Here is a 110,258-nt window from a genome sequence, read left to right as displayed (position 1 = left end):
GAGCCCCACGAGCACCGCGCCCGTCCAGCGCCCCCACCGCGCCGGCTCTCCTCGGGCCGACGCGCGGCGTCGCACGTCGACGAGCAGGAAGAGCCCCGCGACCGTCATCCCCCACGCGGCCGCGTGGAAGAAGCCGTCGGCGGCGATCGCCATCTCGGTCGTGCCGAGGTCGTAGAAGTGGTGCCACTGCAGCACGAGGTGGAACAGGAGCAGATCGACGACCGACGCGGCGATGCCCGCGCCGAAGAGCACGCCCGAGAGCACGAGCCGCCGGATCGGGTCCGCTCCGACATCGCGCGCGCCCGCGCTGCCACGGCGGCCGGTGCTCGTCATCGGGCTCCCCCTCCGGGCGCGGCGAGCGCCGCGGCCCTGCGTGCGGCCATTGTCGGGGCAGCGGCTGGGAGCGGCATCCGCGCGAGCGCCGGTCCAGGGCGGTTGCATCGCGGCACGCGGGCGGGGCGCGCGCCCCGCTCCTAGAATGGGCGCGTGCGGATCCTCGTCCTTGGCAGCGGCGCGCGCGAGCACGCCATCATCACGGCACTCCTCGCGGAGGGCGGCCACGAGATCACGGCCGCGCCCGGCAACGCCGGCATCGCGACCGAGGTCGAGACCGTGCGCCTCGACATCAAGAGCCCCGAGCTCGTCGCGGAGCTCGCCGTCGACGGCGGCTTCGAGCTCGTCGTCATCGGCCCGGAGGCGCCGCTCGTCGCCGGTGTCGCCGACGAGCTCGAGCGCGTGGGCGTGCCGGTCTTCGGCCCCACGAAGGCCGCCGCTCGCATCGAGGGTTCGAAGTCCTTCGCCAAGGAGGTCATGGCGCGCGCCGGGGTGCCGACGGGCACCGACACCACCGCCTCGACGCTCGACGACGTGCGCGCCGCGCTCGACGCATCCGCACCCCCGTGGGTGCTCAAGGCCGACGGCCTCGCCGCAGGCAAGGGCGTCATCGTGACCGACGACCGCGCGGCCGCCGAGGCGCACGCCGAGGCGTTCCTGCCCGACGGCCCGCTGCTCATCGAGGAGTACCTCGAGGGGCCCGAGGTGAGCCTGTTCGTGCTCACCGACGGCACGCACGCCGTGCCGCTCGCGCCCGCGCAGGACTTCAAGCGGCTCGGCGACGGCGACACCGGCCCCAACACCGGCGGCATGGGCGCCTACTCGCCGCTGCCGTGGCTCGCCGACCGCTTCGGCGGCGAGCAGGCGTTCGTCGACGAGGTGGTCGAGACGGTCGCGCTGCCGACGATCCGGGCGATGGCCGAGGCCGGCACGCCGTTCCGCGGGCTGCTCTACTGCGGCCTCATCATCACCGACGCGGGCGTCAAGGTGATCGAGTTCAACGCGCGCTTCGGCGACCCCGAGACGCAGGTCGTGCTGCCGCGCATCGAGTCGGGGTTCGCGGATGCGCTCCTGGCGGCCGCGAACGGGAGCCTCGCCTCCGCCGCGCCCCTGTCGTGGCGCGACTCGGCCGCGGTCGCGGTCGTGCTCGCGAGCGAGGGCTACCCCGGCGACCCCGTCACGGGGCGGCCGATCCACGGCGTCGACGAGGCGGCGCGCATCGAGGGCGTGCGGGTGCTGCACGCCGCGACCGGCGCGGGCGAGCAGGGGCTCACCGCCACGGGCGGCCGGGTGCTCAACGTCGTCGGCACCGGCGCGACGCTCGCCGAGGCGCGCGAGCGGGCTTACGCGGGGCTCGCCGCGATCTCGCTCGAGGGCGGGCAGGCGCGCTCCGACATCGGCGCGGGCGCATGACGGGCGCCGCGGAGCTCGCCGGCTGGCACCTCGCCTACAGCGGCAAGGTGCGCGACCTCTACGTGCCGGAGGGCGCGACCCTGCACGAGGCTCCGGAGATGCTCATGGTCGCCTCCGATCGCGTCTCGGCGTTCGACCGCGTGCTCGAGCCGGCGATCCCCGGCAAGGGCGAGCTGCTCACGACGCTCACCCGCTGGTGGACCGAGCGGCTCGGGCTGCCGACGCAGCTCGCCGACGGCGCCGACGACCGCACGCCCGAGGCGGTGCGGGGGCGGGCGATGCTCGTGCGCACGCTCGACATGCTGCCCGTCGAGTGCGTCGTGCGCGGCCGCGTGACCGGCTCGGGGCTCAAGGAGTACCGCCACGTCGGCTCGATCTCGGGCGTCGCGCTGCCCGAGGGGCTCCGCGACGGCGATGCGCTGCCCGAACCGATCTACACGCCCGCGTGGAAGGCGCCGCAGGGCGAGCACGACGAGAACGTCTCGTTCGAGCGCACCGTCGAACTCGTCGGCACGGCCGATGCCGACGCCATCCGCGACATGAGCCTGAGCGTCTACGCGATGGGCGCCGCGATCGCGGAGGAGGCGGGGCTCGTGCTCGCCGACACGAAGTTCGAGTTCGGCCGCGACCGCGTGACGGGCGAGCTCGTGCTCGCCGACGAGGTGCTCACGCCCGACTCCTCTCGGTACTGGGACGCCGAGGCGCTCGCCGACGGCCGCGTCGAGTCGTTCGACAAGCAGATCGTGCGCGACTGGCTCGCGGCGAACTGGGACGGGCAGGGCAACCCGCCGCGGCTGCCGGACGATGTCGTCGAGCGCACCGCCGCCCGCTACCGCGAGCTCTTCGACCGACTGACCGCCGCTTGAGCTGAGCGGCCGCGCGCGGGTGGCTCAGACCTCCGGCGCCCGCCACGTGTCGCAGCTGCCGACGCCCTCGTTGTAGCCCGTCGCGAGCCAGCGCTGCCGCTGCTCGCTCGAGCCGTGCGTCCACGTCTCGGGGTTCACGCCGCCACCGCTCTGGGCCTGCAGGCGGTCGTCGCCGATCGTCGACGCGGCGTTCATCGCGTCGTTCATCTCCTGCTGCGTCGGCGCGATGAGCACCGGGTCGCCGCCGTCATCGTCGCGCGTCTGCGACGCACCGCTCATCCATGCGCCCGCGTAGCAGTCGGCCTGCAGCTCCGAGCGCACGCCGCTCGACTGCGGCCCCGAGTCGCCGCGCTCCACTCGCTGCAGATCGCCGGTGAGGTGCTGGATGTGGTGGCCCCACTCGTGCCCGAGCACGTAGAGCTGCGCGAGCGAGCCGCCCGAGGCGCCGAACTGGTCGCGCATCTGCTGGAAGAACGTGGTGTCGATGTAGATGCGCTCGTCTGCCGGGCAGTAGAACGGGCCGACCGCGCTCGTCGCGGCACCGCAACCGGTCTGCACCTGCCGGTCGAACAGCTGCACGCTCGGGTCGCGGTACTCGAGGTTGTTCGCGGCGAACGTCGTCTCCCAGAACTGCGACATCGAGTCGGCGCCGCCCTCCATGCGGCACGTCACGTTGGCGGGGTCGTTCGCCGCCTCGCCGGTGCACCCGGTGACCTCCTCGCCCTGCGACTGCGAGGCGGGGTCGATCGGCTGCTGCGGCGCGAGCCCGGTGAGGTCGATGCCGAAGAACATCGACACGAGCACGAGGATGACGGTCACGAGACCGCCGCCGCCGACCGCGAGCGCGCCGCCGCGACCGCCACCACCGCCCCCGCCCCGGCTCACGGTCGAGGTGTCGAAGTTCGCGTTGCCCCTGAACGTCATGGCGGCACCCTAGCCGCGGTGACCCGACGATCGGCCGGGAATCCGCACGGTCCGACCGTCGCACGCGCCGCATCCGTAGAATGAGGTGACCCCAACCCGCCCGCAAGCTAGGGAGACCCATGGCCGTCATCGTCGTCGACGTCATGCCGAAGGCCGAGATCCTCGATCCGCAGGGCAAGGCGGTCAGCCGCGCGCTCGCGCGACTGGGTCACGGCGAGATCGGCGACGTGCGCCTCGGCAAGCGCTTCGAGCTCACCGTCGAGGGCGAGGTGACGGATGCCCTGCTCGAGCAGGTGCGCCAGATCGCCGACGACGTGCTCGCGAACACCGTGATCGAGGATGTCGTGGGCGTGCGGGTGCAGGACGAGGCCGCCCGATGAGGGTCGGCGTCATCACCTTCCCCGGCACGCTCGACGACCGGGACGCACAGCGCGCGGTGCGCCTCGCGGGCCACGAGCCCGTCGCGCTGTGGCACGGCGAGCACGACCTGCACGGCGTCGACGCGCTCGTGCTGCCGGGCGGCTTCTCGTACGGCGACTACCTCCGCTGCGGCGCGATCGCCGCGCGCTCGCCGATCATGACCGAGGTCGTCGAAGCCGCCGAGCGGGGCATGCCCGTGCTCGGCATCTGCAACGGCTTCCAGATGCTCACCGAGGCGCGGCTGCTGCCGGGCGGACTCGTGCGCAACGCCTCCGGCCTGTTCGTGCGCCGCGACCAGCGGCTGCGCGTCGAGCGCTCGAGCACCGCGTGGACGAACCGCTTCGAGGTGGGCCAGGAGATCGTCATCCCGCTCAAGAACGGCGAGGGCCGCTTCGTCGCGACGCCCGACGAGATCGAGCGCATCGAGGCCGAGGGGCTCGTCGTCTTCCGCTACCTCGGCGACGACCCGAACGGCTCGATCGACGCGATCGCAGGCATCGCGAACGCGGCCGGCAACGTCATGGGGCTCATGCCGCACCCCGAGCACGCGGTCGAGCTCGGCTTCGGCCCGACGACGACGCGCATGAAGGCCGGCATCGACGGGCTCGAGATCTTCAAGTCGGCGCTCGAGGCCGTCGCCGCCTAGCAGTCACCGCTGGTCGAGTAGACCGGCGAAGCCGGTCGTATCGAGACCGACCTGTCGTCATCTCGATACGGCCCTGCGGGCCTACTCGATGAGCGGGACAGGCCCGAGCGACGCGCGAGGCAACGTGCGTAGACTGGCTACATGATGGATGCGTCGACCGACACCGCGACCGGGCTCGCTCCGAAGCGGCTCTACCGCTTCCTCGCGATCGCCGAGGCGGTCACGTGGACGCTGCTCATCATCGCGATGATCGCGAAGTACGGCTTCGAGATCGACGCCCTCGTACCGGTCGCCGGCCCCATCCACGGCTTCGTCTTCCTCTCCTACGCCGCGATGCAGCTCGTCGTCGGCCACAACCAGCGCTGGCGTGTCGGCACCGTCGCGCTCGGCGTGCTGACGGCCGTGATCCCGTACGCGACGATCCCGTGGGAGCGCCGCCTCGTCCGCAGCGGCGCGCTCGAGGGCCGCTGGCGCACCGAGCCGACCGGCGAGCCCGGCGACGACCGCTGGATCGATCGCGCCTTCCGCTGGGGCATCACGCACCCGATCCTGCTCGCGGTCGTCGCGCTCGTGCTCGTCGCGATCGTCTTCGCCGCGCTGCTCACGGCAGGCCCGCCGACCGAGTGGTTCGACTGATCTGCTGACCGGGGCGCCGCGCGACCGACGCCGACGACGGCGCGCGAGCCGACGCATCCGCCCGCTCGATAGGATCGAGGGACCGCCGAGCCACCTCCTAGGAGAGTCGTGACCGCTTCCACTCCACGCGACACCGTCGAGCGCGCCGCCGCCACCCCGGAGCGCGAGCAGCCGTTCGCCGCCCTCGGCCTCAAGCCCGACGAGTACGAGCGCATCCGCGAGATCCTGGGCCGTCGGCCCACGAGCGCCGAGCTCGCGATGTACTCGGTGATGTGGAGCGAGCACTGCTCCTACAAGTCCTCGAAGAAGCACCTGCGGACCTTCGGGCAGAAGGTCACGCCCGAGATGCAGGAGCGGCTCATGGTCGGCATGGGCCAGAACGCGGGCGTCATCGACGTCGGCGAGGGCTGGGCCGTCACCTTCAAGATCGAGTCGCACAACCACCCCTCGTTCGTCGAGCCCTTCCAGGGCGCGGCGACGGGCGTCGGCGGCATCGTGCGCGACATCATCTCGATGGGCGCGCGGCCGGTCGCGGTCATGGATGCGCTGCGCTTCGGCGACATCGACCACCCCGACACCGCGCGGGTCGTGCACGGCGTCGTGGGCGGCATCTCGTTCTACGGCAACTGCCTCGGCCTGCCGAACATCGGCGGCGAGACGGTCTTCGACGCCGTCTACCAGGGCAACCCGCTCGTGAACGCGCTCGCCGTCGGCGTGCTGCGGCACGAGGACCTGCACCTCGCGAACGCGACCGGCGCGGGCAACAAGGTCGTGCTCTTCGGCGCCCGCACGGGCGGCGACGGCATCGGCGGCGCGTCGATCCTCGCCTCCGAGTCGTTCGACGAGGAGGGCCCCGCGAAGCGGCCCGCCGTGCAGGTCGGCGACCCGTTCGCCGAGAAGGTGCTCATCGAGTGCTGCCTCGAGCTCTACGCCGCGGGCGTGGTCGAGGGCATCCAGGATCTCGGCGCCGCGGGCATCTCGTGCGCGACGAGCGAGCTCGCCGCCAACGGCGACTCGGGCATGCGCGTCGAGCTCGACCACGTGCTGCTCCGCGACCCGACGCTCACGGCCGAGGAGATCCTCATGTCGGAGTCGCAGGAGCGCATGATGGCGATCGTGGCGCCCGAGAAGCTCGACGAGTTCCTCGCGATCACGGGCAAGTGGGATGTCGAGACGAGCGTGCTCGGCGAGGTCACCGGCGACGGCCGGCTCGTCATCACCCACTCGGGCGACGTGATCGTCGACGTCGACCCGAAGACCGTCGCGATCGACTCCCCCGTCTACGACCGCCCCATGGCGCGCCCCGAGTGGCAGGACGCGCTGCAGGCCGACTCGGCCGCCTCGCTCCCCCGCGCCGCTCGCGAGGAGCTCGGCGAGCAGCTGCGCGCGCTCATCGGCTCCCCCAACCTCGGCGACCCGTCGTGGATCACCGACCAGTACGACGACTACGTGCTCGGCAACACGGCGCTGTCGAAGCCCGACGACGCCGGCATGGTGCGCATCGACGAGGAGTCGGGGCTCGGCTTCGCCGTCGCGGTCGACGCGAACGGCCGCTACTGCCAGCTCGACCCGCGCGAGGGCGCGAAGGCCGCGCTCGCCGAGGCCTACCGCAACGTCGCCGTCACGGGCGCGACGCCCGTGGGCGTGAGCGACTGCCTCAACTTCGGCAATCCCGAGATCCCCGCGGTGATGTGGCAGTTCGCCGAGGCCGTCGACGGCCTGGCCGACGGATGCGTCGAGCTCGGCATCCCGGTCACGGGCGGCAACGTCTCGTTCTACAACCAGACCGGTGAGACGCAGATCCACCCGACCCCGGTCGTCGGCGTGCTCGGCATCATCGACGACGTCGACCGCCGCCTGCCCTCCGGCTGGCAGGACGACGGCCAGGCGATCTTCCTGCTCGGGACGACGCGCGACGAGCTCGACGGCTCGGCGTGGGCAGGCACGATCCACGGCCATCTCGGCGGCCTCCCGCCGCGCGTCGACCTCGCCGCCGAGCGGCAGCTCGCGGGCCTCATGCAGGGCGTCGCGTTCGACGGCCTCGCGACCGCCGCGCACGACCTCTCGGAGGGCGGCCTCGGCGCCGCCGTCGTCGAGGGTGCCCTGCGCTTCGGCATCGGCGCCCGCATCTGGCTCTCGGGCCTCATGGAGCGCGACGGGATCGACGAGACCGCTGCGCTCTTCTCCGAGACCGGGGCGCGCGCGATCGTCGCGGTCGCTCGCGAGGACGAGGTGAAGTTCACGGGCATGTGCGAGGCGCGCGGCGTACCGGTGCTGCGCATCGGCGTGACCGACGCCGAGAGCCGCGCGATCGAGATCCAGGACATCGCGACGATCCCGCTCGACGAGCTGAGCGCCGCCAACCGCGCACCGCTCGCCCGCTTCGCCTGACCTGCGCGGCTCGCGCGGTGCGGCGGCGGCCGCGCGAGCCTATGCTCCAACCATGGAGCTCACCGTCCCCGCCATCAACATCTGGGCCGTGCTGCTCGCGACCGTCGCAGCGATGGTCGTCGGCTTCGTCTACTACCAGCCGAAGGTGCTCGGCAACGCGTGGATGAAGGCCGTCGGCCACACCTCCGACAGCGTCACGAGCGGGCCGAAGCCGTGGGTGTACCCGATGCTCATCCTCTGCGCCTTCGTCACCGCGTGGGTGCTCGCCGGCGCCGCCTGGATCTCGCAGCAGTTCTACGGCGGCAGCTTCCTGCTCAACGCGCTCGTGACCGGCTGGATCCTCTTCGTCGGATTCACAGCCGCGCGCGTGCTCGTGCACGACGCGTTCGACCCCCGGGGCCTCAAGGTCGCAGGCTTCACGATCCTCAACGAGCTGCTCGTCGTCACCGCGATGGCGCTCGTCATCGGCGTCTGGCCCCCGGCAGCATGAGCGACCTCTCGCTGACCCTCGAGCGGTCGATCGATGCCTCGACGGATGCGGTGTGGCGCGTGCTCACCGACCTCGAGGGCACCGCGGCGGTGCTCTCGGGCGTGACGCGCGTCGAGCGGCTCGCGGGGGCCGGCTACTCGATCGGCACCCGCTGGCGCGAGACGCGCACCATGCTCGGCCGCGAGGCGAGCGAGGAGCTGGAGGTCGTCGGCATCGTGCCCGGGCGCTCGACGACGATCGCCGCCGAGTCGCACGGCATGCGCTACCGCACGGAGTTCACGCTCGAGCCGATCGAGGGCGGGGCCGGCACGCTGCTGCGCATGCGCTTCTCGGGCTCCTACGAGTCGCCGTCGTGGATCCAGCGCGCCGCCGCGAAGCTCACCGCGCGGCTCGGCATGGCGGCCACCCGAAAGGCCATGGAGCAGGACCTCGCCGACATCGCGGCCGCCGCGGAAGGCCGCCCCTGATACGCGCTACTCGGCGCTCGCGATGCGCTCGTGGTGGTGGATGACCTCGGCGATCACGAAGTTCAAGAACTTCTCCGCGAACTCCGGATCGAGGTCCGCCTCCTCGGCGAGCCGGCGCAGCCGCGCGATCTGCGTCGCCTCGCGGGCCGGGTCGGACGGGGGCATGGCGTTCGCCGCCTTGAGCTCGCCGACCGCTTGCGTGAGCTTGAACCGCTCCGCGAGCGTGTGGATGAGGATGGCGTCGACGTTGTCGATCGAGCGCCGCAGGCGCAGCAGCTGCTCCTCGGGACTCGTCATGCCCCCCAGCCTAGGTCGCGCGGGCAGCCGCTCGCGCCGCGCAGCGCTCCCGCATCCGCGATCGCAGCCCTCCCCGTCCAGCCGTTTCGCAGGCGATCCGGGCACCCGGAGGGGCATCTTCCCTCGCACCGGCCGGATCACCTGCAGAACGGGAGACGCCGGCGCTCGTTCGCGCCGGCGCTCGTTCGCGCCGCGCGGCTCAGTCCGCGCGCGCCGTTTGCGGCTCGAGCGCGTCGCGCCAGCCGAACGCGAGCCCGGCCGCCGCGATGCCGACGAAGGGCAGCGCCATGTCGGGCCGCTCGACCGCGACGGCCGCGAGCCCGGTCGCCCCGGCAGCCACCGCGACCTCCATGCCGCGCCGCTGCACCACCGCGAGCACGCCCGCGCCCGCGCCCTGCTTCGGCGTCACGTGGAAGCGCGCGCGTCCCGAGACGAGCACCATCACGATGGCGCGCGTGGCGACGAGCGAGACGGATGCGTAGAGCATCGCCGCGCGCACGGTGAACGTCGCGCTCGCGAGCAGCCCGCGCGTGCGCGCTCGGTGCGCGGCCTCCGGCACGAGGGGCGCGAGCCCGAGCGCGCCGAGCACGATGCCGACCTGCCACGGGAAGGCCGGCGCGAGCGTCGCGGCGGCGACGAGCGAGTAGGCGAACAGCACGAGCGGCACGAGCGCGGCGAGCACGGGCACGAGCAGGTCGAGCGCGAGGTCGGCGCGGCGGAGCGCCCCGAGCCGCCCGTCGACGAGGCTGCCGCGCGAGCGCGCGAGCAGCTGCACCGCGCCCTCGACGAACTTCCCGAACTGCACCGCGAACGCGGCGTGGTCGACGGGGGCGTCCTCGAGCGAGCGCAGCTCCGGCGCCGCGACGAGCCGGTGCCCGCGCCGCGCGAGCTCGACCGATAGCGCGGTGTCCTCCATCACGAGCTCGGGGAAGCCGCCCGCCTCCCGCACCGCAGCGACGTCGAGCATCGCGCCGCGGCCGCAGAAGACGCTCACTCCGAGCGCGTCGCGCCCGGCGAGCTGCATGGCGGCGTGCCGCGCGAAGAGGCCGCCGAAGTCGCGCACGAACGACGTGCCCTCGCGCCGCATGCCGATGCTGCCCTGGACGACCGCCGCATCCGGGTGCCGGGCGAAGCGCGCGAGCCCCCGCTCGACGAAGTCGCCGGGGATCTCCTGGTCGGCGTCGAGCACGACGATGCGATCGGCCTCATCGCCGTGCCGATCGAGCCACGCGTTGAGGTTGCCCGCCTTCGCGCCGCCGCGCCCCGACCGCCGGTGCACCTCGACGACGCCCTCGGCGACGAGCGCGTCGATGCGCGTTCGCGTCTCGCGCCTCGACGAGTCGTCGAGCACGACGGTGCGCGTGCGCGCGTGCGACTGCCGCGCGCTCCGCCGCACGACGTCGGCGCGGAAGTCGTCGGCGACCGGGAAGAGGATCGCCACCCGCTCGTCGCTCGAGGCGGTCGCGGTGGGCGGCGCGGCGGGCAACGCGCGCCTCGCGGCGACGAGCAGCACGACGTGCCGCGACCCGGTCAGGAGCGCGAGTCCGACGACCGGCGCCGCGACCGCGAGAGCCACCCAGCCGACGACCGAGGTCGGCGTCGAGAGGCTCGCCATCGCGAGCGCGACGATCGCGGTGAGCACCATCCACACCGCGACGAGCCGCACGGGTGCATCGACCGCTCTCGGCGCCTCGGCAGGCGGGAGTCCGGGCCGGCGGTCGATGCGGGTCACTCAGGCTCCTTCCCGCACCACGGTCGCGGCGCGATGGAGGGAGGCTAACGACGCCGGCTCCGCGTTCCTGGGGAGCCAGCCGCGAGCGGGCTGGCTCAGCGCGCGTCGAGCCGTGCCTCGAGCCCCCGCCGCACGGCCGGCCACTCCGAGGCGATGATCGAGTAGACGACCGTGTCGCGCAGCGTGCCCTTGTAGACCTGGTGGCTGCGCAGCACGCCGTCGAGCTTCGCGCCGAGCCGCTCGATCGCGTCGCGCGACTGCCGGTTGTGCCAGTGGGTGCGGAGCTCGACCGCGACGCAGCCGAGCTCGTCGAACGCGCGCTCGAGCATCATGAGCTTGATCGCGGGGTTCACGCCCGATCCCTGCGCCGAGACCGCCATCCAGGTCGAGCCGACCTCGAGCCGTGGCGTCTCGGCCTCGATGTGCATGTAGGTGGTCATGCCGACGGCGCGCCCGCCGACGACGATCGCCCACGGCACCATCGATCCCACGCGGTGGAGCGCGAGCCGCCGATCGATCTCGGCGGCGACCTCGCCCGGCTCCGGCACGCTCGTGTACCAGGCGCGGCGCCACAGCTCCCCCTCGGCGGCCGCTTCGGCGAGCGCCGGCGCGTGCTCGTGGCCGAGCGGCTCGAGGGTGACGAGCGGATGCGTCAGGACGACCGGGTCGAGGATGCTCACCCGGCCATTCTGGCGGCACCGTTGCCGCGCGGCGGGCGCCATGCGAGCATGCGCGCATGACCGTGCAGTTCGCCGTCGCCGCCGAGGACTTCGTGCAGCTCGTCCGACGAGTGCCGCCAGAGCGGCTCGACGGGCCGGGGCTCGGCGAGTGGACGCTCCGCGAGCTCATCGGGCACACCTCCCGGGCCATCACGACCGTCACCGCCTACCTCGAGCATCCGGAGCCTGAGGAGCTCACGATCCACTCGGCGAGCGAGTACCTCGAGGTCGTGCTGCGGCAGCACGGCGACGACGAGGCGATCCTGCTGCGCGGCCGCGCGGCCGGCGCGGCGCTCGGCGACGAGCTCGCCGCCGAGATCGAGGCGATGCGCGTCGAGGCCGCGACCGCGATCGCCGCCGCCGGCCTCGACCGGTGCATCGCGATCGGCGGCGACGCGACGATCGCGATGCGGCTCGGCGAGTACCTGCGCACGCGGGTGTTCGAGCTGACCGTGCACGGCATCGACATCGCCGACGCCGCGGGCATCGCGTGGGCGCCAGCCGCCGCGCACGTGCTCGACGCCCTGCACCTCGCCGCCGCCAACGCATCCGCTCGGGGCACGGGCATCGAGGCCCTGCGCCTGCTCACCGGTCGGCGGCCCGACGCGGGCCTCGAGGGCGTGCTGCGCTCCGGAGCGTGAGCGGGCGACGACCGGTCAGGGGTCTGCGGCACCCCTGCGGTACGATCGACCGGTTGTCTGACACGTGACGGAGGCCTCGTTTGTCGCAGCTCCACCCCCACCTCGAGCCGGTCTACGCGGACGTCCTGCACCGCAACCCCGGCGAGGCCGAGTTCCACCAGGCCGTCTTCGAGGTGCTCGAGAGCCTCGGCCCCGTGGTGTCGAAGCGCCCGGACTACGTCGACGCGCAGATCCTGGGCCGCATCGTCGAGCCCGAGCGGCAGATCATCTTCCGCGTGCCGTGGATCGACGACGCGGGCGTCGTGCAGATCAACCGCGGCTTCCGGGTGCAGTTCAACTCGGCGCTCGGCCCGTACAAGGGCGGCCTGCGCTTCCACCCGAGCGTCTACCTCGGCATCATCAAGTTCCTCGGCTTCGAGCAGATCTTCAAGAACTCCCTCACGGGCCTCCCGATCGGCGGCGGCAAGGGCGGCAGCGACTTCGACCCGAAGGGCAAGTCCGACGCGGAGATCATGCGCTTCTGCCAGTCGTTCATGACCGAGCTGCGCACCCACATCGGCCAGTACACCGACGTGCCCGCGGGCGACATGGGCGTCGGCGGCCGCGAGCTCGGCTACATGTTCGGCCAGTACAAGCGGCTGACGAACGAGTACGAGTCGGGCGTGCTGACCGGCAAGGGCATCACGTGGGGCGGCTCGCAAGTGCGGAAGGAGGCGACCGGCTACGGCACGATCTACTTCCTCGAGGAGGTGCTGCGCTCGCGCGGCGAGAGCTTCGAGGGCAAGCGCGTCGTCGTCTCCGGCTCCGGCAACGTCGCGATCTACGCGATCGAGAAGGTGCAGCAGCTCGGCGGCACCGTGATCGCGTGCAGCGACTCCTCCGGCTTCGTCGTCGACGAGCGGGGCATCGACCTCGAGCTCGTGAAGGAGATCAAGGAGGTGCGCCGCGGCCGCATGGCCGAGTACGTCGAGCACCGGCCGCACGCCTCCTTCACCGCCGACACATCCATCTGGACCGTGCCGTGCGACATCGCCGTGCCGTGCGCGACGCAGAACGAGCTCGACGAGGACGACGCGGCGACGCTCGTGCGGGGCGGCTGCACCGTCGTCGGCGAGGGTGCCAACATGCCGGCGACGCAGGGCGCGGCGCGCGTCTTCGCCGCGGCGGGCGTCGCGTTCGCCCCCGGCAAGGCCGTCAACGCCGGCGGCGTCGCGACGAGCGCACTCGAGATGCAGCAGAACGCGTCGCGCGACTCCTGGACCTTCGACCACACGGATGCGCGCCTGCGGGAGATCATGAAGGGCATCCACGACCGCTGCGCCGAGACGGCGGAGGAGTACGGCCGGCCGGGCGACTACGTCGCGGGCGCGAACATCGCCGGCTTCAACCGCGTCGCCGACGCGATGCTGGCGCTCGGCGTCATCTGACCGGCAGGCTCTCAGGAACGCGCCATACGCTGACGCGGCACACGGGACGAGGAGATCGCTTGGCTGGGCAGACGAACGATCGCGCGGCAGTCGCTCCGCGGATCATCCGTCGCGCGCAGACCGCTGACTTCGCCGACCGCATGCTCACGCGCCGCTGGCTCGTGCGCGCTTTCCTGCTGCTGCACGGGGCCTCGCTGCTCGCCCTGCTGCCGGCGATCATCGCGGGCGGCACGGTCGGTGACCTGCCGCTCTACCGCGAGTGGGCGATGGCCGCGTTCGAGGGCGACGAGATCGTCGGGATCGACGCCGACTGGGTCTACCCGCTGCTCGCGTGGCTGCCGATCGGCGCGGCCAACCTGCTCGGCGCCCCGCTCTACCAGCTGCTGTGGTTCCTCATGACGGCCGCGCTCAACTGGTGGGCCGTCTGGGTGCTGAGCGACGGCGGCCGCAGCCGCCGCGGCATGCTCGCCGCGCACGCGTTCATGCTCGGCTTCCTGCTGCTGAGCCCCGTCGCGCTGCTGCGCCTCGAGGGCATCACCGGGCCGCTCGTCATCGTCGGGCTCGTGTGGCTCTCTCGCCGGCCGCTCGTCGCGGGCGCGCTGCTCGCGGTCGCGACCTGGATCAAGGTGTGGCCCGCGATGGTGATCGCGGCGGTCGTCGCCGTGCACCGCGATCGCTGGCTCGTCGTGCTCGCCGGCTTCGGCGTCACCGCCGCGACCGCCGCGATCAGCGCGACGTTCGGCGGCATCCCGCACCTCCTGAGCTTCCTGACGATGCAGACCGACCGCGCGCTGCAGCTCGAGGCGCCGATCGCGACGCCGTGGGTGTGGGCGGCAGCGCTCGACGTGTTCGGCTCCCGCGTGTACCAGAACCGCGCGCTCGCGACTCGCGAGGTCGTCGGCCCGCTCGACGGCGGGGCGATCCTGCTCTCGACGCCGCTGCTGATCGCCGCCGTCGCATGCATCGCGGTGCTGCTGCTCTGGGCCAGGCGGCGCGGCGCCGACTCGCGCGAGCTGCTGCTCGTCGGCGCCTTCGCGCTCGTCGCCGCCTCGATCGTCTTCAACAAGGTCGGCTCGCCGCAGTACCTGCTGTGGCTGCTGCCGATCGCCGCGGTCGCGATGGCGCGCCCCACCGCCTGGTGGCGGCGGATGACGGCGCTCCTGCTCGTCACGTCGCTGCTGACGACGCTCATCTTCCCGATCTTCTACATGCCGCTCGTGCGCCTCGAGTGGTTCGCGGTGCTGCTGCTGTCGGCGCGCAACGCCCTGCTCGTGGCGCTGCTGCTCGCGGCCGTGGCGAAGCTCGTGCAGCTCGGCCGCACCGGCGGCCTCGGCCCGCGCGCAACGGTCTCGACCAACACGCAGCCGCTCGCGATCGTCTGACGCTCGGTCTCCGGCCGCCCGGCGCATCCCCACGCGCCCGCGCTAGCGTCGGCGTCATGACGCAGGCCCTGTACCTCTGGTTCCCCGGCACCGCGCGCGATGCGCTGAGCTCCTACCACCGCGTGTTCGGCGGGGAGCTCGAGCTGCACACCTACGCCGACTTCGGGCGCACCGACGGGCCGCCGGACGCGATCGCGCACGGGGTGCTCGCCGGCCCCGTGACGCTGTTCGGCACCGACGCCGGCCCGGATGACGCATCCGTCAGCATGACCGGCGCGAGCATCGCGCTGCTCGGCACCGCCGATGGCGAGACGCTCTCGCGCTGGTTCGCGCTGCTCGCGGAGGGCGGCACGGTGGTCGACCCGCTGCAGGAGCGCGCGTGGGGCGCGAGCGACGGGCAGGTCGTCGATCGGTTCGGCCTCCGCTGGCTCATCGGCTTCGAGCCCGACGCTGCGGCGTGAACCCTCCTCGGCTCGAGGCCCGATCGATCAGTCGATGAGGTCGTGCACCTGCACGATCGCTTCGCGGTCGGCGCCCACGCCGATCGCCGAGATGCGACTGCCGGAGCGCTCCTCGAGGAAGCGCACGTAGGCCCGCGCGTTCGCCGGCAGGTCGGAGAGCTCGCGCGCCCCGGTGATGTCCTCGCTCCAGCCGGGCAGCGACTCGTAGATGGGCTTCGCGTGGTGGAAGTCGCTCTGCGAGACCGGCAGCTCGTCGAAGCGCTCGCCGTCGACGTCGTACGCGACGCACACCGGGATCGACTCGATGCCGGTGAGCACGTCGAGCTTCGTCAGCACGATGTCGGTGAGGCCGTTGATGCGCGAGGCGTAGCGGGTCAGCACGGTGTCGTTCCATCCGCAGCGGCGCGGGCGGCCGGTCGTCGTGCCGAACTCGAAGCCCTGCTTGCGCAGCAGCTCGCCCCACTCGTCGAAGAGCTCGGTCGGGAAGGGGCCAGCGCCGACGCGCGTCGTGTACGCCTTGACGATGCCGATCACGCGGTCGAGGCGGGAGGGCGCGACGCCCGAGCCGGAGGCCGCGCCCGCAGCGGTCGCAGTCGACGACGTCACGAAGGGATAGGTGCCGTGGTCGATGTCGAGCATCGTCGCCTGGCCGGCCTCGAACACGACGGTGCGGCCGTCGTCGAGGGCTCGCGAGAGCTCGAGGCCCGTGTCGGCCACCATCGGCCGCAGCCGCTCGACGTAGGAGGTGAGGTCGTCGAAGATCTCGTCGCACGTGACCGCGCGGCGGTTGTAGACCTTCGTGAGCAGGTGGTTCTTCGAGTCGAGCGCGCCCTCGATCTTCTGGCGAAGGATCGACTCGTCGAAGAGATCCTGCACGCGGATGCCGACGCGGTTGATCTTGTCGGCGTAGGCCGGCCCGATGCCGCGCCCGGTCGTGCCGATCGAGCGCTTGCCGAGGAAGCGCTCCGTCACCTTGTCGAGCGTGCGGTGGTAGTCGGTGATGATGTGCGCGTTCGCCGAGATCCGCAGCCGCGACACGTCGACGCCGCGCGCCGAGAGCGCCTCGAGCTCGTGGAAGAGCACCTCGAGGTCGATGACCACGCCGTTGCCGATCACGGGCGTGACGCCCGGAGTCAGGATGCCGGAGGGCAGCAGGTGCAGCGCGTACTTCTCGTCGCCGACGACGACCGTGTGGCCGGCGTTGTTGCCGCCGTTGAACTTCACGACGAAGTCGGTGCGGCTGCCGAGCAGGTCGGTCGCCTTGCCCTTGCCCTCGTCGCCCCACTGGGCGCCGACGATGACGATTCCTGGCATGGGTGGGCCATCCCTTCGACGGGTTCGCGTACACCCCACCCTATCGAGCCTCGGGGCGGGCCCTCGCGGCTGCCGCGGCGGGCCGCCCCGGCTCCAGCTCGCGCGACTCGACGCCGTGCCGGAGGACGACATCGAGCGGGTGCAGGCGTACTGCTCGCGCCACCAGCGCGACTTCGAGGCGCCGGGCTTCCGGCGCGGCGAGGACGGCTACCCGAGCCCCGGCCGCGTCGCGCGGGGCGGCGACACGGGCAAGCGCTGGGTCGAGCAGCGGCGCGTCGACGACCTCTGAGCCGCACCGCCGCAGCGGCGCGGCTCTCAGCGCTGCACGGGGTCGCCGCCGCCGAGCAGCCGCGCGATCGCGGACCGGTCGGGTGCGGCCTCCCAGTCGCCGGGCGCGGTGCAGGCGATCGCGCCGCACGCCGCTGCCGTGCGGAGCCGGCCCTCGAGGCCGGCGCCCGCGAGCAGCTCGGCGAGGTAGCCGGCGACGAACGCGTCGCCCGCGCCGACGGTGTCGATCGCCTCGACCCGGAAGGGCGCCTGCTGCCGCTGCTCGCCGTCGGCGAGCGCGAGCGCGCCTTCCGCGCCGAGCTTCACGACGACCTGGGCCGCGCCGAGTGCGGAGAGCGCCGCCGCCTGGGCAGCGGGCTCGCGCTCGCCCGTGAGCAGCTCCGCCTCGTCCTCGCCCGCGAAGACGATGTCGGCGCGCGCGGCGAGCGAGCGGTACACCGGAAGCGCCGCGTCGGCGCTCCACAGCCGCGAGCGGTGGTTGACGTCGAACGAGACGAGGGTTCCGGCGTCGCGCGCGGCGGCGATCGCGGCGTCGAGCGCGCTCCTCGGCGCATCGCCGAGCGCGGCGGTGATGCCGGTGATGTGGAGCACGCGCGCGGCGCGGATGCGATCGAGGTCGAGGTGCTCGGGCGCGAGGCGGGAGCCGGCGCTGCCGGCCCGGTAGTACGAGACCGCGCTCGCGCCGGGCGCCGGCCGCTCCTTGAGCATGAGCGCGGTGGGCGCGAGCGGGTCGCGCGAGGCCGCGACCTCGACGTCCTCGGCGCGCAGCTGCCGCGCGATGAGCCGGCCGAGCGCGTCGTCGCCGAGCCGTCCCATCCACGTGACGGGCGTGCCGAGCCGGGCGAGGCCGATCGCGACATTGCTCTCCGCACCGCCGAAGCCGAGCTCCATCGTCGGCACGAGCTCGAGCCGGCCTATGCGGGAGGCGACGAGCAGCCCGAGGGACTCGCCGAGGGCGACGACGCTCATCGCAGCGCCTCCTGGATGGCGACGGCCTCGCGAGCCGCCTCGGCGACCGCCTCCGCGCCCGCGGCCACGCGCTCGGGCGACGCGATCCACGAGCCGCTCGCGGCGAAGATCGCGGGGTGCGCGAGGTAGTCACCGAGGTTCGCGGCGCTCACGCCGCCGCTCGGCATGAAGCGCACGTCAGGGAACACCGGCGCGAGTGCGCCGACGAGGCCGAGCCCGCCAGCGACGCCCGCGGGGAAGAGCTTGAGCCGGTCGAGGCCGAGCCGCAGCCCCCGCTGCACCTCAGTCGCGGTCTGCACGCCCGGCAGCACCGGCACGCCGGCGGCGAGCGCCGCCTCGACCACGTCCTCGGCGAGGCCGGGCGAGACGACGAACCGCGCGCCCGCGTCGAGAGCGCGGCGCAGCTGCTCGACGTCGAGCACGGTGCCCGCGCCGACGACGACGTCGCCGCGCGCCGCGATCCGCTCGATCGCCGCGAGGCCGAACGCGTTCCGCAGCGTCACCTCGAGCACGGGCAGGCCGCCCGCGACGAGGCCGTCGGCGATCGCGTCGGCGCTCGACTCGTCGGCGACCGTCGCGAGCGGGACGACGCCGCCGAGCTCGAGCGTCATCGCGCCATCCAGCCGCCGTCGACGGGCAGCGTGACGCCCGTGACGTAGCCGGCGGCCGGGCTCGTGAGGAAGACGGTCGCGCCCTGCAGGTCCTCCGCTCGGCCCCAGCGGCCCGCGGGGATGCGCTCGAGGATCGCTTGCGAGCGGTCCTCGTCGGCGCGCAGCGCGGCCGTGTTGTCGGTCGCGATGTACCCGGGGGCGATCGCATTGACCGTCACTCCGCGCGCGGCCCACTCGTTGCTGAGCGCCTTCACGAGGCCTGCGATGCCCGACTTCGCCGCCGTGTAGCCGGGCACGGTGATGCCGCCCTGGAAGCTCAGCAGGCTCGCGGTGAAGACGATCCGGCCGTAGCCGCGCTCGAGCATGCCGCCCGCGACGGCCTGCGTCAGCACGAACTGGTTGCGCAGGTTGACGTCGAGCACCTCGTCCCACCACTCGAGCGGGTGCTCCGCGGCGGGTGAGCGGCGGATGGTGCCGGCGTTGTTGACGAGGATGTCGGCGCGGTCGCGCACGGCGGCACCGAACGCGGCGACGGCGTCGCGGTCGCGGAAGTCGACCGCGTGGCCCTCGAACGCGCGGCCGAGCTCGCGCACGCGCTCGCCGATGGCACCGCCGTCGACCTCCTGGCTCGCCGAGGCGGCGATGATGTCGGCGCCCGCCTCCGCGAGCGCCTCGGCCATGGCGAAGCCGATGCCGCGCCGCGCTCCGGTCACGACAGCAGTCGAGCCGGCCAGATCGAACGAGATGCTCATGCGTGTGCCCCCTGCACGTCGACGAGGATCTTCATCGCCGCAGCCGAGAGCAGCGCGTCGAAGGCCTCCATGGTGTCGTCGAGCGCGACGACGCGAGTGATGAGCGCCTCGGCCGGCACGGCGCCGGCGGCCAGGAGCTCGATGGCGCGCTCGAAGTCCTCGCGCTCGTAGACGCGCGCGCCGAGGACCTCGAGCTCTCGCCAGAAGATGCGGTGCAGGTCGACCGGCACCGGCTCCGGGTGGATCGCGACGAAGACGACCCTGCCGCGCGTGCGCGCGTGGCGGGTCGCGTCGAGCGCCGTGCCGCGCGTGCCGGCGACCTCGAAGACGACGTCGGCGCCCGCGCCGCCCGTGCGCTCCTCGACGACCGCCGCGAGGTCGCCCCCGATCGGGTCGACGGCGATCGCGCCCTGCTGCTCGGCGAACGCGCGGCGCGCGGCGTCGGGCTCGGCGAGGATCACGGTGGCGCCGGCGGCTCGCGCCACGACGGCGATGAGCTGGCCGATCGGTCCGCCGCCGATGACGACGGCAGTCTCCCCCGCCTCGAGCCGCGAGCGCCGCACGTCGTGCACGGCGACCGCGAGCGGCTCGACGAGCGCGGCGTGCTCGAGCGAGACGCCGTCCGGGATCGGCACGACGATCGACGCCGGGACGGTCCAGAGCTCCTGCAGCGCGCCGGGCGAGTCGATGCCGACGAAGTCGAGGCGCTGGCAGATGTGCTGGTGGCCTGCGAGGCACGCGGCGCACTCGCCGCACCAGCGCAGCGGCATGACGGTGACCTGCGTGCCGACCGGCAGGTCGACGCCTTCGCCGACCGACTCGACGACGCCGCTCATCTCGTGCCCGATCGTCGCGGGCATCTCGACCCGCGCATCCATGTGGCCCTGCACGATGTGCAGGTCGGTGCCGCAGATGCCGTTGAAGGCGACCCGGATGCGGACCTCGCCCTCACCGGGCAAGCGGGGCTCGGCGTCCCCGACCTCGATGCGGCCCTCGCCGATGTACTTCGCTGCTCGCAACGCCGTCTCCTCCTCGAGCTGGAGAGCCGCGTCAGTATGAAACTTGGTTCTGTTTCGCGTTCCGTCTGGCGCAACTCGGTTCTGTCTGGCTAGAGTAGCCCCCGACCCACCCACCGGCGCAAGTGCGACCGGACTGGCGACTCAACGAGGAGGAACCCCATGCAGGGACGCACGCTCGGCGCGATCAGCGCCGCGGCAGTCATGACGCTGGCACTGGCTTCGTGCTCCGGCGCTTCGGCGGACGGCGGCGAGCAGCCGGCGACCACCTTCCGCGTCGCGTTCAACCAGGACGCGAACCACCCGCAGGCCCAAGCGCTCGCGCAGCTCTCGGACGAGCTCGAGGAGCGCACGGACGGCGCCTACTCGCTCGAGCTCTACACCGACGAGACGCTCGGCGACCAGGCCGCCACGATCGAGCAGGTGCAGTCGGGCACGATCGACTTCGCGATCGTCGCCGGCAGCCTGCTCGAGAACTTCGAGACCGACATGTCGGTCGTCAACCTGCCGTACCTCTACGACTCCCCCGACCACCAGATGAGCGTGCTCAACGACCGCGAGATCGTCGGCGAGCTGTACGACTCGCTGCTCGACGACAGCATCCAGGTGCTCACGGCCTACCACGGCGGCGTGCGCAACGTGTACTCGAGCGTCGGCCCGGTCGAGACCCCCGCCGACCTCGCGGGCCAGAAGATCCGCGTGATCGGCTCCGACACGAACGTGCGGATGATGGAGCTCATGGGCGGCGTCGGCACGCCGATGGCGCAGGGCGAGGTCTACACGGCGATCCAGTCGGGCGTGCTCGACGGCGCCGAGAACAACGAGCTCATCTACTCGACGCTCTCGCACGACGAGATCGCCGGCTACTACTCGCGCACGCAGCACCTCATGATGCCCGACTACCTCATCGCGAGCCCCGCGGTCTGGGAGGGCCTCGACGACGAGACGCGCGCCATCTTCCAGGAGCTCCTCGACGCATCCGTCGACACCGAGCTCGAGCTCTTCGCGACCGCGGTCGACGAGGCCGTCGCCGCGGCCGAGGAGGCCGGCGCGCAGTTCAGCGACGCCGACGTCGACGCGTTCCGCGAGGCCGTGCAGCCGCTCCACGAGGAGCGCGTCACGACCGACGTGACGCAGGCGATCTACGACGCCATCGAGGCGGCGCGCGGCTGATGGCGATGAGGGAGCTCATGACGACGGCCAGGGCCTGGCTCGACCACTCGCTGCGCGCGGTGTGCGTGGCGCTGTTCGCGCTGCTCGTCGGCCTCGTCGCCTGGCAGGTCTTCACCCGCCTCGTGCTCGGCCAGCCGAGCGCGTGGTCGGAGGAGGCGGCGCGCCACACCTTCGTGTGGGTGAGCCTCATCGGCATCGCGATCGCGGTGGGCGAGAAGGCTGACGTCATCATGGACTTCCTCGTCGAGCGCCTGCCGCGCTCCCTGCAGCGGGTCGCCGACCTCCTCGCCTACCTCGCGACGCTCGCGTTCGTGCTGTACGTGATGGTGTTCGGCGGCCTGCAGCAGTCGATGCTCGCCTGGAGCCAGAAGAACCCGCTCCTGCCCCTCTCGCAGGGCCAGCTCTACCTCGCGCTGCCCATCGCGGGCGTGCTCCTGACCATCTACCTGCTCATCCACATCGCCGGCGCCTTCTCGAGCCGCTACGTCGGCCACGTCGGCACCCCGGACGAGGACCTCGAGGCGGCGGCACTGTGATCGATCCCGGCACCATCAGCGCGATCCTGATCGGCGGCCTCATGCTGCTGCTCGCGATCGGCGCGCCCGTCTCGATCTCGATCGCGCTGCCGAGCGCGCTGTGCTTGCTGCTCATCGTCGACTTCGAGCGCGGCGCCATCACGGCGGCCCAGCAGATGCTCGGCGGCGCCGACTCGTTCGCGCTGCTCGCGATCCCCTTCTTCATCCTCGCGGGCGTCATCATGAACAACGGCGGCATCGCCGAACGCCTGATCAACCTCGCGCGCGTGCTCGTGGGGCGCACCCCCGCGCCGCTCGTGCAGACCAACGTCATCGCCAACGCGATCTTCGGCACCGTCTCGGGCTCCGCGGTCGCGACCGCCGCGGCGGTCGGTTCGACCATGGCGCCCATGCAGCGCAAGGCGGGCTACGACAAGTCCTTCAGCGCCGCCGCGAACGTCGCCTCGGCGCCGGCCGGCATGCTCATCCCGCCGAGCAACACGCTCATCGTCTACTCGCTCGCCGCGGGCGGCACCTCGATCGGCGCGCTCTTCATCGCCGGCTACATCCCCGGCATCCTGTGGGCGCTCGCGTGCGCCGCGGTCGTGTTCGTCGCCGCGCGTCGCCGACCCGACCTCAAGGGCGAGCCGTGGCCGCCCTTCAGAACGATCCTCGTCACGCTGTGGCGCGCGATCCCCTCGCTCGGACTCATCGTCGTCGCGATCGGCGGCATCGTCGCGGGCTTCTTCACCCCGACGGAGGGCTCGGCGATCGCCGTGCTCTACGCGCTCGCCCTCTCATTCGTCTACCGCACGATCGCGGTGAAGGACCTCCCGCGCATCCTCTACGACGCCTGCCGCACGAGCGCGATCGTGATCTTCCTCATCGCGGTGTCGACGATCATGTCGTACGTCATGACCTACGCGCGGCTCCCGCAGCTCATCGCCGAGTCGCTCTTCGGCTGGACGGACTCGAAGGTCGTCGTGCTGCTGATCATGATGCTCGTGCTGCTGCTGATCGGCATCCCGCTCGACCCGACCCCGGCCATCCTCATCTTCACGCCGATCTTCCTGCCGATCGCCGTCTCCTACGGCGTCGACCCCGTGCACTTCGGCATCATGATGGTCTTCAACCTCTCGATCGCCGTGATCTCGCCGCCCTCCGCGCCCGTGCTCTTCGTCGGCACACAGGTCGCGAAGGCGAGGCTCGAGCCCGTCATCGTGAAGCTGGTGCCGTTCCTCATCGTGCTCGTCGCGATGCTGTTCGTCATCGTCTTCGTCCCCCAGCTCTCCCTCTGGCTCCCGGGCCTGATGGGGCTGCTGTGATCGCCGCACCGACCGGAAGGAAGTAACCATGACCCTCGTCTACGGCCCCACCTCGCCCGAGCAGGTCCCCGGATGGACGCAGCAGCAGCTGCGCGACCGGTACCTCGTCGAGGACCTCTTCGTGCCCGGCACCGTGCGCACCGTCGTGACCCACTACGACCGCGTCGTCGCCGTCGGCGCGGTGCCGACCGACGGTCCGCTGCGCCTCGAGGCGGTGCCCGAGATCCGCAGCGAGCACTTCCTCGACCACCGCGAGATCGGCATCGTCAACATCGGCGCCGCCGGCACGGTGGTCGCCGACGGCGAGCGCTACGCGATGGCGAACGGCGCGTGCCTCTACCTCGGCCGCGGCGTGCGAGACGTCACTTTCGAGAGCGACGACGCGCACGCCCCCGCGCGCTTCTACGGCTTCTCCGCCCCCGCGCACACGACCTACCCGAGCGCGCTCGTCGAGCCGGGTCGTGGCACGGTGCGCGAGCTGGGCGACCCGCTGACCTCCAACCGCCGCACGCTCAACCAGTACATCCACGAGAACGGCGTCCGCAGCTGCCAGGTCGTGATGGGCGTCACGCAGCTGAACCCCGGCAGCATGTGGAACACCATGCCCTCGCACACGCACGACCGCCGCACGGAGTTCTACGTCTACTTCGACGTCGACGAGGACGCGCGCGTCGTGCACCTCATGGGCCAGCCGCGGGAGACCAGGCACCTCGTCGTCGGCGACGGCGGGCTCGTGCTCTCGCCTTCATGGTCGATCCACTCCGGCGTGGGAACATCGAACTACTCGTTCGTGTGGGCGATGGCCGGGGAGAACCAGTCCTTCGACGACATGGACGGTGTCGCGATCGTCGACATGAGATGAGGCAGATCATGACGGCCGAGCCCAGGATGCTCGACACGAGCCCCGCGCCCTCGATGGGAGCGAGCGAGAAGACCCTGCGCGTGCTCGAGGCGGCGACGCAGCACTCCCGGTTCACGGACATCGTCGAGGAGACCGGGCTCGCGAAGGCGACGGTGCACCGCATCCTCGCCACGCTCGTGGAGCAGGGGTTCGTGAGCGGCGACAGCGAGCGCGGCTACCAGCCCGGTGCCAGGTTCCTCTCGATCGCCGGCAGCGCCATCTCGCGGCTCGACATCTCGTCGATCGCGGAGCCGATCGTCGACGAGCTCGTGCGCGAGGTCGACTGCACGGTCCACGTCGGCGTCGAGAACGGCGCCGAGATGGTCTACGTCATCCGGCGCGACTCCTCGAAGCCCTACCGGATGGGCTCGCGCGTCGGCCTCTCGATCCCGATGCACTGCAGCGGCATGGGCAAGGCCGTCCTTGCCGCGTGGTCGCCGGAGCAGGTCGACCGGCTCATCGACCAGGTCGGGCTGCCCGCGCGCACCGAGAACACGATCACGGATCCCGCGCGCCTGCACGAGGAGCTCGCTCGCGTGCGCGAGCGCGGCTACTCGCTCGACCTCGGCGAGAACGAGCGCGGCACCGTCTGCGTCTCGGCACCGATCAGCGACCACCTCGGGCGCGTGCGCTACGGGCTCTCGATCTCGTCGATCGCCCTCGAGCACCCGGGCTCGAGCATCGAGGCGTTCGCGCCCCAGGCGATCGCGGCCGCCGACGCGATCTCACGCGCGCTCGGCGCTCCCGTCGCGCGCTGAGGCGAGCGCGGGCGGACCGGTCACCCGGCGCGCTCGCACTCAATAGCCGTAGCCGTCCGACTCCTCGGCATTCTCGCGCTGCGCCTCCGCGGGGCTCTCATCCTGCTCCGCCGCATCGCGCGCGTGCGCGTTCGTCTCCTCGGCGGCCTCGTCCTGGCCCGGGTCCTGCGCGTTCGGGTCGATGCCGGTCATCTCATCTCCTCTCGTCGCCGCCGCTCTGGCGGGCAGTTGGGGCCTAGCGGCCCGCTTCGCGCATGCGGCCCAGCTGGTGCCGCAGCGAGTCCTCGAGCCGGGGCCGCCGGAAGCGGTGCCCGAGCTCGGTCAGCCGCGCCGGCACGACCCGCTGGTCGGCGAGCGCGAGCTCCTCGGCGCCGCGCCGCCCGAGCAGCACGCGCGGCCCGAGCGCGGGCGTCGGCACGAGCGCCGGGCGGCGCAGCACGCGAGCGAGCGTCTCGGCGTACTCACGCTGCTGCACGGGGTGCGGCGCGACGGCGTTGACGGGGCCCGAGAGCCGCTCGTCGGTCAGCGCCCGCAAGTAGACGTCGAGCAGGTCGTCGAGGTCGATCCACGACTGCCAGTGCTCGCCACCGGCGAGCGGGCCGCCGAGGCCCGCCGCGTAGAGCGGTGCGAGCACCTGCAGCACCCCGCCGCGCGGCGACTGCACGAGCCCGGAGCGCACCTGCACGGCACGCATGCGTCCCTCGGCGGCGACCGCCGCATCCGCCTCCCAGTCGACGACGACGCGAGCGACGAAGTCGTCGCCGGCTCCGGCGGCCTCGGTGAGCTGCTCGCTGCCGCGGTCGACGCCGTAGCGGCCGATGCCCGAGGCGCTCACGAACGCGCGCACGCCGCTCGCGGCGGCGATCTCGGCGAGCTTGCGCGTGGGTCCGATGCGGCTGTCGCGCACGGCCCGCCGATGCTGCTCGCCGAGCCGGCCGAAGATCGACGCACCGGCGAGGTGCACGACCGCGTCGACGCCCTCGAGCAGGTCGGCGGCCGGCGCGTCGGGATCCCAGCGCCGGTCGCCGCTCGACGAGGGATCGTGCCGCACGAGCCGCACGACGTCGTGGCCGCCGGTCGTCAGCAGCGCGGTGAGCGCGGTGCCGATGAGCCCGCTCGCGCCGGTGACGGCGACCGTCATGGGATCGGCCGCCGCCGATCGATGCGCGGCGAGGTCGTCGGCGAGCTGCCGGTGCCGGTAGACGAACATCGGTCGCAGCGCTCGCGAGCCGACGATCGTCTCGACGCGGTCGTGCACGAGGGTGCGATCATCGCCGCGCGGCTCGAAGCGGTGCTCGTGCCGCCAGCGCAGCGGAGCGAGCGGGATCGAGCCGAGGCCCGCATCCACTCGCTCGTCGATGAAGGCGCGGTCGGGCTCGAATCCGCTCGGGTCGTGCTGCGCCGCCCAGACGATGCCGCCGGGGAGCGCGAGCTCGGCGCGACCGTCGGCGAGCGAGCCCGCTTCACGGCGGACGCGCCCGGGGAGCCACGGCGGCGAGAGCCGCTGCAGCGCCCCCGGGCGCGTGTGCCAGGCGAAGACGTCGGCGAGACGCGCGTCGACGATGCTCGAGTGCTCGATGCCCATGGTGCGGACGCTACGCGAGCGCACCCCGCCGTCGGCTGTGGATCGGCCGAGCCTGCGGTGCTGCTGGCCTACCCGACTACCGGCCTACCCGACTACCGGCCTACCCGACTACTGGCCGAGCCGGTCGGCCGGACGCTCGACGTCGCCGTCCCAGCCCTGGTCGACCGCCTGCTGGGCGGGCGCGGCCTCGGCGAGCTCCTTGAAGCGCTTGAGGTCCTGCTTGATCTGCAGGTCGTCGACCTGCAGCAGCGCACCGGCGGCCTCGACGACGCCCTGCGGCTTCCAGTCGATCTGCACGTTGACGCGCGTCACGTCGTCGTCGATGCGGTGGAAGGTCACGACACCGGCGTGCGTCTCGCCATCCGTGCTGCGCCACGCGACTCGCTCGTCGAGGTGCTGCTCGGTGATCTCGGCGTCGAACTCGCGCTCGACGCCCTTGATCGAGACGACCCAGTGGAGCATCGTGTCGGTCTGCTGCGTGATGGACTCGACGCCGCCCATGAACTTCGGGAAGTCCTCGAACTGCGTCCAGAGCGCGTAGACGGCGCTGATCGGGGCCTTGACGTCGATGCTGTCGGTGACCTGCGGCATGGCGATGCTCCTTACCTGTTGTGGATCGGATGTGCGACGCTATGCCGCTTGGCTGAGCGTGCCCTCCGCGAGCGCTCGGAACCTCAGCAGGTCGCAGCGGATCGTCAGCTCGTCGAGCTCGGTGTCACCGGCTCGGCGCGGCACGTCGCCGCGCGGCGAGACGATCACCCGCACGGTGACGCGCGTGCGGTGCGGCGTGACCTCCGCGAGATCGACCCACCAGCCGAGCGTCGACTGGTCGACGCTCACGAACGCGAGCCGCTCGTCGGGCACGAGTTCCGTGACGACCGCGTAGAAGCTCGACGGCAGCCCGCCGAGCGACACGCGCCAGCGCATGCGCTCGCTCGTCTCGGCGTACACCGAGTCGACCCCGGTCAGGAACTCCGGGTAGTGCTCGAACGAGGTCCACAGGCGGAACACCGCTGCGCGGGGCGCATCGACCTCGAACTGCTCATCGACCTGCATCGTCGCCTCCGATCGAATCGCGAGCTGGTGTGTCGCGAGAAGCTGGCGGGGGACAGGTCGTGTCCCCCGATCGAAGCGTGGCATGCCGCGCTGAGGGCGGCAATGGGCGTGCTCCCAGGTTGCGGGCCTACGCCCGACGGACAGGACGCATCCGACCCGAACGTAGGATTGTGGCATGTCCAAGGTCCTCTCCTCCCTTCCCGTCGGCGAGCGCGTCGGCATCGCCTTCTCGGGCGGCCTCGACACCTCGTGCGCCGTCGCGTGGATGCGTCACAACGGTGCCGTGCCGTACACGTACACCGCCGACATCGGGCAGTACGACGAGCCCGACATCGACGCGGTGCCCGGCCGCGCGACCGCCTACGGCGCGGAGGGCTCACGACTCGTCGACGCGAAGGACGCGCTCGTGGAGGAGGGCCTCGTCGCGCTCGCGACGGGCGCGTTCCACATCCGCTCGGCCGGCCGCACGTACTTCAACACCACGCCGCTCGGCCGCGCGGTCACGGGCATGCTGCTCGTGCGTGCCATGAAGGAGGACGGCGTCGAGATCTGGGGCGACGGGTCGACCTACAAGGGCAACGACATCGAGCGCTTCTACCGCTACGGCCTCATGGCCAACCCGGGCCTGCGCATCTACAAGCCGTGGCTCGACGAGCGCTTCGTCACCGAGCTCGGTGGCCGCAAGGAGATGTCGGAGTGGCTCGTCGCGCACGGCTACCCCTACCGCGACGCGACCGAGAAGGCCTACTCGACCGACGCGAACATCTGGGGCGCGACGCACGAGGCGAAGACGCTCGAGCACCTCGACACCTCGATGGAGGTCGTCGAGCCGATCATGGGCGTGAAGTTCTGGGACGAGTCGGTCGAGATCCCGACCGAGGACGTCACGATCGGCTTCGAGGCGGGGCGCCCCGTCTCGATCGACGGGCGCGAGTTCCCGGATGCGGTGGCCCTCGTCCACGAGGCCAACACGATCGGCGGCCGGCACGGGCTGGGCATGAGCGACCAGATCGAGAACCGCATCATCGAGGCGAAGAGCCGCGGCATCTACGAGGCGCCGGGCATGGCGCTGCTGCACATCGCCTATGAGCGGCTGCTCAACGCGATCCACAACGAGGACACGATCGCGACGTACCACGAGCAGGGCCGCCGCCTCGGGCGCCTCATGTACGAGGGCCGCTGGCTCGACCCGCAGTCGCTCATGCTGCGCGAGTCGATCCAGCGCTGGGTCGGCTCGTCGGTCACGGGCGAGGTCGTGCTGCGGCTGCGCCGCGGCGAGGACTACTCGATCGTCGACACTCGCGGCGAGACCTTCTCGTACCACCCCGACAAGCTCTCGATGGAGCGTGTCGGCGACGCTGCGTTCGACCCCTCCGACCGCATCGGCCAGCTCACGATGCGCAACCTCGACATCGCCGACTCGCGCTCACGGCTCGAGGGCTACGCGGCAGCGGGCCTCGTCGAGGGGGAGACGGCGAAGCTGCTCGGCGCGCTCGAGATCGGGCGCTCGGAGGAGATCGTGGCATCGCCCGACGCCGACCCCGAGGCGATCGAGCAGTGGAACGACCGCGCGGCGATGGACCTCGGCACGGACTAGCGTCCGGAGGGCTCAATGCCGCGCAGCGGCGTTGAGCCCGGAGGACGCTAGATCGAGTAGGCGGCCGAAGGCCGCCGTATCGAGATCTCGCGCGTCTCGATACGGGCGCGCTGCGCGCGCCCTACTCGACGAACGGGGGTGACGGCGCGCTGCGCGCACCCTACTCGACGAACGGGGGTGACGGCGCGCTGCGCGCACCCTACTCGACGAACGGGGGGCGCTACGACCGCTGGGCGAGCCCCTCCGCCTGGTCCTTCTCGGCAGCGACGCGGATGCCGTAGTGGTACGCGAGCTCGCCGCCGAGGAAGCCCGAGACGCCGACGAGCGCGATGCCGACGAGGCTGATCACCACGGCGGCCACGCTCACCTCGTCGTGCCCCTCGCTCGAGCGGACGAACCAGCCGATCGCGAAGACCGCGAGCGCGACGGTGTTGAGCACCCCGTGGATGAGACCCATCCGCTTCGCCTTCGTCCGGCCGGGGATCACGGAGTAGTCGAGCACGCCCATCACCGCAGCGAGCACTGCGCCGACGATGCCGATCGCGATGAGCACTTGCGCGCCGAGCAGGAAGCCCGACGGGTCGTCGGCGAAGATCGCGAGCACGTCGAAGACGAGGCTCGCGATCCACGAGCCGATCGGCACGGTGATGAGCACGGGATGGAACGGGTGCCCGTACCACCCCTGCAGCACGGTGCGCGGGCGCTTGCCGCGGTCGAAGTCGAGCTGATCCGGCACGGTTCCTCCTCGCTCGGTCGCGGCCCTCGCCGCGTCGGATTGGCTCACAGTAGCCGCGCGACCCGGGAGCGTCGAGGGCTACCCCGAGCGCGGGCCGAGCGGACGCTGAGCGCCGCTGTGCTGTACTGACCGGATGGGCGCCGCCCTCGAGCTCTTCTCCCCCGCGACCCGCGCGTGGTTCACGGGGGCGTTCGCCGCGCCGACGCCGGTGCAGGAGGAGGCGTGGACCGCGATCGCGCGCGGCGACCACTCCCTCGTCGTCGCCCCGACCGGCTCGGGCAAGACGCTCGCGGCGTTCCTGTGGTCGATCGATCGGCTGCACCGCGAGGACGCCGCGCCGCACGCTGAGCGCGAGCCGGGGGTGCGCGTGCTCTACGTCTCGCCGCTCAAGGCGCTCGCCGTCGACGTCGACCGCAACCTGCGCGCCCCGCTCGCGGGCATCGCGGCGCAGGGCCGCAACGACGGGATCGAGCCGCCGCCGATCCGCATCGGCCTCCGCACGGGCGACACCCCGCAGGAGGAGCGGCGCGCGCAGGCGAAGCACCCGCCCGACGTCCTCATCACGACGCCCGAGTCGCTCTTCCTGCTGCTGACGAGCCGCGCGCGCGAGACGCTCCGCACCGTCGAGACGGTGATCGTCGACGAGGTGCACGCCGTCGTGCCGACGAAGCGCGGCTCGCACCTCGCGCTGAGCCTCGAGCGGCTCGACGCGCAGCTCGCGCGGCCCGCGCAGCGCATCGGCCTCTCGGCGACGGTGAGCCCGGTCGAGGAGGTCGCCGCGTTCCTCGGCGGACCGGCCCCCGTCACGATCGTCGCGCCGCCGAGCGAGAAGACGATCGAGCTCACGATCACCGTGCCGGTCGACGACATGACCGACCTGCGGGCGCCACAGCGGCGCGAGCAGCCCGGGTCCGCACCGACGGGCAGCGCGTTCGGCTCGATCGAGGAGCAGCCCGAGCAGCAGTCGATCTGGCCGCACATCGAGCGCGAGGTGCTCGAGCTCGTCGACCGGCACCGCTCGACGATCGTGTTCGTCAACGCGCGCCGCGCGGCCGAGCGGCTCACCGCCAGGCTCAACGAGCTCGATGCCGAGCGGCTCGACGCGGCGGAGGCGGAAGGCCTCGGCGGCGAAGGTGGGGCGGATGCGCGGTCGCGCGCGAGCGGGGACGGCGTCGTCCTGCGCGACGTGCGCGAGCACATCCGCCTGCGCCTCGCCGAGCGCGCCGCGGCGCGCGAGGCCGGCGGGGACGACGCGGATGCGCCGCCGCTCGCTCGCGCGCACCACGGCTCGGTCTCGAAGGAGCAGCGCGCCGAGATCGAGGACCAGCTGAAGTCGGGGCGGCTGCGCTGCGTCGTCGCGACCTCGAGCCTCGAGCTCGGCATCGACATGGGCGAGGTCGACCTCGTCGTGCAGGTCGAGTCGCCGCCGTCGACCGCGAGCGGCCTGCAGCGCGTCGGTCGCGCCGGCCACTCGGTCGGCGACGCGTCGCGCGGCGTGCTCATCCCCAAGCACCGCGCCGACCTGCTGCACGCGACGGTCGTCGCCGACCGGATGGCGCGCGGCGAGCTCGAGCCCATCCGCATGCCGCGGCACCCGCTCGACGTGCTCGCGCAGCAGACGGTCGCGGCCGCCGCGATGGACGAGCTCGTGGTCGACGACTGGTTCCGGACCGTGCGGCGCTCGGCGCCCTTCGCGCAGCTGCCGCGCAGCGCCTTCGACGCGACGCTCGACCTCATCTCGGGCGTCTACCCGAGCGACGAGTTCGCCGAGCTGCGCCCGCGCGTCGTGTGGGATCGCGACGCGGGCACGATCACCGGTCGGCCGAGCGCGCAGCGCATCGCCGTCTCGAGTGGCGGCACGATCCCCGACCGCGGCCTGTTCGGCGTCTTCCTCGCCGGGCAGGAGGGCCGGCCGGGCGCGCGGGTCGGCGAGCTCGACGAGGAGATGGTCTACGAGTCGCGCGCGGGCGATGTCTTCGCGCTCGGCGCGACGAGCTGGCGCGTCGTCGACATCACGCACGACCGGGTGCTCGTCGTGCCCGCGTTCGGCGAGGTCGGCAAGCTGCCGTTCTGGCACGGCGACGCCGAGGGTCGCCCGGCCGACCTCGGCCGCTCGATCGGCCGCGCGACCGCGGCGCTCGCCGCCGGCACCGGCATCGACCTGCCGCACTCCGACGAGCGGGCCATCCGCAACCTCGACGCCTACGTGCGCGACCAGCTCGCCGCGACCGGCGCGGTGCCGACCGACGCGCAGCTCGTCGTCGAGCGCTCGCGCGACGAGCTCGGCGACTGGCGCCTCATCGTCCACTCCCCGTGGGGCCGGCGCGTGCACGCGCCGTGGGCGCTCGCGATCGACCGCCGGCTGCGCGAGGACCGCGACCTCGGCGCCGCCGCGATGGCCTCCGACGACGGCATCGTGATCCGCATCCCCGACTCCGACGCCGACCCGCCAGGCGCCGAGCTCATCCGCTTCGAGCCCGACGAGCTCGAGCGCATCGTCGAGACCGAGGCGGGCGGCACGGCGCTGTTCGCGAGCCGCTTCCGGGAGTGCGCGTCGCGCGCGCTGCTGCTGCCCAAGCGTGACCCCTCCCGCCGCGCGCCGCTGTGGCAGCAGCGGCAGCGGGCGGCGCAGCTGCTCGACGTCGCGAAGCGCTACCCCGACTTCCCGATCGTGCTCGAGGCGCTCCGCGAGGTGCTGCAGGACGCCTACGACCTCCCGGCGCTGCGCCAGATCGCCGAGCGGCTGCAGCACGGCGACATCCGCGTCGTCGAGGTCGAGACGCCGAGCCCCTCCCCCTTCGCCCACCACCTCCTGTTCGGCTACGTCGGCGCGTTCCTCTACGAGGGCGACGCGCCGCTCGCCGAGCGCCGCGCTGCCGCGCTCACGCTCGATCCGGCGCTGCTCGCCGAGGTGCTCGGCCAGTCGGCGCTGCGCGAGCTGCTCGACGAGGAGATCGTCGCCCGCACCGAGCTCGAGCTGCAGCGGCTCGCGCCCGACCGCCGGGCGCGAGGCGTCGAGGGCGCCGCCGACCTGCTGCGGCTGCTCGGCCCGCTCACGGTCGAGGAGCTCGCGGTGCGGCTCGAGGGCGTGCCGGGCGCGACCGTCGAGGCCGGCGAGCCGGTGACGGATGGGTCGGCACCGGATGCGTCACCTGCGGCCCCCGGGCACCTCACGGCCGCGGCCGCGGCCGCGATCGCCGACGAGCTCGTCGCCGCACGGCGCGTCGTGCGGGTGCGGATCGGCGCCGACGAGCGGCTCGCCGCGATCGAGGACGTCGCGCGGCTCCGCGACGCGCTCGGTGTGCCGCCGCCGCCCGGCGTGCCCTCGGCGCTGCTCGACGCGGTCGCCGACCCCATCGGCGACGTCGTCGCCCGGCACGCGCGCACGCACGGTCCGTTCACGGTGGAGGAGGCATCCGCTCGCCTCACGCTCGCGCCCGCGGTCGTGCGCTCGGCGCTCCGCGCGCTCGAGCGGCAGGGGCGCGTCGTGCCGGGTGCCTACCGGGCGCGCGGCACGGGCGAGGAGTGGATCGACGCGGGGGTGCTCTCGCGGCTCAAGCGCCGCAGCCTGCAGGCGCTGCGCAGCGATGTCGAGCCGGTCGACCACGCCGTCTTCGCCGATCACCTGCTCGCGCACCAGCGCGTGACGCGGCCGCTCTCGGGCGTCGACGGGCTGCTCGAGGCGATCGACCGGCTCGACGGCGCGCCGCTCCCGCTGAGCGCCCTCGAGACGCTCATCCTCCCCTCGCGCGTGAAGGACTACCGGCCGTCGATGCTCGACGAGGTGACCGCCGCGGGGCTCGTCACGTGGGTCGGCGCGGGCGAGCTGAGCGCGCGCGACGGCCGCATCGTGCTGCGCGCGGCCGACACCGTCGAGCAGCGCCGCGACGTCGAGCACGACGACCCCGACGCATCCGCCGTGCTCGAGGCGCTCGGCGGCGGCGGGGCGCTCTTCGCGCGGCAGCTGAGCGAGATCGCCGCGCTCGACCTCGTGCGGCTCGGCGAGGTGCTGTGGCCGCTCGTGTGGGCGGGCCGCATCACGAACGACACGATCGCGCCGCTGCGCGCCCACTTGCTCGGCGCCCGCGCCCGGACGCCCCCGGCGCCGAGCCGGCGGGCGGCGCCCGTGAGCCGGCGGCGGCTCGCGACCGCGCGGCCGATCCGCGCGGAGGCGCTGCCGACGCTCGCGGGCCGGTGGCTGCTCGCGTCGAAGTCGGCCGGCTCGACGACCGAGCGCGCCGCGCAAGTGGCGGATGCGCTGCTCGCCCGCTACGGCGTCGTCACGCGCGGGAGCGTCGTCGCCGAGGACGTGCCGGGCGGCTTCCACGGCGTCTACCAGGTGCTCAAGGCCTTCGAGGAGGCCGGCCACACCCGCCGCGGCTACTTCGTCGACGGGCTCGGGGCAGCGCAGTTCGCCGACGGGCCGGTCGTCGACGCGCTGCGGTCACGCCAGTCGGGCGGTGTGAGCGAAGCGGTCGCGACGGTGCCGGCCGTCGATCCCGCGAACCCGTTCGGCGCCGCGCTGCCGTGGCCGGAGGCGCGCGGCGACCACCGCCCGACCCGCCGCGTCGGCGCGCTTACGACGATCGCCTCGGGGCGCTGCGTGCTGCACCTCGAGCGCGGCGGCCGCTCGCTCCTGACGTTCACCGACGACGAGGACGTGCTCGTCAAGGCGCTGTCGAGCATGACGGATGCGGTGATCCGGCTGGGCGGTCGGCGTCGCGTCGTCGAGACGGTCGACGGCCGCTCGTCGCTCGAGCCCGACGTCGCGCCGCTGCTCGACCGCGCGGGCCTGCGCCGCACACCGCGCGGCTTCCGGATCGGCCACTGATGGGCCGCGACTCGATGGGCGGCGGCTGATGCCCGAGGGCGACACGATCTACCGCGCCGCGGTGCGGCTCGGCCAGGCGATGGCCGGGCGCGTCCTGACGCGCAGCGACTTCCGCGTGCCGCGGCTCGCGACCGCCGACCTCGGCGGCGAGCGCATCGACGAGGTGCGCTCGGTCGGCAAGCACCTCCTGATGCGCGGCGAGCGGCACACGATCCACTCGCACGCCGGCATGGATGGGCTGTGGCACGTGCTCGAGCACGGTCGCCGCGCGCCCGTGCCGGCCCACACCATCCGGGTCGTGCTCGCCACCGATGAGCACGACATCGTCGGCTCGGCCCTCCCGGTGCTCGAGCTGCTGCCGCGCGAGCGCGACTGGGATGCGGTCGCGCACCTCGGGCCCGACCTCATCTCGCCCGAGTGGAGCGAGGCGGATGCGGCCGAGGCGGCCAGGCGGCTGCGCGCGACCGGGGTGCCGGTGGGCGTCGCGCTGCTCGACCAGACGGCGGTCGCGGGGCTCGGCAACGTCTTCCGCGGCGAGCTGTGCTTCCTGCGCGGCGTGCACCCTGCGACGCCGATCGACCAGGTCGACGTCGAGCCGATCGTCGCGCTCGCGCGGCGGCTGATGATCGCGAACCGCGACCGGACGGAGCGCACCTTCACGGGCGATGCGCGGCGCGGCCGCCGCACGTGGGTCTACGGCCGCGGCGGGCAGCCGTGCTTGCGGTGCGGCACGCGCATCCGGGACGCGATGCTCGGCATGGAGGACGGCATGCTCCGGCAGGTGCAGTGGTGCCCCCGGTGCCAGCCCGCCCCACGCAACCCGCTGGTCGAGTAGCGCCGAACCTCTTCCGCTGGTCGAGTAGCGCCGCGGGCGCATATCGAGACCACCAGCCCTCGTCTCGATACGGGCCTCCGGCCCTACTCGACGGCCGGTGAGTGCGCCGAGTGCACCCGCACCCACTCGTGCATGACGATCGCGGCCGCCGCGGCCGCGTTGATCGACCGCGTCGAGCCGAACTGGCGGATCTGCACGTGCGCATCCGCGACCGCCATCGCCGCATCCGTGAGACCCGGCCCCTCCTGCCCGAACAGCAGCACGCAGCGCTCGGGCAGCGGCGCCGCGTCGACGGGCACCGACCCCTCGGTGTTGTCGACAGCCACGATCGTGAGGCCGGCGTCCCTCGCCCAGGCCGCGAACGCATCCGTCGTCTCGTGGTGCTCGATGCGCTGATAGCGGTCGGTCACCATCGCGCCGCGGCGGTTCCAGCGCCGCTTGCCGATGATGTGGACGGCGGATGCGGCGAAGGCGTTCGCGGTGCGCACGATCGAGCCGATGTTGAGGTCGTGCTGCCAGTTCTCGATCGCGACGTGGAAGCCGTGGCGGCGGGTGTCGAGGTCGGCGACGATCGCCTCGAGCCGCCAGTAGCGGTAGCGGTCGACGACGTTGCGGCGGTCGCCGTGCTCGAGCAGCTCGGGGTCAAGGCGCTCGTCGTCGGGCCACTCGCCCGACCACGGCCCGACGCCGACCTCGAGCTGGGGTTCGTCGGCGGGCTGCACCGACCCAGGCTAGGCGCTCAGAGGATGAGGAACGTCCCCGTCACGGACGCCGAGCGCGCCGGTCGCGCGACCAGCTTGGCGCTCAGGCTGCGCCCGCCCACCGCGATCGCCCAGCCGCTCGAGAGCGCGACCGCCCACCACGGCGGGCCGGGGATCTCGGGCATGGCGGCGGCTTCGGCTGTGGCCTCGGCGGTCGGGATGCGCTCCCCCACGACGACGATGCGGTGGCTGTTGATGCCGAGCGGCGTGCAGGTGACGAGGCTCACGAGGTCGCGGTCCGACTCGGGCAGCAGCAGCTCGGTGTCGCCGGGCTCGACGACCTGCACGTCACGCACCTCGTAGGTCAGCACCTCGCCGTAGACGTCGAGCTCGAAGGTCTCGCCGACCGTGACCTGGTCGAGGTCGCTGAAGAGTACCGACTCCGGCAGGCCGCGGTGGCCGGTCAGCACGCTGTGGGCGCCGGGGCCGCCCACGGGGAGCGCCGAGCCGAGCAGGTGCCCGACGCCCTTCCGCAGCGTCTCCTCGTCGGTGCCGTGGTAGATCGGCAGATCGACGTCGATGGAGGGGATGCGGATGCGTGCCATCACCTCGGCGGGGCCGAGGTCGAGCTGCTGCTCGTATGCCGCGACGATCGCCCGCTGATCGCTCAGCGGCGTGCGGCCGTACGGGTCGATGAGCGCGCCGCCCGTGAGGGTCTGGTTGTAGGCACGGGCGTCGGCGAGCTCCTGCTCACGGCCTTCGGGGCCGAGCTGCTCCATGACCTCGGCGTAGTCGTCGACGCGCTGGGACTGCTCGAGCTGCGAGAACCAGCTCGCGATCGTCGGGTAGAGGAGGATCGCGATGCCCGCCATCACCATGAGCGCGGCGACGAGCGAGGTCGTGCTCGCCTTGCGCCGGCGGCGCTGCGGCGCGGCGGCGGCCGGGCTCGCCGATGCCGGCGCTGCTGCTCCTCCGGGAGAGGGTCGAGCCCCGCAGCAGCGGCTGGGGTCACTGCTGCGGGGCTCGGTCAAGGTCAGGCCTGCTCGCCGGCCTGGGTCTTGCGACGGCGGAGCAGCACGAAGCCGAGTCCGCCGAGGATGAGGCCGGCGCCGCCGATCATGAAGGCCATCTGACCGCTGCCACCCGTGATGGGGAGCGCGTATGCCGGGACCTGCTTCTTCGCGTACTCGGCGTCGATCGTGGTGCGGTCGAGGTCGCCCGTCTGGACGGTCGCCTGGCGGCGCGGCGTCGGGTCGGCCGCATAGCCGACCGGGGCCTTCGTCTCGACGACGTAGTACGCGCCCTGCGGCAGCACCGGCAGGAAGGCGATGCCGTCATCGCCCGAGATCCACGTCGACCGGCCGTCGATGGTGATCGCGTTGGTGCCCGCGAGCGCGTCTGCCTCGGTGGGGTAGACGCGATACTCCGCGCCAGCGAGCGCGCCGGTCCTGTCGCTCGCGTCGGCGCGCTCCTCGTAGGTGAGGATCGAGAGGCTGCCCCACTCGGTGGTGACCGAGTTCGAGGGGAACGACGTGCCGTTGACGGTGAGCGTCGCCTGGTTCGCGACGACGCCCGCCTGCGCAGGGGCGGCGGCCTCGAGCGACGTGACCGTCGTGGTGATGGAGACCGAGATCGAAGCGTCGTTCGCGGCGGCGAGCGTTGCGAGGCCGGCGGTCGTGAAGGTGACGCTGAAGGTCTGGCCGGTCGCCGCGACGGCGTAGTCGGCGGGCACGAGCGACACGTTCGTGCCGGTCACGGTCGCGCCGTCGTAGCGAAGGCGCGGGTCGAGCGTGTCGGTGATGACCATCGAGGAGAGGGTCTTGCCGGCGGCAACCTCGGGCACGTCGACCGTCAGGCTCCAGGAGGCGCGGTCGCCGAGGCCGGTGGCGAGGCCGTTGGTGAAGCTCTTCTCGATGCCCGTGACGGCGTTCTTGGGGTAGACGTGCACGTCGTACAGCCACCGGTTGTTCAGGGCCATCGGCACCGACACGAGGAACTGGTCGGCGGTGAACGCGATGTCGTGCGCGGTCGAGGCGTTCTCGGTCACGAGGTAGACGGCCGCGTCGAGGCCGGCGAAGGTGAGCGAGCCGTCGGCTGCCGTGAAGCCGGAGCCTGCGGCGACGAGCGTGAAGTCGCGGGTCGCCTCCTCCACGGTCAGTCCGTCGGCGAGCGCCCAGCCCTCGGTGGTGTTGAGGTCGATGCCCTGCACGCGCTGGATCGAGAACGGCACGTCCTTGAGCGCGGTCAGGCCGCTGAGCTGCGTCGGGGTGAGCTGCGAGCCGTCGTTCGGGAGCGCCGTGGCCGTCTCGGGCTCCGCGAACTTGTGGATCGTGAGCGAACGACCGCCGGCGGGGTTCTCGTCGATGTTGTCGACGGCGGCGGATGCGGGGAACGCTCCGCCGAGGATGGTGACGGTCGCGATCGCGGCCGCGCCGAAGCCGGCGGCGAGTCGCGCCGTCAGGCCCTTCTTGGTGGTTGCCATGGCGGCAACTCCTCTCTGGATTCGTGCGATGAGCAAGCTGATGGACGGGGTCTTGACCGAGCCCTGGGAGGACTCGTGCTCTCGCTGCGCCGACCGGCGCGAGCGGAAGAGGATGGACGCGAGGGCGAGGAGCACGAGCGCGCCCCCGGCCATCACGTAGGTGTCGGAGCCGACGCCGCCCGTGAGGGGCAGCGCGAGCGCCGGCACGGGAGCCGCGACGAAGCGGTAGACGTGGTGCTCACCGGCGGGCACCTGGACAGTGTGCGAGGCGACTGCTTCCCACGTGTCCGGGCCCGTCTGCCGCTCGAGGCGCAGGCCGAGTGCCGCGTAGTCGCTGTGCTCGCTGAGCGCATAGCCGTGACCGGGACGCACCTCGAAGCGGTTCGCCGCCGCGCCGCTCGCGACCTCGGTCTCGCTGCCCGGCACCGAGGTGGGCGCCAGCCCGGCGAAGCTCGCCGGCGTCGCGGTGAGGGTGAACCGATCGGGGTGCAGCGAGCCGCCGGTCGAGCCGTCGATGTGCTTCAGCAGCGTCATCCGGGCCGTGGAGTGCGTCACCGTGCAGGTCACCTGCGTGCCCTTGACGAGGCTCGCGCCGGATGCCGTGACGGGCACCGCGGTGCCGCGCTGATCCACGCAGGCCCAGCTGCCGACCTGCGCGTAGGCGACGTGACCGCCGGTCGCGCTGAGCGCGTAGGCGACGCCGGCGGTGACGCTCGCCGTCGCGCCGGTCGAGCCGGTCGCGCCGCTTGGGCCGGCGAGCGACCCCTGCGGGCCGGTGCCGAGCAGCGTCCACTGCGGCGCGAGGCCGCTGTCGCCGAAGCCGATGGCGTTGACGAGCGTCAGCGTCGTCGGCAGCTCGCGGTTGACGAACGTGCACTCGATCGCGGACCCGGGTGCGATGCCAGCGAGGGTCGTGCCGGCCTCGCCGGGCAGCGCGACCTCCCGGCTCTCGCCCCCGGCTCCGCGGACCTCGCACTGCCCTTCGACGAAGACGAAGCCCGGCTGCTGGATCTCCGAGACCGTCACCGCGGCGCGCGCCGAGGCGCTCCCGTAGCGGATCGTCCAGCTCGCGGCGCCGCCCGACCCCGTCTGCTGCTGCGCCGCGGTCGGCGGCGTGACGCTGCCGGTCTCGGCGCGGACGTCCGCGCGCATCGTCCAGCCGCCGCCGTTCCGCAGCTGCCCGGCGACGTCCTGGACGACCTTGTGGACGACGATCGTCGAGACGAGCGGAGCGTTGGTGAAGGTGCACACGACGCGGGCGCCGATGCGGTCCGGGATGGCGACCTGACCGGTCCGTCCCGTCCTCGATGCGAGCGTCGTCCCGAGCTCGTCGACGCACACGAGCGTCGACGAGTACTGGTTGGCGCTCCCCGTCACCATCTCCTCGGCCAGGGAGTAGCTCTGACCGGCCACGACCGGCACCGGGCCTACCTGCGCGGTCTGCACGCCCAGCGCGGAGCCGGTGGTCTCGACCGAGCCGAACGAGCGCGAGCCCGCGGTGACGGAGAGCCGGAACTGGTCTGTGGCGGCGACGCGGCCGACGACGTCCTTCTGCAGGGTGAGCGTGGGCGGCACGCTGCAGCCGGCGAGGTCGCCGCTGGCTCCGAGCTGCGTGGTGACGGGATCCGTCACCACGGTCCATGCGGAGGTGCCGTTGAGGCTGACGCGGATCGCCCGCGTCGAGTCGGCCAGGTACAGCGTCCCGTTCCCCTCGAACGCCATCCCGTTGACGCCGCTGAGGTTGCCGATCGCGCCCTGCGAGACCGTCGAGAACGGCAGCGTGGCTCCGTTCGTGGCGGCCACGATCGAGGATGCCGGCACGGAGTACAGCTGGGCGTCGGACGTGGAGCTGCGGACGACGTAGAGCGTGCCGGTCGCGTCGAACGCCAGGTCGCCGTTGCTCGAGCCGCTCGCGCTGAGGTTGGTGTTGAAGGTGCCGGCGAGGCTCGAGCCGCCGGTGCTCGGCACATAGCGGTAGAGGTCGACGTGCACGCGGCTGGATGCGGTCCGGAATCCTCCGAAGTAGTAGTTGCCGTCGAGCGGGTTCACACCACCGGCGATGACGCCGACGGTCGTCGACGCCGCTGAGCTCGGCAGGCGCTGCCAGCCGTCGCTCACCGAGTAGCGGAGGATCGCGTTGATGCCGGTGCCCGAGCCGGAGGTGCGCTCCACTGCGTAAGCGACCGTGCCGCCCGGGCCGATCGCGAGCGCGTTGGCCTGCTGGGCGACGTTCGGGAACGCGCCGACGGTGGCCAGCGTCGCGCCGTTCGCGGCGCCCGTCGTCGTCACGCGCACGACCGTGCCGTCCTGCTGGAGCGAGTAGAAGCCGTTGCCGAGGCACGGGAGGGGCGCATTGCGACCGAGCTCGAAGGTGCCGAAGCTGTGCGTCGCGCCGCTCCAGTCCGCGGCATCCGCAGCCACGCCGGCCTCGGACTCCCAGGCGTATCCGGAAGGGGCTGCGCCGGGGGTCACCAGGTAGCGGTTGCGGGTGGTGCTCGTGTCGGTCTGGATCCGCTGCGAGCCGATGTGCTGCAGCTGGAACTCGCCGGGCTGCGGGTCGAGGTCTCCGCCGGGCACGCAGGGCGCGGCTGTGCAGTCGGTGATGGTCACCGGCGCGCTGTAGCTCGTCCAGTCGGTCCAGTAGCCGAAGATCCAGAGCCCGACCCAGCGTCGCGTCGAGTACTGGACGGTGAAGGTGGCGCCGCTGACGGCCGGCGACGTCTGCCAGGAGATGTACGGTGCTTCGACGCTGGTCTCGGGCCCGCCGATCGCGGTCGGGGAGACCACCGTCGCCTGGGGCGCGATGAGCGACCGCGTGACCGGAGCCGTCGGGGTCGGTGAGGGAGCCGGCACGGGATCCTGCGCGGGCGCCGGGCTCGGCACCGGAACCGGCGTCGCGGTCGGGGTCGCGCTCGGGCTCGCCACAGCCGCCGGCTCGGGCGCGGGAGCCACGGGCGCCTCCGTTGCCGCAGGGGTGACGGCCGGCTCGGGCGTCGCCGTCGGCTCCGGCGACGGCTCCGGCTGGGGAGCGGTGCTCGTCGCCGAAGCCGAGGCCGCGGACGTGGCGAGGGGCGTCAGCGGGAGCGCTACCGCAGTCGCGAGCACGAGGGCAGCGGCGACGGCTCGGAACGAGCGTCGTGCTGCGAAAGTGCGCGTGCGCATGCGGGTTCTGCTCCTCGTGACGGAGTGGAAGGGAGGGAAAGCCGGCAGGCACGGCCAGCTCTCGCAGGGCGAGACGGTGCCCTCCGGTGGGCGCCTCGAACGTATTGAGCCGAACTCAAGTAACCGGTTCCAAAGGCGCAGTGGTGGCTGAGTTTCGCTTGATGAAACCTCAGCATCGTCCAAAGTCGCTTCAAATTCGAAGGATCAGACATCGCAACAGTTGTGCCCGTACGCTGTTTCCATGCGCACCAGGGCAGACATCGAGTGCTGGCTCACCGACATGGACGGCGTCCTCGTGAAGGAGGAGCACCCGCTCCCGGGCGCGCAAGAGCTGCTCGAGCAGTGGCAGTCGCAGGGCGTCGAGTTCCTCGTGCTCACGAACAACTCGATCTTCACGCCCCGTGACCTCTCAGCGCGCCTGCGCGCATCCGGCCTCGTCGTGCCCGAGGAGCGCATCTGGACGAGCGCGCTCGCGACCGCCGATTTCTTGCACGACCAGATGCCGGGCGGCTCGGCCTACGTGATCGGCGAGGCGGGGCTCATCACCGCGCTGCACGACGCGGGCTTCACGATGACCGACACGGATCCCGACTTCGTCGTCGTGGGCGAGACCCGCTCGTACTCGTTCGAGGCGATCACGAAGGCGATCCGGCTCATCGCCGACGGCGCGCGCTTCATCTCGACCAATCCCGACGCGACGGGCCCGAGCGAGGCCGGCATCCTTCCCGCGACCGGCGCGATCAACGCGCTCATCACGAAGGCGACCGGCCGCGTGCCCTACATCGTCGGCAAGCCCAACCCGATGATGTTCCGATCCGCGCTCAACAAGATCGGCGCGCACTCCGAGGTCACCGGCATGATCGGCGACCGCATGGACACCGACATCGTCGCAGGCATGGAGGCGGGCCTCCACACCGTGCTCGTCATGACCGGCATCTCGAACGCCGCGCTCGTGGAGACCTACCCGTTCCGGCCCGACGAGATGCTCGCGGGCGTGCACGAGCTCGTCGAGCGCACCCCGGTCGAGTCAGAGCTCGACGAGCCGCACGTCGACGTCTGACGGGTCGACGGCACGACGGATGCGGTGAGACGGCCGGGCGCTCAAGCCTCCGAGAGCAGGCGCACGACGTTGGCCGCGAAGAAGCCCCCGCCGGTCGCCACGGCGACGGCGGCGGGCGCGACGAGCTGGTCGAGCGGCCGATGCGGCACCTCGCGCGCGTCGAGCCCGTCGAGCCGGATCCAGCCGAACAGCGCCGCCCTCCCCCGCCGCACGACCATGCTCGCGAGGGCGAGCGCCGCGAGGGCGGCGGCCGCCGAGACGAGCAGCCACACCCACGGGATGCTCGCGCCCGGCGCGGCCTGGAACGGCGCGAGCGCGAGCGCGCCGAGCATGACCGGCAGCACCCACCACGTCGTCGGCGGGCCGAAGCCGCGCGCGACGACGATGGAGAGCAGCGCCGCGACGCCGAGCACGACGACGCCCATGAGCAGGCCGCCCCAGCCGGCCACCTGGCAGACCGTGGCCGAGTGGATGCCGCACGCGCCGTCGTCGAAGGAGATGAGCAGCCCGCCTGCCTTCGCCGCGGCAGCCGCGCCGTAGCCGACGGCCGCCCAGGAGGTCAGCAGCCCCAGCCAGCCCGTGCCCGGCTCGCCGGCGACGATTCGCGGCGGCGGCTTGAGGAGGCGGTCGGCGAGGCTCACGCCTCCACGCTACGCCGCTGGCCCGGAGCCGCGAGCGCCCGGTCGTCGGCCCACGAGAGCAGCCGGTCGAGCTCGCGCGCCGCCGCGCGGCCGGCGCGGTTCGCGCCGACCGTCGACTGGCTCGGGCCGAAGCCGATGAGGTGCACGCGCGGCTCCTCGACGACGCGCGTGCCGCGCACCTGCACAGCGCCGAGCTCGTTCCGCAAGGCCAGCGGCTCGAGGTGCGCGAGATCGGCCTTGAAGCCGGTCGCCCAGAGGATCGCGTCGACGGTCAGGAGGGTGCCGTCGGCCTCGCGCACGCCATGCGGCTCGATCGAGACGAACATCGGTCGCCGCTCGAGCGCGCCGCGCGCCTTCGCCGCGCGCGCGTACGGCGTCCAGTTGAGGCCGGTGTAGGAGACGACGCTGCCGGTCGGCCGGCCGGCCTCGGCATCGGCCGTCACCTGCTCGATCACCTTGCGCCCCGTGATCTCGGGCTCGAAGTCGCCCTCGAGGAAGACCGGCTCGCGGCGCGTGTACCAGCGGGTTTCGGCGACGCGGGAGAGCTCGTCGAGCAGCTGCACGGCGGAGATGCCGCCCCCGACGACGGCGACCCGCTGCCCGGCGAACTCGTCGGCCGACGTGTAGTCGCGCGTGTGCAGCTGGCGACCGAGGAACCGCTCGGCGCCCGGGTAGTGCGGCAGCACCGGGTTGTCCCACGTGCCGGTCGCGTTGATGATCGCCCGCGTGCGCCAGCGGCCCGCGCTCGACTCGACCAGCAGCTCGCCCTCGGGGTCGTCGTCGGCGCGCTCGACCGCGTGCACGGCGACGGGCCGCAGGATCGGCAGCGCCATCTCGCGCTCGAAGGCGGCGAAGTAGCGCGGCACGGCGGTGCGGCTCGGCTCGGCCGGGTCGATCGGCGGCTGCGCGAAGCCCGGCAGGTCGAAGATCCCGTTGACCGTCGACATCCGGAGCGACTCCCACCGGTGCTGCCACGCGCCGCCGGGTGCCGCATCCGCGTCGAGCATGACGAAGGTGCGCTCGGCCTCGGGCTCGTCGAGCGCGCTCGCGAAGCCGCGCTGCTGCAGGTGGTAGCCGGCCGAGAGCCCGGCCTGACCCGCGCCGATGACCACGACGGTCGCTCGCCGCTCCCCCTGCTCCCGCACCGCCACCCTCTCGCCCGAACCGCAACGACTGATGCAACGGATGCGTCGGCTTGGCGATTCCGCGAGCGCACGCTCGTCGGCACGCTCCCGGGCCGCGTCCTCGGCGCGGGCCGCACCGAGCCCTTGCGCTCAGCTCAGTCGCGGCGGGCACCAGCCGTGTCGTCATCGTCGGGGTCGCCCGTCGGCTCGTGCCCGACGAGTGCGTCGCCGCAGCGCAGCCTCGGCTCGAGCAGCGGCGGCGCACCGCCGCCGATCGCGACCCAGCGCTCCTCGATCGTGACCGTGCCGTCGGCGATGGGCTCTCCGAGCGCCGCCGCGAGATCCGGTCGGCCCATGCGGCTCGCGAAGCTCGCGAGCGCCGCCTCGTCGAAGTCGCGGTGCACGCCGCGCGCGATGACCCACAGCGGCGCGCGCGGGTTCCTCGGCACGAGGCGCTGCAGCGTCGCGTCGCTCGTCGTCATGAACAGTGCCTCGAGGAAGGCGGTGGAGACGAGCGACGAGACCGCACCGGCGTGGAGCACCTTCCGGTCGCCCTCGCGGAGGATGCGGATCTCGAACTCGGTCGTCACCGGCGCCTGGCGGCGTGCGCCTCGCAGCCTCGCCCGGTCCGCGCGCGTCGAGATCGCGGCGGACAGGTGCGTCATGAGGCCGTCGGTCTCGTTCGTGCGCTGCACGGCTGCTCCTCGCAAGCGTGGTCGGGTCGTGGATCGATGGGTGACGGTGTCGTCGTGAGCCATCGGTTTACAACGTAAACCACAGTAGCGTTGGGCGCGAGCGCGGGCCACCGCACCGAGAGGGAAGACGGATGACGAAGCGATCGACCAGCAAGCCGGAGTCCGCCGCGCCCGCGCGGCGGCTGAGCCAAGAGCTGGTCATCGACGCCGCCCTCGCGCACATCGACCGATCAGGACCCCACGGCCTCACCATGCGATCGCTTGCGCAAGACCTGGGCGTGGAGGCGATGGCGCTGTATCGCTACGTGCACGGCAAGGAGGATCTGCTCGAGGGCGTCGTGAACCGGCTCATGGGCGACCTGACGGCAGAGCTCGACGAGGAGCTCGCCGAGCACTGGCAGGGCTTCCTCCAGCTGTTCGCGCATCGGGTGCGTCGCATCGCGATCGAGCACCCGAAGGCCTTCCCGCTCGTCGCGACCCGGCACCCGGCGGCACCGTGGCTGCGGCCGCCGCTGCGCAGCGTCGAGGTCGTCGAGACCCTGCTCAGCACCCTTGTGCAGCAGGGCTTCAGCGATCAGCAGGCCGTCACGACCTACCGCCTCTTCAGCAGCTTCCTGCTCGGGCAGCTGCTGCTGGAGTCGTCGGTGCGGGGAGCCGACACCGGTCCGGTCGAGGAGCCGCTCGACGAAGGGGACGCGACCATCCCGCACGCTGACGGCGAGCTCACGCTCGAGGACGCGCCGGAGGTCCTTCGTCTGCGGCCCCTGCTGAGCGAGGAGCGCAGCGACGAGGAGTTCGAGATCTCGCTCGAGGCGCTGCTCGACCGCCTGGACCGCGAGCTCTCGCAGTAGCGGCCGCGACGCCCGTGAGCGCCGCCGCGCCCGCGGCTCAGAACGAGAAGAGCACGACCTGCAGTGCCGACGCGATCAGCGACGCGAGCGCCGAGATCGCGACACCGAGCGCGATGCCGGCGAGCAGGGGCGCCGGCTCCCGCCGGACGATCGAGACGATCGCGAGCGCGGCGGCGATGGCGCCGAGCACCGCGCTGAGCGCGCCGACGCCGCCGCTCAGCAGGTCGATGCCCGAGGGGTCGAAACCAGCGCGGATCGCTCCGCTGAGCACGAGCACCATGAGCGGCCCGGTGAGCACCTCGAGGCCGGCGAAGGCGAGCGCGAGGATCGCGAACGTCCGGCCGCCGCGGCGCGCGGGCGGCGGCGCGTACTGCTGCGGCGGTTGCCCGGCTGTCACGTGCGGTGGGTGCTGCGGTGCGGCGTCGCTCATGCGCACACCGTAGGCCATCCCGCCCGACGTGCCCCAGCGCATCCGCCGTATCGTGGCCGGCATGATCCCGAGCGACTGGATGCCCCACCGTCGCCCCGACGGCGAGACCGTCGGCTACGTGCGGATGATCGGCGACGGCTTCCAGCCCATGGACCTGCTCGGCCGCCCGCTCGCGGCCGCCGGCGACTGGCTCGCCGCCGAGGAGGCGCTCGACGAGCACTCGATCGCGTGGCTGATGGATGCGTTCCTGCTGTCGCTCGACGACGGTGACGTGCGCGTGCGGGTCACTGAGGTGACGCCCGAGCGGGTGCGCGTCAAGCGCGACGACCTCGGTGCGGTCGGCGGCGACGCCCGCTTCTGGGAGCTGCCGGTGCCCGAGACCGGCCGGCTGCGGCCGGCACCGCCGCTCACCGAGTGGCCCGGCTTGAGCGGCGCCTAAGCCGGCCCCAGCAGCCACGCGATCAGCAGCATCACCGGCAACGACCCGAAGGTCGTCAGCAGCACGATGTCGCGGGTGATGAGGGTCGCCCGGTCGTAGCGGAGCGCGTACTGGTACATGTTCTGCGCGCTCGGCAGCGCCGCCATCACGGTGCACGCGTAGACGAGCTGCTCGTCGAGGCCGAAGGCGAAGCGCGCGAGTGCGAAGGCAACGACCGGCATGACGAGCGACTTCAGCAGCACCGCGAGCGCCACCTCCTTGCGGCCGGAGCCCGGCTGCAGCGGCCGGTCGCCGCTGAGCGAGATGCCGAACGCGAGCAGCATGAGCGGCACCGCGGCGCCGCCGAGGATCTCGAGCGGCGCGAGCACCGGGGCGGGCAGCTCGATCTCGAGCGCCGAGACCAGCGCACCGAGGGCCGACGCGATGAGCATCGGGTTGCGGAGCGGCTGGGTGAGGATGCGCGAGACGGATGCGCGACCCGAGGTCAGGATGTCGAGGGTCGCGAGCAGGGCGGGGGCGAGCAGCAGCAGCTGGAGCAGCAGCATGGGCCCCACGAAGCTCGCGTCGCCGATGACGTAGATCGCGACGGGCAGCCCGATGTTGTTGATGTTCGAGTAGCCGGTCGCGGTCGCGGCGATCGCGATCCGGCTCGGATCGCGGGTGAACCAGATGCGCGCGACGACGGCATAGATGAGTGCGACCGCGACGAACGCGACGAGCGCGACCGCGAGCACGCTCGAGAACAGCAGGCCTACATCGGCCTCGCTCAGCACTGTGAAGAGCAGCGCGGGGCTCGCGGCGAAGAAGCTCGTGCGGTTGAGCACGAGCCGCCCCTCCTGATCGACGATCCGGAAGCGCGCGAGCAGCCAGCCGACGAGGATGACGAAGCCGATGATGCCGAAGCCGACGAGCACTCCGCCCACGTGACCTCCCGCATCCGCCGCTTGTCAGATAGCAAGTCTGACACGGCGCTCTGGCCGAACTTCCCGGAGGTGCGGGTTCCCGCCACGAGAGCCCGCCGGAGAGGGAAGTTCGACGTATGTCGGGCGGGGCTACTGCGGCTCGAGCCCGAGGTCGTCGAGGGTGATCGCCGCCCGGTACTCGACGCCCGCCGCCTCGATCACCGCTTGCGCGCCGGTCGCGCGGTCGACGATCACCGCGACGGCCACGACCTCGGCACCGACCTTCCGCAGCGCCTCGATCGCCTTGAGCGGGCTGCCGCCCGTCGTCGACGTGTCCTCGACGACGACGACGCGCTTGCCCGCGAGCTCCGGTCCCTCGATCTGCCGGCCGCGCCCGTGGTCCTTCGGCTCCTTGCGCACGACGAACGCATCCACCTCGAGCCCGCGCGCGAGCCCACGGTGCAGCACGGCGTTCGCGAGCGGGTCGGCGCCCATCGTGAGCCCGCCGACCGCCGCGACATCGGGGATGTCGGCGACGAGGTCGAGCAGCACGTCGCCGATGAGCGGCGCGGCGCGGTGGTCGAGCGAGAGCTTGCGGAGGTCGATGTAGTAGCTCGCGCGCTTGCCGCTCGTGAGCACGAAGTCGCCGTGGAAGACGGCCTCGTCGCGGATGAGCTGGATGAGTCGGTCGCGCGCAGTCACGCCCACCAGGCTACTTCGCGGATGCGTCAGGACGCGTCGGTCGGGACGGGCACGCTGTCGGCGCGCGGCCGCATGCCCGTGCGCGGGTCGCGGCCCGCCCACGCGACGAGGCGCTCCGACCGCGTCGCACCGGCCGGCGGCTCGATCGGCGCGTCGAAGATGCCGGGCCGGCGCACGGCCGCCTCGTCGGCGCTGTCGCGGAACGCCTCCATCCACCCGAGCAGGTCGGCGGGGAACTCGAGGTTGCCGGAGAGGCCGACGCGGGCCGAGGCCCAGCGCACGTCCCACGCGTGGAGCGCCATGTCGAGCGTCGGCAGGGCGAGCCCTGCGAAGCGCTCCTCGACCGCGGTGTGCGCCGCGGAGCGCAGCTGCGCCGCGAGCGCCTCCCAGCGCTCGACGGCCTCGAAGTCGCCGCCCGGACCCATGATCTCGAGGTGCGCCCGCTCCTCGGAGCCGGCGCCGCTGCCCAGCAGCGCGGCCCCGCCGTGCTCGGCCTGCACGCCCGAGACGTGGCGGACGACGTCGGCGATCGACCAGTCGGAGCACGCCGACGGCAGACCCAGTCGGTCCGCTCCGGCTCGAGCCTCGGCGGAGAAGAGATCGAGCGCCTGGAGATAGCGTTCGCGCGCGGTTCCCATGCATCCAGTGTGCACCAGGGGTACGTGCGTGCCCCAACCCCGCGCATCCGCGACCCCATCTAGGCTCAGAGCATGCGCATCGCCACCTGGAACGTGAACTCCGTGCGCGCTCGCACGGCCCGCATCGTCGACTGGCTCGAGCGCAGCGACGTCGACGTGCTCGCCATGCAGGAGATCAAGTGCAAGACGGAGCAGTTCCCCTACGCCGCGTTCGAGGCCGCAGGCTATGAGGTGCAGGCGCACGGCCACAGCCAGTGGAACGGCGTCGCGATCGCGTCGCGGCTGCCGATGACCGAGGTCGAGCGCGACTTCCCGGGCCAGCCCGGCTACGCCAACACCGGCGACCCGGTGGTCGAGGCGCGCGCGATGGCGGCGACGGTCGAGGGCGTGCGGCTCTGGAGCCTCTACGTGCCCAACGGCCGCGAGCTCACGCACGCGCACTACGGCTACAAGCTCGAGTGGCTGCGGGTGCTCACGGGCCTGCTCGACGAGTGGCGCGGGCAGCCGCTCGCGCTCATGGGCGACTTCAACATCGCGCCGCTCGACGCCGACGTGTGGGACATCGGCGTGTTCGACGGCTCGACGCACGTGTCGCAGCCCGAGCGCGAGGCGTTCGGCGCGCTGCTCGAGGCGGGCCTCGTCGACGTCGTGCGCGACCGCGCCCCCGGCTACACCTACTGGGACTACAAGGCGGGGCGCTGGAACAAGGATGAGGGCATGCGCATCGACTTCGTGCTCGGCAGCCCCGAGCTCGCCGACCTCGTGACGCGCGCGGCGATCCACCGCGACGAGCGCTCGGGCGACGCCCCGAGCGACCACGTGCCGGTGGTGGTCGACCTCGACCTCGAGACCGAGCTCGACGACGACCGGCCGATGATCTTCTGATGGCGGATGCGTCGGGTCCCGTCACGCCGGAGGTGACGCAGTCGTGAGCATCGAGTGGGACGACGAGGAGCTCGAGCCGCAGCGAGAGTGGACGCCGGCCGACCGCTGGCGACTCGCGACGTGGGTGCTCGTGTTCGCGAACATCGTCGGGCTGCTGCTGCTCGCGCCGATCGGCGACGGGTCGCTCGTGGAGGCCGCGCAGGCGTCGGGCGCCGACCAGGGGCCGGCGCGGCTGGTCTACTGGGTGTCGCTGCTCTCGTGCACGCTCATCGGCAACGGCATCGGCGCAGCTGCCGCCGCGACGAAGCAGCGCTGGGCGATCTTCGCGCCGATCGCCGCCGCGGTCGGCAGCTGGGCCGGCTTCCTGGTGGCGAGCTCGCTCGTCTGAAGCGAGCCGGAGCGGCTCAGGGCCGCTCGCCTCGCCGCCTCGCGAGGTGCACCGCCCCCGCGACGAGTGCCGCGCATCCAGGCAGGAGCCAGCCGGCGATCGCCGCCGAGACCGAGCGCACGTCGAGACCGCCGTCGACGACGCCGTGCGTGATCGCGATGGCGAACGTCGTCGCGGCGACGAGCATCGCCGCGCCGATGAACCAGAAGCTCGAGTCGCCGCGCCGCAGGATCAGGGCACGGGCGACGATGAGCAGCGCCCACAGGGCGAGCGGCCCCGCCGAGGCGACCGCCCAGCCGGCGATCGTCGCGCCGAGCCCGCCGCCGTGGGGCAGCGGCACGGACAGCAGCCGGCCGAGTCGCGCGGCGCCGAAGCGCTCGGCCACGACGGCGGTGCCGAAGTGCAGCGCGACCACGGCGACGACCTGCGCGCCGACGTGCGACGCAGGCGGCCGCGGGCTCGGTGCGCCGTCCATGGCATCCTCCCGCTCGATGGCCAGCCTCCAGCGTGCCGAACGCTACGGCCCGCCGAGCCGACTTCGCCGCCTCCTGAGGCGATGCTCAGCGCCTCGCGCAAGAGCGTTGCGCGAGACCGCAGGCTCGCTCGTGCGGCGCAGAACTGGCGGGAAAGGGCGGCCTGAACGCAAGATACGTGCGCTGGGCCGCCCATACGCTGGAAACACGCACCGATGGTGCGCCCGACGGCTTGATCCGCCCGATCCGGCCCGCTGATCCGCAGCCCGCACCGACCGCCAGGGAGGCTCCCATGACGATGACCCAGGCCACCGCCGCCGACCTCCGCCAGCACCCCGCCTGGCTCCGCATCAAGGCCGCCGCGACCGCGCTCCAGCCGCTCCAGTCGAAGAGCGGCGCGATCGATGACGCCGCGCACCACGAGAGCGCCCGCGCACACGTCGCCGAGCTGACCCAGGGCATCCGCGACATCGCCCCCGAGTTCCCGCACGACGCCGCCTACCTCGAGCAGGCCGCCCTCGACTTCGAGCGCTGGGAGGCTTCGGGCTTCGACGAGCCCGACTTCTTCGACTCGCTCGTGCGGTTCCAGCCGCAGGAGCACCGCGTCGACGGCCTGCAGCACCTCGTCGTGTTCCCGATGTACACGCAGAACGGCTCGCCCGACCGCAAGGTCGAGGCCGTGCTCGTCGAGGTCATCTGGCCCGAGTTCATCGCCGACCTCGAGGCGGGCGACTACTCGAACAAGCTCTTCGTGCCGCTGCGCTTCATCGACTTCACCGCCGGCTACGACACCAACTCGGCCGTGCTCTTCCCCGAGACGGTCGCGATGCGCGAGATCCCGACGTTCACGTGGGGCGCGATCTTCCAGGACCGCGAGGCCGCGCGCTTCCGCCGCGTCGTCGAGGCCGCGTGCGACGTCACGAAGCTCGAGCTGCCCGCCGACGCCGCCGAGATGCTCGCCGACCAGGGCCTCGCCGAGCGCACCTTCGTGATGTGGGACCTCATCCACGACCGCACCCACATGCGCGGCGACCTGCCGTTCGACCCGTTCATGATCAAGCAGCGCATGCCGTTCTTCCTCTACTCGCTCGAGGAGCTGCGCTGCGACCTCACCGCGTTCCGCGAGGCGGTCGCGATCGAGCGGCGCATCGCGGCCGACGACCGGGCGACGGATGCCGACCGCGACCTCGCGAAGCACGCGAAGCTCGTGCAGTACGCGGTCATCTTCGACCGCATCTTCCGCTTCGCCATCACGGGCTCGCGCGTGCGCAACTACGACGGCCTGGGCGGTCAGCTGCTCTTCGCGTGGCTGCACCAGCACCGCGTGCTGCACTGGACCGACACGCAGCTCGCCTTCGACTGGGACGAGGTGCCCGACGTCGTCAACAAGCTCGGCGAGGCGATCGAGCTGCTCTACTGGAAGTCGATCGACCGCCCCAAGGTCGCGCACTGGCTCGCCGCCTACGAGCTCGTCTCCTCCGTCGTCGAGCCGCACCCCGCATCCGCGTGGAAGGCCGGGAACCTGCCGCTCGACGGCACGCCGCGCCAGCTCACCGACCTCGTGATGGACGACGAATTCCCGCTCTCGATGTTCTACGAGGCGTTCGAGAAGAAGATGCGCAACGTCATCGGCTCGACGAAGGGCATCACCGCCGAGTCGGTGTAGCCGCCGCTCTTCCGCTGCAACGGGTGCGCTCGCACCGATGGGGTGCTGGTTCGCCAGCACCCCGTCGGTCGTTCCGCACCCGTCGCCGGGCAGCGCGGCTCACTCCATGTGGAGCTTGTCCTGCACCTCGCCGGCGATCTTCTCCATCGTGTTCGGCTTCGGCGTCGTGCCGTACCAGCGCGCGTCGGGCTGCGTCGCGGGCGGCATCGGCACGCCGGGCCCCGGCTCGGCGCGGTAGGAGAACTCGCCGTGGCCGTCGGGCGTGGGGCCCTTCGCCCAGCTGCCCTCGCTCGCGGCCTCGCCGTCGCTGAAGTTGATGTACTCGTACGAGACGTCGGTGTGCTCCTTCCGCTGCGGGAAGCTCGACGGCACCGGCCAGCCCTCGAGACCCTCCTCGCGCAGCTCCGCCGCGGCCGCCATCCACTGGTTCTGGTGCATCGTGTCGCGCGCGAGCAGGAACTTCAGCAGGTCCCGCACGCCGTGGTCGTCGGTCATGTGGTAGAGCCGGGCGACCTGCACGCGGCCCTGCATCTCGGCGTTCGCGTTCGACGTGAAGTCGGCGAGCAGGTTGCCGCTCGCCGTGATGTAGCTGCCCTGCCACGGGTTGCCCATCGAGTCGACCGGGCGGGCGCCGGCGCCGGCGACGATGCCGTGCTGGATGTCGGTGCCGCCGACGACGGCAGCGACCGTCGGGTCGGACTGGACGGCGTCATCGGTGATGCCGAGCGGCGCCTTCTCGAGCAGCTGCGCGATCATCACGGCGAGCATCTCGACGTGCCCCATCTCCTCGGCGGCGATGCCGAAGACGAGGTCGCGGTACTTGCCGGGCATGTGCATGTTCCAGGCCTGGAACGAGTACTGCATCGCGACCGAGATCTCTCCGTACTGCCCGCCGAGCACCTCCTGCAGCTTGCGCGCGTAGACCGCGTCGGGCTTGTCCGGCGTGGCCTTGTGCTGCAGCTCCTGGCGGTGGACGTACATGTGGTTCCTCCCGAACGATCGAAGCCCGAGATCGGGTGACCTCGGGCGGAGCACCGACGCCACCGGCGGGGCGTCGGCACGCGGCCCGCGTGTCGCATCCGAGCCTCCTGGGAGTCGGGTGACAGGGGACGGAACCGCGCGCGGAATGCACCAGGCATCGTCTCGGTTGGCTCGAGGACACAGACTTCTCGAGGAGGACGGCATGGCGAAGATCACGGTGCTCGGCGCGACGGGGTTCGCGGGCGGATGGATCGCGAAGGAGGCCGCGAGCCGCGGGCACGAGCTCACCCTCGTCTCTCGCTCGACGCCGAGCGAGGCACCCGAGGGCGCGCGCGTCATCCGCGGCTCGGTGCTCGACGGCGACGTGCTCGCGCAGGCGCTCGACGGCGCCGAGGTCGTCGTCGGCGCGCTCTCGCCGCGCGGCGACATGGAGGGCAAGGTGGCGGATGCGTATGCCGACGTCGCGACGCGCGTCGCGGAGACCGGTGCGCGGTTCCTCATCGTCGGCGGGTTCGGCTCGCTGAAGGACGCCGACGGCGAGCGGATCGTGAACACCGACGCGTTCGCGCCCGAGTACAAGCCGGAGTCGCTCGAGCTCTTCTCGGCCTACGAGCGGGTCGCGGCGACGGACGGGGTCGACTGGACCTACGTCTCGCCCGCCGGCACGTTCGGCGGCTTCGTGCCCGACCAGACGCGCCGCGGCGAGTACCGCACGGGCGGCGAGGACGCGTTCTTCGACGCGGACGGCGGCTCGGTCATCTCCGGCCCCGACTTCGCGCTCGCGGTCGTCGACGAGATCGAGGCGGGCGCGCACCGCCGGGAGCACATCTCCTTCGCCTACTGAGCGGCCGGCGCTGAGCGCGGCGGGGTGAGTGAAGTGTGCTTGACAGTCAAGCAGACTTGACCGTAGAGTCTCCTTGACATCGACCTACGCTCGACCGAAGGAGACGCCATGAGCGACCCCACCGCATCCGCCCCGCAGTCGACCATCGGCCGAGCCCGCTTCGGCGGCGGCACAGCGGCGCTCGTGCTCGTCTCGCTGCTCATCGGGCTCGCCATCTCGAGCGGCCTCGGGGGGCTCTACGCCTGGATCGGCGAGACCGGCGAGGCATGGATGCGCTTCGCGATCGTCGCGGTCGTGACGCTGCCGGTGAGCGTCATGCTGCCGTGGGCGCTGCTCGTCGACCGCTCGTCGCTCAAGGGCTCGATCGAGCGGCCGGAGGACTCGATCGAGTCGCGCTGGTACGCGAAGGCGGCCGAGGGCACGATGCACGACGTGCTCATCACCGTCGGCATCGGTGCCGCGCTGTTCTCGTTCACGCAGCTGCAGGTGAACACGGGGATCCTGCTCATCGTGCTCGGCACGATGGTGATGGCCGACTTCGGCGTGCGCTATCAGCTCGCGAAGCGAGCGGATGCCTGATGCGCAACGCCCTTCCCGAGCGCCGGGCGGAGCTCGGCTGGTCGCAGCAGCGGCTCGCCGACGAGCTCGGCGTCTCCCGGCAGACCGTCATCTCGATCGAGAAGGGGCGCTTCGACCCCTCGCTCCCGGTCGCGTTCCGGCTCGCAGCGGTCTTCGGCTGCACGATCGAGGACCTCTTCTCGCCGGAGTGATGGCCGAGCACGGCCGGCGATCGCGACCCTTCCCCGCACGCACCTTCCCGACTAGCCTCCCGCTCAAGGCGCCGTCCGGCATCGGCCACCGTGCCGGCCGCGCGAGGACGTCGGAGGAGGCACCGCTTGGCCGTCATCGCCGCCTACACGAGCCCCGCGATCGGGCACCTGCTGCCGCTGACGGGGGTGCTGCTCGAGCTGCAGCGGCGCGGGCACAGCATCCGGCTCCGGACGCTCGGCGACCAGGTCGAGCGGATGCGCGAGCTCGGGTTCGACGCCGACGCCATCGACCCCCGGATCGAGGCGGTCGAGATCACCGACTGGCAGGCGACGAAGCCGCTCGACGGCCTCGCTCGCGCGATCGAGACCTTCGTCGCGCGAGGCGCCTTCGACGGTGACGACCTGCAGCGACTGCTCGAACGCGCGCAGCCGGATCTCGTGATCACCGACATCAACTCGTGGGGTGCTGCCGCCGCGGCCGAGCGCTCGGGGCTGCCGTGGGTCGCATTCTCCCCCTACACACCCGCGGTGCGCTCCAAGGGCACGCCGCCGTTCGGTCCTGGCCTGCGGCCCATGCGAGGGCCCTTCGGGCGAGCACGCGATGCGGTCGCCTACCGGGTCGTGAACGGGGCGATGGAGCGGTTGATCCTGCCGCAGCTCAACCCGCTGCGGCAGCGGCTCGGCGTGCCGCCGATCATCAGCGCGAGCCAGGCCGACAGGCTCGCGCCGCTGACGCTCGTGACGACCGCCGAGCCGCTCGAGTATCCGCACCCCGACTGGGCGCCCGACCTCGTCATGGTCGGCCCCACCACGTGGGAGCCGCCGCTGCCCGCCCCCGACTGGCTCGAGGCGATCGACGGCCCCATCGTGCTCGTGACCACCTCGAGCGAGTTCCAGGCCGATGCCGACATCGTCCGCGTCGCGCTCGAGGCGCTCCGCGACGAGCCGGTGACGGTCGTCGCCACCATGCCGGCGGGCGTGCGCCTCGAGGGCGACCCGCCCGCCAACGCTCGCGTCGTCGACTTCGTGCCGCACGGGCTCGTGCTCTCGCGAGCGGTCTGCGCCATCACGCATGGGGGCATGGGCGCGACGCAGAAGGCGCTCGCCATGCGCGTGCCGGTGGTGGTCGTGCCGTGGGGCCGCGACCAGCTCGAGGTCGCGGCGCGCGTCGAGCATGCGCGCGCCGGCGTCCGTGTGCCGCGGCACCGGCTCGAGCCGAAGCGGCTGCGGGATGCGGTGCGGCGGGCCCAGGGGATGCGCGCGGGCGTCGAGGCGGTCGCGGCCGGCTTCGAAGCGGCGGGCGGCCCGGCGCGGGCCGCGTCGCTCATCGAGCAGCGGCTGCCCGTGCCGCCTCGCACGTGAGGCTTCCATCCAGCAACCCGCTCGCCCGACCGATGCGCCGATCGGGTGTGGAGCGGCGCGCTCCTCCTGCTGCCGCTCATCGCCGCGCACCCGGCGCTCGTGCTGATGGGCGTGCTGTGGTTTGCCTCGCGCCCGGCGGGCGTGGCCGGCCGCGCTCCTGGGCCTCGTGCTCGCGATCGCCTCGATCACCGCCGGCGTCGAGCTCGCGATGATCGACGCCGACCGATAGCCGGGCAGACTGGGCGCATGCGCATCCTCATTGCCGGCGCCACGAGCGCGCTCGGGCACGCCACCGCATCCGCCCTGCTCGAGGCAGGCCACCACGTGATCGCGGTCGGCTCGAACGCCGACCGCCTCGGGCTCGTGGATGCTTCGGCTCGCTTCGAGTGCGACCTGACCGACTTCGAGGCGGTGCGGTCGCTCGCCGAGGAGGTGGACGAGCTCGACGGGCTCGTGCACCTCGTGGGCGGCTGGCGCGGCGGCGGCGGCCTCGCGGGGCAGTCCGACGAGGACTGGGCATGGCTCGAGCAGCGGGTCGTCGGCACGCTGCGCAACACCACGCGCGCGCTCGCGCCCGCGATCGGGCGCTCGGCAGCGGGCGTCATCGCGATCGTCTCGACGACCGGGCTCGAGCGGCCCACTGCGGGCAACGCGAACTACGTCGCGCTCAAGGCTGCCGCCGAGACGTGGCTCGCCGCGGTCGGGCACGAGCTGCGGGCGACGCCCGCGCGCACGGTCGTGAAGCGCGTCAAGGCGCTCGTCGCCGACGCGGATCGCGCGGCGCAGCCTGAGCGCGACTTCGCCGGCTACACCGACGTCGCCGAGCTCGCCGCCGAGCTCGCCGCCGAGTTCGCGCCCGCCGCGACCGCCGACTGACGCCTCGCCCACCCGAGCCGCAATCCGCTCAACCGGGTGGCTGCGAGGGCAGCCGCCGACGAGGGCTCGGCCGCGCACAGGGCCGGTCGAGCGGCACGCGCCCGGCGCGGCCCGCGGCCGTCTGCCATGATCACCGCATGGCCGGCCCGGCGGTCCCGACGCTCCCCCGGCTCGTCGTGTCCGGCATCCTCGTGCGCTCGCTCGTGCTGCGCCCGACCGGCGCGCAGAGCGGGCAGCCGCGCAGCCTCGAGCTCAGGGACACGCCCGACGGCCGCCTCTGCGCTCAGCCCTCCATGCGCGTGAGCAGGAACACCGGGATGAGCCGGTCGGTCTTCACCTGGTAGTCGGCGTAGTCCGGCCAGGCCTCGACCGCGCGCGCCCACCACGCATCCCGCTCCTCGCCCGGCTCGAGCTCGCGCGCGAGGTAGTCGTGCCGCTCGGCGCCGTCCTGCAGCTCGACGTGCGGGTTGCGCTTGAGGTTCCAGTACCAGGTCGGATGCGTGGGGTGGCCGCCCTTGGACGCCACCACGAGGTACTCCCCCTCGTGCTCGACGCGCATGAGCGCGGTCTTCCGCAGCTTGCCGCTCTTCGCGCCGACGCTCGTGAGCACGATGATCGGCTTGCCGCGCAGCGTGTTGGCCTCGCGGCCGTCCGTGGCCTCGAACGTCTCGGCCTGCTTGCGCGCCCACTCCGACTCGCTCGGCGCGTACTCCCCCTGCAGCGGCATGGTGCTCCTTCGTCAGCCCTGTCGAGCCTCCAGCATGCCGTGCCGATCCGGGCGTCGCCCTCAGGCTCCCGCCGCCGTAGCGTCCCCTCGTCACGATCGGCCGCGGAGGAGGAGGCGACCGGCGAGCCGCACTGGGGTAGGACGAGGGCCGGTGCCCGGAGGCACCGACCCTCGAGCGGACTACGCCGTCTGCACAAGCTCCTTGTCACGCACTCGCAGTCGCTCGCCGAAGAACCCTCCGGCGGCAGTGATGAGCGAGACCACGGCCAGGATGACGACGGCAGGCCACGAGACCGCCTCGTCGCTCAGGCTGATGAGCCACGTCGCCGCGAACGGCAGGAATCCGGAGAGGGCGCCGGCGATGTTGTAGCCGAGGGAGACGCCGCTGTAGCGCAGCTCCGGCGGGAAGAGCTCCGACAGCAGCGCGCCCGTGACGGCATAGGTGATCGTCAGGAGCGCGATGCCTGCGGTCACGGCGAAGGTGATCGCGAGCGGCGACCCCGTGTCGATGAGCCAGAAGATCGGCGCCGCGGCCGCGGCGGTCAGCAGACCGCCCCAGAAGGTGACCCGACCAGGACCCACGCGCTCGGCGAGGCGGCCGCACAGCAGGATGACGACGATCTGCGCCGCAGCAGCGATGAGCGTCGCGTTCACCGCGATCTGGCGATCGATGCCAAGGGTGTTGGCGGCGTAGCTGACGACGAAGGTGTTCATGACGTAGAAGCCGCCGACGCCCAGGAACGCCGCGGCGATCGCGACGATGAGTCGGCCCCAGGCCTTCGTGAACACCTGCAGCGCCGGCACCTTCGCTCGCTTGTCGAGGCGGACGAGATCCTCGAAGATCGGCGACTCCTCGACCTTGAGCCGGATCCAGAGGGCGACACCGAGCAGGGGGAACGCCGCGAGGAACGGCAGGCGCCATGCCCATGCGTCGAAGTCGGCGGGCGGGAACAGCAGCACGAGCGCGATCGCTCCAGAGGAGAGCAGAGTGCCCACGGGGGAGCCGACCTGCACGAGCGCGGCGTAGCGGGCGCGCTGGTGCACGGGGGCGTGCTCGATCGCGATCGTGGTCGCGCCGCCCCACTCGCCGCCCACCGCGAGGCCCTGGAAGAGCCGCAGCACGACGAGCATCACCGGGGCGAGGATGCCGATGTCGGCGTAGGTGGGCAGCAGCCCGATCAGGCCGGTGGCGACACCGATGAGCACGATGGTGAGGATGAGCGTGGGGCGCCTGCCGACGCGGTCCCCAAGCACGCCGAACAGGAAGGCGCCGATGGGACGGGCGGCGAAGCCGACGCCGAACGTCGCGAGCGATGCGAGGACCGCTGCAGTCGGGTCGAGCTCGGTGAAGAAGAGTCGGTTGAACACCAGTGCGGCAGCGGTGCCGAACAGGAAGTAGTCGTACCACTCGAGCGCGGTGCCGACGAAGGCGGCGGTCGCGATGCGGCGGACGTCGCGGGGACTGACGACGATCTCCGCCGCCTCGCGCGACGAGTCGGCGTTCTCTGTCTGAGTCATGCTGCTCTCCTCCTCGAGCTCCACTGGGGTCGCGGGCGTCGGGGTGCTGGACGGTTCTCGCCGGCTCGGTGCGAATCGGCGGCGGACGGCACGATCGGGGCGTGCTACGTCGTCCTGTCATCGTCGCGGAGCGATTTGCACATGCTCAATGGCAGCAGCACGCACAATGGCGGCGCTGGATTGTGCAGCCGCCCAAAGCCGCTGCTGGGATCATGGCCGATCGGCCACCGCGGCAGACGCCAGCAGCACGTGCGCGAGCGCCGCATCGGTCGGCACCTGGACGTCGAGCCCCGTGCGCTCGCCGAAGGCGGACAGCCGATTGAGCACGGTGTTGCGATGGCAGAAGACGCGCTTCGACGTCGCGTGCACCGAGCCGGTGTGCAGATAGACGCGCACCGTCTCGAGGATCGCCCGGCGCTGGTAGTCGGAGAGCTCGTCGAGCGGCGCGAGGCGCTGCTCGACGAAACCCGGCACCATCTCGGCGAGCCGTCGGGCCGCGACCGCGGGCCAGAGGTCCTCGACGCGGGCGAGCGACTCTGATGCCGGCACTGCCGCGAGGAGAGCGCGCGCTGTACCGGCGCCGGTCGCGACCGAGAGGAGCCCGGGAAGCCGCCGCAGATGCACCCCGGGGAGGTCCGCGAGCTCCTCCGGCAACCGGTCGCCCTCCTCCCGCACCCAGAAGAGGCAGTAGGCGTCCCCGTGGCTGTGGCCGAAGAGGCTTCCCGCGGCGAGGCGCGGCTCCGCCGCCCGCTGCGCGAGCTCGATGCGCTCGACCGGCACCGCGATCAGCTCGAACTCCGCATCCGCAGGGACGCCGAGACCCTGGGCGATGCTCTCGACCGCACTCGGCCGAGGCGGATCGCCGCTCAGCAGGCGAGCGAGGTGGCGCTCGGTCGCCAGGCGGGCGTCGCGTTGCATCGCTGCCGTCTCGCGCATGAACGACAGCTGCACCTCGTCGACGTACTGCTCGACGACGGTGAGCACCGACTCGACCTGGTCCACGAGATCGGCCCGCTGATCCTCCCCCGCGAGCCGCTGCAGCCACCGCCATAGCACTCGGAAGTCGATCCGCACCGCTTCGAGCAGCGCATCGAGCGGCACGCCCTGGCGCGCGCGGCGCACCCCGAGCGATGTCGCGAGCGCCGCCTGGTCGGTGGTCGGGCTGCGCCCGGCCATGCGCGCCACGAGCATGCGCAGCGTCGCCTCCGCGGTGTCGCGGAGGTCCTGCTGCGAGACCGCGTCGCTCTCGTAGAGAGCGCGCTCACCGAACTCTCGCGTGAAGTCGTCCACGATGCTGTGCATCTCGACGTCGAGCCGATCGACGAGCGCCTGCCATGCATCAGCGCGCTGCGGCGGAGCGGGATCCATCGAGACCTCCTTGCCAGAGCTCGCGCGACGAAGTGTGCGCTTGCACAGTCTACGGCGCAGATCCAGTGCCGTGGGGCATTGTCGCTGTACTGCTGCCCAGATTGAATGGGCGACGAGCAGCACCAGGAGGCCTCGCATGCGCATCGACGCCATCATCGAGGACGCCCGCGTGCGCACGGTCGACCCTGCGCGCCCCTTCGCGAGCCGCATCGGCGTGTGGGATGGCCGCATCGTGGGCCTCGACGAGGAGCTCGACGGCGTGCGGGCCGATCGGCGCATCGATGCCGACGGCGGCGTGATCCTCCCCGGCTTCAACGACCCGCACTCGCACAGCGTGTGGTTCGGCCAGACGCTCGCCGAGCTCGACCTGGCCGGTGCATCGACGCCGGACGAGATCTACGGGCTGGTCGCGGCACGCGCCGCCGAGACCGACGGCCCGGGCTGGATCATCGCGTCCGGCTTCAACCCGCTCGGCCTCTCGGGGCGGCTCGACCGCGACGCGCTCGACCGCGCGGCCGAGGGCCGTCCCGTCTGGGTCAAGCACGCATCCGGCCACGCAGCGACGATGAGCTCCGCCGGCCTGCGTCGCGTCGGCATCGACGACGGGCCCAGGGCCGACCCGGTGGGCGGCGTCATCGCGCGCGACGAGCGCGGGCGGCCGACCGGGCTGCTCGAGGAGAACGCGATGCGGATCGTCCAGGACGTGCTCCTGCCCGATCCGCTCACCGCGATAGAGGACGCGCTCGGTCGGGCGACCGCCCGCTACGCACGAGAGGGCATCACGTCCGTCACCGATGCGGGCATCGCGGGCGGATGGATCGGCCACAGCCCCCGCGAGTTCGCCGCCTACCAGCGGGCGCTCGAGCGGGGCCTGCTGCGCACGAGGATGCAGGCGATGATCACCCTCGACGCGCTGACGGAGCTCGAGGGCCACGCCGACGACCCGCGCGCCATCGGCCTCACAGCGGGGGTCCGCAGCGGTCTCGGCGACGAGCGCCTGCAGCTCGGCCCGGTGAAGGTGTTCACCGACGGCTCGCTGCTCGGCGGCACCGCCGCGATGCACGAGGACTACCAGCACGACCACGGCAACCACGGCTACCTGCTCGGCGACCCAGAGGAGATGCGGGACCGGGTGCTCGCGGCCGCCGCCGGAGGGTGGGCGCTCGCGCTGCACGCGATCGGCGACGCCGCGGTCGACTACGCCCTCGACCTCGTCGACGAAGCGCAGGGCAGGCACGGCTCGGCGCCCTTGCCGAACCGCATCGAGCACGGCGGCGTCGTGCGCCCCGACCAGCTGGAGCGCATGGCGCGCCTCGGCGTCAGCCTCGTGCCGCAGCCGCGCTTCATCACCGAGTACGGCGACGGGATGGCCGCGCGCCTCGGGCCCGAGCGCACCGCGCGCTCCTATCCGGCGGCGAGCGTGCTGCGAGCCGGTGCTGTGCTCGCCGGCAGCTCCGACCGACCGGTGGCTCCCGGGGAGCCGCTGCGGATCGTCCAGGCCTTCGTCGAGCGCACCACCGAGAGCGGTGCGCTGTACGGACCCGACGAGCGGTTGAGCGTCGAGGAGGCCCTGCGGGCGTGCACGGCCGGGCCCGCGGCAGCGACCGGCTGGGGCCACCGGAAGGGCATCATCGCCCGCGGCATGCTCGCCGACCTCGTGCTGCTCGCCGACGACCCGTGCGAGGTGCCGACCGACCGGATCGGAGACATCGATGTCGTCGCGACGCTCGTCGGCGGCGAGGCCGTGCACGGCGAGCTGAGCGAGCGGTGACGACACAGCGGATGCCGCGCGATGCGGCACCGAGCGAAGGAGCGCACATGGACCACCACGACTCGGGCTTCCTCGAGGACTTCGCCGAGATGTCGACCTTCGGCGCGACGCCGGGCGGCGGCGTCGAGCGCCAGGCGGGCAGTGCCGCCGATCACGAGGTGCGCGCATGGTTCGCCGGCTGGCTCGAGCGAGCCGGCTTCGCGGTGCGCCACGACGCGATCTCCAACCAGTTCGGCTTGATCGAGCTCGTGCCGGGTGCGCCCTACGTGCTCGTGGGCTCGCACCTCGACTCGCAGCCGCTCGCAGGCCGCTACGACGGCGCGTACGGCGTGCTGGCCGCGGCGCATGCCGCTCGCGAGGTCGCGCGGCGGGTGCGGGCGGGCGAGCTGCGCCCGGCGTGCAACCTCGCGGTCGTGAACTGGTTCAACGAGGAGGGCAGCCGGTTCACGCCGAGCATGATGGGCAGCTCCGTGCTCACCGGCAAGCTGCCGCTCGAGGCAGCGCTGAGCGCAACCGATCGCGCCGGGGTCACCGTCGCCGAGGCGATCGCCGAGCCGGAGGACGCGCTCGACCTCACCCCGCCGCCCATCGCCGCCTATGCGGAGATCCACATCGAGCAGGGCCGCGGACTCGAGGAGTCCGGCACGACGATCGGGCTCGTCGACCGCACGTGGGCGGCGAGCAAGTACCGCATCGCGGTGCACGGCGAGCAGAGCCACACCGGATCGACGATCATGGCTGATCGCCGCGACGCGCTGTACGGCGCGGCGCTCGTCATCGTCGCGGCGCGAGAGCTCACCGAGGAGCTGCCCGCGGGGATGCTCCACTCGTCGGTGTCGGAGCTCGAGCTCGCGCCGAACTCGCCGGTCACCGTGGCGAGGCTCGTCGAGATCAACCTCGACCTCCGCTCCCCCGACGAGGCGGTGCTGGCTGGTGCCAACGAGCTGCTCGAGGAGCGCCTCGCCGGCATCGAGGAGCGCGCCCGCGTGCGGATCGAGCGCCGCCTGACGCACGAGTGGGGACTCCTCGCCTACCAGCCGGAGGGCGTCGAGCTCGCACGCTCTGCGGCCGCGGCCCTCGGCCTCTCCCATGTGCCGACGATGACGGTCGCCGGGCACGACTCGACGAACATGAAGGACGTCGCGCCGACCGTGATGGTGTTCGTGCCGAGCATCGAGGGCATCTCGCACAACGAGGGCGAGCGGACCGCCGACGAGGACAGCCTCGCCGGTGTCGAGCTCTTCACCGAGGTGACCGCCCGGCTCGTCGCCGGCGAGCTCGGCTCGACGGCAGCGTTCTCGCCCGGAGCCTGAGGCACAGCGTCGGCCGCGGGACCGACCGCGGAAGCTGGGGCGGCTAGAGCCGCCCCACCCTCGTCACCCGCACGACCGCGCGGCCCTCCTCCGCGGAGGCCGCGAGGTCGATCGTCGCCCAGATGCGCCAGTCGTGGTCGCCGGCCGGGTCGGCGAGGATCTGCTGCACCTCCCACACCTGCGGGCCCTCGTCGATGACGAGCATCCGCGAGCTCCGCGCATCCGCCCCCGTGCCGATCGAGCCGTGCTCGTCGTAGTAGGCGTCGAGCGCCTCGCCCCAGGCATCCGCGTCGAAGCCCGACGACGCATCCAGCTCGCCCAGCTCCTCGTGCTTGTCGAGCGCCGCGAGCTGCACGCGTCGGAAGAGCTCGTTGCGCACGAGCACGCGGAACGCGCGCGGGTTCGCGACGACCGAGGGCGGCGGCGGGGGCGCGATCGGCGCCTCGCCCGGCGTTGTGGGGTGCATGAGCTCCTCCCACTCGTCGAGCAGGCTCGAGTCGACCTGCCGCACGACCTCGCCGAGCCACTCGATGAGGTCGAGCAGCTCCTCGCCCTTGACCTCGTCGGGCACCGTCTGCCGGATCGCCCGGAACGCATCCGACAGGTACCGCAGCACGAGCCCCTCCGAGCGCGAGAGCCCGTAGTGCTGCACGTAGTCGGCGAACGTCATCGCCCGCTCCCACATGTCGCGCACGACCGACTTCGGCGAGAGCTCGAAGTCGCGCACCCACGGCTGCGACTCGGCGAACATCGCCAGCGCCTCGGTGAGCAGCTCCTCGAGCGGCTTCGGGTGCGTGACGTCCTCGAGCAGCTCCATGCGCGCCTCGTACTCGATGCCCTCGGCCTTCATCGCCGCGACCGCCTCGCCGCGCGCGAGGAACTGCTGCTGCGAGAGGATCGGGCGCGGGTCGTCGAGCGTCGCCTCGATGACCGAGACGACGTCGAGCGGATGCGTCGGGCTGGCCTCATCGAGCAGGTCGATCGCCGCGAGCGCGAACGGCGAGAGCGGCTGGTTGAGCGCGAAGTTCGGCTGCAGGTCGACGGTGAGGCGGATGCGCGGGGGCGCGTCGGCGTCTCGGGGATCGGGATGCTGCTCGACGATGCCCGCGGTGCGGAGCGTGCGGTAGATCGCGAGCGCGCGCCGCTTGAGCTCGAGCTGCTTCGCGCGCGGCTCGTGCGACGACTCGATGAGCTCGCGCACCTCGGCGAACGCGTCGCCGCCGCGGCCGATGATGTTGAGCAGCATCGAGTGGCTGATGCGCATCTGGGATTGCAGCGGCTCGGGCTCGGCCTCGATGAGCTTCTCGAACGAGGGCTTCCCCCACGAGACGAACCCCTCCGGCGCCTTCTTCCGCACGAGCTTGCGGCGCTGCTTCGCGTCGTCGCCGGCCTTCGCGAGCATCTTCGCGTTCTCGGCCTCGTGCTCGGGCGCTTGCGCGACGACGGTGCCGGCGGTGTCGTAGCCGGCGCGGCCGGCGCGACCCGCGATCTGGTGGAACTCGCGCGCGGTGAGGTGACGCATCCGGGTGCCGTCGAACTTCGTGAGTCCCGTGAGGAGCACCGTGCGGATGGGCACGTTGATGCCGACGCCGAGGGTGTCGGTGCCGCAGATGACGCGCAGCAGCCCCTGCTGCGCGAGCTGCTCGACGAGCCGGCGGTACTTCGGCAGCAGCCCCGCGTGGTGGACGCCGATGCCCTGGCGGACGAGCCGCGAGAGGGTCTGGCCGAAGCGCGTGGTGAAGCGGAAGTCGCCGATCGCGCGGGCGATCTCGTCGCGCTGCTCGCGAGTGGTGATCTTCGCCGAGGTGAGCGCTTGCGCCCGCTCGAGGGCCGCGGCCTGCGCGAAGTGGACGATGTAGACGGGCGAGCGCTGGGTGGCGAGCAGCTCCTCGATCGTCTCGTGCACGGGCGTCATCGCGTACTCGTAGGTGAGCGGCACGGGGCGCTCGACGCCCGTGACCTGCGCGGTCTCGCGGCCGGCGCGACGGCTCAGGTCGTCGGCGATGCGGGAGACGTCGCCGAGCGTCGCCGACATCAGGATGAACTGCGCTTGCGGGAGCGTCAGGAGCGGCACCTGCCACGCCCAGCCGCGCTGCGAGTCGGCGTAGAAGTGGAACTCGTCCATCACGACCTGGCCGACGTCGGTCTCCTCGCCGTTCCGCAGGGCGAGGTTCGCGAGGATCTCGGCGGTGCAGCAGATGATCGGCGCGTCGGCGTTCACGGACGAGTCGCCGGTCACCATGCCCACGTTCTCAGCGCCGAAGACGTCGACGAGCTGGAAGAACTTCTCGCTCACGAGCGCCTTGATCGGCGCGGTGTAGAAGGTGCGCTTGCCTTGCGCGAGGGCGGCGAAGTGCGCGCCGACGGCGACGAGCGACTTCCCCGTGCCGGTGGGCGTCGAGAGGATGACGTTCGAGCCGCTCACGACCTCGATGAGCGCTTCCTCCTGCGCCGGGTAGAGCGGCAGCCCGCGCTCGGCCGACCACTCGGCGAACGCGTCGAAGGCGGCATCGGGGTCCCAGGGCGAGGGGGCGAGGTCGAGAAGCGGCATCGCCTCGAGTCTGTCGCACTCGCCGCAGGGCAGCCTCAGACTTCGGCGAGCGCCTGCGAGACCAGCCGATTGATCGACACCTTCTCCTCCGCGGCCCGCATGGCCACCTTCTTGTGGAGCGACGGCGAGATGCGCACGCTGAGCTTCCCCGAGTACGTCCGGTCGACGAGCGGCACCGGCACTTCCTCCCCTTGCTCGCGCAGGTCAGCGACGACCGACTCGATCAGTGCCTCCAGACCCCGCAGGGCCTCCGGCGCCTCGTCCGCCACCCACGACAGCGAGGGGAACTCCGCCGCGGTGGCGACGAAGGCTCCGTCCTCCTCTGACCACACCGTGCGGTAGCCGTAGTGCAGGCTGCTGCTCATCGTTCCTCCTCGAGCTTCTCAATTGCCGCGAGCACTTGCCGCACTTGATACGGCACTGCGGCACCGTCGCGATCCTGGATGTTGACGCGGGGGTCACCCGGCCAAGGCGTGGCGAACACGAGGTGCGAGCCGCCGCTCTGCCTGGGCTCCCCGAAGTAGTGCTCGCACACCGCTCGCAAGTCGGAGAAGCGCACGCTCGTCGGGGCGTTGCGCATGGCAGCGAGTCGCTTCTCGAGCTTCCCCACGACTGCGATGGTAGCACTATTGCTACCATTTGGCACGTTGCTTCGGGCGTCTCGATCGATGAGACGGCAGAGCGCTTGACCGCGACGGCCTGGACGACTCGCGGACAATGTGCACCTTCATGCGGCTCGGCGGGCGCGCAGGCCGCAACAGCGTGCACAAGTTCGCGAGGGACGCGACGACGCGCGGAACGATGTGCACGCTCCTGCGGCCTGCGGCGGGCGGCTGGCGCAGCACCGTGCACACGGATGCGGCCTCGGTAGACTGTCCTGTGCTCCCCCACGATCCGGCTCCCGCCGGCGCGCCCGCAGACGCGCCCGAGACGCTCTCGGCCGACGACGTCGCCACCACGCTCCGCGTGCTCGAGACGCTCCACCGCATGGACCGCGACGACCCTCACTACGTCGCCGTCCGGCAGGCCACCGCGAACATGTTCAAGGAGGTCAAGCTCGCGAGCCGCAAGGCGAAGCACGCGCGCATCCAGGCCGCCGACCGCGCGGTCGTCGCGAAGACCGCCACCGGCGCGCCCGACCGCATCGACGACGAGACGCGCGGCATCCCGCTCGAGACCCGCAGCGCATCCCCCACCGCCGGCACGCTCCTGCGCTCGCGCGGCTGCTACATCTGCAAGCAGCAGTACACGCTCGTCGACGCGTTCTACCACCAGCTCTGCCCCGAGTGCGCGGCCATGAGCCACGCGAAGCGCGACGCCCGCACCGACCTCACCGGCAAGCGCGCGCTGCTCACGGGCGGCCGCGCGAAGATCGGCATGCACATCGCGCTGCGGCTGCTGCGCGACGGCGCGCACACGACGATCACGACGCGGTTCCCGCGGGATGCGGTGCGTCGGTTCTCGGGGATGCCCGACGCGGACGAGTGGCTCGGCAGGCTCAAGGTCGTCGGCATCGACCTGCGCGACCCGGCGCAGGTCATCGGGCTCGCCGAGGAGGTCGCCGCCGCCGGTCCCCTCGACATCCTGATCAACAACGCGGCCCAGACGGTGCGCCGCTCGGCGGGCGCCTACGCGCCGCTCGTCGAGGCGGAGCTCGCGCCGCTGCCGGATGGCCCGCTCCCCGAGCTCGTGACGTTCGGGCACACGAACGACGCGCATCCGCTCGCCCTCGCCGCCTCGGTCGCGAGCCACCCGATCCTCGCGAGCGCGGCGGTGACGGCCGACGAGCTCTCGCAGCAGGCGATGGCGGCGGGGTCGAGCTCGCTCGAGCGGCTCGCGGCCGGCACCGCGATCGACGCGGGCGGGCTGCTGCCCGACGAGGCGCACGTGAACTCGTGGACGCAGCACGTCGACCAGGTCGAGCCGCTCGAGATGCTCGAGGTGCAGCTCGCGAACATGACGGCGCCGTTCCTGCTCGTCTCGCGGCTGCGCGCCTCCCTCGCCGCCTCCGCCGCGCGCCGCACGTACATCGTGAACGTCTCCGCGATGGAGGGCGTCTTCGGCCGCGGCTACAAGGGCCCCGGCCACCCGCACACGAACATGGCGAAGGCCGCGCTCAACATGCTCACCCGCACGAGCGCGCGCGAGATGTTCGAGAGCGACGGCATCCTCATGACGGCGGTCGACACCGGCTGGATCACCGACGAGCGCCCGCACTTCACGAAGGTGCGGCTCGCGGAGGAGGGCTTCCACGCTCCGCTCGACCTCGTCGACGGCGCCGCGCGCGTCTACGACCCGATCGTGCGCGGCGAGGCGGGCGAGGACCTCTTCGGCGTCTTCCTGAAGGACTACGCGCCGGGCTCCTGGTGATGCAGCGCCTGGTGATGTGCCGATGACGCCCACCGAGCTGCACGCGCTGCCGATCGGCACGCGCGTCGTCGTGCGCTACCGGCTGCACGGCGACACCCACACGGCGACGGATGCGCTCGGCGAGCTCGTGCACGTCGGCGACACCGCGTGCACGGTCGCGACCCGTCGCGGCGAGGTGGTCATCGCGATCGCCGACATCGTCGCGGCGAAGACGGTGCCGCCGCCGCCGGAGCGGCGCCCGCGTTCCGCCTGACCGCGATTCGCGAGCATTGCTCAACCGGCTGGGTGCGGGGCCAGCCGTTCGCAGACCGGCGGCGACGCACGGAGCCGGTTGACCGGTGAAGCAACGCGACGGTCGCGGCCGCGCACACCGCATCTCAGGCTCGGCTGACTAGCGTGTCCCCCACCAGCGCAAGCCGCGAGCAAGGAGAGCCGCCATGGCCGAGAACCAGGACCCCACCGCCACGCCCGCCACGCGCAGCGTCCCCGCGACCTCGTCGAGCGCCGGGACGTCGGCGTCGACGACCGGCTCGACCACCGCATCCACCGCATCCTCGGAGCAGAAGCAGGTGCGCCTCGACTCGAGCCTCGACGGCCACCAGCGCCAGGGGATCTCGGGGGCTACGTGGTTCGCGCTCATCCTCGGCACGATCATCCTGATCCTGCTGCTGATCTTCATCCTGCAGAACAACGAGCCGGCCGACTTCATGTTCCTCGGGCTGGAGTTCAGCCTGCCGCTCGGCATCGCGATGCTGTTCGCCGCGATCGCCGGCGTGCTCATCACGGCGCTCCTCGGCTCGGTGCGGCTGTTCAAGGTCAGCCGCCGCGTGCGGAAGCTCGAGAAGGAGCGCGAGCAGATCAAGGAGGCGCTACGGTGACCCACGGCAGGAGCCGCTTCCCGATTCCGTATACGCAATTGTAGGCTTTTCGTATACGCTTAGTGGATGAGCGAGCACCGCCTGCACGGCCAGCCGGTCTCGGACGAGCAGATCCAGGCGTGGGCCGACGACGCGGAGCAGGGCCACGACCCGTCGAAGCTCCCGAGCCCCCGACGCGGCCGCCCACCCGTGGGTGACGGACCCGGAGTCGTCGTCCCGGTACGGCTCGACGCCACGACCATCGCTGCGTTGACCGCTCGTGCGGAGGCTGAAGGGATCGCCACACGCTCCGACGCCATCCGCGCGGCGGTGCGCGAGTGGGCGCGCCTTGGCTGATCTCCATCAGTCGGCACGGAAGCACTATCGACGCGAGTCGGAGCTGATCATCCACGCCATGAAGGCGCGGGGGCAGCACCTCGACGAGGTATGAGAGTTCGCGGCGATCGCGAGTGCTGGAGGCGCCGCTATGACGCGAGGTGCAGAGCGGATGCGCGCCGTCGGCGCCGCCGGATCACGAGCTCGGCGACGGCGAGGTTGATGAGCCAGCCGAGCGTCATCGCGACCGCGCGCGAGGTCTCGTCGCTCGAGCCGTAGAGCATCGAGCCCGGGATCAGCACGACCGCCTGCGTGCCGGCGGCGACGCCGAGCGCGTAGGCGCGCGTCGTCCACGCGCCGTGCTCGGCGTAGCGGCGCCGCACGAGCGCGCGCACCGCGAGCGCGAGGGCGACCAGCATGAAGCCACCGAACACCCAGCGGATGACGAGCAGCGCCGGGCCGTCGCCCGGCGGCAGCTGCGAGAAGGTCGCCATCCACAAGGCGGAGAGCGCCACGACGAACCCGGCCGGGATGAGGATGCGGCCCGCGAAGCGGTGCCAGCTGCGGCGACCTCGGCGCAGCGACGGGATGAACTGGAACGCGCCGACGACGCTGAAGACCACGCCCGCGACGATGTGCAGCACGACCGGCACGGGGAAGTCCGTGAAGCGCGCGGCCGCAGGGATGAGCTCGGGGCCGCCGGCGAGCTGCGTCAGCCGCAAGGAGCCGGAGATGATCGGGATGAGCGTGAGCAGCGTGAAGCCGACCGGGATGAGCCACACCGCCCACGAGCCGCTCGCCGAGCGGCGCCGGTCGGGTGAGACGGCGGTGACCATGGCGACCCTCACGTCCCGGCGAGCGCCGGCTCGCGCCTTGCCGCGAGCTCGCGCTCGCTCGGCCGCGGCACGGACGCCCGCCCCGCCTGGCCGAGCCACACGGGCACGCGACCGACCGCATCCGCGTCGCCGTCGATGCGCAGCTCCTCCGCCCGCAGCGCGTGCAGCCACGACCGGCCGCCCCGCCAGATGCGCGTCATGACCGGCAGCCGCGTCGTCACGGTCGCCGCGACCGCGAAGCCGGGATCGAAGTCGCAGAGGTCGAGATCGCCCTCGCGGCACACGAGCCACCACTGCGAGGGCTGCGCGTCGGTGAAGCGCATCGCCACCACCGTGCGACGGCGCGGCCACGCCTCGAGGTCGATCTGCCGGCGCATGTCCCACAGCAGCAGGTGCGGGTCGAAGTCCTCCTGCCCGAGCTCGCCGATCCAGCGCCCGCCCCACGCGGCGAGCCCGTCGACGATCGGCCGCAGCTCCTCCGCCGCTTGCGTGAGCCGGTAGTCGGTGCGCGTGCCCTCGACGCGCTTGCGCACGAGGCCCGCGTGCTCGAGCCGCTTCGACAGCAGCGCCGGCGACATGTGGGGCACGCCGCGGCGCAGCTCGTTGAAGCGCGTCGAGCCGGCGAGCAGCTCGCGGATGACGAGCAGCGTCCACCGCTCGTCGAGCAGCTCCATCGCCTTCGCGACCGGGCAGAACTGGCCATGTCCACTCATGTCGGCCTCCGCATCCGGCACCCAGTGAACGCCTGTCGCGGCACTCGCGCCAGGGGTGATCCGGTGCCGATCGAGCACCGGGAGCAGTACAGATCCAGCACTGGATGGCGACGCGCTGCCGGAGGACAGTCGTACTCACCTTCCGCAAGGAGGTGCTCGACGTGCGGCGCTTCGGCTCGGGTGCGGACTTCCGCGACTTCTTCAAGCGCACCTACGGCCCGACGATCGTCACCAACCGCGGCATCGCCGACCAGCCGGAGCGCGTCGCCGAGCTCGACCGCGAGCTCGAGGCGCTCGGCGAGCGCTACCGCGACGGCGACCTCGTGCAACTCGCCCTACACCTGTGGCTGGTGGAGGCCGCGGCGCGACTCCGCCCACGGGGCCCGCGGCTAGGCTCGGAGCACCCGACCCGGAGGTTCTGTGCCCCACGCACCCGTCTTCCATGCCGAGGATCTCGCCGACTTCGTCGACGCATCCCCCTCGAGCTTCCATGCCGCCGCCGAGGTCGCCCGACGCCTGCAGGACGCCGGCTTCACGGCGCTCGACGAGACGGATGCGTGGCCCGAGGCCCCGGGCAAGCACCTGGTGGTGCGCGACGGCGCCGTGATCGCGTGGGTCGTGCCGCAGGGTGCGACGGCGACGGCGCCCGTGCGGGTCTTCGGCGCGCACAGCGACTCCCCCAGCTTCAAGCTCAAGCCGCAGCCGACGACCGGCCGGCTCGGCTGGCTGCAAGCGGGCGTCGAGATCTACGGCGGGCCGCTCCTCAACTCGTGGCTCGACCGCGAGCTGCGCCTCGCCGGTCGGCTCGTGCTCGACGACGGCACCGAGGTGCTCGCCGACTCCGGCGCGCTGCTGCGCCTGCCGCAGCTCGCGATCCATCTCGACCGCAGCGCCAACGACGGCCTGACGCTCGACAAGCAAATCCACACGCAGCCGGTGTGGGGCCTCGGCGCACCCGAGTCGGCCGATCTGCTCGCCGAGCTCGCCGCATCCGCCGGGGTCGATGCCGCCCGCATCCGCGGCTACGACATCACGACCGCCGACGCCGCGCGCGCCTCGATCTTCGGCCGCGACCACGTCTTCTTCGCCGCCGGCCGCCTCGACGACCTCGCGAGCGTGCACGCGGGCGTCGTCGCGCTCGCGAAGGCCGCCGACGGCTTCGACGGCGACCACATCCCGGTGCTCGCGGTCTTCGACCACGAGGAGATCGGCTCGGCGACCCGCTCGGGCGCGGCCGGCCCGTTCCTCGAGGACGTGCTCGAGCGCATCGGCATCGCCCTCGGCGGCGATCGGGGCGAGCGGATGCGCGCGCTCGCGTCGTCCTGGTGCGTCTCGAGCGATGTCGGTCACTCGGTGCACCCGAACTTCCCCGAGAAGCACGACCCGGTCGTGCAGCCGCTCCTCGGCTCCGGACCCATCCTGAAGATCAACGCCAACCAGCGCTACGCGACCGATGGTGCGGGCGCCGCCGCCTGGCACGGCTGGTGCTCGGCCGCGGGCGTGCGATCGCAGGCGTTCGTCTCGAACAACACCGTGCCGTGCGGCTCGACGATCGGGCCGATCACCGCGACGCGGCTCGGCATCCGCACGGTCGACGTCGGCATCCCGATCCTGTCGATGCACTCGGCGCGCGAGCTCGCGGGCGTGAGCGACCTCTTCGACCTCGCGCGCGTCGCCGAGGCGTTCTTCACCGGCACCGAGGGCTGAGCCGAGCGCCGGTGAGCCAGCGGACGGGCGTCGACTACATCCTGCCGCTGCGCTGGGACGCGGCGACCTCCCGCCGCGAGCGCGCCGAGCTGACCTCCTACCTCGAGCGGCTGCGCGACTGGGCCGACGTCGTAGTCGTCGACGGCTCGGACGAGCCGGTCTTCGCCGAGCACCACCGGGCGTGGTCGCCGCTCGTGCGCCACATCCGGCCCGACCGCGTGACGCCCAACGGCAAGGTCGCCGGTGTGCTCACCGGCATCGACGCGACCGAGCAGCCGCGCATCGTGATCGCCGATGACGACGTGCGCTACACCGAGACGGCACTGGCGGATGCGGTGGGCCGGCTCGGGCGCGCGGGCATCGTCGCGCCACAGAACCACTTCCGGCCGCTCCCCTGGCACGCGCGCTGGGACACTGCCCGCTCGCTCATCAACCGCGCGCTCGGCGCCGACTACCCCGGCACGCTCGTCGTGCGTCGCGAGCTCGCCGCCGACGGCTACCGCGGCGACGTGCTGTTCGAGAACCTCGAGCTGCTGCGGACTGTCGAGGCGCGCGGCGGCCGCGTCGAGTGGGCGAGGGACCTCTACGTCGAGCGCCGCCCGCCGACGCCCGCGCACTTCCGGTCGCAGCGCATCCGGCAGGCCTACGACTCGTTCGCGCAGCCGGCGAGGCTCGCGGCGGAGCTCGCGCTGCTGCCGGCGCTGCTGCTGCAGGCGCGTCAGCCGCGCGGCTACCTGCTGTGGGCGGCCGCCGCGGTCGCCGTCGCGGAGCGCGGCCGCCGAGCCGCGGGCGGGCGGCGCGTGTACCGCCCGACCGCGGCGCTGTGGGCGCCGGCATGGGTCGCGGAGCGCGCGGTCACGGCGTGGCTCGCGCTCGGCTGGCGCCTGCGCGGCGGCGTGCCGTACGCGGGCGACCGACTGCGCCAGGCCGCTTCGCCGCGGCGCGGGCTGCGCACTCGGACCACACGGCCCTGAGCATCGCTCTCGCCGCTTCAGGCGAGCGAGAGGAAGAGCTTCTCGAGCTCGTCGACGCGCGCATCGCCGCCCTCGCGCTCGTCGGCGAAGCACTCCTTGAGCGCGCCCGCGACGACGAGGAAGCCTGCGCGGTCGACGGCCTTCGAGACGGCCGAGAGCTGCTGCACGATGTCGCGGCAGTGCGCCTCGTCCTCGACGGCCGCGATCACGGCGGCGAGCTGGCCGTGCGCGCGGCGCAGCCGGTTGACGACCTTGCGCTTCGCCTCGGGGTCGTGGCCGATCGACAGGTCTGCGGTGCTGGTCATGCGGTCCTCCTGGGTTGACATCCACGATACCCCGTGGGGTATAGTTTCGATACCCCCAGGGGTATATGAGCTCGAGTGCCAGGAGGCGATATGTGCAGGGCGACGACGTGCCGCGTGTGCGGCAGGACCACATGGGCAGGCTGCGGCCAGCACATCCAGGACGTGCGGCGCGGTGTGCCCTCGTCGCAATGGTGCAACGGCAGCCACACCCAGACCGAGATCGACAAGGCGCGCAGCGCCCGACCCGGATTCCTCGCCCGCTTGTTCGGGCGCTGACTCACGACCGAGAGCAGAGGACGAATCATGTGCGCACGCATCACCTGCGACCGCTGCGGCAAGCCGACCTGGGCCGGTTGCGGCCAGCACGTCGAGGAGGCCCTCGCGGGCGTCCCGGCCGCTGACCGCTGCCGCTGCGCCTAAGAGAGCACGAGACCATGCTGCTCGAGCGCATCTACGACGAGGACCTCGCCCAGGCGAGCTACGTCATCGGCTGCCAGGCGACCGGCGAGGCCATCGTGGTCGACCCGCGCCGCGACGTCGACGTCTACCTCGACTTCGCCGCGAAGCACGGCCTCCGCATCGCGCATGTCACCGAGACCCACATCCACGCCGACTACCTCTCGGGCACTCGCGAGCTCGCGACTCGCACCGGTGCACACATGCACGTCTCCGACGAGGGCGGTCTCGACTGGACCTACGGCGAGGGCTTCGCCGACGCCGAGCTGCTGCACGACGGCGACTCGATCGTCGTCGGCAACGTGCTGCTGCAGGCCGTGCACACCCCCGGCCACACCCCCGAGCACCTCGCGTTCCTCGTCACCGACGGCGCACAGGCCGACGAGCCCGGCTTCATGCTCACGGGCGACTTCGTCTTCGTCGGCGACGTCGGCCGGCCCGACCTGCTCGACGAGGCCGCCGGTGGCGTCGACACGCGCTTCGAGGGCGCGAAGCAGCTCTTCGCGAGCCTCCGCGACCGCTTCCTGACGCTGCCCGACTACGTGCAGGTGCTGCCCGCGCACGGCGCAGGCTCCGCGTGCGGCAAGGCGCTCGGCGCGATCGCCACCACGACCGTCGGCTACGAGCGGGCGTTCTCATGGTGGGCGCCCTACCTCGCCGGCGACGACGAGCAGGGCTTCGTCGACGAGCTGCTCTCGGGCCAGCCCGACGCGCACGCGTACTTCGCCCGGATGAAGTCGCAGAACCGCATCGGCCCCGCGCTGCTGGGTGAGCTCGCACCGGTTGCGGAGCGCTCCGCCACCTCCGTGCGCGAGCTGCTCGAGGCCGACGCCGCCATCTTCGTCGACACCCGCGACCAGCGCGAGGTGCACGAGGGCACCGTCGCCGGCGCGCTCAACATCCCGGGTGCCGACAGGGCGGCGAGCTACGGTGCCTGGGTCTACGACCCCGAGACCGAGCACCGGCCGCTCGTGCTGCTCGTCGACGACCAGGTCGAGGCAGGGCGGATGCGCGACCACCTCGTGCGCGTCGGCATCGACGCCGTCGACGGCTTCACGCGCTCGCTCGAGGGTCTGCCGATCGTGCAGCCGCGGCTCATGCAGCCCGAGGAGCTCGACGGGCTCGCGGACGTGACGCTCGTCGACGTGCGGTCGCGCTCCGAGCACGCCGACGACCACATCCCCGGATCGACGCACCTGAGCGGTGGCCGCGCCCTGTGGCACCTCGACGAGCTGCCGAGCGATCGGCCGCTCGTGACGTACTGCCAGAGCGGCGTGCGGAACAGCATCGTCGCGAGCGCCCTGCGGCGCGCGGGCGTCGACGTCATCGAGCTCGACGGCTCCTACGCCGGGTGGCGCCGCTCGACCGACCGCGAACCCTCGACCTCGGCGTGACGTCGCTCGCGACGCCGGTGACCCTCGCGTCGGCGCTGCTCGTGGCGGGTGTGACGAGCGCCGTCGTCGCGATCGGCACCTCGCTGGTGATCGCGATGCAGACGCTCGTCCGCCTCGCGACCCAGCCCGCGCTCGCCGACGTGCCGTGGGCGCTCGTGCTGCCCTTCATCGCGCTCGCCGTGCTCGGCTCGCTCCTCGGCGCTTCGTTCGCCGGGCGCATCCCCGACCGCATCCTGCGCCGCGCGTTCGCCGCCCTCGTGCTCGTCGTCGCGGCCGCCATCGTCGTGCAGCAGCTGCTGCCGCTGCTCCCCCTCCGCTGAACCCCCGAACCTCAAGGACCCCCATGCTCAAGCCCTTCGCTGCCCTGACCGCACTCCTGCTCGCCCTTGGCCTCGCGTCGTGCGCGCCGAGCGCGCCCGACCCGGTCGCGCTGCCTGCCGACGCCGTCGTGGTCGACGTGCGCACGGCTGGCGAGCACGCCGAGGCCCGCCTCGCCGGCGCGGTGCTGCTCGACATCTCGAACGGCGACCTCGCCGAGGCGCTGCCCGGGCTCGACCCGGACGTGCCCTACTTCGTCTACTGCCGATCCGGCAGCCGCTCCGCGCAAGCGGTCGCGCTCATGCGCGACGCAGGCTTCTCGGACGTCACCGACCTGGGCTCGCTCGAGGCCGCCGAGACCGCGACCGGCCTCGCTATCGAGCGCTGATCGCATCCATCCCCTCGACCACCGCACGGAGGCATCCATGACCACTCGCGACATCACGATCGACACGTTCGACCAGACCATCACCGAGGGCGGCATCGTGCTGCTCGACTTCTGGGCGGCATGGTGCGGCCCGTGCCGCATCTTCGCGCCCGTCTTCGAGCGCGCGTCGGAGCAACACCGCGACATCGTGTTCGGCAAGGTCGACACCGAGGATCAGCAGGAGCTCGCGGCTGCGTTCCGCATCACGTCGATCCCCACCCTCATGGCGTTCCGCGACGGCGTCCGCGTCTTCTCGCAGCCCGGCGCGCTGCCGCCCGATGCGCTCGAGCAGCTCATCGAGGGCGTGCGCGGCCTCGACATGGACGACGTGCGCCGGCAGATCGCGGCGCAGGACGAGAGCTCGGCGACGTGAGCGGGCGCCGGGCGGCGATCCGCTGCGCGCCCGGCACCGCCGAGCGCATCGTGCAGGCCGCGGTCGGTGCGCTGCTCGCGGCCTTCGCGCTCGACAGCCTGGGCGACCCGCTCGTCGCGGTCGTGGCAGCCGCCGGCGCGGCGGTGCTGATCGTCGGCGCGATCCGCGGGTGGTGCCCCGGCGGCCTGCTCGCGCAGCGCGCTGCCGCGAGGGCCGCGAGGCACCAGCCGGAGGAGCCGACCAGGCGCTGAACGTCCGGGAGGGGGATGCCCTACCCTGGGAGCTGGTGTGCCGGGAAGCCTGGTCGGCGTGCCGCCGGGCACGAGGCTCGGTGGCGTCGAGAGGAGCCACGTGGAGCCCACCCGCACCCCCACCGGCGCGCGACGCGCGCGCATCGCGCAAGCGCTGCGACTCGAGACGACGAGCGGTGTGCTGCTGCTGCTCGCCGCTGCCGCCGCGCTCATCTGGGCCAACTCCCCGTGGCGCGAGTCGTACACCTCGCTCATGGAGCTGCGCGTCGGCCCCGCTGCGCTGCACCTCGACCTGAGCGTCGCCGCGTGGGCGGCGGATGGCCTGCTCGCGGTCTTCTTCTACGTCGTCGGCGTCGAGCTCAAGCACGAGCTCGTCGCTGGGAGCCTCCGCGATCCGAAGCGCGCCGCCGTGCCGGTGCTCGCCGCGATCGGCGGGATGGCGCTGCCCGCGGTCGTCTACGTCAGCATCGTGCTCGTGGCGGGCGACCCGGCCGCGCTGAGCGGCTGGGCCATCCCGGCCGCGACCGACATCGCATTCGCGCTCGCGGTGCTCGCGATCTTCGGCCGCGGGCTGCCGGTCGGCCTGCGCACCTTCCTGCTGACGCTCGCGGTGGTCGACGACCTGCTCGCGATCGTCGTGATCGCCGTCTTCTACACCGCGACGGTGCAGCTCTTCGCGCTGCTCGGCGCCGCGGTGGCGATCACCGCGTTCGCGCTGCTGGCCCGCTCGCGCTACGACCTCTGGTGGGTGCTGCTGCCGGTCGCGCTCGTCGCCTGGTGGCTCATGCACGAGTCGGGCGTGCACGCGACGATCGCGGGCGTGCTGCTCGGCGCCACCGTGCCGGCCGCTCGGCTGCACGGCGAGCGCGCCCCGCGCACGCACCAGCACGAGGCCGCGGTGCGGCCCTGGTCGACCGCGATCGCGCTGCCCGTGTTCGCGTTCTGCTCGGCGGGCGTCTCGGTCGCCGATGGCGGCGGCTTCGCAGAGCTCGCGGCCCAGCCGGTGCTGCTCGCCGTCGCAGCGGGCCTCGTGCTCGGGAAGCTGCTCGGCGTACTCGGCGTCACCGCGATCGTCACCCGACTGACGCCGCTGCGGCTGCCCGACGGCATCGGCATCCGCGATCTCGTGCCCGTCGCCCTGCTCACCGGCATCGGCTTCACCGTCTCGCTGCTCATCACCGAGCTCTCGTTCGACGACGCCGCCCGCACCGATGCCGCGAAGCTCGCCGTGCTCATGGGTTCCGGCATCGCCGCGCTGCTCGCCGCGCCCCTGCTGCGCTGGGACGCGCGCCGCGCTCGCAGCATCGACGAGAACGCGGATGGCATCCCCGACTCGCAGCAGGCGCGGATCGGCGACTGACCGTCAGCGGGCCGCAGCAGCCTCCTGCCGCCGCACGATCTCGGTGATCCACGTGGGCGCGAACGGCGACGTGCAGTTCGGCGGGGTCGGGTAGTCCTTCAGCACCTCGAGGCGCTCGCCGATCGCGAGCGCCCGCGCGCGGTGCTCGGGATGCGCGATGCCGACCTGCGCGAGCGTCGTGTTCATCTCCCACTGCAGCCGGTCAGGCGCATCCGCCATCTCGGTTTCGATCACGTCGAGCAGCCCGGCGAGGTCGAGCCCGTCGGGGCGCTTGACGACCCGATCGCTCGTCAGCGCCCATCCCGCGCTCGCGACCACGGCATCCGCGTCTTCGAGCCACGCGAGTCGCAGCGCCTCGGCGTCCGGATGCTTCTTCACGACGTAGTTCACCAGCCAGTCGTGCACCTTCGGGGCCCTCGCCTCGCGCAGCATGGCGTCGAGCGCGTCGCGCGAGAACGACTTCGGGCGGCAGACGAGCAGCGCGAGCAGCCGGGCTGCCGTGTCGTCGGTCGCCCACAGCTCGAGGGCGAGCTCGTGCTGCGTCTTCAGCCGCTTGGCGATCGCGCGCAGCTTGCCGAGGTTGACGCCGTGATCGTCGCCGTGGCGCTCGTTGACCTCGCGCATGCGCGGGTCTTCGAGGGTGGCGAGCTCGGCGAGCAGCTCGGGCACGGTGTCGGTCATCGGGGCTCCTCCGCGGCCAGCCTAGGACGGATGAGCGGATGCCTCGGAGGCGGTTTCGACCCGGTCAGCGCGCTACGCGCGCGGACCGGCTCAACCAGCGGGTGGGAGGCGCGGATCGCATCGACCCGCGCAACCGCTCAGCGGTTGCGCTCCGACTGGTGCGACGCACCGGGTCCGCCGACCTCCTCGGGCAGCTCGTCGATGGGGACGACGACGATGTCCTGGATCTTCCAGTCGAGCTCGATGCAGCCGTCGCGCGCGTCGAGGAGCTGCTGCACCGTCGGCTGCATGCCGTGCCGCGGCACGACGAACGACTCGACGTGGAAGACATGGCCCTGGTCGCGCACGCGCGAACCGGCCTCCGCGACCCACGGCAGGCCACGCAGGTAGTCGTCGATCTCGGCGGCATCGGGATGCGGTTCGTCGTCGTCGAAGGTCGTCGCGCGCGTGTCCATGAGGTCGGTGATCGCCGCCTTCATGTTCTTGACGCCGTCCCACAGGATGCTCGCGGCGATGAAGAGCGCGGCCGCAGAGTCGGCCCACCAGAGCCCGAGGCCGATGCCCGCGACGCCGACGATCGAGCCGGCCGCGGTCATCCAGTCGGCCTTGTTCATGTCGGCGTCGGCGTAGAGCACCTTGTCGTGCAGCTCTTCGGCGAGCTTCATCTTCACCCTGCCGAAGTAGATCGGCAGCGGGATGGTGAGCGCCATCACGAGCATCATGAGCCAGCCGAGCCACAGCTGCTGGCCGAAGATCACGACGGTGCCGATCGGCGGGTGCTCGGCGAGGATGAGCCCCGAGGCGGAGTCGTAGATGAGGAACGCGCCCATCGTGAACAGCGCGACGCCCGCCACGAGGTGCGCGACGCCCACCGAGCGGTGGTAGCCGTAGGGGTACTTCTTCGTCGGCGTCTTGTTGACGAGCCGCACGGCGAGCAGGAACGCGATCGGCGGCGCGAGCGAGAGCAGGTCCTCGATCCACGCGGCCTTCATCGCCTGCGAGCTGCCCATGACGAGGAACACGAGCGTGATCGCGACGGCGAGGAACAGCAGCGTGAACCACTCGATGCGGATCGCGCGCTTGAGCGCCTGCTGCTGCCGCTCGGGCAGCTCCGTGCGGCCGAATCGGTCGGTGCGCGCCTTCATCGTCCGGTCTCCTCGTGCAGGAAGGTCTCGAGCTCGACGAGGAACGCGTTCTCGCCGAGCGGAGCGAGCATGACGTGCTTCTCGACCGTGCCGTCGGCGGCGGGAGCCTCGAGGTAGGGGCGGGTCGCGGCGCCGAACTCGCTCCAGGGCGTGTCGTCGAGGAAGCCGCCGATGACGAGGTCGAGCTCGCCCTGCTCGAGCGCGTCGGCGAGCTCTGCCTCGCTGCCGGTCTCCCACGCGATGTCGGCGTCGAGCCGCTCGGCGAACGCCTGCACGAGCGCCGCCTCCGAGCCGGTCGGCTCGCCGGCGCCGTCGAGCTCGACGAACGGCCGGTGCTCCGTCGCGCCCACGCGCAGCACGTCGCCGCGCACCCGGTCGAGCGTGCCCTCCGGGTCCGCCGGGATCTGCATGCCGCACCCCGTCAGCGCGACCGCCGCGACCGCCGCGCTCGCGAGCGCCAACCGCATCCTCACCATGGTTCGGACAGTAGCCTCGGCACCGCAGAGCAGGCTGAGGCCGAAGCGCGCCTACCGCTTGCCGCGCAGCAGCGCCCGCAGTCCCGCGACGGCGCCGTCCCCACGAGCACCCAGGGACCGGCGACGAGGATCGGGTCCACCCACTGGTGGTTGACGTCGGCGCGCTTCCGCCCGACGCGCGCCGTGAGCCCGTGCCTCAGCTCGGCCGTCACGCCGGTCTCGGTGATCGGGTTGTCCGGGCGCAGGGTGGCGAACGAGCGCAGGTGCGACTCCCACGCATCCACTCGGTCTCCCGCGATGAGGAGCAGCCAGTGGGCGGCGCGCGCCTCGCTGAAGCGCTCGTAGGCGAAGCGCCTGATCATGCCCGAGACGCCGCGCAGCGGCACCGAGGTGCCGAACACGGGCGGGAGCATGCCGTGCTCGATCGAGCGCTCGCGGGGCTGGTCGCCCTCGGGCTGCCGGTCGGGGAACTCCCAGTGCGCGCCGGTCGCGCCCGGGTCGAAGCGCTCGCGCGGCACCGAGGGCCGGTCGGCGGGGTCGAGGTCAACACCCCAGCCGGGGATGCGGGCGCGCAGCGCCTCACGGCTCGGCGGCTCGGGCTTGTTCGCGGTGTACGGCATGGTCGCTCCTGTGCTCAGTACTCGCTACTGCTCAGCGCTCGCCGACGACGACGAGCGGCTTGATGCAGTCGTCGAGCTTCGACGAGAAGATGTGATAGCCCTCGGCGATGTGCTCGAGGGGGATGCGGTGGGTCACGATGTCGCTCGGCTTCAGGTGGCCTGCCTGGATGTGCTCGAACAGCCGCGGCCACTGGCGCTTCATCGGCGCTTGGTTCATGCGCAGCGTGAGCCCCTTGTTCATGGCGTCGCCGAACTTCACCGCGCTGAAGATCGGACCGTAGGCGCCCATCACCGAGACGGTCGCGCCCTTCCGCACCGAGTCGATCGCCCAGTTGAGCGCGATGGGCGAGCCGCCCTGCAGCTTGAGCTTCGCCGAGGTGACGTGCTGGATGAAGTTGCCGTCGGCCTCCGCCCCCACCGCGTCGATCGCGACGTCGGCCCCGAACCAGTCGGTGATCCGCTTGAGATGCACGACGATGTCGTCGTACTCGACGAAGTTGTAGGTCTCGGCGTGCGCGAAGGTGCGGGCCTTCTCGAGCCGGTAGTCGAGGTGGTCGATGACGATGACGCGCGCCGCGCCCATGAACCACGCCGACTTCGCGGCGTAGAGCCCCACCGGACCGGCGCCGAACACGACCACGGTGTCGCCCTCGGTGATGTCGCCCAGCTGGGCTCCGAAGTAGCCGGTGGCCAGCGCATCCGTCAGCAGCACGGCATCCGCGTCGTCCATCCACTCGGGGATGATCGACGGGCCGACGTCGGCGAAGGGCACGCGCACGAACTCCGCCTGGCCGCCGTCGTAGCCGCCGGTCGTGTGCGAGTAGCCGTAGAGCGAGCCGACCGCGGTGGCGTTCGGGTTGACGTTGTGGCAGTTCGAGTAGAGCCCGCGGGCGCAGTAGAAGCACGAGCCGCAGTAGATGTTGGCCGGCACCATCACGCGGTCGCCGACCTTGCGGCTCTGCACCGAGGGGCCGACCTCGTCGACGACGCCGATGAACTCGTGGCCGAACGTCGTGCCGACCCGGGTGTCGGGCATCATGCCGTGGTAGAGGTGCAGGTCGGAGCCGCAGATCGCGCCGAGCTGCACGCGCACGATGGCGTCGTTCGGATGCTCGATCCTCGGCTTGGGCTTCTCCTCCACGCGCACCTTGTAGGGCCCGCGGTAGACCATCGCTCGCATCGGCTCGCCTCCTGTGGATCGGTGAGCCAGCGCTGCAGGGGCCCGCGCCCGCTTCAAGGCGTGGCGGCTGGGAATCCACTCACCGGTCGCCCGTCGAGGCGCGGATGCGTCGGCCCGGCTCGGGCACGCGGGGCGCGAGTCGCGCGGCGCGGTCCTCGTCGCTCATCCGTGCGAGCACGCGCACGTCGGCCCCCTCGGGGAAGTAGCCGCGACGGCTGCGCTCGAGCCGCACGATGTACCACCAGGCCGGCACGCGCGCGGCCTTCGAGCGGTTGTGCGCTGCGCACAGCGCCTGCGCGTTGCGCTCGACCGTGGGGCCGCCGCGCGACCACGGGATGATGTGGTCGACCTGCGTCGCCCGAGCGCCGCAGCGCCCGACGAGGAAGAAGAGCGCCGCCTCGCAGCGACCGCCGGCGCGCTCGAGCACCGCAGCGCGAGGGCCGAAGCGGAACGTGCGCCACGGGTCGCGGCGAGGCGTGAGCGGCGCTCGCGTGAGCAGCGGCATCCGCAGCACCGCGACCGCGACGATCGCGCCCATGATCCACCACGCGTGCGGCGCGAGCCATTCGATCGACAGCTCGAGCACCTGCCATGCGATCGCGTCCACCGCATCCCCTCACCGCGTCCGGACCTCGGTGTCGCGCCCACTCCATCATGGCCGCTCACCGGCACCCCAGCTCAACCGCCCGTAGACTGCATCGGGCCCCGCGGCAGGCGCCGCGCAGCGCGCTCGCCGCGGTCGGCTCCGTGACGTGACGAGGAGGGGCGCGATGGCTGGATCCGAGTCGGTCCGCAGCGACGACGCATCGACCCGTCGACTCCGCCGCCTCGTGCGGGACGGGAAGCTGACGGCGCTTGCAGAGGACGCCGCCGCGATGCCCGCCCGCGAGCTGATCGCCGTGCTCGAGCGGCTCTCCTTCCGCGACCGCGCGGTGGTCTTCCGGGTGCTGCCCAAGTCGCTCGCGATCGAGGTGTTCGACCGGCTCGACCCCGCGGTGCAGGCCGACGTCGTGCAGGGGCTGCACGAGGTCGAGGTCACCGACGTCTTCGGCGAGCTCGACCCGGAGGACCGCGCGGTGCTGCTCGACGAGCTCCCCGCGTCGGTCGCCAGCCGCCTCGTGCGAGCACTGCCCGACGACGAGCGGACGCGCACGTCGGTCGTGCTCGGCTACCCGACGCGCTCGATCGGCCGCCACATGAGCTCCGAGATCATCGTGCTGCGCGCCGACGACCCTGTGGCCGAAGCGCTCGTGCGCGTGCGAGCGCGCCTCGCCGACGCCGAGACCGTCTACACGATGCTCGTGGTCGACGACGAGCGGCGGCTCATCGGCACCGTCGCGCTCCGCGACGTGCTCGGCGCCGCAGAGGACTCGCCGATCGCGAGCATCATGCGGCCCGCCGACCTCGAGGCCGATGCCGCGACCGTCACGGAATCGGCGGAGCTCGCCGCTCGCCGGTGCGCCGACCGGAAGCTCCTCGCGCTGCCGATCGTCGACGCCGAAGGGCGCGCCGTCGGGATCCTCACGGTCGAGGATGCGCTGAGCCTGCTCGAGGACGCGGAGAGCGAGGACGTGGCCAGGTCGGCGGGCTCCGAGCCGCTGCGTCGCCCCTACTTGTCGACGCCGGTGCGCAAGCTCGTGCTCTCTCGCGTCGTCTGGCTCTTCGTGCTGGCGATCGGCGCGACGCTCACGGTGCAGGTGCTCGAGGGCTTCGAGGACACGATCGCGCAGATGGTCGTCCTGTCGGTCTTCATCCCGCTGCTCATCGGCACGGGCGGCAACACCGGCAACCAGGCGGCGACGACCGTCACTCGCGCGCTCGCGCTCGGCGACGTCACGCCTCGCGACATCCTCGCCGTCCTCGCTCGGGAGTCGCGCACGGGCGTCAGCCTCGGCGTCGTGCTCGGCGGCGCGGGCTTCGCGATCGCCTCGCTCTTCTACGGGCCGGGGATCGGCGCCGTCATCGGCCTCACGCTGCTGTGCATCTGCACGCTGGCGGCCTCCGTCGGCGGGGCGATGCCGCTCGTAGCGAAGGCGATCCGCGTCGACCCGGCGGTCTTCTCGAACCCGTTCATCACCACGTTCGTGGATGCCGCAGGCCTCATCGTCTACTTCCTCGTCGCGCGAGCGGTGCTCGGGCTATAGACGCGGCGCGGCTCACTCTCCCCCGAGCTGCCCCGTCATCCGCCCGTGCATCTTCGTCGACGCGGCGTTGAGCCCCTGCAGCTCGACGGTCTTGCCGAGCCGCGCGTACTTCGTCTCGATCGCATCGAGCGCGGCGACGGTGGACGCATCCCAGATGTGCGAGCGCGAGAGGTCGACGACCACGCGCTCCGGGTCGTCGACGTAGGAGAACTGCGTCGTCAGGTCGTTCGACGAGGCGAAGAACAGCTCGCCCTCCACCGTGTAGTGCGCGGACGCATCCGTCGCCGTCCGGGTCACGGTCGCGAAGTGCGCGACGCGGCGGGCGAAGAGCACCATCGCCGTCACGACGCCGACGATGACGCCGATCGCGAGGTTGTGGGTGGCGACGACGACCGCGACGGTGACGAGCATGACGAGCGTCTCCGACTTCGGCAGGCGCCGCAGGGTCGCCGGCCGGATGCTGTGCCAGTCGAAGGTGCCGACCGACACCATCACCATGACGGCGACGAGCGCCGCCATCGGGATGAGGCCGACGATGTCGCCAAGCGCGACGATGAGGATGAGCAAGAAGACGCCCGCGAGGAAGGTCGAGACGCGCGAGCGGGCGCCCGACGCCTTCACGTTGATCATCGTCTGGCCGATCATGGCGCAGCCGCCCATGCCGCCGAACATGCCGGAGGCGATGTTGGCGACGCCCTGGCCCCAAGACTCGCGCGTCTTGTCGGAGCGGGTGTCGGTGACGTCGTCGACGAGCTTCGCCGTCATGAGCGACTCCATGAGTCCGACGAGCGCCATCGCGAGCGCGGTCGGGCCGATGATGCCGAGCGTCTCGAGCGAGACCGGCACCTGCGGGATGAAGAGCTCCGGCAGGCTGCGCGGCAGCTCGCCCTGGTCGGCGACGTTCGGCACCAACCAGCCGAAGACGAGCACCGCCGCGGTGAGCAGCACGATCGCGACGAGCGGCGCCGGCACGACCCGCTGCAGCTTCGGCAGCAGCACGAGGATGAGGATGCCGACCGCGACGAGCGGGTAGACGAGCCACGGCACGTCGATCAGATGCGGGATCTGCGCGATGAAGATGAGGATCGCGAGCGCGTTGACGAAGCCGACCATGACGCTGCGCGGGATGAAGCGCATGAGCTTCGCGACGCCCAGCACGCCGAGCAGGATCTGCAGCGCGCCCGCGAGCAGCACGGTGGCGATGAAGTAGTCGAAGCCGTGCTCGCGCATGATCGGCGCGATGACGAGCGCGACAGCGCCGGTCGCGGCGCTGATCATCGCAGGGCGGCCGCCGACGAAGGCGATCGTGACGGCCATGATGAAGCTCGAGAAGAGGCCGACGCGCGGGTCGACGCCCGCGATGATCGAGAACGAGATCGCCTCGGGGATGAGCGCGAGCGCGACGACGAGGCCGGCGAGCGCCTCGCGCGTGAAGAGGCGCGGGCTCTTCAGCACGGTGGCGACGGATGGGTCGTCGCGGTAGCGCTCTCGGGCGACGGGGGCGGTGGTGGTCACGGGAGACTCCATGGGACAGCGCGGGCGTGCCGCGGCGGATCGGAGCGCTTCGGCGCGCGGCGCTCCGGGCCCGATGGGCGAGGATGGGAGCGCGGGGTCGAGTGCTCGACCCGATGACTCTACCCTAACGTGAGGGTAGAGTTGAAGAGGGATATCAGATGACGGTCGACGGCACGATGCACATCGGTGAACTCGCGCAGCGCACCGGGCTCTCGCTGCGCTCGTTGCGCCACTGGGACGAACTCGGGCTCGTGCTCGCGTCGGGTCGCACCGAGGGCGGCTTCCGGCTCTACTCCGAGGCCGACGAGCAGCGCGTGCGGCTCATCATGAGCATGAAGCCCTTCGGCTTCACGCTCGAGGAGCTCGCCGAGCTCGCGGACGCGATCGAGGCGGCACCGGCCGATCCGCTCAGCGCGCTGCCCGCTGAGCGCGCGACGTGGTTCCGCGACGAGATGCAGCGCCGCCGCGACAAGCTCGCCCGGCAGCTCCAGGACGCCGACGCGCTGCTCGAGCGCATCCGGCCCTCGTAGGAGCGCTCACTCCCCCGCGCGGGCGCGCGTGAAGTGCTTCCGGATGCGGTCGGCCTGCTCGGGCGTGAGGTGCCACTCGGTGCCGATCTCGTGGCCCTCGAACGGGCCGCCGCCGTCGGTCGGGTTGCGCAGGAAGCCGCGGATCTGCTTGCCCTTGCGATCCATGCCGAGTTCGCGCGACAGCTCTACCGGGGTGATCGTCGACTCGTCCATGAGTCGAGGCTAGCCGCCGTGATGACGAGCGCGGCGGCGTGCGCTGGGGTCGCCGACGGACTTCATGACCGCGCTCGCCGAGGACGTCCTCCCGCTCATCCGCTCACGCGCTGAGCTGTGGCGCTGGAGCGCCGGGACCAGCATGGCGAGCAGATGCACGATGCGATCGACCTCCTCGAGGCCGCGCTCCCCTCGACCGATCCGGCCGAGTCCTACGCCGTCGCACACAAGGCGCTCGCGAGCGCGGTGAAGGTGATCGCGCGGGCCGACGATTCCAGCGGCATCATCGGCGACGCGTGTCGCAGGCTCCTCGCACTGCATCCCCAGCTCGCCGCCGCCGCATCCGTCGCGCCTCGCAAGCGCGTCGACTGGATGATGCGGTTCCAGCTCGAGGGCGACGTCGACTACTTCGAGCTCGATCCCGTCGCGTACGCGCCCGCGCTCGGCGACAGAGGCATGGGGCTCTACCGTGAGCGGATCCACGAGCTGCGCGAGCGCTTCGGGCCAGCGCTCGAGACGGTCGACCCCTCAGCGCCCCATTGGTTCGAGCGATTGCGGATCGCGCGCATCGACCAGCGCTTCGCCGTGCACGACCACCTGCAGCAGGAGTTCGACCGCGCGGGTCTGCCGTGAGCGTCGCGGTTCAACGCGAGCTCCTGTCCGCTCCCGCGCCCGACGGCACCAGAGATCACGACATCAGTACACCGGCAGGATGCTCACGAGCGGCCGATCGTACAGATGCCGCAGGAAGAGATCCGTCTTCTCTCCCCAAGCGCGACGGGACACCACGCGCGGGTGGACTTCGCGACCGAGCTGTTTCCGAGCCGTCTCCGCGACGCCATCGAGCGCTGCGAGATCGACCGCATCGCCGACGATGAGCACATCTACATCGCGCGGGTCGGGCCCCGCTTCGCCGACGAGACGGGCAGCCCACGAGCCGTAGACGTACGCCTCATCGATCCCCGGGACTCCCCGCAAGAGCGGCGCGAGCACTGCGATGGGACCGTACGCATACCGGAGGATCTCGGCGACAGGACGGTAGAGCGGATGCTCCTCGTTGACTCGCAGCAATCGGCTGCGTCCCACGGTGCGCGCGAGCAGGAAGCCCGCGTCGACCATCCGCCCCAGCTCTCGCGAGGCGTTCGCGACGGCGGTGTCCGCCGCACTCGCGAGCTCAGTGACCGAGCGCTCGCGCTCCGGGTGCAGGTACAGCTCAGCGAGAAGCCTGCCTTGCGTGTCAGAGCGCAGCAGAGGTGCGAGGAGGGGCACCGACGGTTTCATATTCGCGATGATATGTTCCGCTTAAAGAGACGGTCACCCCGGGCGACGCTGGGGAGCGACGCTCCTGTGACCCCCGCGACTCGAGGGCTGAGCACGTGTCGCCGAACGGCCGTCCTCGCAACAGGACGAGCCGCCCAACGCCGTGCGGCGCTGGGCGGCCCGTCGGTCTCGCGGATAGGTTCGGCTACGCGTGCGCGAGCGACCGGTCGTCGGCATCCCCGGCGGGCAGGTCCGGAAAGGCCTCGGCGACCCCGGCGTGCACGATGCGTCCGGCCCGAGTGTTCACGCCCGCGGCGAGCATGCGGTCGGCAGCGATCGCCGCTTCCGCTCCCTGCTGCGCGATGCGGCGGACGTACGGCAGCGTCGCGTTCGACAGGGCGCGCGTCGCGGTCTGCGGCACCGCACCCGGCATGTTGGCGACGCAGTAGTGGCGGATGCCGTCGACCTCGAAGGTCGGGTCGGCGTACGTCGTCGCGTGCGACGTCTCGAACGCGCCGCCCTGGTCGATCGCCACATCGATGAGCAGCGCGCTCGGCTTCAGCAGCGCGAGCTGCGCGCGCGAGACGACCTTCGGCGCCGCGCGGCCCGGCACGAGCACCGCGCCGATCACGACGTCGGCCTGTGCGAGCTCGGCCTCGAGCGTCGCGACATCCGACATCAGCACGCGGGCGCGCCCGTCGAGCAGCGCGTCGAGCTGGCGGATGCGCGTGGGCGACATCTCGAGCACCGTCACCTCGGCCTGCATGCCGAGGGCCAGCTGCGCAGCCTGCGTGCCGACGGCGCCGCCGCCGATGATGAGCACCCGGGCCGGCGCGACGCCCGGGGCGCCGCCGAGCAGCACGCCCGGTCCGCCCGCGGGCCGCATGAGGTGCGCGGCGGCGGCATGCGCCGCGAGGCTGCCGGCGATCTCGCTCATGGGAGCGAGCAGCGGCAGGCTGCCGCCGTCGCTCACGGTCTCGTAGGCGATGCCGAGCGTCCCCGACTCGAGCAGCGCCTCGGTGAGCGGCCGGTCGGCCGCGAGGTGCAGGTAGGTGAAGAGCGCGAGGTCGTCGCGCAGGAAGCCGTACTCCGCAGGCGTCGGCTCCTTCACCTTGACGAGCAGCTCCGCTCCCGCCCACGCCTCCTCGCGCGAGACGAGCTCGACGCCCGCGGCGAGGTACTGCTCGTCGGGGAACCCCGCGAGCTCGCCCGCGTTGCGCTCGACGAGCACGGTATGCCCGGAGCGCACGAGGTCCTCGGCGCCGGCGGGCGTGAGCCCGACCCGCGCCTCACCGGGCTTGATCTCCTTGACGACTGCGATGCGCATCCGCCCGTCCTTTCGTCCTTCAGCTGCTCGCGCGTCGCGCGATGTTGTAGAAGCGCACCGATTGGTACTCCTCGAGGCCCTCGGCGCCGCCCTCGCGGCCGAGGCCGGACTGCTTCACGCCGCCGAACGGCGCTGCCGCGTTCGACGGCACGCCCTGGTTGATGCCGACGATGCCGCTCTCGAGCCGGTCGGCGACGTCGAGCGCTCGGTCGAGGCTCTCGGTGAAGACGTAGGCGGCGAGGCCGAACTCGGTGTCGTTCGCCCGCTCGAGCGCCTCCGCCTCGGTCGAGAACCGCTGGATCGCGGCGATCGGGCCGAAGATCTCCTCGAGGGCGAGGTCGGCGTCGGCCGGCACCCGGTCGAGCACCGTCGGCGCGAAGAAGCGGCCGTCGCCGAGCGCCTCGCCGCCCGCGAGCAGCGAAGCGCCGCGCTCGACGGCGTCGCTCGTGAACGCGCCCATCTGCTCGACCGCGCGGGTGTCGATGAGCGGGCCGAGCACGGTGCCGGCGCCGAGGCCGCCGCCGACCCGCACCTGGCGGAAGCGCTCGGCGAGTCCCTCGGCGAAGGCGTCGGCGATGCTGTCCTGCACGAAGAAGCGGTTCGCGCCGATGCACGACTGGCCGCCGTTCCGCAGCTTCGCAGCGAAGGCGCCGTCGATCGCGCGCTCGAGGTCGGCGTCGTCGAAGACGAGGAACGGCGCGTTGCCGCCGAGCTCCATCGATGAGCGCAGGACGCTGTCGGACGCGAGCCGCATGAGCGTGCGGCCCACCTCGGTCGAGCCGGTGAACGACACCTTCCGCACGCGCGGGTCGCCGAGCACCGCCTCGCTGAAGCGCGACGAGCTCGACGTGGTGACGACCTGCACGAGGTCGGCGGGCACGCCCGCCCGCACGGCGAGCTGCACGGCGAAGATCGTCGTGAGCGGGGTCGCGGTCGCGGGCTTCACGACCGCGGCGCAGCCGGCGGCGAGCGCGGGCGCGATCTTGCGGGTCGCCATCGCGAGCGGGAAGTTCCACGGCGTGATGAGCACCGAGAGCCCCACGGGCGCACGCCTGGTGAGGATGCTCGCGCCGCCGTCGGGCGCATCGCGGAACCCGCCCGCGGGGCGCACGGCCTCCTCGGCGTACCAGCGCACGAAGTCGCTGCCGTACTTCACCTCGCCGCGCGCCTCCGCGAGCGGCTTGCCCATCTCGCGCGAGATGAGGTGCGCGAGCTCCTCGGTGTGCTCGACGAGCAGCGCGTGCCACGCGTGCAGCACGTTCGCGCGCTCCCGCGGGGTCGTGCGCGCCCAGGCGCGACCCGCCGCATCCGCCGTCTCGACGACCAGCAGGGCGCCGTCGACGTCGATGTCGGCGATGTGCGCGATGCGCTCACCGGTGGCGGGGTCGTCGACCCCGATGCCCTCGGCGGGCAGGTCGAGGCCCGCGATCACCGCGTCGGCGGTGGCGACGGCGGATGCGTCGTGCGCGATGAGCGCGTCGGTGGCGACAGCGCTCATCGGCCGGCCTCCTCGACGATGGCCTGCTCGATGGCGGCGACGTAGTCGACGACCTCGCGGTCGCTCACGATGAACGGCGGGCTGAGCTGCAGCGTGTTGCCGCGCAGCGGACGCGAGATGAAGCCGAGGTCGACGAGGCGGTCGGTGACGCGCTCGGCCACGAGGTGCTCGCCGAGCGTGATGCCGCCGAGGAAGCCGGCGACGCGCACGTCGACGACGGCCTCCTGGCGCTCCTGCAGCGCGTGGAGCTCGGCGCGCAGCACGTCCTCGAGCTCCCGGACGCGCGGCACGAGCCCGTCGCGCTCGAGGATGTCGAGGTTCGCGAGCGCGACGGCGGCCGCGGTCGCGTGGCCCGCGTAGGTGGCGCCGTGCCGGAAGACGGGCGTCTCGGACGCATCCACGTAGAACGGCTCCCACAGCCGCGGCGCGACGAGCACGCCGCCGAGCGGCGCGTAGCCCGAGGTGACGCCCTTCGCGAAGGTGACGAGGTCGGGCTCGATTCCGTAGCGCTGCGCGGCGAACATCTCACCCGTGCGGCCGAAGCCCGTGATGACCTCGTCGAGCACGAGCAGGATGTCGTGCTCGCGCGCGAGTCGCTGCAGGCCCTCGAGGTAGCCGGGCTCGGGCGGGTTGACGCCGCCGGTGCCCTGCACGGGCTCGGCGACGATCGCCGCGATGCGGTCGGCGCCGATGCGCTCGATCGTCTCCTCGACCTGCGCGAGGTCGTCGAAGGAGACGCGCGCCGTCTCGGGCACGAGCGACTCGGTGCCGTAGCCCTCGCGGTTGAAGGGCAGGCCCGCGATGCTCGTGCCGTAGGCGTGGAGGCCGTGGTACGCGTGCTCGCGGCTGAGGATGATCTGCTTCGTCGGGCGGCCCTGCTGCTGCCAGTGGCGGCGGGCGAGCTTGCACGCGACGTCGATCGCGTCGGAGCCGCCGGAGTTGAGGATGACCTTCGCGCGCTCGATCGGCGCGAGGGCGGCGAGCCGCTCGCCGAGCTCGAGCGCCTTGTCGTTCGAGTAGCGGGCGAAGATGTGGTAGGTCTCGAGCCGCTGCATCTGCTCGAATGCGGCGCGGGCGAGCTCGGGGTGCGCGTGGCCGACGTTCGCGTGCCACAGGCCCGCGGTGCCGTCGAAGAGCCGCTGCCCCTCGGTCGTGAAGACGTACGAGCCCTCGCCGCGGTCGATGACCAGCTGGCGGCCGAGGACCGAGGGCATGTGCGCCTGCGCCGACCACAGCGCGGGCGCGTCGAGCACTCGCGCGGTGTCCGTGGCGGCGTGGGCATCGGTGAGCGTCATCGCATCTCCTTCATCGCAGACGTGGGTCGCGCGCCTCGAGCGGGCGCGCACCCCCACGCTAGGGCTCGTCAAGCGTCAGGTACAGCGACCCTTTCCGACGATCGATCGTCACCTCTGCTGACGATCCGCGAGCGCCGCCGCGATCGCGTCGCGCACGACGCCGAACCACGGATGCGCGCCGGCGCCCGGGCGGACGAGGAAGAGGATGTCGCGCTCCTCGTTCGCGGGCAGCAGCGGGCTCGGCTCGAGCGCGGAGCCCGCCTCCCGCACGACGAGGTCGGGCAGGAACGCCGCCGCGAGGCCAGCCTCGACGAGCCGCAAGTGGAAGAGCAGGTCGGAGGACTCGTGGGCGACGAGCGGCTCGAGCCCGAGCTCGCGGCAGACGCGCATCGCCCACGCGGTCGACGGGGCCTCGCGGCGCTCCATGACCCACGGCATCCCTCGCATGTCGTGGAACGACGCGTCGGCGAAACGCTCGGGCAGGTAGCCGCGCACGGGGTCGCGGCCGATGACCGAGGCTTCGATCGCGCCGGTCGGGCTCAGCTGCGTGCCGGGGAAGGTGTCGGTCACGACCGCGTCGACCTGCCGCGAGACGAGGCGCAGCACCGCCTCCTCGGGGTCGGCGCGGCGCAGCCGCACGTCGAGCCCCGGGTGCTCCTCGGCGAGCCGCTGCAGCGCCGTCGGCATGACGATCCGGCCGATCGAGGTGTAGACCGCGACGGTGATGACGCCGCGCGGCTGCTCGCGAGCTGCGGCGAGCTCGGCCTCGGCGTGCTCGAGCGCGGCGAGCACCGCCTCGGTGTTCTGCACGAGCGCGTGGCCGACGGGCGTCAGCCGCGCGGTGCGGCCGACGCGCTCGAGCAGCACGGCGCCCGTCTCGCGCTCGAGCAGCGAGAGCTGCTGCGAGATCGCGGAGTGGCTGTAGGAGAGCTCGCGCGCGGCCGCAGTGATGCTCCCGTGCAGTGCCACGGCCCGCAGCATGAGCAGTCGCGTGAGGTCGAGCACGATCGAAGCCTATGCCGCGGTCGCGGGCGCTCCACTGCCGCGGACCGTCGCGCGCAGGGTCGGCCCGGCGCCCGGCTACGTTGAGCCCATGGCCACGATGATCCCCGGCTTGATCCGCCCAGGCACGCCGCCCGGCGAGGCCAAGGTGTTCGAGGCGCTCCGCGACCACCCCGGCACCGCCGACTGGATCGTCTGGCACGGCCTGCCCATCCGCCACCACGAGACGCAGGTCGAGGGTGAGGCCGACTTCGTGCTCGTCATCCCGGGCGAGGGGATGCTCGTGGTCGAGGTGAAGTCGCACGAGCGCGTCGAGGTGGGTGACGACGGCTTGTGGCGGCTCGGTGGCCAGGAGCCGACGCCCCGCTCCCCCTACGACCAGGTGTGGGACAACTCGCGCAGCATCCGCAAGTGGATCGAGCGGCGCGCGTACGTGCCGCCGTACCCGATCTGGCAAGCCGTGTGGTTCCCGATGCGCGGCGGCGAGCTCGTCGATCAGCTCGAGGCGCGCATCGACGTGCCCGCGAACGAGACGCTCTCGCGTGCCGACCTCGACGCATCCCGGCTCGTGCAGCGCATCGTCGGCGTGCTGCGGCACGGACGGCGCGAGCTCGAGCGGCGAGTGCCCGCCTACCAGCCCGGCCGGCCCGACGACGAGGACATCGCCGAGGCGCGGCAGGCGCTGCAGCCGTCGATCTCGTGGGCGCGGGCGATGGACGAGCGGCGCGAGCAGCGCGAGCGCGACCTGCGCGAGGCGACCGAGCGGCAGGAGCGGGCGCTGCAGTACTTCGGGGCGAGCCCGCGGCTGCTCGTCACCGGTCCGGCCGGCACGGGCAAGACGAACGTCGCGGTGCGGGCGGCGCTGCTGGCCGCGAACCGCGAGGAGCGCGTGCTGCTCACGTGCTTCAACCGCAGGCTCGAGGCTGACCTGCAGCACCGGCTGCGCGATCGCGGCGAAGTGACGGTCGCGCGCGTGCATCAGCTCATGCTCGCGTCCGCGGGGCTCACGCCGCCGGACGATGCGGGCGACGACTGGTGGAACGGCACGCTGCCCGACGCCGTGCTCGCCGTGACGCGCGCGCCGGGCTTCGAGCCGCCGTTCACGTGCCTCGTCGCCGACGAGGCGCAGGACCTCGCGCGCGACTCGACGCTCGAGGTGCTCGACAGCCTGCTCGTGGGCGGCCTCGCCGGCGCCCGCGTCGTGCTCGCCGGCGACTTCACGCGGCAGGACATCTACACGCCGCAACCCACCCGTGCGTCGAGTAGCCCGACACAACCACCCCGTGGGTCGAGTAGCCCGACACAGTCGGGCGTATCGAGACCGAGCCCTTTCGCCCAGCGCATCCCCGACGCCGCCACCATGACGCTCACGAGCAACGTGCGCCAGACGCCGCAGCTGGCCGAGCTCATCGAGGAGCTGCTCGACGACGAGCTCTACATCGGCTTCGATCGCGACGCCGAGGAGGAGCCGGACGACCTCCCGCTCACGATCCTGCGCTACGGCACCGAGGCGGAGCAGCAGGAGCAGCTCGCGAGCGCGCTCATGGCGCTCTGGGAAGACGGCTGGAATCCGCGCGAGATCCTCATCCTCTCCCCGCGCCGAGCATCGGCGGCCAGTCGCGCGACGGGTGCGGTGGCGGATGCGCTGGCGAGCCACGACGGGGACGCCAACGGCACCCCGTGGGGCACCGTCCACGCCTTCAAGGGGCTCGAGGCGCCCGCGGTCGTGCTCACGGATGTCGACGGCACGAGCCCGCGCTGGCACGACCTCCTCTACATCGGTGCGACGCGCGCGACAGAGCGGCTCGTCGTGCTGACGAGTCTCGACGAGATCGCCGGGCGGGCCCCACTGCAGCGCTGAGCGGTGCAAGGCCGACGAGATGATGCCGGCCACGTCGTTCAAGTGGAGTCTTCGACCCTGCTCGCCCAGTACCTCGGCTCGCGCCGCTCGTGCGCGTATGCGAGCACGCGAACTCGCTGGTCGGCGACGACGGAGACGACGCTCATGCGGAACGGCCTGATGCGGCGGCGTCGAATCGTCGCGTTCGTGTCCGCGGTCGCGGTCGCGAAAGCGGGCCAAGCGTCGGGGCGAGCAGGCACGTCTTCCACCGCCGCTCGGCGGCGTCGATCAGCATGGAGGCGACCTCGATCGGCAGTCGATCCGCAGCCGCGAGCAGCTCGGCGCGCGCGGCAGGATGCTCACTCCAGTCGGACAGCGTCACATGTCCGCTTGCGCACGACGCGAAGCGATCCGCGCGCGGGCGAGCCGCATCGTCTCGCGTCCGTCGACGAGCTCGACTCGAGAGTCCTCGATCTCCGCGATGCGGAGGCGGAGCTCCGCGTGCCAAGCCTCAGCCATCCGCGGGCTGTCCTCAGTGCTCTCTTCGAGATCAGCGATGACCTCGTCCGCGAGCTTGACACGGTCAGCGGGTGAGAGCTCACGCGCCGCCCGGATCAGCTCCGCCAAGGTCATGCCTCGAGTGTAAGCCGCGACCTCGTCGTCATCCGCGAGGACGGCGCCGAGCTGCGGCGCACGCTGCCGCACGACCGCGCGGTCGTCGAGCCGCGCAGCTGAGCAAGGGAAGGAACAGGTTGCGCTTCGTCAGCGTCGCGAACATGCGCGCGTGGATCCGCGAGACCGGTCCCGAGCGCATCATCACCGACCTCGTCGACGAGCGCGAAACCGACTTCCGCCGTTGGGAACAGTTCGAGCGCGAGCCTCGTCGCGAGCCATTCGCCGCTCGGCGTCATCGAGCTCATGCCGACGAGCGACGGCACCGCCTACGGCTTCAAGTACGTCAACGGCCACCCGTCGAACCCGTCGCGCGGCTTCCAGACCGTTACGGCGTTCGGCGTGCTCGCCGACGTCATGACCGGCTATCCGACGCTCCTGTCGGAGATGACGATCCTCACGGCGCTCCGCACGGCGGCGGTATCGGGGCTCGCGGCGAAGCACCTCGCGCGGCCCGACAGCACGCGGATGGGCATGATCGGCGCCGGTTCGCAAGCGGTGTTCCAGGCGCTCGCAGTCCGCTCCCAGCTGCCCGGCGTCACCCGGCTTCGCCTATTCGACGTCGACGGCCGCACCGCCGAGACGGCCGCCCGGCACCTCCGCCAGCTCGGCTTCGAGGTCTCGATCGAGGCATCCGCGGCCGACGCGGTGCGCGACGCCGACGTCATCACGACCTGCACGGCCGACAAGCAGAACGCGACGGTGCTGCGCGTCGACGAGGTGCCGGCCGGAGCGCACCTCAACGCGATCGGCGGCGACTGCCCCGGCAAGACCGAGCTCGACCTCGAGATCGTGCGCCCCCACAGCGTCTTCGTCGAGCACGAGCCGCAGACGCGCATCGAGGGCGAGATCCAGCTGCTGCCCGCCGACTCCCCCGTCACCGAGCTCTGGCGCGTGATCACGGGGGCGGATGCGGGGCGCACCTCGAGCGAGCAGGTGACGGTCTTCGACTCGGTCGGCTTCGCGATCGAGGACTTCACGGCGCTCCGCTACGTGCAGAAGGCGACGGCCGCGACGCGCTACTCAGAGCCGATCGACCTCATCACCGAGCCCGAGGACCCGAAAGACCTCTACGGGATGATCGGGGCGCCCGTCCTGGTCTGATCGAGGCTCTTCTCTACCAGTGCCAGTCCCGACGCGCGGAGATTGGTCCGGCCTCGGTCGCTGACTGCGCGTGGCTGCGCGCCCCATCACTGCGGGTCGCGCGGGCCAGCCACAAGTCGAGTCACAAGAGAATCGAGGAACATACGGATGCCTGCGCTCACCGTCGGCATCTTCGGCAGGTGCCGCGCAAGGGCCGGACTGAGCCGGTAGTAAACGCGGATGAACGCTCGACCAACAGCGGTGGGTCGCAGTCGCTCATCCCTGAAGGTGCGAAGCACCACCACCTCAGGCGCGTCGTAATTGCCGTAAACCGCTGTCGCGACGTAGCAAGCGCCCGACGGCTTCTCCGGCTGAACAGGCACTCCTGCAGACCGTCCCGGCGCTTGATCCCGCATTGCCTCGGCCTTGATTGCTGCGAAAGGGCGCGGCAACGAGTACGTCGGGTTGCCCGAGAACTCCTGCACCCGCGACCGGAAGGATTGCTCTGTTCGGAGCGCCTCCAGAACGTCCGCCAGGTCCTCGTGCGGCGGGTGCGGCAACTGCTCGTGACGTTGTGCGGTCCCGAAGCGTTCGTAGGTCGACATCGTCTTTCGGATGATTGCAAGAGCGCCTTGCGCATCGCCGCCAACGAGCGCCACCTTCCAGAGATTGCGCAGGTTAAGAAGGTTGTAGTGGCCTTCCAGCCGGAAGGACTCGATGATCTTCTCGGCAGCGGTTACGTAGCGACCGCTCCGCTTCAGCGCGGTGGCTTCCCATCGCAGCTCCGTGCTCCTCGACACATCATAAGCGGTTGAACCGATGAGAACACCGGCCTTGCCCGCAATGCGGTCGCTGCTGGACATCTCCGTTAGGTATGCAGTGTCCTGCAGACCTTCACCAACGTATGGCATCGTCGGGGAGTCGAGCTCTGCGACGAAGCTTCGGATGAGTTCCTTGAGCGCTTCGATCGTCGGATCTTGTGTCATTCCGGTACCCCGCTCTTGAGCCATTTGTCGTGCATCCGGGAGCCGCTCGACACAGGATCGAACCTATCGGAATCCGTGCGATCTGCGAAGCGACCTTCTCTGGCTATACAGAGCTGCCTTGCTGCGACTCGTGGCCGCTGCCAACCCCGACTCTGTTATACGGAGAGGCGACGTCGGGGCACGGCAGGATCCGAACAAGGCGCCATCACCATACGCAATCCTAAGCTGGCGGTGGCATGCCGAGATCTTGTCGTAATCGCCTCAGCGGATCCGGGGGATGGCCGAGCAGGCCGGGTATCACAGCGCAGGGTCGACACCGACGCGTGATTCCCCCGCCGAGTGGCAAAGCAGGAGCATGCTCTACGCGATGAGAGCGCATCCGCTCTGTTACCGACCGTGACGGGCCACCCGTGCGCTCGCCGCTCCGCGCTCCTACGTTGAGAGCACACCATCCAGAGCGGCCGAGAGACCTGGCTCGACGACGCCGCAGCAACCCGTGATCGCGCGGGTGCTTCGGCCAGGACCGATGGATCTCCCGCATCGAGACCGGCCGAGGCCGGCATCGACCGAGCCCGCTGCGCGTGCCCGGACGCGGTTCCTCGGGTCACGAGAGGACGACCGCATGACCACGACAGACCGAAGCCGGCAACGACGACGCGTGCTCGCCTCCTCCTTCGTCGGGACCACGATCGAGTGGTACGACTTCTACCTCTACGGCACCGCATCCGCCCTCATCTTCAGCACGCAGTTCTTCCCCGAGGGCAGCGCGCTCGCCGGCACGATCGCGTCGTTCGCGACGCTCGCCGTCGGCATCGTGGTGCGGCCGCTCGGGGGCATCATCGCCGGCCACCTCGGCGACCGCATCGGCCGCAAGTCGCTGCTCGTCGCCTCGCTGCTGCTCATGGGCGTCGCGACCACGATCATCGGACTGCTGCCGAACTTCTCGGCGATCGGCTGGTGGGCGGTCGCCGGGCTCATCGTGATGCGAGTGCTGCAGGGCCTCTCGGCGGGTGCCGAGTGGGGCGGCTCGGCGCTGCTGAGCGTCGAGCACGCACCCGCCAGGCACCGCGGGCTCTTCGGTTCGTTCACGCAGCTCGGCTCCTCCGCGGGCATGCTGCTCGCGACCGGTGCCTTCTTCATCGTGCAGCAGGTGCTGAGCGCTGAGCAGTTCACCGACTTCGGCTGGCGGATCCCGTTCCTCATCTCGGCGGCGCTCGTCGCCTTCGGGCTGTGGATCCGGCTCGGCGTCGAGGACGCACCCGAGTTCGAGGAGCACCGCTCGACCGGCGTCACCCGCGCCCCGGTCGCCGAGCTGCTGCGCAACCACCGGCGCCCGCTGCTCATCACGATCGGGCTGCGCCTCGGCCAGAACGCCGTCTACTTCCTCATCACCGTCTACATGCTCAGCTACCTCTCGAGCGAGCGCGGCGACACGACCTCCGGCGTCACCGCCGTCATGATCGCCTCGGCGCTCGGGCTCGTCGCGACGCCGCTCTGGAGCTGGCTCTCCGACCGCGTCGGCCGCCGCCGCGTCTCGATCTTCGGCTACGCGGCCATCGGCGTCTTCGGCTGGGCGCTCTTCGCCTTCCTCGACGCCGGCCCGCTCGCGCTGCTGCCGCTCGTCGTCGCGATCGGCGTCAACATCGCGCACGACTCGGTCTACGGGCCGCAGGCCGCGTGGTTCGCCGAGCAGTTTCCGGTGCACGTGCGCTACTCCGGCGTGAGCCTCGGCTACCAGATCGGCTCCGTGCTCGGCGGCGGCCTGATGCCGATGATCGCCGCGCTGCTCTACTCCGCAGGCGGCAACGAGCCCTGGCTCATCGCCGGCTACCTGTCGGTGCTCGCGGCGCTCTCGATCGTCGCGGCCCTGTTCGCCGCCGACCCCGCGCGCGACCGGCCCGGCACCGACCTGGGCGACCTGCATGGCGCGACCGAGCGCATCCGCCCTGATTCCGACCCCGAGACCACCCTGACCGACGCCGAGCCCGTGCTCGCGGCGACCGAGAGGACCGACCGATGACCCGACCGCTGCTGCTGAGCGCCTTCGAGATGCTCGTGCCCAACCATCAGTCGCCGGGCCTCTGGCGGCATCCGGAGTCGCAAGCGCGCGACTTCGACAAGCTCGGCTACTGGACGGAGCTCGCCAAGACGCTCGAGCGCGGCGGCTTCTCGGCGCTGTTCCTCGCCGACATCCCGGGCGTCTACGACGTCTACGGCGACGGCATCGACGCGACCGCTCGCGGCGGCGTGCAGTACCCGGTGCTCGACCCGCTCGTCGCCGTGCCGGCGATGGCTGCGGTCACCGAGCGGCTCGGCTTCGGCGTCACGGCGTCGGTCACCTACGAGTCGCCCTACCTGCTCGCGCGCACGCTGACGACGCTCGACCACTTCACCGGTGGCCGCATCGCGTGGAACATCGTCACCTCCTACCAGGACTCCGCGGCGCGCAACCTCGGCTACGACAAGCAGCTGCCGCACGACGTGCGCTACGACCGCGCCGACGAGTACATGCAGGTCATGTACAAGCTCTTCGAGGGCTCGTTCGAGCCGGATGCGGTGGTCGCCGACAGGGATTCGGGCGTCTGGGTCGACCCCGACAAGGTGCACCCGATCGGGCACGAGGGCGAGTGGTTCACGGTGCCGGGCTACGCCCTCGCGCACCCGGGGCCGCAGGGCACGCCCTACCTCTTCCAGGCAGGCGCGTCGAGCCGCGGGCAGGCATTCTCGCTCGACCACGCCGAAGCGATCTTCTTCTCGGGGTCGACGCCGCAGCTCGTGCGGCGCTGGGTCGACGGCGTGCGCGAGGGGCTCGTCGAGCGGGGCCGGTCGGCGGATGCGGTGAAGATCCTGACGATCGCGACCGTCATCGTCGCCGAGACCGACGAGGAGGCGCAGGCGCGGCTCGAGGAGTATCGGCAGCACGTCGACATCGAGGGCGCGCTCGCGCTCTTCGGCGGCTGGACGGGGGTCGACCTCTCAGGGCTCGACCCGGATGCGACGCTCGAGCACGTGCAGACCGAGGCGAACCACTCTGCCCTCGCGTCGTTCACGACGCTCTCGACAGGCCGGAAGTGGACGGTGCGCGACCTCGCCGAGTTCGTCGCGATCGGCGGCCGCGGCCCGGTGATCGTCGGCTCCCCCACCACGGTCGTCGACGAGCTGGAGCGCTGGCGCGAGGAGTCGGGGGTCGACGGCTTCAACATCACGGCGGCGGTGCGGCCGGCCGACATCGAGCGCTTCGTCGACCTCGTGACGCCGGAGCTGCGGCAGCGCGGGCTATTGCCTGAGGCGGGCGACGAGCCGAGGGGGCTCACGCTACGGGAGGCGCTAACCGGCGCTGGCCCGCAGCTGCCGGCCGATCATCTGGGGGCACGTTTCCGCGAGACTGTGGCGGGCTAGATCTCGGGGGACGGCCGGCGAGCCCGCAGGCGGGTAGCGCCGGCCGTTCAACGGCTCGAGGCCGCCGACGGACGGCCCGACGATGCGGGCGGCCTGATCCCATCCACTGCCCTCTGACGAAACCGGACGCTGCCCGTCGTGCGCTTCGACGGGACGGCAACGGTGTGACGGGGACCGCGCGCGTACCTCGACGCGCCCGAGTGGGCGCGACCCGAGCGACCAGGCACCCCAAGGTGTTCACGAGCTCCCACGACTTGATCCAGCCGCCACCGTTCCATCAGCACCGATGTTGCAAGGCAGGAGCCTCGGCTCTAGCTTCTCGCGCGCACCTCCGCAGTGATAGCAACCGCGACCGCTTTCGGATCCTCGTGCTCCCAGAACCGCAGTACCCTCCAGCCCTCCGCCTCCAGGCGCTCATTCGTGTCAACGTCTCGCGCGATGTTACGCGCGATCTTTGGTCCCCAGTAGGCGGCGTTCGCCTTCGGTGCGATGAAGTGCTCCGGGCAACCGTGCCAGAAGCATCCGTCGATGAACACCACCACCCGACGCCGCGTGAAGACGATGTCGGCCCGCCGCCGCCTATCCGAGGACAGCGCAGGAAAATCGACTCGATAGCGCAAACCGGCCGCGTGCAAGAGCCGTCGGACCGCAATCTCCGGCGCTGTGTCGCGTCGCGTGTTGCCGCGCATGGTTGCGGCAACTGCAGAGCTGGAGGCCCAGCTATGTTGCGTCACGTCTTGACGCACTGCGCCGCCGCCTTACTCACCGTACGAGTCTCCCATCGACGTCGACTCCAGTAGCCAGACTGTCGCGGCACCACGACCGAGCGCTGGGCACGTCACCCAGACGCTATAGATTCAGTGCAATGGTACGGGGGGCGACCCAGCACCCTTCCATGATCTGCGCTCTGCGCGGCGAGACGATTCCAGGAGGCACAACGATGTCAGTATCCGGAGGATTGGGCGGGTTCGTCCTGTCCGAGCCCGACTGGGTCGAGTACTTCGCGTTCCAGGTCAACCGATACGGGAACCAGGCCGAGGCGGTTCGCGCGCTCGAAACCAAGTTCGGACGTGAAGCTGCGCTCGCGATGAAGTTGGCCTTTCAGGAAGCCGCCAATCAAGTCCAGGGGTTCAACGCGGATGACGCAGTAGTCGACAGCCAGCTTGAGAGCTGGTACATCCCCCAGAATCCGCCAGGCCCACGCTACGCCGCGCTGGAGTCGGTGCTGTCGGAGAAGCTGCCCGACGCGGCCACCGTGCGACGAGTTGGTGAGGCCGCGGATCGCATCCTTGCGTCGTGCGGCAATCCAACCTTGGCAGAGTTCAACCGGCTCGGGCTGGTGCTCGGATATGTCCAGAGCGGCAAGACCACGAGCTTCATGGCGCTTGCCGCGAAAGCTGCGGACGTTGGGTACAAGCTCGTGATCGTCCTCTCGGGACTCACTGACAGCCTGCGCCAGCAAACGCAGAACAGGATCGACGAGAGCGGTTTCGGCGACGGGAAGCACTGGCGAATGTTAACCACCCCAGAGCGCGACTTCCAGGCGTTCTGGAAGGCCGACCAAGATCTCGTCGGCGACAAGCCTGCCTACGCGGTAGTCAAGAAGAATCCTGCACGCCTCAGGCGCCTCAAGCAGTGGCTAGAGAGCGCCAGCCCCCACGTCGAGAGGAAGACGCCCATCCTCATCATCGATGATGAGGCCGACCAGGCGACGCCGAACACGGCCCGCGGGCATGGACGGCTGTCGACGATCAACCGATTGCTGCGACAGATCGTCCACGACCACACGCGAGTGACATACGTCGCATACACGGCCACCCCGTTCGCGAACCTGCTGATGAACGCGAAGGATGCGGAGGACCTCTACCCGAAAGACTTCATCATTTCGCTCGAAGAGCCGGACGGCTATTTTGGTACGCGAGCGATGTTCGGCAAAGGCACCGCGGACGACGCGACGGAACTCGACGTCGTGCGCACGGTCGCTGACGCCGAGGCCGAGGCGGTTCGCGACGCCTCGAGGCCCGACACCTTCGAGGGATCCTCGTTCGAAGCGGCGATTAGGTGGTTCGTCCTGGCGACCGCCGCGAGACGCGCCCGATCCGGAGAAATCAAGCACTCGACGATGCTCTTCAATGTCTCGACCCTCGCGAACGACCATTTCACGACGGCTGCGGCGATCACAGACTCGCTGCATGCGCTCCGCGGCCGCTTCGTCGCGGAAGACCTCGATCTTCTTGACGAGCTCGAGCGTCAGTGGGTCGAAGAGTCTGAGCGCCTGCCCGCGCGGCTTTACGGACACGAGCCACTGCAGTTCGAGGCGGTCCTCTCAGCGATCTCCGACGTCCTCGGGACGACTCGAGTAGTGGTCGACAACTACCGTTCACAAGACCGGCTCAGCTACGGCGACTCTCCGGAGACGGTGATCGTCGTGGGCGGCAACACCATGTCTCGAGGGCTGACGCTCGAGGGCTTAGTCTCCTCGTACTTCCTGCGGACGTCGAAGTCGTACGACTCACTGCTGCAGATGGGAAGGTGGTTCGGATACCGGGAAGGGTACGAAGATCTTCCGCGGGTTTGGATGCCGGACGGCGCCTACGAGTGGTTTAGGCATCTCTCGCTGATTGAGCTGGAGATCCGAGACGAGATCCGCAAGTACGGCAAAGGCGAGGTGCGACCGATCGAAGCAGCTGTTCGCATCCGCACTCACCCGCAGATGGACGTCGTCGCCGCCAACCGCAACCGCGGGAAGAAGGTGGCCGTCTCCTACAGCGGCTCATTCGTCCAGACGACCGTGTTCCCGACGACAGACGCGGCGGCGCTGAACTCGAACCTTGCCGCGCTCGACGAGTTCGCCGACAGACTGTTGCGGTCGGGCGCCGAGCATTCGCTCGTCCGGAAGAACATCGTCTACCGTGACGTGCCCGCAGACGAGGTGATCCGGTTCCTCGAGCGCTACCAACAGGTCGCCGATGCACGCGTATTCGTGCCGGAACGTCTGATCGAATACATCCGCCTCGAGAACGCGGCGACGAACGACCCGTCAGCGGGCCTCAACTACTGGAGCGTGGTCTTCACGACCGGTTCATCCGCGAGAGAGCGGATCTTTGGGGATGCGGGCACCATCCAGCTCGTGCAGCGAACCCGACGCGATCCAGGAGGCAACGCCGAGGATGCGAACATCGGCGCCCTCGTCAGTGGTGGCGACCGGCTGATCGATGTGGATCCGTCCGAGGTGCCCGAAGAGCTCGGCGGCAGCGATACGGCGGACAAGCTCGACAGCCGGATGCTGGCGTGGAAGACCGCCAACGGGCACACGAACGGGCTGCTAGTGGTCTACGTGATCGACAAGGATTCGAAAACCAAGGCAGGGGCGAAGCACCGGTTCGATCTCGGCGCGAGGGCAGACGTCGTCGGCTTGGCGCTGTTCTTCCCGGAAGCCAGTGGCGCTGAGTCTCTCGTCGAGTACATCGCGGCGGATCTGCCCGACCGCGATTCGGTCGCGGTCGATGAGACGGAGGAGGCCGAGCGAGAGATGCTCGATGCGGATGACTTCGACGGTGCAGCGCTACAGGAAGCGGAGGGCGGCGGCCATGGGTGAGAGCAGGGATACCTTCGACATGCTACGGCTCCGTGCCGTCGATCATCCCGGCGCGCATCTCAGCCGCACGGAGCTGGTTGATGACGGCCGAACCTCGGGTTGGGTGCTCGAGGCCGACGGAACGCCGGCGTTCTACGTCGAGGTACCGGCCGAGACCGACTTCCACGAGGAGCTCAACGCGAAGGGATTCGCGGTCGAGGTTCGCGCCTACGCGGGATTCGAGTCGCAGAGGGCGCTCATGATCCGCCTCCGCAATCGCGAGATGGAGGCCGCCTTCGCTTCCATGATCGACGACCTCGTCGACACCGCCAAGAGCGACCTCACCGCGACTACCGCCATTGTCGCGCGGAAGACCGTCGATCGTTGGCGCGAGATGTTCAAGGCAGCCGGTCGTGATCTACTCTCCCTAAACGAGCAAGTCGGGTTGCTCGCCGAGCTCCATCTCCTCGCGGCGCTTGCAGACGCAGGGGCGACGGATCCCCTCGAAGCCTGGCACCGAGGCGGCCCAAGCTCTCAGCACGACTTCTCCTTCGAGACAGGGGATGTCGAGGTCAAGGCGACGACAGCTCGCGAGTCCTTCGACATCACGGTCCACGGGCTTGAGCAGTTGTCCACGGACGACGGGCGGGCGCTCATTCTCTACGCTGAGCAGCTCGAGGCTCGCGCCGACGGCGAGACTCTGCCGGAGGCGATCAGCGCCCTCGAGCGGCGCGGGTTTTCGCGCCTGAGGATCCGGGAGAAGCTAGAAGCGTGCGGCTATTTCGAGGCGCACGCCCCGTCGTACACCGACCGCTTCGCGGTTCTCCGCTGCAAAGCGAGGGAGGTGGACGATACGATGCCCAGGATCTCCAAGTCGTACCTGCCGGACGAGGCGCACGCGGAGGATCTGAAGCGGGTTTCGTACTCCATCGACTTCGGGCCGATTGACGGCTTTGAAGGTCCGGAAGCATCGCTGCTCGCCACCTCCTTGGCGACGCCATGACGACGCTGTCCCACGTAGCCGAGAGGTTCTCTCCAGCTGGCGGAGCAACGGCTGAGTCCCTGAACCGCGCATTCGGGCCAGTGGCGTTGCGGGAATGGGATCCGGTGCTCCGCGAGACGCTTCAGAACTCCTGGGACGCTCGGAAGACCGAGGACGGGCCCATCTCGTTCAAGATGATCGCCCGCACGCTCAGCGTCGAACGGTCCAGGTTTCTCCGCGAATCGGTGCTGGGCAGCGACGCCCGAGGACACGGCCCGCTCGAATCCCTGCTCGACGAAGCCGGCTCGATCGACGTCCTGGAAGTCGCGGACGAGGGGACGCTCGGCCTGGACGGTCCAACCCGCGCCGATGTCGCCATCGCGAAGGGCGACCCTTCTCGGTTCCGGTCACTGGTGCGCAACTTTGGCAGATCCGGTGACGATCAAAGCACCTCGGGCGGCGCGTATGGCATTGGCAAGGCAGTGCTGTTCCAAGCGAGCTCGGTTCGAACGGTCGTCGTGTACTCTCAGGCCGCCATAGGCAACGATGTCGAAGCCCGCCTCATCGTCGTCGCGCGAGGAGACTCGTTCCCGCGTGACGGCATCGAGTACACCGGCCGCCACTTCTGGGGGATCAAGGTCGACGACCCGAGCATCGGCGAACACGTCGAACCGTTGGTCGGCGCGGATGCAGTGCAGGTCGCCGACTTCCTCGGCATCACCCGTCCAGCCGATGACCAGACCGGGACGACACTCGTCGTCCTGGAACCTGCTGGCGCAGAGCAACGATCAAATGCGCAACTCGTTGAGGAGCTTCGCGACGCCGCAATGCGATGGGCGTGGCCCCATCTTGTGCGCGCGACCCGGACAGGCGGCGCACGCCGGTCGATCGACTTCACCTTCGCGACGGATGACCTTGTGCTCGAGATTCCCGACCCAAGGACGGATCGCGACTTGGCTGCCTACGCAGAGTCCTTCTTGGCTATCGAACAGCGAAAGCTGGGCATCGATGGCGATGAACACGGGGTGTCGGTGGTACCGATCGCGAGCTCCCGCAAGGGCGAGGCCCCTGCCGGGATCCTCGCCTTCCGTAGCCACTTCGAACGCGCCCAGCATGCGGCGAGCCCAGACGACAACGATGGCGAGCGCGGAGCACGGCAACCTTATCTCGGCGATCGCGTCGCGCTGATCCGGCCCACGCCATTGTTCGTCGTGGCGTACCACGAGGTGAGGGGCGGTGACGACCCCACCGTCACTGTCCATGGCGCCTTCGTCGCCAGCGAGGTCCACGAGACCGAGTTCAGAGACAGCGAGCCGGTGGCACACGACGCCTGGATCCCGCAAGCAGGCAGCCATCTGATCCGAAGCACCTTGAAGGCGATTCGCGACGCGACACGACCGCCCACCTTCGAGCGACGGGCAGCCGTCTCAGGTGCTTCGACGCATGGGATCTCGCGACTGTCACGGATGCTCGGCGCACATCTCACCGGCTGGTCCGGCACCGCCGCCCTTGAGACCGAAGCCCCGTCAGCCAGCGCCTCCCCTGGCGCGCGAAATCGGGGGCGGCCGGGAGCTCAAAAACCGGGGGTTCACGTAGTGATCGGCGACGAGCAGGACTTCGCGCGCGTGGTGGACGGCTTCACTGACATCACGTTCGAATTCACGGTCGAAGGGAGAGCGCCCACGGCTCCAATGCGGCTCAGTGCGACACCCCGGACGATCGTGGGCAACGGAGAGGTTGAGAAGACCGCCCCGGCCGGATCTGTCGCGCCCTTGGTAATCGGCTGGCGGCTGGAGGGCGCTACCGCGACCGTTGAACCGCCGCGCGTCCAGGACGCGATCGGCAAACGAGCCGCCGTTGTCGTTCGCGTCGAAGACGCGGTCGCGATCGCGATCGACATCGAGCTGGTCGAAGGCGAACGTGGAAAGGCGCCGGGTACATGAGATCCTCCGTCTCGCGCGGGTTCAGAACCCTTCGACAGACAGACGCAGCGGTGACAAGCTGGACCTACGCCGCCGGCGGCGCGCCAGCAGGCGCCCTCCCCGAGCGCGACCCGGATTGGACGCCCGCCGAAGGCGTCGAGATCAGCATCGAGCTGCTGCTGGATCTCGACGCGGCTCGCGAGCGCCTCGGCCTCCATGCAACTGCGACGTTATCGGCAGCAATCCTCTGGGCTTCGGACGCGACAAGACGCCACGGCGCGTCTGAAGCCGTGCGCGTCGTCACCGGCCTCACCATCGTCCGCGCGAGCATCCCTGGTCATCTCCTCGGAGGAACGCTCGAACTGCGTGCCGTGATCACGGTCTCGTCTCCGGGGATCCGCTCGAACGACGGTTTCGCTCCGCGCGCTCCGCAGGCGATCGTCTGGGAGGAAGGCCGGACGCTCAGGCTCGAGGGCACCGGAGCGCAGCTACCCGTCATCGCCCTCGAGTTCAGCGGCCGCGAGCGGCCCGAGCACGCGCCATGGCGCTTCCAGCTCCTCAACCCGGACCTCGCTTCCCCCCTCGGAAGCGCGTTCCTCCTCGAGCTGAATGCCAAACACCCGACGGTTCGAGCGCTGACCGAGGGGGAGGATGTGGTGCTGCCGCACGTCGTCCCGCTCCTCGACGCGTTCATCGCGCGCAACCTGCTTCACCAGCTGCTGTCGGAGTTCGACATTGAGGAGCAGCTGTCGCACAGCTTCGAAGCAGGCTCACTCGGATCGCATGTCAAGTCGTTGCTTGCCGCGATCTCCGGCGTGGACGCCGAGGAGGGACTGAGGATGTATCGCGACGAGCGACCGCTATTCGATCTGAGGATCGACGCGGAGATTGGTCGGTTCCGATGAATGCGCTGCTCGGATTCCCCCGGCTGGTGGAGGGCGCGGCTCGTGTTGCGCTCGAAGACGCCTGGCGAAGGAAGAGAGCGGACAACGGCTTCGTCAGCGCAACCATCTCCGCGACCGACAAGGCGGCAGCCGCAGCAACGCTGGAGTCCATCGTGCGCTCCTCCGGCGCGACCCTGCCCCCGCTGTCCCCGCTGGTCACCGGGGAGACAGCGTTGCGGATCGGAGCCTTCCAGCACCGCACTCGGTCTGCCGCGGCCCTGTTGCACGACAAGAGTCAGGAGGCTAATCAGGCATTCGACCAGGCGCTAGTCCAAGCCATTCGCGAAGAGTTCCGGGGACTGACGCTAGCCGAGGCCGCGCACGACGGCATGTGGCACTTTCTCGGCTCTTCGCAGTTGACGGTGTAGACGTTCGGGTCGCGTCGGTTCGGGGATAGGGGTCGAGGTCTTCCAGGATGGAAGTTCCTACACTCACCGTCCGAAAGACCTCGACGTGCTCAACG

113 protein-coding genes and 1 riboswitch (1 of these 114 running past the window's edge) are annotated in these 110,258 nt (G+C 71.7%); of the genes, 59 read left to right on the top strand and 54 right to left on the bottom strand.

Annotation, left to right across the window (positions count from 1 at the left end; translation table 11 throughout):
* On the bottom strand, positions 1-333 hold the 5' portion of the coding sequence (locus ACP7BI_RS00565; RefSeq protein WP_425842902.1) for a DUF2243 domain-containing protein. The gene continues 174 nt to the left of window position 1, outside the view; only the first 333 of its 507 coding nucleotides appear in the window; the start codon lies at positions 331-333; its stop codon lies beyond the left edge, outside the window.
* 153 nt (positions 334-486) lie between these two features.
* Between ACP7BI_RS00565 and purD the strand changes: the two genes are divergently transcribed.
* Entirely contained in the window at positions 487-1,746 is a 1,260-nt protein-coding gene (gene purD / locus ACP7BI_RS00560; protein WP_425842900.1) for a phosphoribosylamine--glycine ligase, read from the top strand.
* Complete coding sequence (locus ACP7BI_RS00555; protein ID WP_425842898.1) at positions 1,743-2,612, top strand: phosphoribosylaminoimidazolesuccinocarboxamide synthase; 870 nt, start codon at positions 1,743-1,745, stop codon at positions 2,610-2,612. The genes purD and ACP7BI_RS00555 overlap by 4 nt, the downstream gene beginning before the upstream one ends.
* A 24-nt stretch (positions 2,613-2,636) precedes the next feature.
* Here ACP7BI_RS00555 and ypfJ read toward each other — a convergent pair whose 3' ends face one another.
* Positions 2,637-3,536: a KPN_02809 family neutral zinc metallopeptidase gene (ypfJ, locus tag ACP7BI_RS00550; RefSeq protein ID WP_425842896.1), complete on the bottom strand. Its 900-nt coding sequence runs from the start codon at positions 3,534-3,536 to the stop codon at positions 2,637-2,639.
* A 119-nt stretch (positions 3,537-3,655) separates the two neighbouring features.
* Here ypfJ and purS point away from each other — a divergent pair, with 119 nt between their 5' ends.
* The 6 genes from purS (at position 3,656) to ACP7BI_RS00520 (ending at position 8,586) form a co-directional block, all read left to right on the top strand.
* On the top strand, positions 3,656-3,916 hold the full coding sequence (purS, locus tag ACP7BI_RS00545; RefSeq protein WP_211447541.1) for a phosphoribosylformylglycinamidine synthase subunit PurS: 261 nt from the start codon (positions 3,656-3,658) through the stop codon (positions 3,914-3,916).
* Positions 3,913-4,602 carry a phosphoribosylformylglycinamidine synthase subunit PurQ gene (gene purQ, locus ACP7BI_RS00540; protein WP_211447539.1) on the top strand — a complete coding sequence of 230 codons (690 nt, stop codon included), beginning with the start codon at positions 3,913-3,915 and terminating at the stop codon, positions 4,600-4,602. The genes purS and purQ overlap by 4 nt, the downstream gene beginning before the upstream one ends.
* 141 nt (positions 4,603-4,743) lie before the next feature.
* Positions 4,744-5,238, top strand: a complete 495-nt coding sequence (locus ACP7BI_RS00535; RefSeq protein ID WP_425842893.1) for a DUF3817 domain-containing protein — start codon at positions 4,744-4,746, stop codon at positions 5,236-5,238.
* 108 nt (positions 5,239-5,346) lie between these two features.
* Positions 5,347-7,629, top strand: coding sequence for a phosphoribosylformylglycinamidine synthase subunit PurL (gene purL / locus ACP7BI_RS00530; RefSeq protein WP_425842891.1), 2,283 nt, complete (start codon positions 5,347-5,349; stop codon positions 7,627-7,629).
* 52 nt (positions 7,630-7,681) lie between these two features.
* Complete coding sequence (locus tag ACP7BI_RS00525; RefSeq protein ID WP_425842889.1) at positions 7,682-8,119, top strand: DUF1761 domain-containing protein; 438 nt, start codon at positions 7,682-7,684, stop codon at positions 8,117-8,119.
* Entirely contained in the window at positions 8,116-8,586 is a 471-nt protein-coding gene (locus ACP7BI_RS00520) for an SRPBCC family protein (RefSeq protein WP_425842887.1), read from the top strand. The genes ACP7BI_RS00525 and ACP7BI_RS00520 overlap by 4 nt, the downstream gene beginning before the upstream one ends.
* A 6-nt stretch (positions 8,587-8,592) precedes the next feature.
* On the opposite strand, the gene ACP7BI_RS00515 is transcribed toward ACP7BI_RS00520, so the two are convergent.
* The 3 genes from ACP7BI_RS00515 to ACP7BI_RS00505 all read right to left on the bottom strand — a co-directional run bounded on the left by ACP7BI_RS00515 (position 8,593) and on the right by ACP7BI_RS00505 (position 11,295).
* Positions 8,593-8,883 carry a chorismate mutase gene (locus tag ACP7BI_RS00515; RefSeq protein ID WP_425842885.1) on the bottom strand — a complete coding sequence of 97 codons (291 nt, stop codon included), beginning with the start codon at positions 8,881-8,883 and terminating at the stop codon, positions 8,593-8,595.
* Positions 8,884-9,082: 199 nt separating this feature from the next.
* Positions 9,083-10,615 (bottom strand): glycosyltransferase family 2 protein, encoded by a 1,533-nt coding sequence (locus tag ACP7BI_RS00510; protein WP_425842883.1) that lies wholly within the window; start codon positions 10,613-10,615, stop codon positions 9,083-9,085.
* A gap of 95 nt (positions 10,616-10,710) precedes the next feature.
* Positions 10,711-11,295 carry a GNAT family N-acetyltransferase gene (locus ACP7BI_RS00505; RefSeq protein ID WP_425842881.1) on the bottom strand — a complete coding sequence of 195 codons (585 nt, stop codon included), beginning with the start codon at positions 11,293-11,295 and terminating at the stop codon, positions 10,711-10,713.
* Positions 11,296-11,351: 56 nt separating this feature from the next.
* Between ACP7BI_RS00505 and ACP7BI_RS00500 the strand changes: the two genes are divergently transcribed.
* The 4 genes from ACP7BI_RS00500 to ACP7BI_RS00485 all read left to right on the top strand — a co-directional run bounded on the left by ACP7BI_RS00500 (position 11,352) and on the right by ACP7BI_RS00485 (position 15,245).
* A complete protein-coding gene (locus ACP7BI_RS00500; RefSeq protein ID WP_425842879.1) occupies positions 11,352-11,975 on the top strand; it encodes a maleylpyruvate isomerase N-terminal domain-containing protein in 624 nt (207 codons plus the stop codon).
* 80 nt (positions 11,976-12,055) lie between these two features.
* A complete protein-coding gene (gdhA, locus tag ACP7BI_RS00495) occupies positions 12,056-13,402 on the top strand; it encodes an NADP-specific glutamate dehydrogenase (protein WP_425842877.1) in 1,347 nt (448 codons plus the stop codon).
* 59 nt (positions 13,403-13,461) lie between these two features.
* The gene (locus ACP7BI_RS00490) at positions 13,462-14,784 is read left to right on the top strand and encodes a glycosyltransferase 87 family protein (protein ID WP_425842875.1); all 1,323 of its coding nucleotides are present in this window, start codon (positions 13,462-13,464) and stop codon (positions 14,782-14,784) included.
* A 56-nt stretch (positions 14,785-14,840) separates the two neighbouring features.
* Complete coding sequence (locus tag ACP7BI_RS00485; protein ID WP_425842873.1) at positions 14,841-15,245, top strand: VOC family protein; 405 nt, start codon at positions 14,841-14,843, stop codon at positions 15,243-15,245.
* A 27-nt stretch (positions 15,246-15,272) separates the two neighbouring features.
* On the opposite strand, the gene ACP7BI_RS00480 is transcribed toward ACP7BI_RS00485, so the two are convergent.
* A complete protein-coding gene (locus tag ACP7BI_RS00480; protein ID WP_425842871.1) occupies positions 15,273-16,559 on the bottom strand; it encodes an adenylosuccinate synthase in 1,287 nt (428 codons plus the stop codon).
* Between the two features lie 115 nt (positions 16,560-16,674).
* On the opposite strand from ACP7BI_RS00480, the gene ACP7BI_RS00475 reads away from it, so the two are divergent.
* On the top strand, positions 16,675-16,848 hold the full coding sequence (locus tag ACP7BI_RS00475; RefSeq protein ID WP_425842869.1) for a hypothetical protein: 174 nt from the start codon (positions 16,675-16,677) through the stop codon (positions 16,846-16,848).
* Between the two features lie 26 nt (positions 16,849-16,874).
* Here the strand turns inward: ACP7BI_RS00475 and ACP7BI_RS00470 are convergent, their stop codons facing one another.
* From ACP7BI_RS00470 to ACP7BI_RS00455, 4 genes are read right to left on the bottom strand one after another with little or no spacing between them, the layout of a single operon-like run.
* Positions 16,875-17,816: a sugar kinase gene (locus tag ACP7BI_RS00470; RefSeq protein WP_425842867.1), complete on the bottom strand. Its 942-nt coding sequence runs from the start codon at positions 17,814-17,816 to the stop codon at positions 16,875-16,877.
* Positions 17,813-18,427: a bifunctional 4-hydroxy-2-oxoglutarate aldolase/2-dehydro-3-deoxy-phosphogluconate aldolase gene (locus ACP7BI_RS00465; RefSeq protein ID WP_425842865.1), complete on the bottom strand. Its 615-nt coding sequence runs from the start codon at positions 18,425-18,427 to the stop codon at positions 17,813-17,815. Before ACP7BI_RS00465 ends, ACP7BI_RS00470 begins: the two co-directional genes overlap by 4 nt.
* Positions 18,424-19,179 carry an SDR family oxidoreductase gene (locus tag ACP7BI_RS00460; protein ID WP_425842863.1) on the bottom strand — a complete coding sequence of 252 codons (756 nt, stop codon included), beginning with the start codon at positions 19,177-19,179 and terminating at the stop codon, positions 18,424-18,426. The genes ACP7BI_RS00465 and ACP7BI_RS00460 overlap by 4 nt, the downstream gene beginning before the upstream one ends.
* A complete protein-coding gene (locus ACP7BI_RS00455) occupies positions 19,176-20,198 on the bottom strand; it encodes a zinc-dependent alcohol dehydrogenase (RefSeq protein ID WP_425842861.1) in 1,023 nt (340 codons plus the stop codon). Before ACP7BI_RS00455 ends, ACP7BI_RS00460 begins: the two co-directional genes overlap by 4 nt.
* 159 nt (positions 20,199-20,357) lie before the next feature.
* Here ACP7BI_RS00455 and ACP7BI_RS00450 point away from each other — a divergent pair, with 159 nt between their 5' ends.
* Genes ACP7BI_RS00450 through ACP7BI_RS00430 form a run of 5 tightly spaced genes read left to right on the top strand, consistent with a single transcriptional unit; the run spans position 20,358 to position 24,867 of the window.
* Positions 20,358-21,368, top strand: a complete 1,011-nt coding sequence (locus ACP7BI_RS00450) for a TRAP transporter substrate-binding protein (RefSeq protein WP_425842859.1) — start codon at positions 20,358-20,360, stop codon at positions 21,366-21,368.
* A 17-nt stretch (positions 21,369-21,385) separates the two neighbouring features.
* The gene (locus ACP7BI_RS00445) at positions 21,386-21,904 is read left to right on the top strand and encodes a TRAP transporter small permease (protein ID WP_425842857.1); all 519 of its coding nucleotides are present in this window, start codon (positions 21,386-21,388) and stop codon (positions 21,902-21,904) included.
* Positions 21,901-23,208 (top strand): TRAP transporter large permease, encoded by a 1,308-nt coding sequence (locus tag ACP7BI_RS00440; protein ID WP_425842855.1) that lies wholly within the window; start codon positions 21,901-21,903, stop codon positions 23,206-23,208. Before ACP7BI_RS00445 ends, ACP7BI_RS00440 begins: the two co-directional genes overlap by 4 nt.
* 28 nt (positions 23,209-23,236) lie before the next feature.
* Positions 23,237-24,070 carry a 5-dehydro-4-deoxy-D-glucuronate isomerase gene (kduI, locus tag ACP7BI_RS00435; RefSeq protein ID WP_425842853.1) on the top strand — a complete coding sequence of 278 codons (834 nt, stop codon included), beginning with the start codon at positions 23,237-23,239 and terminating at the stop codon, positions 24,068-24,070.
* Between the two features lie 8 nt (positions 24,071-24,078).
* Complete coding sequence (locus tag ACP7BI_RS00430) at positions 24,079-24,867, top strand: IclR family transcriptional regulator (protein ID WP_425842851.1); 789 nt, start codon at positions 24,079-24,081, stop codon at positions 24,865-24,867.
* Positions 24,868-24,906: 39 nt separating this feature from the next.
* Here ACP7BI_RS00430 and ACP7BI_RS00425 read toward each other — a convergent pair whose 3' ends face one another.
* The 4 genes from ACP7BI_RS00425 to ACP7BI_RS00410 all read right to left on the bottom strand — a co-directional run bounded on the left by ACP7BI_RS00425 (position 24,907) and on the right by ACP7BI_RS00410 (position 27,508).
* On the bottom strand, positions 24,907-25,059 hold the full coding sequence (locus ACP7BI_RS00425; protein WP_425842849.1) for a hypothetical protein: 153 nt from the start codon (positions 25,057-25,059) through the stop codon (positions 24,907-24,909).
* A gap of 43 nt (positions 25,060-25,102) precedes the next feature.
* Positions 25,103-26,452, bottom strand: coding sequence for a TIGR01777 family oxidoreductase (locus ACP7BI_RS00420; protein ID WP_425842847.1), 1,350 nt, complete (start codon positions 26,450-26,452; stop codon positions 25,103-25,105).
* Between the two features lie 108 nt (positions 26,453-26,560).
* Positions 26,561-27,043, bottom strand: a complete 483-nt coding sequence (locus tag ACP7BI_RS00415; RefSeq protein WP_425842845.1) for an SRPBCC family protein — start codon at positions 27,041-27,043, stop codon at positions 26,561-26,563.
* Between the two features lie 39 nt (positions 27,044-27,082).
* Entirely contained in the window at positions 27,083-27,508 is a 426-nt protein-coding gene (locus ACP7BI_RS00410) for an SRPBCC family protein (protein ID WP_425842843.1), read from the bottom strand.
* A 175-nt stretch (positions 27,509-27,683) separates the two neighbouring features.
* Here ACP7BI_RS00410 and argG point away from each other — a divergent pair, with 175 nt between their 5' ends.
* Positions 27,684-29,105 (top strand): argininosuccinate synthase, encoded by a 1,422-nt coding sequence (gene argG / locus ACP7BI_RS00405; RefSeq protein WP_425842841.1) that lies wholly within the window; start codon positions 27,684-27,686, stop codon positions 29,103-29,105.
* 220 nt (positions 29,106-29,325) lie between these two features.
* Here argG and ACP7BI_RS00400 read toward each other — a convergent pair whose 3' ends face one another.
* On the bottom strand, positions 29,326-29,841 hold the full coding sequence (locus tag ACP7BI_RS00400; RefSeq protein WP_425842839.1) for a DUF2231 domain-containing protein: 516 nt from the start codon (positions 29,839-29,841) through the stop codon (positions 29,326-29,328).
* A 133-nt stretch (positions 29,842-29,974) separates the two neighbouring features.
* On the opposite strand from ACP7BI_RS00400, the gene ACP7BI_RS00395 reads away from it, so the two are divergent.
* A complete protein-coding gene (locus tag ACP7BI_RS00395; RefSeq protein ID WP_425842837.1) occupies positions 29,975-34,672 on the top strand; it encodes a DEAD/DEAH box helicase in 4,698 nt (1,565 codons plus the stop codon).
* A 28-nt stretch (positions 34,673-34,700) separates the two neighbouring features.
* Complete coding sequence (locus ACP7BI_RS00390) at positions 34,701-35,507, top strand: DNA-formamidopyrimidine glycosylase family protein (protein WP_425842835.1); 807 nt, start codon at positions 34,701-34,703, stop codon at positions 35,505-35,507.
* 83 nt (positions 35,508-35,590) lie between these two features.
* On the opposite strand, the gene ACP7BI_RS00385 is transcribed toward ACP7BI_RS00390, so the two are convergent.
* The 3 genes from ACP7BI_RS00385 to ACP7BI_RS00375 form a co-directional block, all read right to left on the bottom strand.
* The gene (locus tag ACP7BI_RS00385) at positions 35,591-36,229 is read right to left on the bottom strand and encodes a TrmH family RNA methyltransferase (RefSeq protein WP_425842833.1); all 639 of its coding nucleotides are present in this window, start codon (positions 36,227-36,229) and stop codon (positions 35,591-35,593) included.
* Between the two features lie 17 nt (positions 36,230-36,246).
* Entirely contained in the window at positions 36,247-37,080 is an 834-nt protein-coding gene (locus ACP7BI_RS00380) for a class C sortase (protein ID WP_425842831.1), read from the bottom strand.
* A 161-nt stretch (positions 37,081-37,241) separates the two neighbouring features.
* Entirely contained in the window at positions 37,242-41,300 is a 4,059-nt protein-coding gene (locus ACP7BI_RS00375) for a SpaH/EbpB family LPXTG-anchored major pilin (RefSeq protein ID WP_425842829.1), read from the bottom strand.
* A gap of 79 nt (positions 41,301-41,379) precedes the next feature.
* Here ACP7BI_RS00375 and ACP7BI_RS00370 point away from each other — a divergent pair, with 79 nt between their 5' ends.
* Both ACP7BI_RS00370 and ACP7BI_RS00365 read left to right on the top strand, forming a co-directional pair.
* Positions 41,380-42,003: a hypothetical protein gene (locus tag ACP7BI_RS00370; protein ID WP_425842827.1), complete on the top strand. Its 624-nt coding sequence runs from the start codon at positions 41,380-41,382 to the stop codon at positions 42,001-42,003.
* Between the two features lie 90 nt (positions 42,004-42,093).
* The gene (locus ACP7BI_RS00365; RefSeq protein WP_021010358.1) at positions 42,094-42,912 is read left to right on the top strand and encodes an HAD-IIA family hydrolase; all 819 of its coding nucleotides are present in this window, start codon (positions 42,094-42,096) and stop codon (positions 42,910-42,912) included.
* Between the two features lie 41 nt (positions 42,913-42,953).
* Here the strand turns inward: ACP7BI_RS00365 and ACP7BI_RS00360 are convergent, their stop codons facing one another.
* The 3 genes from ACP7BI_RS00360 to ACP7BI_RS00350 form a co-directional block, all read right to left on the bottom strand.
* The gene (locus ACP7BI_RS00360; RefSeq protein ID WP_425842825.1) at positions 42,954-43,553 is read right to left on the bottom strand and encodes a hypothetical protein; all 600 of its coding nucleotides are present in this window, start codon (positions 43,551-43,553) and stop codon (positions 42,954-42,956) included.
* The gene (locus ACP7BI_RS00355) at positions 43,550-44,704 is read right to left on the bottom strand and encodes an NAD(P)-binding domain-containing protein (RefSeq protein ID WP_425842823.1); all 1,155 of its coding nucleotides are present in this window, start codon (positions 44,702-44,704) and stop codon (positions 43,550-43,552) included. The genes ACP7BI_RS00360 and ACP7BI_RS00355 overlap by 4 nt, the downstream gene beginning before the upstream one ends.
* Before the next feature lie 128 nt (positions 44,705-44,832).
* On the bottom strand, positions 44,833-45,372 hold the full coding sequence (locus ACP7BI_RS00350) for a hypothetical protein (RefSeq protein ID WP_425842821.1): 540 nt from the start codon (positions 45,370-45,372) through the stop codon (positions 44,833-44,835).
* Between the two features lie 131 nt (positions 45,373-45,503).
* Between ACP7BI_RS00350 and ACP7BI_RS00345 the strand changes: the two genes are divergently transcribed.
* Positions 45,504-46,223: a TetR/AcrR family transcriptional regulator gene (locus tag ACP7BI_RS00345; RefSeq protein WP_425842819.1), complete on the top strand. Its 720-nt coding sequence runs from the start codon at positions 45,504-45,506 to the stop codon at positions 46,221-46,223.
* 37 nt (positions 46,224-46,260) lie between these two features.
* On the opposite strand, the gene ACP7BI_RS00340 is transcribed toward ACP7BI_RS00345, so the two are convergent.
* Complete coding sequence (locus ACP7BI_RS00340) at positions 46,261-46,653, bottom strand: hypothetical protein (protein WP_425842817.1); 393 nt, start codon at positions 46,651-46,653, stop codon at positions 46,261-46,263.
* A 61-nt stretch (positions 46,654-46,714) separates the two neighbouring features.
* Here ACP7BI_RS00340 and ACP7BI_RS00335 point away from each other — a divergent pair, with 61 nt between their 5' ends.
* Positions 46,715-47,092, top strand: a complete 378-nt coding sequence (locus ACP7BI_RS00335; protein ID WP_425842815.1) for a hypothetical protein — start codon at positions 46,715-46,717, stop codon at positions 47,090-47,092.
* Here the strand turns inward: ACP7BI_RS00335 and ACP7BI_RS00330 are convergent.
* From ACP7BI_RS00330 to ACP7BI_RS00320, 3 genes are all read right to left on the bottom strand, one after another.
* Complete coding sequence (locus tag ACP7BI_RS00330; protein WP_425842813.1) at positions 47,089-48,015, bottom strand: AEC family transporter; 927 nt, start codon at positions 48,013-48,015, stop codon at positions 47,089-47,091. The two genes, ACP7BI_RS00335 and ACP7BI_RS00330, sit on opposite strands and share 4 nt — an antisense overlap.
* Before the next feature lie 129 nt (positions 48,016-48,144).
* On the bottom strand, positions 48,145-48,702 hold the full coding sequence (gene pyrE / locus ACP7BI_RS00325; protein ID WP_425842811.1) for an orotate phosphoribosyltransferase: 558 nt from the start codon (positions 48,700-48,702) through the stop codon (positions 48,145-48,147).
* Between the two features lie 20 nt (positions 48,703-48,722).
* Complete coding sequence (locus ACP7BI_RS00320) at positions 48,723-49,334, bottom strand: hypothetical protein (protein ID WP_425842809.1); 612 nt, start codon at positions 49,332-49,334, stop codon at positions 48,723-48,725.
* A gap of 72 nt (positions 49,335-49,406) precedes the next feature.
* On the opposite strand from ACP7BI_RS00320, the gene ACP7BI_RS00315 reads away from it, so the two are divergent.
* Positions 49,407-50,219 (top strand): exodeoxyribonuclease III, encoded by an 813-nt coding sequence (locus tag ACP7BI_RS00315; RefSeq protein WP_425842807.1) that lies wholly within the window; start codon positions 49,407-49,409, stop codon positions 50,217-50,219.
* Between the two features lie 43 nt (positions 50,220-50,262).
* A complete protein-coding gene (locus tag ACP7BI_RS00310) occupies positions 50,263-50,607 on the top strand; it encodes a hypothetical protein (protein ID WP_425842805.1) in 345 nt (114 codons plus the stop codon).
* 16 nt (positions 50,608-50,623) lie between these two features.
* Here the strand turns inward: ACP7BI_RS00310 and ACP7BI_RS00305 are convergent, their stop codons facing one another.
* A complete protein-coding gene (locus ACP7BI_RS00305) occupies positions 50,624-51,082 on the bottom strand; it encodes a hypothetical protein (RefSeq protein ID WP_425842803.1) in 459 nt (152 codons plus the stop codon).
* Positions 51,083-51,372: 290 nt separating this feature from the next.
* Between ACP7BI_RS00305 and ACP7BI_RS00300 the strand changes: the two genes are divergently transcribed.
* On the top strand, positions 51,373-52,746 hold the full coding sequence (locus ACP7BI_RS00300; protein ID WP_425842801.1) for a DUF6421 family protein: 1,374 nt from the start codon (positions 51,373-51,375) through the stop codon (positions 52,744-52,746).
* A 99-nt stretch (positions 52,747-52,845) separates the two neighbouring features.
* On the opposite strand, the gene ACP7BI_RS00295 is transcribed toward ACP7BI_RS00300, so the two are convergent.
* Positions 52,846-53,727 carry a manganese catalase family protein gene (locus ACP7BI_RS00295; protein ID WP_425842799.1) on the bottom strand — a complete coding sequence of 294 codons (882 nt, stop codon included), beginning with the start codon at positions 53,725-53,727 and terminating at the stop codon, positions 52,846-52,848.
* A 202-nt stretch (positions 53,728-53,929) separates the two neighbouring features.
* Here ACP7BI_RS00295 and ACP7BI_RS00290 point away from each other — a divergent pair, with 202 nt between their 5' ends.
* The 5 genes from ACP7BI_RS00290 (at position 53,930) to ACP7BI_RS00270 (ending at position 57,579) form a co-directional block, all read left to right on the top strand.
* Positions 53,930-54,571 (top strand): NAD(P)-dependent oxidoreductase, encoded by a 642-nt coding sequence (locus tag ACP7BI_RS00290; RefSeq protein WP_208064112.1) that lies wholly within the window; start codon positions 53,930-53,932, stop codon positions 54,569-54,571.
* A gap of 108 nt (positions 54,572-54,679) precedes the next feature.
* Positions 54,680-55,150, top strand: a complete 471-nt coding sequence (locus ACP7BI_RS00285) for a hypothetical protein (RefSeq protein ID WP_425842797.1) — start codon at positions 54,680-54,682, stop codon at positions 55,148-55,150.
* Complete coding sequence (locus ACP7BI_RS00280; protein ID WP_425842795.1) at positions 55,150-55,341, top strand: helix-turn-helix transcriptional regulator; 192 nt, start codon at positions 55,150-55,152, stop codon at positions 55,339-55,341. The genes ACP7BI_RS00285 and ACP7BI_RS00280 overlap by 1 nt, the downstream gene beginning before the upstream one ends.
* A gap of 126 nt (positions 55,342-55,467) precedes the next feature.
* Positions 55,468-56,703: a glycosyltransferase gene (locus tag ACP7BI_RS00275; RefSeq protein ID WP_425842793.1), complete on the top strand. Its 1,236-nt coding sequence runs from the start codon at positions 55,468-55,470 to the stop codon at positions 56,701-56,703.
* Between the two features lie 246 nt (positions 56,704-56,949).
* Complete coding sequence (locus tag ACP7BI_RS00270; RefSeq protein ID WP_425842791.1) at positions 56,950-57,579, top strand: SDR family NAD(P)-dependent oxidoreductase; 630 nt, start codon at positions 56,950-56,952, stop codon at positions 57,577-57,579.
* Positions 57,580-57,862: 283 nt separating this feature from the next.
* On the opposite strand, the gene ACP7BI_RS00265 is transcribed toward ACP7BI_RS00270, so the two are convergent.
* The 3 genes from ACP7BI_RS00265 to ACP7BI_RS00255 all read right to left on the bottom strand — a co-directional run bounded on the left by ACP7BI_RS00265 (position 57,863) and on the right by ACP7BI_RS00255 (position 61,192).
* Positions 57,863-58,306, bottom strand: a complete 444-nt coding sequence (locus ACP7BI_RS00265) for a nitroreductase family deazaflavin-dependent oxidoreductase (protein WP_425842789.1) — start codon at positions 58,304-58,306, stop codon at positions 57,863-57,865.
* 180 nt (positions 58,307-58,486) lie between these two features.
* Positions 58,487-59,824, bottom strand: coding sequence for an MFS transporter (locus tag ACP7BI_RS00260; RefSeq protein WP_425842787.1), 1,338 nt, complete (start codon positions 59,822-59,824; stop codon positions 58,487-58,489).
* 210 nt (positions 59,825-60,034) lie between these two features.
* Positions 60,035-61,192, bottom strand: coding sequence for a helix-turn-helix domain-containing protein (locus tag ACP7BI_RS00255; RefSeq protein WP_425842785.1), 1,158 nt, complete (start codon positions 61,190-61,192; stop codon positions 60,035-60,037).
* A 136-nt stretch (positions 61,193-61,328) separates the two neighbouring features.
* On the opposite strand from ACP7BI_RS00255, the gene ACP7BI_RS00250 reads away from it, so the two are divergent.
* Both ACP7BI_RS00250 and ACP7BI_RS00245 read left to right on the top strand, forming a co-directional pair.
* The gene (locus ACP7BI_RS00250) at positions 61,329-62,963 is read left to right on the top strand and encodes an amidohydrolase (RefSeq protein ID WP_425842784.1); all 1,635 of its coding nucleotides are present in this window, start codon (positions 61,329-61,331) and stop codon (positions 62,961-62,963) included.
* A 47-nt stretch (positions 62,964-63,010) separates the two neighbouring features.
* Entirely contained in the window at positions 63,011-64,276 is a 1,266-nt protein-coding gene (locus ACP7BI_RS00245; RefSeq protein WP_425842782.1) for a M20 family metallo-hydrolase, read from the top strand.
* Between the two features lie 43 nt (positions 64,277-64,319).
* Here the strand turns inward: ACP7BI_RS00245 and ACP7BI_RS00240 are convergent, their stop codons facing one another.
* From ACP7BI_RS00240 to ACP7BI_RS00230, 3 genes are read right to left on the bottom strand one after another with little or no spacing between them, the layout of a single operon-like run.
* The gene (locus ACP7BI_RS00240; protein ID WP_425842780.1) at positions 64,320-66,827 is read right to left on the bottom strand and encodes a DEAD/DEAH box helicase; all 2,508 of its coding nucleotides are present in this window, start codon (positions 66,825-66,827) and stop codon (positions 64,320-64,322) included.
* Between the two features lie 35 nt (positions 66,828-66,862).
* Positions 66,863-67,192, bottom strand: a complete 330-nt coding sequence (locus tag ACP7BI_RS00235) for a type II toxin-antitoxin system HicB family antitoxin (RefSeq protein WP_425842778.1) — start codon at positions 67,190-67,192, stop codon at positions 66,863-66,865.
* On the bottom strand, positions 67,189-67,437 hold the full coding sequence (locus ACP7BI_RS00230) for a toxin HicA (RefSeq protein WP_425842776.1): 249 nt from the start codon (positions 67,435-67,437) through the stop codon (positions 67,189-67,191). Before ACP7BI_RS00230 ends, ACP7BI_RS00235 begins: the two co-directional genes overlap by 4 nt.
* A gap of 269 nt (positions 67,438-67,706) precedes the next feature.
* Here ACP7BI_RS00230 and ACP7BI_RS00225 point away from each other — a divergent pair, with 269 nt between their 5' ends.
* From ACP7BI_RS00225 to ACP7BI_RS00210, 4 genes are all read left to right on the top strand, one after another.
* Positions 67,707-69,197, top strand: coding sequence for an SDR family NAD(P)-dependent oxidoreductase (locus ACP7BI_RS00225; protein WP_425842774.1), 1,491 nt, complete (start codon positions 67,707-67,709; stop codon positions 69,195-69,197).
* Positions 69,198-69,219: 22 nt separating this feature from the next.
* Entirely contained in the window at positions 69,220-69,450 is a 231-nt protein-coding gene (locus ACP7BI_RS00220) for a hypothetical protein (RefSeq protein WP_425842772.1), read from the top strand.
* Positions 69,451-69,634: 184 nt separating this feature from the next.
* Positions 69,635-70,075, top strand: coding sequence for a LapA family protein (locus ACP7BI_RS00215; RefSeq protein WP_425842770.1), 441 nt, complete (start codon positions 69,635-69,637; stop codon positions 70,073-70,075).
* Between the two features lie 66 nt (positions 70,076-70,141).
* Positions 70,142-70,411: a ribbon-helix-helix protein, CopG family gene (locus ACP7BI_RS00210; protein ID WP_425842768.1), complete on the top strand. Its 270-nt coding sequence runs from the start codon at positions 70,142-70,144 to the stop codon at positions 70,409-70,411.
* A gap of 128 nt (positions 70,412-70,539) precedes the next feature.
* Here ACP7BI_RS00210 and ACP7BI_RS00205 read toward each other — a convergent pair whose 3' ends face one another.
* Positions 70,540-71,226, bottom strand: coding sequence for a DUF2306 domain-containing protein (locus ACP7BI_RS00205; RefSeq protein WP_425842766.1), 687 nt, complete (start codon positions 71,224-71,226; stop codon positions 70,540-70,542).
* Between the two features lie 8 nt (positions 71,227-71,234).
* Positions 71,235-71,939 carry a winged helix-turn-helix transcriptional regulator gene (locus ACP7BI_RS00200; RefSeq protein WP_425842764.1) on the bottom strand — a complete coding sequence of 235 codons (705 nt, stop codon included), beginning with the start codon at positions 71,937-71,939 and terminating at the stop codon, positions 71,235-71,237.
* A gap of 420 nt (positions 71,940-72,359) precedes the next feature.
* On the opposite strand from ACP7BI_RS00200, the gene ACP7BI_RS00195 reads away from it, so the two are divergent.
* Together ACP7BI_RS00195 and ACP7BI_RS00190 are read left to right on the top strand one after the other, a co-directional pair.
* Positions 72,360-73,646 carry a M18 family aminopeptidase gene (locus ACP7BI_RS00195; RefSeq protein ID WP_425842763.1) on the top strand — a complete coding sequence of 429 codons (1,287 nt, stop codon included), beginning with the start codon at positions 72,360-72,362 and terminating at the stop codon, positions 73,644-73,646.
* Positions 73,647-73,657: 11 nt separating this feature from the next.
* Entirely contained in the window at positions 73,658-74,620 is a 963-nt protein-coding gene (locus tag ACP7BI_RS00190; RefSeq protein WP_425842761.1) for a glycosyltransferase, read from the top strand.
* Between the two features lie 17 nt (positions 74,621-74,637).
* Here the strand turns inward: ACP7BI_RS00190 and ACP7BI_RS00185 are convergent, their stop codons facing one another.
* A complete protein-coding gene (locus tag ACP7BI_RS00185) occupies positions 74,638-74,925 on the bottom strand; it encodes a metal-sensitive transcriptional regulator (protein ID WP_425842759.1) in 288 nt (95 codons plus the stop codon).
* A 434-nt stretch (positions 74,926-75,359) separates the two neighbouring features.
* Between ACP7BI_RS00185 and ACP7BI_RS00180 the strand changes: the two genes are divergently transcribed.
* The 6 genes from ACP7BI_RS00180 to nhaA all read left to right on the top strand — a co-directional run bounded on the left by ACP7BI_RS00180 (position 75,360) and on the right by nhaA (position 79,504).
* Positions 75,360-76,775, top strand: coding sequence for a rhodanese-like domain-containing protein (locus tag ACP7BI_RS00180; protein ID WP_425842757.1), 1,416 nt, complete (start codon positions 75,360-75,362; stop codon positions 76,773-76,775).
* Positions 76,772-77,095 carry a TSUP family transporter gene (locus ACP7BI_RS00175; protein WP_425842755.1) on the top strand — a complete coding sequence of 108 codons (324 nt, stop codon included), beginning with the start codon at positions 76,772-76,774 and terminating at the stop codon, positions 77,093-77,095. Before ACP7BI_RS00180 ends, ACP7BI_RS00175 begins: the two co-directional genes overlap by 4 nt.
* 23 nt (positions 77,096-77,118) lie before the next feature.
* A complete protein-coding gene (locus tag ACP7BI_RS00170; protein ID WP_425842753.1) occupies positions 77,119-77,481 on the top strand; it encodes a rhodanese-like domain-containing protein in 363 nt (120 codons plus the stop codon).
* 37 nt (positions 77,482-77,518) lie between these two features.
* Complete coding sequence (trxA, locus tag ACP7BI_RS00165) at positions 77,519-77,893, top strand: thioredoxin (RefSeq protein ID WP_425842751.1); 375 nt, start codon at positions 77,519-77,521, stop codon at positions 77,891-77,893.
* Complete coding sequence (locus ACP7BI_RS00160; RefSeq protein WP_425842749.1) at positions 77,890-78,144, top strand: YgaP-like transmembrane domain; 255 nt, start codon at positions 77,890-77,892, stop codon at positions 78,142-78,144. The genes trxA and ACP7BI_RS00160 overlap by 4 nt, the downstream gene beginning before the upstream one ends.
* A gap of 100 nt (positions 78,145-78,244) precedes the next feature.
* Positions 78,245-79,504: a Na+/H+ antiporter NhaA gene (gene nhaA, locus ACP7BI_RS00155; protein WP_425842747.1), complete on the top strand. Its 1,260-nt coding sequence runs from the start codon at positions 78,245-78,247 to the stop codon at positions 79,502-79,504.
* Between the two features lie 3 nt (positions 79,505-79,507).
* On the opposite strand, the gene ACP7BI_RS00150 is transcribed toward nhaA, so the two are convergent.
* The 6 genes from ACP7BI_RS00150 to ACP7BI_RS00125 form a co-directional block, all read right to left on the bottom strand.
* Positions 79,508-80,185 (bottom strand): DNA alkylation repair protein, encoded by a 678-nt coding sequence (locus ACP7BI_RS00150; protein ID WP_425842745.1) that lies wholly within the window; start codon positions 80,183-80,185, stop codon positions 79,508-79,510.
* Between the two features lie 137 nt (positions 80,186-80,322).
* Entirely contained in the window at positions 80,323-81,330 is a 1,008-nt protein-coding gene (locus ACP7BI_RS00145; RefSeq protein ID WP_425842743.1) for a cation diffusion facilitator family transporter, read from the bottom strand.
* Positions 81,327-81,797, bottom strand: coding sequence for a transporter substrate-binding domain-containing protein (locus tag ACP7BI_RS00140; RefSeq protein ID WP_425842741.1), 471 nt, complete (start codon positions 81,795-81,797; stop codon positions 81,327-81,329). Before ACP7BI_RS00140 ends, ACP7BI_RS00145 begins: the two co-directional genes overlap by 4 nt.
* Positions 81,798-81,799: 2 nt before the next feature.
* The gene (locus ACP7BI_RS00135; RefSeq protein WP_425842739.1) at positions 81,800-82,426 is read right to left on the bottom strand and encodes a hypothetical protein; all 627 of its coding nucleotides are present in this window, start codon (positions 82,424-82,426) and stop codon (positions 81,800-81,802) included.
* A 31-nt stretch (positions 82,427-82,457) separates the two neighbouring features.
* Positions 82,458-83,606, bottom strand: a complete 1,149-nt coding sequence (locus tag ACP7BI_RS00130; protein ID WP_425842737.1) for a zinc-dependent alcohol dehydrogenase — start codon at positions 83,604-83,606, stop codon at positions 82,458-82,460.
* A gap of 79 nt (positions 83,607-83,685) precedes the next feature.
* A complete protein-coding gene (locus ACP7BI_RS00125; protein ID WP_425842735.1) occupies positions 83,686-84,213 on the bottom strand; it encodes an HNH endonuclease in 528 nt (175 codons plus the stop codon).
* A 163-nt stretch (positions 84,214-84,376) separates the two neighbouring features.
* On the opposite strand from ACP7BI_RS00125, the gene mgtE reads away from it, so the two are divergent.
* A complete protein-coding gene (gene mgtE / locus ACP7BI_RS00120) occupies positions 84,377-85,750 on the top strand; it encodes a magnesium transporter (protein ID WP_425842733.1) in 1,374 nt (457 codons plus the stop codon).
* A 12-nt stretch (positions 85,751-85,762) separates the two neighbouring features.
* Here mgtE and ACP7BI_RS00115 read toward each other — a convergent pair whose 3' ends face one another.
* On the bottom strand, positions 85,763-87,277 hold the full coding sequence (locus tag ACP7BI_RS00115) for a SulP family inorganic anion transporter (protein WP_425842731.1): 1,515 nt from the start codon (positions 87,275-87,277) through the stop codon (positions 85,763-85,765).
* A 146-nt stretch (positions 87,278-87,423) separates the two neighbouring features.
* Between ACP7BI_RS00115 and ACP7BI_RS00110 the strand changes: the two genes are divergently transcribed.
* On the top strand, positions 87,424-87,795 hold the full coding sequence (locus ACP7BI_RS00110) for a MerR family transcriptional regulator (RefSeq protein WP_425842729.1): 372 nt from the start codon (positions 87,424-87,426) through the stop codon (positions 87,793-87,795).
* Between the two features lie 6 nt (positions 87,796-87,801).
* On the opposite strand, the gene ACP7BI_RS00105 is transcribed toward ACP7BI_RS00110, so the two are convergent.
* On the bottom strand, positions 87,802-88,008 hold the full coding sequence (locus ACP7BI_RS00105) for a hypothetical protein (RefSeq protein ID WP_425842727.1): 207 nt from the start codon (positions 88,006-88,008) through the stop codon (positions 87,802-87,804).
* Positions 88,009-88,161: 153 nt separating this feature from the next.
* Between ACP7BI_RS00105 and ACP7BI_RS00100 the strand changes: the two genes are divergently transcribed.
* A complete protein-coding gene (locus ACP7BI_RS00100; RefSeq protein ID WP_425842725.1) occupies positions 88,162-88,641 on the top strand; it encodes a DUF6880 family protein in 480 nt (159 codons plus the stop codon).
* A gap of 63 nt (positions 88,642-88,704) precedes the next feature.
* Here ACP7BI_RS00100 and ACP7BI_RS00095 read toward each other — a convergent pair whose 3' ends face one another.
* The 5 genes from ACP7BI_RS00095 to ACP7BI_RS00075 all read right to left on the bottom strand — a co-directional run bounded on the left by ACP7BI_RS00095 (position 88,705) and on the right by ACP7BI_RS00075 (position 94,393).
* On the bottom strand, positions 88,705-89,289 hold the full coding sequence (locus tag ACP7BI_RS00095; protein ID WP_425842723.1) for a helix-turn-helix domain-containing protein: 585 nt from the start codon (positions 89,287-89,289) through the stop codon (positions 88,705-88,707).
* Between the two features lie 184 nt (positions 89,290-89,473).
* On the bottom strand, positions 89,474-90,595 hold the full coding sequence (gene ald / locus ACP7BI_RS00090) for an alanine dehydrogenase (protein WP_425842721.1): 1,122 nt from the start codon (positions 90,593-90,595) through the stop codon (positions 89,474-89,476).
* Positions 90,596-90,614: 19 nt separating this feature from the next.
* Positions 90,615-92,093, bottom strand: coding sequence for an NAD-dependent succinate-semialdehyde dehydrogenase (locus tag ACP7BI_RS00085; RefSeq protein ID WP_425842719.1), 1,479 nt, complete (start codon positions 92,091-92,093; stop codon positions 90,615-90,617).
* Complete coding sequence (locus tag ACP7BI_RS00080) at positions 92,090-93,388, bottom strand: aspartate aminotransferase family protein (RefSeq protein ID WP_425842717.1); 1,299 nt, start codon at positions 93,386-93,388, stop codon at positions 92,090-92,092. Before ACP7BI_RS00080 ends, ACP7BI_RS00085 begins: the two co-directional genes overlap by 4 nt.
* Positions 93,389-93,496: 108 nt before the next feature.
* Positions 93,497-94,393 carry a LysR family transcriptional regulator gene (locus ACP7BI_RS00075; protein ID WP_425842715.1) on the bottom strand — a complete coding sequence of 299 codons (897 nt, stop codon included), beginning with the start codon at positions 94,391-94,393 and terminating at the stop codon, positions 93,497-93,499.
* 88 nt (positions 94,394-94,481) lie between these two features.
* Between ACP7BI_RS00075 and ACP7BI_RS00070 the strand changes: the two genes are divergently transcribed.
* Positions 94,482-96,251 carry an NERD domain-containing protein gene (locus ACP7BI_RS00070; RefSeq protein WP_425842713.1) on the top strand — a complete coding sequence of 590 codons (1,770 nt, stop codon included), beginning with the start codon at positions 94,482-94,484 and terminating at the stop codon, positions 96,249-96,251.
* Positions 96,252-96,393: 142 nt separating this feature from the next.
* On the opposite strand, the gene ACP7BI_RS00065 is transcribed toward ACP7BI_RS00070, so the two are convergent.
* From ACP7BI_RS00065 to ACP7BI_RS00055, 3 genes are read right to left on the bottom strand one after another with little or no spacing between them, the layout of a single operon-like run.
* Complete coding sequence (locus tag ACP7BI_RS00065) at positions 96,394-96,612, bottom strand: hypothetical protein (protein ID WP_425842711.1); 219 nt, start codon at positions 96,610-96,612, stop codon at positions 96,394-96,396.
* Positions 96,609-96,863, bottom strand: a complete 255-nt coding sequence (locus ACP7BI_RS00060; RefSeq protein ID WP_425842709.1) for an addiction module protein — start codon at positions 96,861-96,863, stop codon at positions 96,609-96,611. The genes ACP7BI_RS00065 and ACP7BI_RS00060 overlap by 4 nt, the downstream gene beginning before the upstream one ends.
* Positions 96,860-97,168, bottom strand: coding sequence for a hypothetical protein (locus ACP7BI_RS00055; RefSeq protein WP_425842707.1), 309 nt, complete (start codon positions 97,166-97,168; stop codon positions 96,860-96,862). Before ACP7BI_RS00055 ends, ACP7BI_RS00060 begins: the two co-directional genes overlap by 4 nt.
* Between ACP7BI_RS00055 and ACP7BI_RS00050 the strand changes: the two genes are divergently transcribed.
* Complete coding sequence (locus ACP7BI_RS00050) at positions 97,149-98,006, top strand: ornithine cyclodeaminase (protein ID WP_425842705.1); 858 nt, start codon at positions 97,149-97,151, stop codon at positions 98,004-98,006. The genes ACP7BI_RS00055 and ACP7BI_RS00050 overlap by 20 nt on opposite strands.
* 86 nt (positions 98,007-98,092) lie before the next feature.
* Here the strand turns inward: ACP7BI_RS00050 and ACP7BI_RS00045 are convergent, their stop codons facing one another.
* Complete coding sequence (locus tag ACP7BI_RS00045; protein WP_425842703.1) at positions 98,093-98,995, bottom strand: CFI-box-CTERM domain-containing protein; 903 nt, start codon at positions 98,993-98,995, stop codon at positions 98,093-98,095.
* A 421-nt stretch (positions 98,996-99,416) separates the two neighbouring features.
* A riboswitch (SAM riboswitch) is annotated at positions 99,417-99,504 on the top strand.
* 89 nt (positions 99,505-99,593) lie between these two features.
* On the opposite strand from ACP7BI_RS00045, the gene ACP7BI_RS00040 reads away from it, so the two are divergent.
* Both ACP7BI_RS00040 and ACP7BI_RS00035 read left to right on the top strand, forming a co-directional pair.
* Positions 99,594-100,991, top strand: a complete 1,398-nt coding sequence (locus tag ACP7BI_RS00040; RefSeq protein ID WP_425842701.1) for an MFS transporter — start codon at positions 99,594-99,596, stop codon at positions 100,989-100,991.
* Positions 100,988-102,370 carry an LLM class flavin-dependent oxidoreductase gene (locus tag ACP7BI_RS00035; protein WP_425842699.1) on the top strand — a complete coding sequence of 461 codons (1,383 nt, stop codon included), beginning with the start codon at positions 100,988-100,990 and terminating at the stop codon, positions 102,368-102,370. Before ACP7BI_RS00040 ends, ACP7BI_RS00035 begins: the two co-directional genes overlap by 4 nt.
* 311 nt (positions 102,371-102,681) lie before the next feature.
* Here the strand turns inward: ACP7BI_RS00035 and ACP7BI_RS00030 are convergent, their stop codons facing one another.
* Positions 102,682-103,059, bottom strand: a complete 378-nt coding sequence (locus ACP7BI_RS00030) for a very short patch repair endonuclease (protein ID WP_425842697.1) — start codon at positions 103,057-103,059, stop codon at positions 102,682-102,684.
* Positions 103,060-103,310: 251 nt separating this feature from the next.
* Here ACP7BI_RS00030 and ACP7BI_RS00025 point away from each other — a divergent pair, with 251 nt between their 5' ends.
* Genes ACP7BI_RS00025 through ACP7BI_RS00005 form a run of 5 tightly spaced genes read left to right on the top strand, consistent with a single transcriptional unit; the run spans position 103,311 to position 110,163 of the window.
* A complete protein-coding gene (locus ACP7BI_RS00025) occupies positions 103,311-105,968 on the top strand; it encodes a Z1 domain-containing protein (protein WP_425842695.1) in 2,658 nt (885 codons plus the stop codon).
* Positions 105,916-106,950 carry a PD-(D/E)XK motif protein gene (locus ACP7BI_RS00020; protein ID WP_425842693.1) on the top strand — a complete coding sequence of 345 codons (1,035 nt, stop codon included), beginning with the start codon at positions 105,916-105,918 and terminating at the stop codon, positions 106,948-106,950. Before ACP7BI_RS00025 ends, ACP7BI_RS00020 begins: the two co-directional genes overlap by 53 nt.
* Positions 106,947-108,872 (top strand): hypothetical protein, encoded by a 1,926-nt coding sequence (locus tag ACP7BI_RS00015; protein WP_425842691.1) that lies wholly within the window; start codon positions 106,947-106,949, stop codon positions 108,870-108,872. Before ACP7BI_RS00020 ends, ACP7BI_RS00015 begins: the two co-directional genes overlap by 4 nt.
* 50 nt (positions 108,873-108,922) lie before the next feature.
* Positions 108,923-109,756 carry a hypothetical protein gene (locus ACP7BI_RS00010; RefSeq protein WP_425842689.1) on the top strand — a complete coding sequence of 278 codons (834 nt, stop codon included), beginning with the start codon at positions 108,923-108,925 and terminating at the stop codon, positions 109,754-109,756.
* Complete coding sequence (locus tag ACP7BI_RS00005) at positions 109,753-110,163, top strand: hypothetical protein (RefSeq protein WP_425842687.1); 411 nt, start codon at positions 109,753-109,755, stop codon at positions 110,161-110,163. Before ACP7BI_RS00010 ends, ACP7BI_RS00005 begins: the two co-directional genes overlap by 4 nt.
* Positions 110,164-110,258: the final 95 nt, after the last annotated feature.

The organism is Agrococcus sp. TSP3-2-1 (genome assembly GCF_049897585.1).
GTDB lineage: Bacteria > Actinomycetota > Actinomycetes > Actinomycetales > Microbacteriaceae > Agrococcus.
The sequence above is the reverse complement of the archived record's forward strand: the minus strand, read 5'-3'. Positions and strand labels throughout refer to the sequence as shown.

Coding starts and splice junctions, on each gene's coding strand:
- ACP7BI_RS00445 (WP_425842857.1), top strand. CDS start 21,386: ATGACGACGGCCAGGGCCTGGCTCGACCACTCGCTGCGCGCGGTGTGC.
- ACP7BI_RS00270 (WP_425842791.1), top strand. CDS start 56,950: ATGCGCATCCTCATTGCCGGCGCCACGAGCGCGCTCGGGCACGCCACC.
- ACP7BI_RS00265 (WP_425842789.1), bottom strand. CDS start 58,306: ATGCCGCTGCAGGGGGAGTACGCGCCGAGCGAGTCGGAGTGGGCGCGC.
- ACP7BI_RS00280 (WP_425842795.1), top strand. CDS start 55,150: ATGCGCAACGCCCTTCCCGAGCGCCGGGCGGAGCTCGGCTGGTCGCAG.
- ACP7BI_RS00185 (WP_425842759.1), bottom strand. CDS start 74,925: ATGACCAGCACCGCAGACCTGTCGATCGGCCACGACCCCGAGGCGAAG.
- ACP7BI_RS00240 (WP_425842780.1), bottom strand. CDS start 66,827: ATGCCGCTTCTCGACCTCGCCCCCTCGCCCTGGGACCCCGATGCCGCC.
- ACP7BI_RS00320 (WP_425842809.1), bottom strand. CDS start 49,334: ATGGGAACCGCGCGCGAACGCTATCTCCAGGCGCTCGATCTCTTCTCC.
- ACP7BI_RS00395 (WP_425842837.1), top strand. CDS start 29,975: ATGGGCGCCGCCCTCGAGCTCTTCTCCCCCGCGACCCGCGCGTGGTTC.
- ACP7BI_RS00340 (WP_425842817.1), bottom strand. CDS start 46,653: ATGAGCGACGCCGCACCGCAGCACCCACCGCACGTGACAGCCGGGCAA.
- ACP7BI_RS00300 (WP_425842801.1), top strand. CDS start 51,373: ATGACGATGACCCAGGCCACCGCCGCCGACCTCCGCCAGCACCCCGCC.
- kduI (WP_425842853.1), top strand. CDS start 23,237: ATGACCCTCGTCTACGGCCCCACCTCGCCCGAGCAGGTCCCCGGATGG.
- ACP7BI_RS00285 (WP_425842797.1), top strand. CDS start 54,680: ATGAGCGACCCCACCGCATCCGCCCCGCAGTCGACCATCGGCCGAGCC.
- ACP7BI_RS00420 (WP_425842847.1), bottom strand. CDS start 26,452: ATGGGCATCGAGCACTCGAGCATCGTCGACGCGCGTCTCGCCGACGTC.
- ACP7BI_RS00380 (WP_425842831.1), bottom strand. CDS start 37,080: ATGGCGGGCATCGCGATCCTCCTCTACCCGACGATCGCGAGCTGGTTC.
- purQ (WP_211447539.1), top strand. CDS start 3,913: ATGAGGGTCGGCGTCATCACCTTCCCCGGCACGCTCGACGACCGGGAC.
- trxA (WP_425842751.1), top strand. CDS start 77,519: ATGACCACTCGCGACATCACGATCGACACGTTCGACCAGACCATCACC.
- ACP7BI_RS00205 (WP_425842766.1), bottom strand. CDS start 71,226: ATGGTCACCGCCGTCTCACCCGACCGGCGCCGCTCGGCGAGCGGCTCG.
- ACP7BI_RS00250 (WP_425842784.1), top strand. CDS start 61,329: ATGCGCATCGACGCCATCATCGAGGACGCCCGCGTGCGCACGGTCGAC.
- ACP7BI_RS00460 (WP_425842863.1), bottom strand. CDS start 19,179: ATGAGCATCTCGTTCGATCTGGCCGGCTCGACTGCTGTCGTGACCGGA.
- ACP7BI_RS00130 (WP_425842737.1), bottom strand. CDS start 83,606: ATGCGAGCGATGGTCTACCGCGGGCCCTACAAGGTGCGCGTGGAGGAG.
- ACP7BI_RS00480 (WP_425842871.1), bottom strand. CDS start 16,559: ATGCCAGGAATCGTCATCGTCGGCGCCCAGTGGGGCGACGAGGGCAAG.
- mgtE (WP_425842733.1), top strand. CDS start 84,377: ATGGCTGGATCCGAGTCGGTCCGCAGCGACGACGCATCGACCCGTCGA.
- ACP7BI_RS00260 (WP_425842787.1), bottom strand. CDS start 59,824: ATGACTCAGACAGAGAACGCCGACTCGTCGCGCGAGGCGGCGGAGATC.
- ACP7BI_RS00060 (WP_425842709.1), bottom strand. CDS start 96,863: ATGACCTTGGCGGAGCTGATCCGGGCGGCGCGTGAGCTCTCACCCGCT.
- ACP7BI_RS00390 (WP_425842835.1), top strand. CDS start 34,701: ATGCCCGAGGGCGACACGATCTACCGCGCCGCGGTGCGGCTCGGCCAG.
- ACP7BI_RS00290 (WP_208064112.1), top strand. CDS start 53,930: ATGGCGAAGATCACGGTGCTCGGCGCGACGGGGTTCGCGGGCGGATGG.
- ald (WP_425842721.1), bottom strand. CDS start 90,595: ATGCGCATCGCAGTCGTCAAGGAGATCAAGCCCGGTGAGGCGCGGGTC.
- ACP7BI_RS00180 (WP_425842757.1), top strand. CDS start 75,360: ATGCTGCTCGAGCGCATCTACGACGAGGACCTCGCCCAGGCGAGCTAC.
- ACP7BI_RS00005 (WP_425842687.1), top strand. CDS start 109,753: ATGAATGCGCTGCTCGGATTCCCCCGGCTGGTGGAGGGCGCGGCTCGT.
- ACP7BI_RS00145 (WP_425842743.1), bottom strand. CDS start 81,330: ATGAAGGCGCGCACCGACCGATTCGGCCGCACGGAGCTGCCCGAGCGG.
- ACP7BI_RS00170 (WP_425842753.1), top strand. CDS start 77,119: ATGCTCAAGCCCTTCGCTGCCCTGACCGCACTCCTGCTCGCCCTTGGC.
- ACP7BI_RS00295 (WP_425842799.1), bottom strand. CDS start 53,727: ATGTACGTCCACCGCCAGGAGCTGCAGCACAAGGCCACGCCGGACAAG.
- ACP7BI_RS00040 (WP_425842701.1), top strand. CDS start 99,594: ATGACCACGACAGACCGAAGCCGGCAACGACGACGCGTGCTCGCCTCC.
- ACP7BI_RS00070 (WP_425842713.1), top strand. CDS start 94,482: ATGGCCACGATGATCCCCGGCTTGATCCGCCCAGGCACGCCGCCCGGC.
- ACP7BI_RS00425 (WP_425842849.1), bottom strand. CDS start 25,059: ATGACCGGCATCGACCCGAACGCGCAGGACCCGGGCCAGGACGAGGCC.
- ACP7BI_RS00150 (WP_425842745.1), bottom strand. CDS start 80,185: ATGACCGACACCGTGCCCGAGCTGCTCGCCGAGCTCGCCACCCTCGAA.
- ACP7BI_RS00050 (WP_425842705.1), top strand. CDS start 97,149: ATGCCGACGAGCGACGGCACCGCCTACGGCTTCAAGTACGTCAACGGC.
- ACP7BI_RS00035 (WP_425842699.1), top strand. CDS start 100,988: ATGACCCGACCGCTGCTGCTGAGCGCCTTCGAGATGCTCGTGCCCAAC.
- ACP7BI_RS00430 (WP_425842851.1), top strand. CDS start 24,079: ATGACGGCCGAGCCCAGGATGCTCGACACGAGCCCCGCGCCCTCGATG.
- ACP7BI_RS00105 (WP_425842727.1), bottom strand. CDS start 88,008: ATGGACGAGTCGACGATCACCCCGGTAGAGCTGTCGCGCGAACTCGGC.
- argG (WP_425842841.1), top strand. CDS start 27,684: ATGTCCAAGGTCCTCTCCTCCCTTCCCGTCGGCGAGCGCGTCGGCATC.
- purS (WP_211447541.1), top strand. CDS start 3,656: ATGGCCGTCATCGTCGTCGACGTCATGCCGAAGGCCGAGATCCTCGAT.
- ACP7BI_RS00140 (WP_425842741.1), bottom strand. CDS start 81,797: ATGCGGTTGGCGCTCGCGAGCGCGGCGGTCGCGGCGGTCGCGCTGACG.
- ACP7BI_RS00520 (WP_425842887.1), top strand. CDS start 8,116: ATGAGCGACCTCTCGCTGACCCTCGAGCGGTCGATCGATGCCTCGACG.
- ACP7BI_RS00515 (WP_425842885.1), bottom strand. CDS start 8,883: ATGACGAGTCCCGAGGAGCAGCTGCTGCGCCTGCGGCGCTCGATCGAC.
- ACP7BI_RS00485 (WP_425842873.1), top strand. CDS start 14,841: ATGACGCAGGCCCTGTACCTCTGGTTCCCCGGCACCGCGCGCGATGCG.
- ACP7BI_RS00045 (WP_425842703.1), bottom strand. CDS start 98,995: ATGGCTCAAGAGCGGGGTACCGGAATGACACAAGATCCGACGATCGAA.
- ypfJ (WP_425842896.1), bottom strand. CDS start 3,536: ATGACGTTCAGGGGCAACGCGAACTTCGACACCTCGACCGTGAGCCGG.
- ACP7BI_RS00415 (WP_425842845.1), bottom strand. CDS start 27,043: ATGCCGCAGGTCACCGACAGCATCGACGTCAAGGCCCCGATCAGCGCC.
- ACP7BI_RS00335 (WP_425842815.1), top strand. CDS start 46,715: ATGATCCCGAGCGACTGGATGCCCCACCGTCGCCCCGACGGCGAGACC.
- ACP7BI_RS00465 (WP_425842865.1), bottom strand. CDS start 18,427: ATGACGCTCGAGCTCGGCGGCGTCGTCCCGCTCGCGACGGTCGCCGAC.
- ACP7BI_RS00365 (WP_021010358.1), top strand. CDS start 42,094: ATGCGCACCAGGGCAGACATCGAGTGCTGGCTCACCGACATGGACGGC.
- ACP7BI_RS00450 (WP_425842859.1), top strand. CDS start 20,358: ATGCAGGGACGCACGCTCGGCGCGATCAGCGCCGCGGCAGTCATGACG.
- ACP7BI_RS00235 (WP_425842778.1), bottom strand. CDS start 67,192: ATGAGCAGCAGCCTGCACTACGGCTACCGCACGGTGTGGTCAGAGGAG.
- ACP7BI_RS00345 (WP_425842819.1), top strand. CDS start 45,504: ATGACGAAGCGATCGACCAGCAAGCCGGAGTCCGCCGCGCCCGCGCGG.
- ACP7BI_RS00215 (WP_425842770.1), top strand. CDS start 69,635: ATGGCCGAGAACCAGGACCCCACCGCCACGCCCGCCACGCGCAGCGTC.
- ACP7BI_RS00470 (WP_425842867.1), bottom strand. CDS start 17,816: ATGAGCGTCGTCGCCCTCGGCGAGTCCCTCGGGCTGCTCGTCGCCTCC.
- ACP7BI_RS00095 (WP_425842723.1), bottom strand. CDS start 89,289: ATGAAACCGTCGGTGCCCCTCCTCGCACCTCTGCTGCGCTCTGACACG.
- ACP7BI_RS00255 (WP_425842785.1), bottom strand. CDS start 61,192: ATGGATCCCGCTCCGCCGCAGCGCGCTGATGCATGGCAGGCGCTCGTC.
- ACP7BI_RS00535 (WP_425842893.1), top strand. CDS start 4,744: ATGATGGATGCGTCGACCGACACCGCGACCGGGCTCGCTCCGAAGCGG.
- ACP7BI_RS00025 (WP_425842695.1), top strand. CDS start 103,311: ATGTCAGTATCCGGAGGATTGGGCGGGTTCGTCCTGTCCGAGCCCGAC.
- ACP7BI_RS00525 (WP_425842889.1), top strand. CDS start 7,682: ATGGAGCTCACCGTCCCCGCCATCAACATCTGGGCCGTGCTGCTCGCG.
- ACP7BI_RS00135 (WP_425842739.1), bottom strand. CDS start 82,426: ATGCCGTACACCGCGAACAAGCCCGAGCCGCCGAGCCGTGAGGCGCTG.
- ACP7BI_RS00115 (WP_425842731.1), bottom strand. CDS start 87,277: ATGGAGTCTCCCGTGACCACCACCGCCCCCGTCGCCCGAGAGCGCTAC.
- ACP7BI_RS00220 (WP_425842772.1), top strand. CDS start 69,220: ATGACGCCCACCGAGCTGCACGCGCTGCCGATCGGCACGCGCGTCGTC.
- ACP7BI_RS00410 (WP_425842843.1), bottom strand. CDS start 27,508: ATGCAGGTCGATGAGCAGTTCGAGGTCGATGCGCCCCGCGCAGCGGTG.
- ACP7BI_RS00085 (WP_425842719.1), bottom strand. CDS start 92,093: ATGAGCGCTGTCGCCACCGACGCGCTCATCGCGCACGACGCATCCGCC.
- ACP7BI_RS00110 (WP_425842729.1), top strand. CDS start 87,424: ATGACGGTCGACGGCACGATGCACATCGGTGAACTCGCGCAGCGCACC.
- ACP7BI_RS00015 (WP_425842691.1), top strand. CDS start 106,947: ATGACGACGCTGTCCCACGTAGCCGAGAGGTTCTCTCCAGCTGGCGGA.
- ACP7BI_RS00020 (WP_425842693.1), top strand. CDS start 105,916: ATGACTTCGACGGTGCAGCGCTACAGGAAGCGGAGGGCGGCGGCCATG.
- ACP7BI_RS00305 (WP_425842803.1), bottom strand. CDS start 51,082: ATGGACGGCGCACCGAGCCCGCGGCCGCCTGCGTCGCACGTCGGCGCG.
- ACP7BI_RS00555 (WP_425842898.1), top strand. CDS start 1,743: ATGACGGGCGCCGCGGAGCTCGCCGGCTGGCACCTCGCCTACAGCGGC.
- ACP7BI_RS00200 (WP_425842764.1), bottom strand. CDS start 71,939: ATGAGTGGACATGGCCAGTTCTGCCCGGTCGCGAAGGCGATGGAGCTG.
- ACP7BI_RS00030 (WP_425842697.1), bottom strand. CDS start 103,059: ATGCGCGGCAACACGCGACGCGACACAGCGCCGGAGATTGCGGTCCGA.
- ACP7BI_RS00500 (WP_425842879.1), top strand. CDS start 11,352: ATGACCGTGCAGTTCGCCGTCGCCGCCGAGGACTTCGTGCAGCTCGTC.
- ACP7BI_RS00315 (WP_425842807.1), top strand. CDS start 49,407: ATGCGCATCGCCACCTGGAACGTGAACTCCGTGCGCGCTCGCACGGCC.
- ACP7BI_RS00210 (WP_425842768.1), top strand. CDS start 70,142: ATGAGCGAGCACCGCCTGCACGGCCAGCCGGTCTCGGACGAGCAGATC.
- ACP7BI_RS00100 (WP_425842725.1), top strand. CDS start 88,162: ATGCACGATGCGATCGACCTCCTCGAGGCCGCGCTCCCCTCGACCGAT.
- ACP7BI_RS00245 (WP_425842782.1), top strand. CDS start 63,011: ATGGACCACCACGACTCGGGCTTCCTCGAGGACTTCGCCGAGATGTCG.
- ACP7BI_RS00080 (WP_425842717.1), bottom strand. CDS start 93,388: ATGACGCTCACCGATGCCCACGCCGCCACGGACACCGCGCGAGTGCTC.